The sequence below is a fragment of the Streptomyces sp. NPDC050416 genome, from assembly GCF_044458845.1.
Taxonomy (GTDB): domain Bacteria; phylum Actinomycetota; class Actinomycetes; order Streptomycetales; family Streptomycetaceae; genus Streptomyces.
Genome location: NZ_JBITII010000001.1, coordinates 227,280 through 337,824, shown reverse-complemented (window position 1 = coordinate 337,824; position 110,545 = coordinate 227,280). Strand labels below are relative to the sequence as shown.

104 protein-coding genes and 7 pseudogenes (2 of these 111 only partly in view) are annotated in these 110,545 nt (G+C 71.6%); 57 read left to right on the top strand and 54 right to left on the bottom strand.

Annotated features, from left to right (window positions below; genetic code table 11):
- Together icmF and ACIBL4_RS01585 are read right to left on the bottom strand one after the other, a co-directional pair.
- A protein-coding gene (gene icmF, locus ACIBL4_RS01590) for a fused isobutyryl-CoA mutase/GTPase IcmF (RefSeq protein WP_399405375.1) crosses the window boundary here: on the bottom strand, positions 1–2,216 show its 5' portion. It extends 1,012 nt beyond the left edge of the window; only the first 2,216 of its 3,228 coding nucleotides appear in the window; the start codon lies at positions 2,214–2,216; the stop codon falls past the left edge of the window.
- Between the two features lie 83 nt (positions 2,217–2,299).
- The gene (locus ACIBL4_RS01585) at positions 2,300–3,268 is read right to left on the bottom strand and encodes a PDR/VanB family oxidoreductase (RefSeq protein WP_399405373.1); all 969 of its coding nucleotides are present in this window, start codon (positions 3,266–3,268) and stop codon (positions 2,300–2,302) included.
- Positions 3,269–3,316: 48 nt separating this feature from the next.
- Here ACIBL4_RS01585 and ACIBL4_RS01580 point away from each other — a divergent pair, with 48 nt between their 5' ends.
- From ACIBL4_RS01580 to ACIBL4_RS01565, 4 genes are all read left to right on the top strand, one after another.
- The gene (locus ACIBL4_RS01580; RefSeq protein ID WP_399405371.1) at positions 3,317–4,471 is read left to right on the top strand and encodes an acyl-CoA dehydrogenase family protein; all 1,155 of its coding nucleotides are present in this window, start codon (positions 3,317–3,319) and stop codon (positions 4,469–4,471) included.
- A 94-nt stretch (positions 4,472–4,565) separates the two neighbouring features.
- Positions 4,566–5,024 carry an SRPBCC domain-containing protein gene (locus ACIBL4_RS01575; RefSeq protein ID WP_399405369.1) on the top strand — a complete coding sequence of 153 codons (459 nt, stop codon included), beginning with the start codon at positions 4,566–4,568 and terminating at the stop codon, positions 5,022–5,024.
- Positions 5,021–5,371 (top strand): metalloregulator ArsR/SmtB family transcription factor, encoded by a 351-nt coding sequence (locus ACIBL4_RS01570; protein ID WP_354742206.1) that lies wholly within the window; start codon positions 5,021–5,023, stop codon positions 5,369–5,371. The genes ACIBL4_RS01575 and ACIBL4_RS01570 overlap by 4 nt, the downstream gene beginning before the upstream one ends.
- A 2-nt stretch (positions 5,372–5,373) precedes the next feature.
- Complete coding sequence (locus tag ACIBL4_RS01565) at positions 5,374–5,817, top strand: SRPBCC domain-containing protein (protein WP_399405366.1); 444 nt, start codon at positions 5,374–5,376, stop codon at positions 5,815–5,817.
- Here the strand turns inward: ACIBL4_RS01565 and ACIBL4_RS01560 are convergent.
- Both ACIBL4_RS01560 and ACIBL4_RS01555 read right to left on the bottom strand, forming a co-directional pair.
- Positions 5,801–6,451 carry a hypothetical protein gene (locus tag ACIBL4_RS01560; protein WP_399405364.1) on the bottom strand — a complete coding sequence of 217 codons (651 nt, stop codon included), beginning with the start codon at positions 6,449–6,451 and terminating at the stop codon, positions 5,801–5,803. The two genes, ACIBL4_RS01565 and ACIBL4_RS01560, sit on opposite strands and share 17 nt — an antisense overlap.
- Positions 6,452–6,455: 4 nt before the next feature.
- The gene (locus tag ACIBL4_RS01555) at positions 6,456–7,187 is read right to left on the bottom strand and encodes a YqjF family protein (protein WP_399405362.1); all 732 of its coding nucleotides are present in this window, start codon (positions 7,185–7,187) and stop codon (positions 6,456–6,458) included.
- Between the two features lie 146 nt (positions 7,188–7,333).
- Between ACIBL4_RS01555 and ACIBL4_RS01550 the strand changes: the two genes are divergently transcribed.
- The 4 genes from ACIBL4_RS01550 to ACIBL4_RS01535 all read left to right on the top strand — a co-directional run bounded on the left by ACIBL4_RS01550 (position 7,334) and on the right by ACIBL4_RS01535 (position 10,382).
- Positions 7,334–8,071, top strand: coding sequence for a flavodoxin family protein (locus tag ACIBL4_RS01550; protein WP_399405360.1), 738 nt, complete (start codon positions 7,334–7,336; stop codon positions 8,069–8,071).
- 142 nt (positions 8,072–8,213) lie between these two features.
- Positions 8,214–8,786 carry a DM13 domain-containing protein gene (locus tag ACIBL4_RS01545; RefSeq protein ID WP_399405358.1) on the top strand — a complete coding sequence of 191 codons (573 nt, stop codon included), beginning with the start codon at positions 8,214–8,216 and terminating at the stop codon, positions 8,784–8,786.
- A gap of 122 nt (positions 8,787–8,908) precedes the next feature.
- Positions 8,909–9,340: an NfeD family protein gene (locus tag ACIBL4_RS01540; RefSeq protein ID WP_399405356.1), complete on the top strand. Its 432-nt coding sequence runs from the start codon at positions 8,909–8,911 to the stop codon at positions 9,338–9,340.
- 4 nt (positions 9,341–9,344) lie between these two features.
- Positions 9,345–10,382, top strand: a complete 1,038-nt coding sequence (locus tag ACIBL4_RS01535; RefSeq protein ID WP_399405354.1) for an SPFH domain-containing protein — start codon at positions 9,345–9,347, stop codon at positions 10,380–10,382.
- Between the two features lie 3 nt (positions 10,383–10,385).
- On the opposite strand, the gene ACIBL4_RS01530 is transcribed toward ACIBL4_RS01535, so the two are convergent.
- Both ACIBL4_RS01530 and ACIBL4_RS01525 read right to left on the bottom strand, forming a co-directional pair.
- The gene (locus ACIBL4_RS01530; protein ID WP_399405352.1) at positions 10,386–10,760 is read right to left on the bottom strand and encodes a TraR/DksA family transcriptional regulator; all 375 of its coding nucleotides are present in this window, start codon (positions 10,758–10,760) and stop codon (positions 10,386–10,388) included.
- Between the two features lie 57 nt (positions 10,761–10,817).
- Positions 10,818–11,132 (bottom strand): TraR/DksA C4-type zinc finger protein, encoded by a 315-nt coding sequence (locus ACIBL4_RS01525; protein ID WP_399405350.1) that lies wholly within the window; start codon positions 11,130–11,132, stop codon positions 10,818–10,820.
- 279 nt (positions 11,133–11,411) lie between these two features.
- On the opposite strand from ACIBL4_RS01525, the gene ACIBL4_RS01520 reads away from it, so the two are divergent.
- From ACIBL4_RS01520 to secD, 4 genes are all read left to right on the top strand, one after another.
- Positions 11,412–12,365, top strand: coding sequence for a sensor histidine kinase (locus tag ACIBL4_RS01520; RefSeq protein WP_399405348.1), 954 nt, complete (start codon positions 11,412–11,414; stop codon positions 12,363–12,365).
- 35 nt (positions 12,366–12,400) lie between these two features.
- Positions 12,401–13,087 carry a response regulator gene (locus ACIBL4_RS01515; protein ID WP_399406530.1) on the top strand — a complete coding sequence of 229 codons (687 nt, stop codon included), beginning with the start codon at positions 12,401–12,403 and terminating at the stop codon, positions 13,085–13,087.
- A gap of 64 nt (positions 13,088–13,151) precedes the next feature.
- The gene (locus ACIBL4_RS01510) at positions 13,152–13,565 is read left to right on the top strand and encodes a hypothetical protein (protein WP_399405346.1); all 414 of its coding nucleotides are present in this window, start codon (positions 13,152–13,154) and stop codon (positions 13,563–13,565) included.
- 84 nt (positions 13,566–13,649) lie between these two features.
- Complete coding sequence (secD, locus tag ACIBL4_RS01505) at positions 13,650–15,932, top strand: protein translocase subunit SecD (RefSeq protein WP_399405344.1); 2,283 nt, start codon at positions 13,650–13,652, stop codon at positions 15,930–15,932.
- Between the two features lie 87 nt (positions 15,933–16,019).
- On the opposite strand, the gene ACIBL4_RS01500 is transcribed toward secD, so the two are convergent.
- Positions 16,020–16,457 (bottom strand): DoxX family membrane protein, encoded by a 438-nt coding sequence (locus tag ACIBL4_RS01500; protein ID WP_399405342.1) that lies wholly within the window; start codon positions 16,455–16,457, stop codon positions 16,020–16,022.
- A gap of 86 nt (positions 16,458–16,543) precedes the next feature.
- On the opposite strand from ACIBL4_RS01500, the gene ACIBL4_RS01495 reads away from it, so the two are divergent.
- Both ACIBL4_RS01495 and folE read left to right on the top strand, forming a co-directional pair.
- Entirely contained in the window at positions 16,544–17,245 is a 702-nt protein-coding gene (locus ACIBL4_RS01495) for a helix-turn-helix transcriptional regulator (RefSeq protein WP_399406528.1), read from the top strand.
- Positions 17,246–17,295: 50 nt separating this feature from the next.
- Entirely contained in the window at positions 17,296–17,997 is a 702-nt protein-coding gene (folE, locus tag ACIBL4_RS01490; RefSeq protein ID WP_399405340.1) for a GTP cyclohydrolase I FolE, read from the top strand.
- 10 nt (positions 17,998–18,007) lie between these two features.
- On the opposite strand, the gene ACIBL4_RS01485 is transcribed toward folE, so the two are convergent.
- Complete coding sequence (locus ACIBL4_RS01485; protein WP_399405337.1) at positions 18,008–18,898, bottom strand: LysR family transcriptional regulator; 891 nt, start codon at positions 18,896–18,898, stop codon at positions 18,008–18,010.
- Between the two features lie 209 nt (positions 18,899–19,107).
- On the opposite strand from ACIBL4_RS01485, the gene ACIBL4_RS01480 reads away from it, so the two are divergent.
- Complete coding sequence (locus ACIBL4_RS01480) at positions 19,108–19,644, top strand: hypothetical protein (protein ID WP_399405335.1); 537 nt, start codon at positions 19,108–19,110, stop codon at positions 19,642–19,644.
- A 6-nt stretch (positions 19,645–19,650) separates the two neighbouring features.
- Here the strand turns inward: ACIBL4_RS01480 and ACIBL4_RS01475 are convergent, their stop codons facing one another.
- The 5 genes and pseudogenes from ACIBL4_RS01475 to ACIBL4_RS01455 form a co-directional block, all read right to left on the bottom strand.
- Positions 19,651–20,379 carry a leucine-rich repeat domain-containing protein gene (locus ACIBL4_RS01475; RefSeq protein ID WP_399405333.1) on the bottom strand — a complete coding sequence of 243 codons (729 nt, stop codon included), beginning with the start codon at positions 20,377–20,379 and terminating at the stop codon, positions 19,651–19,653.
- 55 nt (positions 20,380–20,434) lie between these two features.
- Positions 20,435–21,547 carry an ABC transporter substrate-binding protein gene (locus tag ACIBL4_RS01470; protein WP_399405331.1) on the bottom strand — a complete coding sequence of 371 codons (1,113 nt, stop codon included), beginning with the start codon at positions 21,545–21,547 and terminating at the stop codon, positions 20,435–20,437.
- Between the two features lie 135 nt (positions 21,548–21,682).
- Positions 21,683–22,090 (bottom strand): peptidase inhibitor family I36 protein, encoded by a 408-nt coding sequence (locus ACIBL4_RS01465; protein ID WP_399405329.1) that lies wholly within the window; start codon positions 22,088–22,090, stop codon positions 21,683–21,685.
- Between the two features lie 174 nt (positions 22,091–22,264).
- A complete protein-coding gene (locus ACIBL4_RS01460; RefSeq protein ID WP_399406599.1) occupies positions 22,265–22,462 on the bottom strand; it encodes a hypothetical protein in 198 nt (65 codons plus the stop codon).
- 227 nt (positions 22,463–22,689) lie between these two features.
- A pseudogene (locus ACIBL4_RS01455) lies at positions 22,690–22,989 on the bottom strand (AMP-binding protein); the annotation flags it as partial.
- Between the two features lie 107 nt (positions 22,990–23,096).
- On the opposite strand from ACIBL4_RS01455, the gene ACIBL4_RS01450 reads away from it, so the two are divergent.
- Together ACIBL4_RS01450 and ACIBL4_RS01445 are read left to right on the top strand one after the other, a co-directional pair.
- Positions 23,097–23,636: a phenolic acid decarboxylase gene (locus tag ACIBL4_RS01450; RefSeq protein WP_399405327.1), complete on the top strand. Its 540-nt coding sequence runs from the start codon at positions 23,097–23,099 to the stop codon at positions 23,634–23,636.
- A 157-nt stretch (positions 23,637–23,793) separates the two neighbouring features.
- Complete coding sequence (locus ACIBL4_RS01445; RefSeq protein WP_399405324.1) at positions 23,794–25,155, top strand: APC family permease; 1,362 nt, start codon at positions 23,794–23,796, stop codon at positions 25,153–25,155.
- A 139-nt stretch (positions 25,156–25,294) separates the two neighbouring features.
- On the opposite strand, the gene ACIBL4_RS01440 is transcribed toward ACIBL4_RS01445, so the two are convergent.
- On the bottom strand, positions 25,295–25,744 hold the full coding sequence (locus ACIBL4_RS01440) for a spore-associated protein (protein ID WP_399405322.1): 450 nt from the start codon (positions 25,742–25,744) through the stop codon (positions 25,295–25,297).
- 369 nt (positions 25,745–26,113) lie between these two features.
- Between ACIBL4_RS01440 and ACIBL4_RS01435 the strand changes: the two genes are divergently transcribed.
- The 4 genes from ACIBL4_RS01435 (at position 26,114) to ACIBL4_RS01420 (ending at position 30,326) form a co-directional block, all read left to right on the top strand.
- On the top strand, positions 26,114–27,121 hold the full coding sequence (locus ACIBL4_RS01435) for a hypothetical protein (RefSeq protein WP_399405320.1): 1,008 nt from the start codon (positions 26,114–26,116) through the stop codon (positions 27,119–27,121).
- Between the two features lie 14 nt (positions 27,122–27,135).
- Positions 27,136–27,873, top strand: coding sequence for a class I SAM-dependent methyltransferase (locus tag ACIBL4_RS01430; RefSeq protein ID WP_399405318.1), 738 nt, complete (start codon positions 27,136–27,138; stop codon positions 27,871–27,873).
- Between the two features lie 87 nt (positions 27,874–27,960).
- Positions 27,961–28,764 (top strand): serine/threonine protein kinase, encoded by an 804-nt coding sequence (locus ACIBL4_RS01425; RefSeq protein WP_399405316.1) that lies wholly within the window; start codon positions 27,961–27,963, stop codon positions 28,762–28,764.
- On the top strand, positions 28,761–30,326 hold the full coding sequence (locus ACIBL4_RS01420; RefSeq protein ID WP_399405314.1) for a serine/threonine-protein kinase: 1,566 nt from the start codon (positions 28,761–28,763) through the stop codon (positions 30,324–30,326). The genes ACIBL4_RS01425 and ACIBL4_RS01420 overlap by 4 nt, the downstream gene beginning before the upstream one ends.
- Here the strand turns inward: ACIBL4_RS01420 and ACIBL4_RS01415 are convergent.
- A complete protein-coding gene (locus tag ACIBL4_RS01415) occupies positions 30,314–30,457 on the bottom strand; it encodes a hypothetical protein (RefSeq protein WP_399405312.1) in 144 nt (47 codons plus the stop codon). The genes ACIBL4_RS01420 and ACIBL4_RS01415 overlap by 13 nt on opposite strands.
- A 142-nt stretch (positions 30,458–30,599) precedes the next feature.
- Between ACIBL4_RS01415 and ACIBL4_RS01410 the strand changes: the two genes are divergently transcribed.
- On the top strand, positions 30,600–31,049 hold the full coding sequence (locus ACIBL4_RS01410; protein ID WP_399405310.1) for a hypothetical protein: 450 nt from the start codon (positions 30,600–30,602) through the stop codon (positions 31,047–31,049).
- Positions 31,050–31,111: 62 nt separating this feature from the next.
- On the opposite strand, the gene ACIBL4_RS01405 is transcribed toward ACIBL4_RS01410, so the two are convergent.
- Together ACIBL4_RS01405 and ACIBL4_RS01400 are read right to left on the bottom strand one after the other, a co-directional pair.
- Positions 31,112–31,489, bottom strand: coding sequence for a peptidase M23 (locus ACIBL4_RS01405; protein ID WP_399405308.1), 378 nt, complete (start codon positions 31,487–31,489; stop codon positions 31,112–31,114).
- Between the two features lie 52 nt (positions 31,490–31,541).
- Positions 31,542–31,916 carry an SH3 domain-containing protein gene (locus tag ACIBL4_RS01400; protein ID WP_399405306.1) on the bottom strand — a complete coding sequence of 125 codons (375 nt, stop codon included), beginning with the start codon at positions 31,914–31,916 and terminating at the stop codon, positions 31,542–31,544.
- Positions 31,917–32,184: 268 nt separating this feature from the next.
- On the opposite strand from ACIBL4_RS01400, the gene ACIBL4_RS01395 reads away from it, so the two are divergent.
- On the top strand, positions 32,185–32,613 hold the full coding sequence (locus ACIBL4_RS01395; protein WP_399405304.1) for a VOC family protein: 429 nt from the start codon (positions 32,185–32,187) through the stop codon (positions 32,611–32,613).
- 62 nt (positions 32,614–32,675) lie between these two features.
- Here ACIBL4_RS01395 and ACIBL4_RS01390 read toward each other — a convergent pair whose 3' ends face one another.
- Both ACIBL4_RS01390 and ACIBL4_RS01385 read right to left on the bottom strand, forming a co-directional pair.
- Entirely contained in the window at positions 32,676–33,944 is a 1,269-nt protein-coding gene (locus ACIBL4_RS01390) for an MFS transporter (RefSeq protein WP_399405302.1), read from the bottom strand.
- A 155-nt stretch (positions 33,945–34,099) separates the two neighbouring features.
- Entirely contained in the window at positions 34,100–34,552 is a 453-nt protein-coding gene (locus tag ACIBL4_RS01385) for a YbhB/YbcL family Raf kinase inhibitor-like protein (protein WP_399405300.1), read from the bottom strand.
- A gap of 107 nt (positions 34,553–34,659) precedes the next feature.
- Here ACIBL4_RS01385 and ACIBL4_RS01380 point away from each other — a divergent pair, with 107 nt between their 5' ends.
- Entirely contained in the window at positions 34,660–35,679 is a 1,020-nt protein-coding gene (locus ACIBL4_RS01380; RefSeq protein ID WP_399405298.1) for an RNA polymerase sigma factor RpoD/SigA, read from the top strand.
- A 586-nt stretch (positions 35,680–36,265) separates the two neighbouring features.
- Here ACIBL4_RS01380 and ACIBL4_RS01375 read toward each other — a convergent pair.
- The 4 genes from ACIBL4_RS01375 to ACIBL4_RS01360 are packed head-to-tail and all read right to left on the bottom strand — an operon-like array spanning position 36,266 to position 39,547.
- Positions 36,266–37,372, bottom strand: a complete 1,107-nt coding sequence (locus ACIBL4_RS01375) for a CapA family protein (RefSeq protein ID WP_399405296.1) — start codon at positions 37,370–37,372, stop codon at positions 36,266–36,268.
- Positions 37,373–37,405: 33 nt separating this feature from the next.
- Positions 37,406–37,861: an archease gene (locus ACIBL4_RS01370; protein WP_399405294.1), complete on the bottom strand. Its 456-nt coding sequence runs from the start codon at positions 37,859–37,861 to the stop codon at positions 37,406–37,408.
- A gap of 55 nt (positions 37,862–37,916) precedes the next feature.
- Positions 37,917–38,519 carry a DJ-1/PfpI family protein gene (locus tag ACIBL4_RS01365; protein WP_399405292.1) on the bottom strand — a complete coding sequence of 201 codons (603 nt, stop codon included), beginning with the start codon at positions 38,517–38,519 and terminating at the stop codon, positions 37,917–37,919.
- Positions 38,516–39,547 carry a GlxA family transcriptional regulator gene (locus tag ACIBL4_RS01360; protein WP_399405289.1) on the bottom strand — a complete coding sequence of 344 codons (1,032 nt, stop codon included), beginning with the start codon at positions 39,545–39,547 and terminating at the stop codon, positions 38,516–38,518. Before ACIBL4_RS01360 ends, ACIBL4_RS01365 begins: the two co-directional genes overlap by 4 nt.
- A 146-nt stretch (positions 39,548–39,693) precedes the next feature.
- Between ACIBL4_RS01360 and ACIBL4_RS01355 the strand changes: the two genes are divergently transcribed.
- The gene (locus ACIBL4_RS01355) at positions 39,694–40,350 is read left to right on the top strand and encodes a dienelactone hydrolase family protein (protein WP_399405287.1); all 657 of its coding nucleotides are present in this window, start codon (positions 39,694–39,696) and stop codon (positions 40,348–40,350) included.
- Positions 40,351–40,362: 12 nt separating this feature from the next.
- Here ACIBL4_RS01355 and ACIBL4_RS01350 read toward each other — a convergent pair whose 3' ends face one another.
- Together ACIBL4_RS01350 and ACIBL4_RS01345 are read right to left on the bottom strand one after the other, a co-directional pair.
- Complete coding sequence (locus ACIBL4_RS01350; RefSeq protein ID WP_399405285.1) at positions 40,363–41,802, bottom strand: FAD-dependent oxidoreductase; 1,440 nt, start codon at positions 41,800–41,802, stop codon at positions 40,363–40,365.
- A 36-nt stretch (positions 41,803–41,838) separates the two neighbouring features.
- On the bottom strand, positions 41,839–43,083 hold the full coding sequence (locus ACIBL4_RS01345) for a polysaccharide pyruvyl transferase family protein (RefSeq protein ID WP_399405283.1): 1,245 nt from the start codon (positions 43,081–43,083) through the stop codon (positions 41,839–41,841).
- 272 nt (positions 43,084–43,355) lie between these two features.
- On the opposite strand from ACIBL4_RS01345, the gene ACIBL4_RS01340 reads away from it, so the two are divergent.
- Both ACIBL4_RS01340 and ACIBL4_RS01335 read left to right on the top strand, forming a co-directional pair.
- Positions 43,356–44,000, top strand: a complete 645-nt coding sequence (locus tag ACIBL4_RS01340) for a phosphoribosyltransferase (protein ID WP_399405281.1) — start codon at positions 43,356–43,358, stop codon at positions 43,998–44,000.
- Positions 44,001–44,083: 83 nt separating this feature from the next.
- Positions 44,084–45,061, top strand: coding sequence for a TerC family protein (locus ACIBL4_RS01335; RefSeq protein WP_399405279.1), 978 nt, complete (start codon positions 44,084–44,086; stop codon positions 45,059–45,061).
- A 19-nt stretch (positions 45,062–45,080) separates the two neighbouring features.
- On the opposite strand, the gene ACIBL4_RS01330 is transcribed toward ACIBL4_RS01335, so the two are convergent.
- From ACIBL4_RS01330 to ACIBL4_RS01320, 3 genes and pseudogenes are all read right to left on the bottom strand, one after another.
- Positions 45,081–46,271, bottom strand: coding sequence for a CaiB/BaiF CoA transferase family protein (locus ACIBL4_RS01330; RefSeq protein WP_399405277.1), 1,191 nt, complete (start codon positions 46,269–46,271; stop codon positions 45,081–45,083).
- Positions 46,272–46,394: 123 nt separating this feature from the next.
- Positions 46,395–46,788: pseudogene (locus ACIBL4_RS01325) on the bottom strand (alpha/beta hydrolase); the annotation flags it as partial.
- 3 nt (positions 46,789–46,791) lie between these two features.
- Positions 46,792–48,093, bottom strand: coding sequence for an MFS transporter (locus ACIBL4_RS01320; RefSeq protein WP_399405275.1), 1,302 nt, complete (start codon positions 48,091–48,093; stop codon positions 46,792–46,794).
- 56 nt (positions 48,094–48,149) lie between these two features.
- Between ACIBL4_RS01320 and ACIBL4_RS01315 the strand changes: the two genes are divergently transcribed.
- Positions 48,150–49,136, top strand: coding sequence for a MarR family transcriptional regulator (locus ACIBL4_RS01315; protein ID WP_399405273.1), 987 nt, complete (start codon positions 48,150–48,152; stop codon positions 49,134–49,136).
- A gap of 4 nt (positions 49,137–49,140) precedes the next feature.
- Here ACIBL4_RS01315 and ACIBL4_RS01310 read toward each other — a convergent pair whose 3' ends face one another.
- Entirely contained in the window at positions 49,141–49,371 is a 231-nt protein-coding gene (locus ACIBL4_RS01310) for a hypothetical protein (protein WP_399405271.1), read from the bottom strand.
- A 117-nt stretch (positions 49,372–49,488) separates the two neighbouring features.
- On the opposite strand from ACIBL4_RS01310, the gene ACIBL4_RS01305 reads away from it, so the two are divergent.
- A complete protein-coding gene (locus ACIBL4_RS01305; protein WP_399405269.1) occupies positions 49,489–50,394 on the top strand; it encodes a LysR family transcriptional regulator in 906 nt (301 codons plus the stop codon).
- A 6-nt stretch (positions 50,395–50,400) separates the two neighbouring features.
- Here ACIBL4_RS01305 and ACIBL4_RS01300 read toward each other — a convergent pair whose 3' ends face one another.
- Positions 50,401–51,009: a TetR/AcrR family transcriptional regulator gene (locus ACIBL4_RS01300; RefSeq protein WP_399405267.1), complete on the bottom strand. Its 609-nt coding sequence runs from the start codon at positions 51,007–51,009 to the stop codon at positions 50,401–50,403.
- Between the two features lie 241 nt (positions 51,010–51,250).
- Here ACIBL4_RS01300 and ACIBL4_RS01295 point away from each other — a divergent pair, with 241 nt between their 5' ends.
- The 4 genes from ACIBL4_RS01295 to ACIBL4_RS01280 are packed head-to-tail and all read left to right on the top strand — an operon-like array spanning position 51,251 to position 56,022.
- A complete protein-coding gene (locus ACIBL4_RS01295) occupies positions 51,251–51,793 on the top strand; it encodes a (2Fe-2S)-binding protein (protein WP_399405265.1) in 543 nt (180 codons plus the stop codon).
- Positions 51,790–52,782: an FAD binding domain-containing protein gene (locus ACIBL4_RS01290; protein ID WP_399405263.1), complete on the top strand. Its 993-nt coding sequence runs from the start codon at positions 51,790–51,792 to the stop codon at positions 52,780–52,782. Before ACIBL4_RS01295 ends, ACIBL4_RS01290 begins: the two co-directional genes overlap by 4 nt.
- Positions 52,779–54,893 carry a xanthine dehydrogenase family protein molybdopterin-binding subunit gene (locus tag ACIBL4_RS01285; protein WP_399405261.1) on the top strand — a complete coding sequence of 705 codons (2,115 nt, stop codon included), beginning with the start codon at positions 52,779–52,781 and terminating at the stop codon, positions 54,891–54,893. Before ACIBL4_RS01290 ends, ACIBL4_RS01285 begins: the two co-directional genes overlap by 4 nt.
- Positions 54,886–56,022 (top strand): XdhC family protein, encoded by a 1,137-nt coding sequence (locus ACIBL4_RS01280; RefSeq protein WP_399405259.1) that lies wholly within the window; start codon positions 54,886–54,888, stop codon positions 56,020–56,022. The genes ACIBL4_RS01285 and ACIBL4_RS01280 overlap by 8 nt, the downstream gene beginning before the upstream one ends.
- Positions 56,023–56,188: 166 nt before the next feature.
- On the opposite strand, the gene ACIBL4_RS01275 is transcribed toward ACIBL4_RS01280, so the two are convergent.
- A complete protein-coding gene (locus tag ACIBL4_RS01275) occupies positions 56,189–56,752 on the bottom strand; it encodes an NAD(P)H-dependent oxidoreductase (RefSeq protein ID WP_399405257.1) in 564 nt (187 codons plus the stop codon).
- A gap of 130 nt (positions 56,753–56,882) precedes the next feature.
- Between ACIBL4_RS01275 and ACIBL4_RS01270 the strand changes: the two genes are divergently transcribed.
- The 3 genes from ACIBL4_RS01270 (at position 56,883) to ACIBL4_RS01260 (ending at position 61,029) form a co-directional block, all read left to right on the top strand.
- Complete coding sequence (locus ACIBL4_RS01270) at positions 56,883–57,551, top strand: TetR/AcrR family transcriptional regulator (RefSeq protein WP_399405255.1); 669 nt, start codon at positions 56,883–56,885, stop codon at positions 57,549–57,551.
- A gap of 81 nt (positions 57,552–57,632) precedes the next feature.
- Entirely contained in the window at positions 57,633–58,682 is a 1,050-nt protein-coding gene (locus ACIBL4_RS01265) for a LacI family DNA-binding transcriptional regulator (protein ID WP_399405253.1), read from the top strand.
- Positions 58,683–59,592: 910 nt separating this feature from the next.
- Entirely contained in the window at positions 59,593–61,029 is a 1,437-nt protein-coding gene (locus tag ACIBL4_RS01260) for a benzaldehyde dehydrogenase (RefSeq protein ID WP_399405251.1), read from the top strand.
- A gap of 11 nt (positions 61,030–61,040) precedes the next feature.
- Here the strand turns inward: ACIBL4_RS01260 and trxA are convergent, their stop codons facing one another.
- Entirely contained in the window at positions 61,041–61,433 is a 393-nt protein-coding gene (gene trxA, locus ACIBL4_RS01255) for a thioredoxin (RefSeq protein WP_399405249.1), read from the bottom strand.
- Between the two features lie 118 nt (positions 61,434–61,551).
- Here trxA and ACIBL4_RS01250 point away from each other — a divergent pair, with 118 nt between their 5' ends.
- Positions 61,552–62,982 carry a dihydrolipoyl dehydrogenase family protein gene (locus ACIBL4_RS01250; protein WP_399405247.1) on the top strand — a complete coding sequence of 477 codons (1,431 nt, stop codon included), beginning with the start codon at positions 61,552–61,554 and terminating at the stop codon, positions 62,980–62,982.
- 92 nt (positions 62,983–63,074) lie between these two features.
- On the opposite strand, the gene ACIBL4_RS01245 is transcribed toward ACIBL4_RS01250, so the two are convergent.
- Entirely contained in the window at positions 63,075–64,667 is a 1,593-nt protein-coding gene (locus ACIBL4_RS01245) for an ABC-F family ATP-binding cassette domain-containing protein (protein WP_399405245.1), read from the bottom strand.
- A 154-nt stretch (positions 64,668–64,821) separates the two neighbouring features.
- On the bottom strand, positions 64,822–65,466 hold the full coding sequence (locus ACIBL4_RS01240) for a peptide deformylase (protein WP_399405243.1): 645 nt from the start codon (positions 65,464–65,466) through the stop codon (positions 64,822–64,824).
- 132 nt (positions 65,467–65,598) lie between these two features.
- On the opposite strand from ACIBL4_RS01240, the gene ACIBL4_RS01235 reads away from it, so the two are divergent.
- Positions 65,599–67,008, top strand: coding sequence for a PepSY-associated TM helix domain-containing protein (locus ACIBL4_RS01235; protein ID WP_399405241.1), 1,410 nt, complete (start codon positions 65,599–65,601; stop codon positions 67,006–67,008).
- An 84-nt stretch (positions 67,009–67,092) separates the two neighbouring features.
- On the opposite strand, the gene ACIBL4_RS01230 is transcribed toward ACIBL4_RS01235, so the two are convergent.
- Positions 67,093–67,383 carry a tetratricopeptide repeat protein gene (locus tag ACIBL4_RS01230; protein ID WP_399406526.1) on the bottom strand — a complete coding sequence of 97 codons (291 nt, stop codon included), beginning with the start codon at positions 67,381–67,383 and terminating at the stop codon, positions 67,093–67,095.
- Between the two features lie 226 nt (positions 67,384–67,609).
- On the opposite strand from ACIBL4_RS01230, the gene ACIBL4_RS01225 reads away from it, so the two are divergent.
- From ACIBL4_RS01225 to ACIBL4_RS01205, 5 genes and pseudogenes are all read left to right on the top strand, one after another.
- Positions 67,610–68,575 (top strand): pirin family protein, encoded by a 966-nt coding sequence (locus ACIBL4_RS01225; RefSeq protein ID WP_399405239.1) that lies wholly within the window; start codon positions 67,610–67,612, stop codon positions 68,573–68,575.
- A gap of 313 nt (positions 68,576–68,888) precedes the next feature.
- Positions 68,889–69,197, top strand: a complete 309-nt coding sequence (locus ACIBL4_RS01220; RefSeq protein ID WP_399405237.1) for a winged helix-turn-helix transcriptional regulator — start codon at positions 68,889–68,891, stop codon at positions 69,195–69,197.
- A gap of 647 nt (positions 69,198–69,844) precedes the next feature.
- Positions 69,845–70,215, top strand: a pseudogene (locus ACIBL4_RS01215) (electron transfer flavoprotein subunit alpha/FixB family protein); the annotation flags it as partial.
- A 505-nt stretch (positions 70,216–70,720) separates the two neighbouring features.
- A complete protein-coding gene (locus ACIBL4_RS01210; RefSeq protein ID WP_399405235.1) occupies positions 70,721–70,891 on the top strand; it encodes a hypothetical protein in 171 nt (56 codons plus the stop codon).
- Between the two features lie 125 nt (positions 70,892–71,016).
- Positions 71,017–71,412, top strand: coding sequence for a nuclear transport factor 2 family protein (locus ACIBL4_RS01205; RefSeq protein ID WP_351418753.1), 396 nt, complete (start codon positions 71,017–71,019; stop codon positions 71,410–71,412).
- 95 nt (positions 71,413–71,507) lie between these two features.
- Here ACIBL4_RS01205 and ACIBL4_RS01200 read toward each other — a convergent pair whose 3' ends face one another.
- Both ACIBL4_RS01200 and ACIBL4_RS01195 read right to left on the bottom strand, forming a co-directional pair.
- Entirely contained in the window at positions 71,508–71,648 is a 141-nt protein-coding gene (locus tag ACIBL4_RS01200) for a hypothetical protein (RefSeq protein WP_399405233.1), read from the bottom strand.
- Positions 71,649–71,681: 33 nt separating this feature from the next.
- Complete coding sequence (locus tag ACIBL4_RS01195; RefSeq protein WP_399405231.1) at positions 71,682–72,056, bottom strand: winged helix-turn-helix transcriptional regulator; 375 nt, start codon at positions 72,054–72,056, stop codon at positions 71,682–71,684.
- 177 nt (positions 72,057–72,233) lie between these two features.
- Here ACIBL4_RS01195 and ACIBL4_RS01190 point away from each other — a divergent pair.
- Positions 72,234–73,202: pseudogene (locus ACIBL4_RS01190) on the top strand (alkaline phosphatase family protein); the annotation flags it as partial.
- A gap of 150 nt (positions 73,203–73,352) precedes the next feature.
- On the opposite strand, the gene ACIBL4_RS01185 reads toward ACIBL4_RS01190, so the two are convergent.
- Together ACIBL4_RS01185 and ACIBL4_RS01180 are read right to left on the bottom strand one after the other, a co-directional pair.
- Positions 73,353–75,587, bottom strand: a complete 2,235-nt coding sequence (locus ACIBL4_RS01185) for a transglycosylase domain-containing protein (RefSeq protein ID WP_399405229.1) — start codon at positions 75,585–75,587, stop codon at positions 73,353–73,355.
- Between the two features lie 511 nt (positions 75,588–76,098).
- The gene (locus ACIBL4_RS01180) at positions 76,099–77,046 is read right to left on the bottom strand and encodes a sigma factor-like helix-turn-helix DNA-binding protein (protein WP_399405227.1); all 948 of its coding nucleotides are present in this window, start codon (positions 77,044–77,046) and stop codon (positions 76,099–76,101) included.
- Between ACIBL4_RS01180 and ACIBL4_RS01175 the strand changes: the two genes are divergently transcribed.
- From ACIBL4_RS01175 to ACIBL4_RS01165, 3 genes and pseudogenes are all read left to right on the top strand, one after another.
- On the top strand, positions 77,016–77,363 hold the full coding sequence (locus ACIBL4_RS01175) for a VOC family protein (RefSeq protein ID WP_399405225.1): 348 nt from the start codon (positions 77,016–77,018) through the stop codon (positions 77,361–77,363). The two genes, ACIBL4_RS01180 and ACIBL4_RS01175, sit on opposite strands and share 31 nt — an antisense overlap.
- A 96-nt stretch (positions 77,364–77,459) precedes the next feature.
- A pseudogene (locus tag ACIBL4_RS01170) lies at positions 77,460–77,640 on the top strand (transposase); the annotation flags it as partial.
- Between the two features lie 177 nt (positions 77,641–77,817).
- Positions 77,818–78,471, top strand: coding sequence for a class I SAM-dependent methyltransferase (locus ACIBL4_RS01165; protein ID WP_399405223.1), 654 nt, complete (start codon positions 77,818–77,820; stop codon positions 78,469–78,471).
- A 476-nt stretch (positions 78,472–78,947) separates the two neighbouring features.
- Here the strand turns inward: ACIBL4_RS01165 and ACIBL4_RS01160 are convergent, their stop codons facing one another.
- Both ACIBL4_RS01160 and ACIBL4_RS01155 read right to left on the bottom strand, forming a co-directional pair.
- A complete protein-coding gene (locus ACIBL4_RS01160; RefSeq protein ID WP_399405221.1) occupies positions 78,948–80,702 on the bottom strand; it encodes an ankyrin repeat domain-containing protein in 1,755 nt (584 codons plus the stop codon).
- A gap of 556 nt (positions 80,703–81,258) precedes the next feature.
- Complete coding sequence (locus ACIBL4_RS01155; protein WP_399405219.1) at positions 81,259–82,461, bottom strand: hypothetical protein; 1,203 nt, start codon at positions 82,459–82,461, stop codon at positions 81,259–81,261.
- Between the two features lie 312 nt (positions 82,462–82,773).
- On the opposite strand from ACIBL4_RS01155, the gene ACIBL4_RS01150 reads away from it, so the two are divergent.
- Positions 82,774–83,391 (top strand): substrate-binding domain-containing protein, encoded by a 618-nt coding sequence (locus ACIBL4_RS01150; protein WP_399405217.1) that lies wholly within the window; start codon positions 82,774–82,776, stop codon positions 83,389–83,391.
- Between the two features lie 324 nt (positions 83,392–83,715).
- On the opposite strand, the gene ACIBL4_RS01145 is transcribed toward ACIBL4_RS01150, so the two are convergent.
- The 3 genes from ACIBL4_RS01145 to ACIBL4_RS01135 form a co-directional block, all read right to left on the bottom strand.
- Positions 83,716–84,537 (bottom strand): hypothetical protein, encoded by an 822-nt coding sequence (locus ACIBL4_RS01145; RefSeq protein ID WP_399405215.1) that lies wholly within the window; start codon positions 84,535–84,537, stop codon positions 83,716–83,718.
- Positions 84,538–84,655: 118 nt separating this feature from the next.
- A complete protein-coding gene (locus tag ACIBL4_RS01140) occupies positions 84,656–85,276 on the bottom strand; it encodes a TetR/AcrR family transcriptional regulator (protein ID WP_399405213.1) in 621 nt (206 codons plus the stop codon).
- Positions 85,273–86,568, bottom strand: a complete 1,296-nt coding sequence (locus tag ACIBL4_RS01135; protein ID WP_399405211.1) for a PucR family transcriptional regulator — start codon at positions 86,566–86,568, stop codon at positions 85,273–85,275. The genes ACIBL4_RS01140 and ACIBL4_RS01135 overlap by 4 nt, the downstream gene beginning before the upstream one ends.
- Positions 86,569–86,756: 188 nt before the next feature.
- Between ACIBL4_RS01135 and ACIBL4_RS01130 the strand changes: the two genes are divergently transcribed.
- From ACIBL4_RS01130 to ACIBL4_RS01105, 6 genes are all read left to right on the top strand, one after another.
- Positions 86,757–87,515, top strand: coding sequence for an ABC transporter ATP-binding protein (locus ACIBL4_RS01130; RefSeq protein ID WP_399405209.1), 759 nt, complete (start codon positions 86,757–86,759; stop codon positions 87,513–87,515).
- The gene (locus ACIBL4_RS01125; RefSeq protein WP_399405207.1) at positions 87,512–88,330 is read left to right on the top strand and encodes an ABC transporter ATP-binding protein; all 819 of its coding nucleotides are present in this window, start codon (positions 87,512–87,514) and stop codon (positions 88,328–88,330) included. Before ACIBL4_RS01130 ends, ACIBL4_RS01125 begins: the two co-directional genes overlap by 4 nt.
- Complete coding sequence (locus tag ACIBL4_RS01120) at positions 88,327–89,208, top strand: branched-chain amino acid ABC transporter permease (protein WP_399405205.1); 882 nt, start codon at positions 88,327–88,329, stop codon at positions 89,206–89,208. Before ACIBL4_RS01125 ends, ACIBL4_RS01120 begins: the two co-directional genes overlap by 4 nt.
- Positions 89,205–90,317 (top strand): branched-chain amino acid ABC transporter permease, encoded by a 1,113-nt coding sequence (locus tag ACIBL4_RS01115; protein WP_399405203.1) that lies wholly within the window; start codon positions 89,205–89,207, stop codon positions 90,315–90,317. Before ACIBL4_RS01120 ends, ACIBL4_RS01115 begins: the two co-directional genes overlap by 4 nt.
- Before the next feature lie 5 nt (positions 90,318–90,322).
- On the top strand, positions 90,323–91,600 hold the full coding sequence (locus ACIBL4_RS01110) for an ABC transporter substrate-binding protein (RefSeq protein ID WP_399405201.1): 1,278 nt from the start codon (positions 90,323–90,325) through the stop codon (positions 91,598–91,600).
- Positions 91,601–91,680: 80 nt separating this feature from the next.
- Entirely contained in the window at positions 91,681–94,101 is a 2,421-nt protein-coding gene (locus tag ACIBL4_RS01105) for a SpoIIE family protein phosphatase (protein WP_399405199.1), read from the top strand.
- A gap of 26 nt (positions 94,102–94,127) precedes the next feature.
- Here ACIBL4_RS01105 and ACIBL4_RS01100 read toward each other — a convergent pair whose 3' ends face one another.
- From ACIBL4_RS01100 to ACIBL4_RS01080, 5 genes are all read right to left on the bottom strand, one after another.
- Positions 94,128–95,180, bottom strand: a complete 1,053-nt coding sequence (locus ACIBL4_RS01100; RefSeq protein WP_399405197.1) for an alcohol dehydrogenase catalytic domain-containing protein — start codon at positions 95,178–95,180, stop codon at positions 94,128–94,130.
- A gap of 25 nt (positions 95,181–95,205) precedes the next feature.
- Positions 95,206–96,213, bottom strand: coding sequence for an NADP-dependent oxidoreductase (locus ACIBL4_RS01095; RefSeq protein WP_399405195.1), 1,008 nt, complete (start codon positions 96,211–96,213; stop codon positions 95,206–95,208).
- A gap of 131 nt (positions 96,214–96,344) precedes the next feature.
- Positions 96,345–97,070 (bottom strand): SDR family NAD(P)-dependent oxidoreductase, encoded by a 726-nt coding sequence (locus tag ACIBL4_RS01090; RefSeq protein WP_399405193.1) that lies wholly within the window; start codon positions 97,068–97,070, stop codon positions 96,345–96,347.
- A gap of 87 nt (positions 97,071–97,157) precedes the next feature.
- Positions 97,158–97,484, bottom strand: a complete 327-nt coding sequence (locus tag ACIBL4_RS01085; protein WP_399405190.1) for a carboxymuconolactone decarboxylase family protein — start codon at positions 97,482–97,484, stop codon at positions 97,158–97,160.
- 70 nt (positions 97,485–97,554) lie between these two features.
- A complete protein-coding gene (locus tag ACIBL4_RS01080; protein WP_399405187.1) occupies positions 97,555–97,962 on the bottom strand; it encodes a cupin domain-containing protein in 408 nt (135 codons plus the stop codon).
- Positions 97,963–98,120: 158 nt separating this feature from the next.
- On the opposite strand from ACIBL4_RS01080, the gene ACIBL4_RS01075 reads away from it, so the two are divergent.
- On the top strand, positions 98,121–99,017 hold the full coding sequence (locus ACIBL4_RS01075) for a helix-turn-helix transcriptional regulator (RefSeq protein WP_399406524.1): 897 nt from the start codon (positions 98,121–98,123) through the stop codon (positions 99,015–99,017).
- 58 nt (positions 99,018–99,075) lie between these two features.
- Positions 99,076–99,453, top strand: a pseudogene (locus tag ACIBL4_RS01070) (carbohydrate ABC transporter permease); the annotation flags it as partial.
- A 151-nt stretch (positions 99,454–99,604) separates the two neighbouring features.
- On the opposite strand, the pseudogene ACIBL4_RS01065 reads toward ACIBL4_RS01070, so the two are convergent.
- Both ACIBL4_RS01065 and ACIBL4_RS01060 read right to left on the bottom strand, forming a co-directional pair.
- Positions 99,605–100,639 (bottom strand): annotated as a pseudogene (locus tag ACIBL4_RS01065) (endo-1,4-beta-xylanase); the annotation flags it as partial.
- A 52-nt stretch (positions 100,640–100,691) separates the two neighbouring features.
- Positions 100,692–102,284, bottom strand: a complete 1,593-nt coding sequence (locus tag ACIBL4_RS01060; protein ID WP_399405185.1) for a glycoside hydrolase 43 family protein — start codon at positions 102,282–102,284, stop codon at positions 100,692–100,694.
- 334 nt (positions 102,285–102,618) lie between these two features.
- Here ACIBL4_RS01060 and ACIBL4_RS01055 point away from each other — a divergent pair, with 334 nt between their 5' ends.
- Positions 102,619–104,265, top strand: a complete 1,647-nt coding sequence (locus ACIBL4_RS01055) for a glycoside hydrolase family 27 protein (protein WP_399405183.1) — start codon at positions 102,619–102,621, stop codon at positions 104,263–104,265.
- A gap of 55 nt (positions 104,266–104,320) precedes the next feature.
- Here the strand turns inward: ACIBL4_RS01055 and ACIBL4_RS01050 are convergent, their stop codons facing one another.
- From ACIBL4_RS01050 to ACIBL4_RS01040, 3 genes are all read right to left on the bottom strand, one after another.
- On the bottom strand, positions 104,321–105,844 hold the full coding sequence (locus ACIBL4_RS01050) for a glycoside hydrolase family 43 protein (RefSeq protein WP_399405181.1): 1,524 nt from the start codon (positions 105,842–105,844) through the stop codon (positions 104,321–104,323).
- 47 nt (positions 105,845–105,891) lie between these two features.
- The gene (locus ACIBL4_RS01045; protein ID WP_399405179.1) at positions 105,892–108,027 is read right to left on the bottom strand and encodes an alpha-galactosidase; all 2,136 of its coding nucleotides are present in this window, start codon (positions 108,025–108,027) and stop codon (positions 105,892–105,894) included.
- Between the two features lie 196 nt (positions 108,028–108,223).
- A protein-coding gene (locus ACIBL4_RS01040) for a SpoIIE family protein phosphatase (protein ID WP_399405177.1) crosses the window boundary here: on the bottom strand, positions 108,224–110,545 show its 3' portion. Its footprint extends 117 nt past the window's final position; the window shows 2,322 of its 2,439 coding nt (coding positions 118–2,439); its start codon lies beyond the right edge, outside the window; it ends in the stop codon at positions 108,224–108,226.

Sequence of the window (110,545 nt, the reverse complement as noted above, 5' to 3'; positions counted from 1 at the left end):
GCCATCATCCGCAGCGAGAACTCGGTGGAGAACAGGCAGGTGTTCTGGCCCTGGTCCTCCTTGAGGATGTCGGCCTGCACCGTGCCGCGCACGTTCGCGAGCGCGTGGGCCCGCAGCTCGGCCGCCTCCTCGGGAGACGGGTCGCGGCCCTCGGCGGCCCGGAACTTCTCCGTCTGCTGGTCTATCGCGGTGTTGAGGAAGAACGCCAGGATCGTCGGCGCGGGGCCGTTGATGGTCATGGAGACCGAGGTCGTGGGTGAGGTCAGGTCGAAGCCGTCGTAGAGTGCCTTCATGTCCGCGAGCGTGGCCACCGACACGCCGGACGTGCCGACCTTGCCGTAGATGTCGGGGCGTTCGTCCGGGTCGCGGCCGTAGAGAGTGACCGAGTCGAAGGCGGTGGACAGGCGGGTGGCCGGCTGGCCCTCGGAGAGCAGCTTGAAGCGCCGGTTCGTACGGAACGGATCGCCCTCACCGGCGAACATCCGGGCCGGGTCCTCGCCGTCGCGCTTGAAGGGGAACACCCCTGCCGTGAAGGGGAAGTAGCCGGGCAGGTTCTCCCCGCGCCAGAACCGCACCAGCTCCCCATGGTCGGTGAAGCGGGGCAGGGCGACGCGCGGGACCTTGTTCCCGGACAGGGACTCGCGGGTCAGCTTGGTGCGGATCTCCCTGTCCCGGACCTTCACCACCTGCTCGTCCCCGGAGTAGGAGGCGATGACGGCGGGCCAGTTCCCGATCTGCTCCGTGATCTGGTGCGGGAGCTGCTTGCGGGCGTCGTCGAGCAGCGAGTGCACGTTCACAGCGTCGGAGCCGGCCTCGACGAGCTCGTCCCTCACCGCCTCCAGGCGCTGCAGCCGCCTGGCCGCCTCGGCCAGGCGCGCGGTCTCGGCGTGGTACGCGCGGACCGTGTCGGTGATCTCGGCGAGGTAGCGCACCCGGCCTGCGGGGACGACCTGTCGGATGCCGGAGGAGTGGCGTACCGCGACCGGTGCCAGCGCGCCCTCGGACAGCGGCAGGCCCTTCTCCGCCAGGCCCGTCTTCAGGTGCTGGTAAAGCGCGGTGACACCGTCGTCGTTGAACGTCGCCGCCGACGTGCCGTACACCGGCATGTCCTCGGGCCGTTTGCCGAACGCCTCCCGGTTGCGGATCAGTTGGCGGCCCACGTCACGCAGCGCGTCCTGCGCGCCGCGCCGCTCGAACTTGTTGATCGCCACGACGTCGGCGAAGTCGAGCATGTCGATCTTCTCCAGCTGCGAGGCGGCACCGAACTCCGGTGTCATCACATACAGCGAGGTGTCGACGAACGGCACGATCGCCGCGTCACCCTGGCCGATGCCCGGCGTCTCCACGATCACCAGGTCGAACCCGGCGGCCTTGACCACGTCGATGACATCGGTGAGGTGCTCGGGCAGCTCGCGACTGCCACGGGTGGCCAGGCTGCGGAAGAAGACCCGGCTGCCGTCCAGGGAGTTCATGCGGATCCGGTCGCCGAGCAGTGCTCCGCCGCCGCGGCGGCGGGTCGGGTCGACCGCGATCACGGCGATCCGCAGCTTGTCCTGCTGGTCGAGGCGGAAGCGGCGCACCAACTCGTCCGTCAGTGACGACTTGCCCGAGCCGCCCGTGCCGGTGATGCCCAGCACCGGCATGACACGTGCCGCGGCGGCGGCCCGCAGCCGCTCCAGGAGATCCGGGGGCAGCTTGCCCAGTTCCGCGCCGGTGATGGCGCGGGCGATGGCGAACCGGTCGCCCGCCAGCACGGCGGACGCGTCGGTCGGCTTGCCGTCCCAGAGGTCGAAGTCGCAGTCCTTCACGACCGAGTTGACCATCCCGGCCAGGCCCATCCGCTGCCCGTCCTCGGGGGAGAAGATGGTCACCCCGCTGCCGCGCAGCCGGGAGATCTCCTCGGGCACGATGACGCCGCCTCCGCCGCCCACCACACGGATGTGGTCGGCTCCCGCCGCGCGCAGCGACTCGACCAGGTACTCGAAGTACTCCACGTGCCCGCCCTGGTACGACGAGACGGCGACACCGTGGGCGTCCTCCTCCACAGCGGCGTCCACGACCTCCCGCACCGACCGGTTGTGCCCGAGGTGGATCACCTCGGCGCCCTGGGACTGGAAGATGCGCCGCATGATGTTGATCGACGCGTCATGCCCGTCGAACAGAGCCGAAGCCGTGACCAGGCGGACAGGGTGCACGGGTCGGTGCAGATCGCTCATGGGGGCCTTCCCGGACGGGGCGGGGGTACTGCCGACAGAAGAGATACTAGGACGTCCTAGTAAATCGCAGGGGGTGATCGCCGTCACAGATCCAGGACGAGGCGAGTTCCGCACGAGCGGGAGACGCAGATGAGCATGGTGTCACCGGCGGCCCGCTCGTCCTCGGTCAGCAGGGAGTCGCGGTGGTCGGGCTTGCCGTCGAGTACGTCGGTCTCGCAGGTGCCGCACGTGCCTTCCCGGCAGGAGAAGTCCGCCGCGACACCGGCCTGCTCCACGGTTTCGAGCACCGAGCGGTCCGCCGGCACGGTGAGGGTGAGCCCGGACCGGGCGAGCTCCACCTCGAAGGCCTCGGCCTGGCCGGTCGCGTCCGTGCCTACCGGAGCGAACCGCTCGACGCCCAGCGTGCCGGGAGGCCAGTGCCCGCAGTGTTCCTGCACCGCCCGCAACAGCGGCTCGGGACCGCAGGCGTGCACCAGCGTGTCCTCCTCGGGTACGCCGAGGTGGGCGGCGAGGTCCAGCAGACCGTACTCGTCCTGCGGACGGACGAGGACCCGGTCCCCGTGCGGGGCGAGGCGGTCCAGGAACGCCATGGAGGTACGGGTGCGCCCGCCGTACAGCAGACGCCAGTCGGCCCCCGCGGCCTCGGCGGCCTCCACCATCGGGAGGATGGGCGTGATACCGACGCCGCCGGCGATGAACAGATGGCGTGCGGCGGGCCGCAGCGGGAAGTTGTTCCGCGGTCCGCGGGCCCGCAGGACGGTGCCTTCGCGCAGGTGGTCGTGGATGTACGCGGAGCCTCCGCGGCCCTGCGGCTCGCGCAGCACGGCGATCTGCCAGGAGTCGCGCGCGGCCGGATCTCCGCACAGTGAGTACTGACGGATCAGGCCCCCGTCGTCACCGTTCAGGAATACGTCGATGTGGGAGCCCGGTGTCCAGGCGGGGAGCATCCCGCCGTCGGGGCGGCGCAGGGTGAGGGAGACGACGCCGTCGGCGGCGAGGGTACGGGCCGCCACGACAAGGGTCGTGTCGACCGAGGTCAGTTGGACGTTCATGATGATTCTCCGACTGTCACTCAACTCGCCTCGGACACAGCCGAGTTCGTGCGCGAGGTGGTCATCCCGGCCGAGCGCGAGTGCGGCGGGTCCGTGCACGACGCCCCCGAGGCCCTGCGGGAGACCCTGCAGAAGGCCGCCCTTGACGCGGGGGTCTTCGCTCCGCACGTGCCAGCGCGCTGGGGCGGACACGGGCTCGACCTGCGCGGGCAGGCGGTGGTGTTCGAAGCGGCGGGCTACTCCCTGCTCGGCCCGCTGGCGCTGAACTGCGCGGCCCCGGACGAGGGCAATATGCACCTGTTGGAGAAGGTGGCCACCGAAGGGCAGAAGCAGAGGTATCTGCGTCCGCTCGCCGCGGGTGAATCGCGGTCCTGCTTCGCCATGACCGAACCGGCGCCTGGTGCGGGTGCCGATCCCCGCTCCCTGCGGACCACCGCGACCCGGGTCCCCGGCGGCTGGCGCATCGACGGGCGCAAGTGGTTCATCACCGGTGCCGAGGGAGCCGGCTTCACCATCGTCATGGCCCGTACCTCCGGCAGCCCCGGCGACCCGGGCGGCGCCACCATGTTCCTGGTCGACGCCGGCAACCCCGGCATGCACCTCGTCCGGACCATCGAGACCCTCGACGAGTCGCTCTTCGCCGGGCACAGCGAGATCGCCTTCGAGGAGTGCGTCGTGGGGGAGGAGCAGGTGCTCGGCGCGGTGGACCACGGCTTCGAGGGCGCCCAGGTCAGGCTCGGCCCCGCCCGGATGACGCACTGCATGCGCTGGCTGGGAGCCGCCCGCCGCGCCCAGGACGTGGCGCTGGAGCGGGCGGGGAGCCGGATGGCGTTCGGCTCGGCGCTGGGCGACCTCGGCATGGTCCAGCAGATGCTGGCCGACTCCGAGATCGACATCGAGGCCAGCCGCGCCCTGATCCTGCGCACGGCCTGGGAACTGGACACCGGCTCCGCAGCCGCCTCGCAGCTCACCTCGGTGTCCAAGACCTTCGTGGCGGAGGCGGTGAACCGGGTGGTCGACCGCGCGGTGCAGATCTGCGGAGCGCTCGGCATCTCGGCCGAAGACGCCCCGCTGGCCCGCCTGTTCCGGGAGGTGCGGCCGTTCCGCATCTACGACGGCCCGTCGGAGACGCACCGCTTCGCCATAGCGCGCCGCGCGCTGCGGCCCTACCGGCAGCCGCGCACGGGCGTCGCCGACAGCTGATGACGACGTCGAGCCGAGACGCAACCAAACGTTGCGCGTAAACGTTCGCTGTCGTACGCTGATACGCAACTAAAGGTTGCGAAAGGGTTCGGGCATGGAATACGGCAGCATCGAGCGCGAGATCCACGTCGACGCGTCACCGGAGGTGGTCTTCGAGGTCGTCAGCAAGCCGGAGCACATGCGGGAGTGGTGGCCGGACGACGCGCGGTTCAAGTCCGTGCCGGGCGCGCCCGGTGAGCTCTTCTGGCGGGACGAGACGACCGGCGAGACCATGACCGTCGCGCTCACCGTCGTCGAGGTCGATCCGCCGTCCCGGTTCTCGTTCAGGTGGTGCTACACCGGCGCCGAACGGGGCGGGGACTCGTTGCTGGTCACCTTCGACCTGCTGCCGACGGAGCAGGGGACGCGGGTGCGGATGACCGAGACCGGGTTCCGCGAGATGGGCTGGGAGGTCGCCGTTCTCGAGGAGCAGTACCGCGATCACGTGAGCGGCTGGGACCACTACATCCCCCGGCTGGACGCGTACATCGCGCGGCTGGTGTCGGCCTCATGAGCACGCCGGTCGACGACGAGCTGTGGTCGGCGATCGGTGACCCCACCCGGCGCACGCTGATCGACCTGCTTCTGGCGTCCGGAGCCGGAACGGCCACCTCACTGAGCGCGGGCCTGCCCCTCACCCGGCAGGCCGTGTCCAAACACCTCGCCGTCCTCGACCGGGTCGGGCTGGTCCGTGCCGAGCCGGCCGGCCGCGAGCGGCGCTACCGGGTCGACGAGGCACAACTCGCCCGCGCGGCCGCGCAACTGGCCGCGGTCGGCACGTCCTGGGACGCCCGACTGCGCCGGATCAAGCACATCGCGGAGGCGATCGAACGCAGCCGTGACCACACCGAAGGGGAATGAAGATGCCCGACATCCTGCATCGCATCGGCGCCGTCGCGCCGCTGGACGACGTCTACCGTGCCATCGCGACGCCCGAGGGCATCGCCGGCTGGTGGACGACCGACACCACCGGCAAGAGCGAGGTCGGCGGTCAGCTGGCGTTCCGTTTCGGCGACGTCGGCGGCTTCGACATGGAGATCCTGGAGCTCGACCCGGTCGGCCGGGTGCGGTGGCGCGTCACGGACGGCCCCGCGGAGTGGATCGGGACCGAGATCGACTGGAACCTCAGCCGGCGCGACGACTACACGATCGTCCTGTTCAAGCACGAGGGCTGGCGTGAGCCGGTCGAATTCATGCACCACTGCGGCACGAAGTGGGCGACCTTCCTGCTGAGCCTCAAGGACTTCGTGGAGACCGGACGCGGCAGGCCCGCACCCGACGACGTCCGGATCAGCGACTGGCACTAGGCCGGCCCAGCTCCACCGTCGTCGTGACCCGCGTGAGCGTGGGCTTCCGGGGCACCGAACCGAACCCGAAGCGCACGGGGGGTTCGACCGGCGCCAGCACACCGAGGTCGCGGTCCTCGAAGACCGCGGACACCGCTCCGACCGGCCGCATGTCCCGTACGCCGTACCACTCGCGGCGTCGCGCGCCGGTACGGCCGCGGGTGCGTACGTGGGTCGGCAGCAGGTGGGCGGGCCCGTTCGTCAGGGCGGCCCACGCCGGGCGGGCGGCGAGCAGGCCGGGTACCGTCGCCAGGAGGACACCCATTGGCCGTCGCCGGCCCACGGTGAAGACCAGCTCGAGAGGCCCCGCGGTGACCGTCCAGGTGTCGTCCGCGACGCTCACCTCGACCGGCACGACACGCACCGTGTCGAAGCCGTAGGTGGCACTGACGAAGTCCGCCGTCCGGTGTGAGGGGGCGAGCAGCAGCCGTTCCCCGTCGGCCCGCTCGATCATCACGTCACTGAACGCCCCGAACGGCGACCGCTGCCAGTGCCCCAGCACGACGCGCGTCCCGGAGGAGGTGCCCACGCCCGCGATCCAGCCGTCGAAGCGCAGCCGCGAGCGCCCTCCGCGGGTGCCGCGCGTGCGGCTCACGGTGCTACTCCCCGGCCTGGCCCGGAGCCGGGCCACGCGGCCTCGTCACCCCCAGCCGCACGTGGCGCACTCCTTCCGAGAAGTGCACCAGGGGCTGGGCGGTGGGCGCGGGCAGGCCTGCCGCGGCGGTCAGCGTCTCCTCGATCACGTCGACGGCGGCGTCCGCCAGCGGCCAGGGCTCGTGCTCGACCGGCGTCTCCCAGAGCATGCCGAGCCGACGGGTGTACGCCCGCCAGCGCGAGGTCAGCCACACGTCCCGCTCGGTGGGTGTGATCGGGTCGCCGGGCCGGACCACCAGGCGGTAGGAGGCCTCGCCGGCCCACCTGGACCCGGCGTACCAAAAGGTGTCCCCGTCCAGGGAGACGCTCAGCGTGCCCGGGTGGTACGGCGCGCCGACGGCCCGGGCCGCGAGCATCAACGGGCAGGCCACCTCGATGGACAGGAACCACAGCCCGCCGGGCCCGTCCCGGTGCCGGACGAAGGTCCGCAGATTGGTCTCCGCGAACGCCGGGAGCCCCGGCACCGCGGCGGGCACCGCGGGAGGGCGCACATCCGCCATCACGAAGGGAGTGAGCCCCACCCAGGCCGCCCCCTCGTACTCGTCCACCACCAGCTCCTCGGGCAACAGCGCCTGGACCGCGGCCGGCGGAAAGGCCCAGTGGACGAACGTCTGCCGCAGCCAGCCGGCCCGAAGCGCGGGAACGCGCACCCGCTGCTCGGCTCCGTACGCGACCACACACGGCGGGTTTCCCGGGGTGGCGGACGGAAACGCAAGGTCGGCCACCCGGCCGGTGCGTCGTAACCGGGCAGCACGCGGTTGACGCGAGACGCTACCCCTGGCACCCGCCCCTCACCCCTGACCGCTCTCCCCCGGAGTCCGCCATGGCAGCACCGCCGGCCCCGTCCGCCGAGGACGGATACCGCTTCGACGACCTGCACGCCCTCTTCATCAACTGCACGCTCAAGCCATCGCCCCAAATCAGTAACACCCAGGGACTTGTCGACAAGAGCCGGGCGATCATGGACGCGCAAGGGGTGACCACGCAACTCGTCCGCGCGGTCGACGAGGACATCGCGCCGGGCGTCTACCCCGACATGACCGAGCACGGTTTCGCCACCGACAGCTGGCCGGCGCTGTACGAGCAGGTGATGGCCGCGGACATCCTGGTCCTGGCCGGACCCATCTGGCTGGGTGACAACAGCTCCGTCACCAAGCAGATCATCGAGCGCCTGTACAGCTGCTCCAGCCTGCTCAACTCCCAGGGACAGTACGCCTACTACGGACGAGTCGGAGGGTGTCTGATCACCGGCAACGAGGACGGCGTCAAGCACTGCGCCATGAACGTCCTCTACAGCCTCCAGCACCTCGGCTACACCGTCCCGCCGCAGGCCGACGCCGGCTGGGTCGGCGCTGCGGGGCCCGGCCCTTCGTACCTGGACCCCGGCTCGGGCGGCCCGGAGAACGACTTCACCAACCGCAACACCGCATTCATGACCTGGAACCTGATGCACCTTGCGGCCCTGCTCAAACGCGCCGGAGGGATCCCGGCCCACGGCAACCAGCGCACGGAGTGGGACGCGGGCTGCCGACCAGGGGCGGACAACCCCGAGCATCGCTGAGCGGGACCGGGGTCCCGCTGTTCTCCATCCCCGTGGCCGACGGTGCGGCGTAAGGATTTCGTCATCGGCTGCGGGGTACTGCCCGGCCGCCGGCCTCCGTTGAATGGGAGAGCAACAGGAACGTCTCAGGAGACGAGGAGGGATGGGGCGCGTGCGCAAGGTATTCACCGGGCCGTTGGCCATCGCGGTGCTGGTGGCGGTGGTCGCCGGGGTCGGCTTCGGGCTGTACTGGTTCCAGCCGTGGAAGCTGTGGCAGGACGAGACCGTCCAAGAGGCGCTGCCCGGGGTCGTGGAGAACTCCGCTCCTCCCGCCGCGGCGCCCTCGGGCCGACCGTCCGAGCCGCCCTCCCCGGCCACGGGCCCGCAGACGCTGGCCCGTGGCGAGCTGATCAGCCACGAGCACGCGACATCGGGCACGGTGAAGCTCGTACGGCTGACCGACGGCTCCCATGTCCTCCGGCTGGAGAACCTCGACACCAGCAACGGACCGGACCTGCGCGTCTGGCTGACCGACGCGCCGGTGAAGCAGGGGCAGGCCGGGTGGCACGTCTTCGACGACGGGAAGTACGTCAGCCTCGGCAAACTGAAGGGCAACAAGGGAAGTCAGAACTACGCCCTGCCCCCTGACGTGGATCCGTCGGGCTACGGCAGCGTGAGCATCTGGTGCGACCGCTTCGACGTGTCGTTCGGCGCCGCCGAACTCGCCCGAGTCTGACGGATCGGCCCGGACCTCCGCCGTCAGGATTTCCTTCCCCAGGGCTATCGCGGCCGTCCGATTCGGGGGTCCAATGGTAGGAGTCAGGCTCTCCGCGCCGGCGCCGTCAGAAGAGGCACGCAATGGACCCATGGCTGATCTGGTTGATCATCGCAGCCGTGTTGGCCGCGGCGGAGATCTTCACCCTTACCGCCGCGCTCGGAATGCTCAGTGCGGCCGCGCTGGTCACGGCGGGCTCCGCCGCGGTCGGGCTGCCACTGCCGTTGCAATTCCTGGTGTTCACGGTCGTCGCAACAGTCACCGTGCTGTTCGTGCGCCCCATCGCGCTGCGCCACGTCTTCCAGCCCCAGACGCAGCGGTTCGGCGTGGACGCACTGGTCGGCAGGGCCGCCTATGTCGTCTCGGAGGTGACGGGCCTGGGCGGCAGGATCCGCATCGACGGCGAAGAGTGGACGGCCCGCGCCTACGACGAAACGCTGGTGATTCCTGCCGGAAAGACCGTGGACGTCATGGAGATCAGCGGCGCCACCGCGATCGTCTACCCCCGGGACTGAAACCATGGAAACCTCGGCGTTCCTGATTGCCGGCCTGATCGTCGCGCTGATCGCGGTTTTCACCGTGGTGCGGGCGGTCCGCATCGTGCCGCAGGCACGCGCGCGTAATGTCGAGCGACTCGGCCGCTACCACCGGACCCTGAATCCAGGCCTCAGCCTCGTGATCCCTTACATCGACCGTGTTCACCCCGTGATCGACCTACGGGAACAGGTCGTCTCCTTCAAACCGCAGCCGGTCATCACCGAGGACAACCTGGTCGTCGAAATCGACACCGTTCTGTATTTCCAGGTCACCGATCCGCGAGCGGCTTTCTACGAGATCGCGAATTTCCTGCAGGCGGTCGAACAGCTCACCGTCACCACCCTGCGCAACGTCGTCGGATCCATGGACCTGGAAAAGACCCTCACCTCACGGGACACCATCAACAGCCAGCTCCGCGGCGTGCTGGACGAGGCCACCGGCAAGTGGGGACTGAGGGTCAACCGGGTGGAGATCAAGGCCATCGACCCCCCACAGTCCATCAAGGACGCGATGCAGAAGCAGATGCGAGCCGAGCGGGACAAGCGAGCCGCGATCCTCGGGGCCGAAGGGCAACGCCAGTCGCAGATTCTCACCGCCGAAGGCGACAAGCAGGCCGCCGTCCTGCGCGCGGAGGGAAACCGCACGGCCGCGATCCTCCAGGCCGAGGGCCAGTCCCGGGCCATCGACGAGGTGTTCCAGGCCGTGCACCGCAACGACCCCGACCCGAAGCTGCTCGCCTGGCAGTACCTCCAGACACTGCCCCAGCTCGCGCAAGGCCCGGGCAACAACTTCTGGGTGATCCCCAGCGAGATCACCGCCGCGCTCCAGGGCATGTCCCGCGCCTTCACCGAGGTGCTGCCCCGGTCCCCAGCCACCGTCGAGAAACCCTCGGACGACATGGCCGCCCAGGCCGCCGACGACACCGCACAGGCGGCGCAAGCCGCTGCCGCGGCCCTCGCCGACGCCGCCAAGGCCGAGAACGCCGGCCCCGACGCCCTCCCGTCCCACCCGCCTCGCTGACGGTCACGGGAGCGCCTCCTTGACCTGCTGGCAGCGGGCGCAGTAGCGGGCCTGCGGCACGATCATCAGCCGCTGCCGGTCGACGGGGCGCCGGCACAGCTGGCAGGTGCCGTAGGAGCCCTGCCGCATACGGGTGAGGGCCGCTTCGACGTCGGCGAGGACCATACGGGCGGACGCCGCGAGCTTGACGCGGACCTCCGCCTGCGCGGCTGTCTGCCGCCGGTTCCGGTCCTCGGCACGGGAGGTGGCGGGTCCGGCGAGCTGGCGCAGTTGCTCTTGGCGGAACAGACGCTGCTCGTGCAGGTTCTCGCGCAGGGCGGCGAGGTCGTCGGCCGACAGGTGGGTCGTGCTCTCGCCGATGGTCTGGTCGGTCACCACGTCACCCCTTCGAGGCAGGGCGTAGAAGGTCGGTACGGGCGTCGGGCAGTCGGTCGGTCAGGCGGTGCGGCGGCGGCAGGCGACGCAGTAGCGGGTGTAGGGGAGGATCTCCAGGCGTTCCGCGGGGATGGGTTTGGCGCAGCCGAGGCACGTTCCGTAGGTGCCGTCCTCGATGCGGGCGAACGCTTCCTCGATCTCCTGGAGGACTCGCTCCATCGCGGTCTTCTGGACGGCCAGCAGGGGGTCGTCGTCGGCGCTGGGGCCGGTCTCGTCGAGGGCCCGCAACTGCGCCAGCCGTGAGGTGCGGGCGTGTTCCAGTCGTTGACGGGCGTCGTGCAGACGGGGCTCGGCCCGGGTGACATCGAGCGACATGATCGGTCCCTTTCTCGGCGGCACAGGCGGCATACCTGGGCGGTTCGTGTCTCTGCCACCCTGGCCGGGCCGGTGGCCGATACCTATCGGGCGCGGGGCCCATTTGTGCCGGGGCGGGGGATCCACGCGGCCGCGTCGTGGATGGTGCACGACCGGCGAAATGGGGGTCGGGCCCCATCGACGGGGCGTTCGAGACCGGGCAGGCTCTTTCCAGGGGTTCGAGGAGTTCCGGGAGTTCCAGGGGTTCCCGGCGTTTTCCAGGAGAGAGGCTGAGGGCGGTTGTCCTTGTTCTGGCGGATCTTCGCCCTCAACGCCGTGGTGCTGGGCACGGCCACGGCCCTGTTGCTGTGGGCCCCGGTGACCGTCTCCGTGCCCGTCCTGCTCACCGAGGCGATCATCCTCGTCGGGGGTCTGGTCGTCATGCTGGTCGCCAACGCCGCGCTGCTCGGGCTCGGCCTGGCCCCGCTGGGCCGGCTCACGAAGCTGATGACCACCGTGGACCTGCTGCGTCCCGGCCAGCGCCTGCCCGCATCCGGCGGCGGCGAGATCACCGAGGTCATCCGTACTTTCAACGCCATGCTGGAGCGGCTGGAGCACGAAAGGGCCACGAGCAGTGCCCGGGCCCTGCTGGCCCAGGAGGCCGAACGGCGCCGCATCGCGCAGGAACTCCACGACGAGGTCGGCCAGAGCATGACCGCGATCCTGCTGGAGCTCAAGCGCGCCTCGGACGAGGCACCGCCGCCGCTGCGCGAGCAGTTGCACGAGATGCAGGAGATCACCCGGGAGAGCCTCGACGAGGTCCGCCGCCTGGCGCGCAGGCTGCGGCCCGGTGTGCTGGACGACCTGGGCCTGGTCAGCGCGCTGACGTCGCTCACCGAGGACTTCGCCACCCACACCGGGTTGCAGGTCACCCGCCGTTTCGATGCCGACCTGCCGGTCCTGGGGCCGGAGACGGAACTGGTCCTGTACCGCGTCGCCCAGGAGTCGATGACCAACGTCGCCCGGCACGCGGACGCCACCCGGGTCACCGTCGCCCTGCACCACACCGATGACCGGGTGGTGCTGGCCGTCACCGACGACGGCTGCGGCGTCGAGGCCCCCCGAGAAGGCGCCGGCATCCGCGGCATGCGCGAGCGGGCCCTGCTCATCGGCGGCAGCCTCGAGATCACCCCGGCACCCGACACCGGCACCCGGGTCCAGCTCACCGCGCCCGTATCCAGGAAGCAGCCCTGACCATGCCCGAAGCGACCACGACGACCACGACGGCCATGACCGCCACGACCGTCACTTCCGCGACGTCGGGGACGAGCAGGATCCGCATCCTGCTCGCCGACGACCATGCGCTGGTGCGCCGCGGCGTGCGGCTCATCCTCGACCGGGAACCGGACCTCGAAGTGGTCGCCGAGGCCGGGAACGGCGCCGAGGCCATCGAGATGGCCCGCATCCGCGAAGTCGACCTGGCCGTGCTGGACATCGCCATGCCGCGTCTGACCGGCCTCCAGGCCGCCCGGGAACTGGCCGCTCTCAAGCCGGGCCTGCGGATCATGATGCTCACGATGCACGACAACGAGCAGTACTTCTTCCAGGCCCTGAAGGCCGGCGCGAACGGGTACGTGCTGAAGTCCGTCGCCGACCGGGACCTGGTCGCCGCGTGCCGGGCCGCGATGCGGGACGAGCCCTTCCTGTATCCGGGCGCGGTCACCGCACTGATCCGCAACTACCTCGACAGGGCCCGCCACGGCGAGGAGACGCCCGAGCGGATCCTCACACCCCGCGAGGAAGAGGTCCTCAAGCTGGTGGCCGAGGGGCATTCGTCCAAGGAGATCGCCGACCTGCTGTTCATCAGCATCAAGACCGTCCAGCGGCACCGCGCCAACCTGCTCCAGAAACTCGGCCTGCGCGACCGCCTCGAACTCACGCGATACGCCATCCGTGCCGGCTTGATCGAAGCCTGAGCCGCAGGCCCGCGCCGCGCACCACGATGAAAGGCCGCGCACCACGATGAAAGGGGGACGGTGCATGCACCACACCGCGCGCACCACCCCCGCCACGTTCCTGGCGGCCGTCGTCCTGGCGCTGCTGGCCACACTCGGCATCGCCGGTCCGCCACCCGGCACGACGACCGAGCCCGTGGCCACCGCCGTGGCAGCGGTCGACCGACACGCGGGCAACGGGCCCTGTGCCGACGACGGGTGTGAAGCTGTCGGGGCCAACGGGCCGCGTGCCGACGATGGATACGACACCGTCTGCACCAACGCGCCGCGCGAGCACCCCGCCCCGCGCGGGCACCTCACCACCGCCTGCACCCCCAGCACGGATGTCACGCCACCCGCCGCCCTGCGACTCCCAGCACCGGCCGCGCACATCCCCTCCTCGGATCCCCACGCACTCCGTGACCGTGGGCGAGCACCCCCTGTGTCCTCCGGCATCTGACACCCCCACACCCACCCTTTTCCTCTCCCGACAGCACCACGGCCATGCCCGCGTGGCCGTGGTCGCGCATGCCGGAGGCCCCCGTTGAACCGTTCCGTGCGCGCGAGGGCGCTGCTCGCCCTCGCCGTGATCACCCTCTCCCTCTACATCGCCGTCACCGTGCCGGTCCGCCTCGGACTCGACCTGCGCGGCGGTACGCAGCTCGTGCTGGAAACCCGCTCCACGCCCACCACCGACGCCGGCCGTGAGGCCACCGACCGCACCCTGGAGGTGCTGCGCGGCCGTATCGACGGACTGGGCGTCGCCGAACCCACGCTCGTCCGCTCCGGCGAGAACCGGATCATCGTCGAACTGCCCGGCGTGCAGGACCCGAAGCGCGCGGCCGAGGTGCTGGGCCGTACCGCGCAGCTCACCTTCCACCCGGTGCTCGGCACCGCCGACCCCACCGCCGACCGCCCCACCGGCCGCCCCGACGAGGCCTCCCCGCCGCTGCCGAAGCAACCGCCCCGGGAACGGGTCCTGCCCGACGAGTCCGGCACGCCGTTGCGCCTCGGGGCCGCGGCGCTGACCGGCGAGGACGTCAAGGAGGCCGCCGCCCGGTTCGACCAGCAGGGTGGAGCCGGATGGCATGTCACCGTCGGCTTCGAGGGGGACGGCCGCGCCGGCTGGGCCCGGCTGACCGGCGAGGCCGCCTGTCACCCGGCGGGCGACCCGGCGCGGCGGGTCGCCATCGTCCTCGACGACAAGGTCATCTCCTCGCCGCAGGTCGACCCGTCCGTCGCCTGCCGGACCGGCATCCGCGACGGGGCCACGCAGATCACGGGCTCCTTCGCCCCGGAGGAGGCCCGTGAACTCTCCCTGCTCGTCAACGGCGGAGCCCTGCCCGTGCCCGTCGAGACCGTGGAGCAGCGCACCGTCGGCCCGACCCTGGGGGCGCAGGCCATCACCGCGAGCGCCTGGGCGGCGGCCATAGGCACCGCGCTGACCGCGCTGTTCATCATCGGCGTCTACCGGCTGATGGGTGTCCTGGCCGCCGTCGGCCTGGTCTGCTACGGCCTCGTCTCCTACGCCGCCCTGGCCGCGCTCGGCGCCACCCTGACCCTGCCGGGCCTGGCCGGTTTCGTCCTCGCGATCGGCATGGCCGTGGACGCCGACGTGCTGGTCTTCGAACGGGCCCGCGAGGAGTACGCGGCCCGCCGAAGCCCCAGTACCCGCTCGGCGCTGGCCGCCGGGTTCCGCAACGCCTTCAGCGCGATCGCCGACTCCAACATCACCACGCTGATCGCGGCCGCTCTGCTGTTCTTCCTCGCCTCCGGGCCGGTGCGCGGCTTCGGCGTCACCCTGGGCATCGGTGTGCTCGCCTCCCTGTTCAGCGCGCTGGTGATCACCCGCGTGCTCGCCGAGGTCGCCGTGAGCCGTCCCCGGGTACGCCGCCGCCCCAGCCTCACCGGCATCGCCGGCACCGGCGCGGTCCGCGACCGCCTCACCCGCCGCAACCCCCGGCTGATGCGCCGGCCGGGCCGCTGGCTGGCCGTGTCGGCCGCCGCACTGGTGCTGGCCGGCTCGGGCATCGCGGTGCGCGGCATCGACCTCGGCGTGGAGTTCACCGGTGGCCGCCTGATCGAGTACGCCACCACCAACCCCGTCGACCCCGACCGGGTCCGCACCGCGCTGGCCGACGCCGGGTTCCCCCGGGCCGTCGTCCAGTCCTCCGGCGAAGCGGGCCTGACCGTGCGCACCGATCCGCTGACCAACGCCGAGGAGACGGAGGTCACCGGTGCCGTGCGCGATCTCGCGGGCGGAGCCGACAAGGTCCGTGACGAGCTGGTCGGCCCGAGCCTGGGGGAGGAACTGCGCCGGGGCGCGCTGATCGCGCTCGCCGTGGCTCTGGGCGCCCAGTTCGTCTACCTCGCGGCACGCTTCCGGTGGGTGTTCGGCACGGCGGCGGTCGTCGCCCTCGCCCACGACGTGGTGATCCTCGTCGGTGTCTTCGCCTGGCTCGGCAGGCCGGTCGACGGGGTGTTCCTGGCGGCCCTGCTCACCGTCATCGGCTACTCGGTCAACGACTCCGTGGTCCTCTTCGACCGCATCAGGGAACTCGCCCGCAGGACTCCCGAGGTGCCGCTGCCCGACCTCACCGACCGGGCCGTCGTGCAGACCCTGCCCCGGACCGTGAACACGGGTCTGGGCGCCGCGTTCATCCTCACCGCCCTCGCCCTGCTCGGCGGGTCCTCGCTCACCGACTTCGCCCTGGCCCTGCTCATCGGCCTCGTGGTCGGGACGTACTCCTCCGTCCTCACCGCCGCCCCGGTGGCGATCCGGCTCCACCACCGCACCCCGCCCCGGCAGCCGTCCGTCCGCACCTGACCCGGCCGGGGGACCGGACGTGGGTGAGGCGGGTGAGCCGCTCGACGCTCACCCGCCTTCCCCCGTCCGTCCGCGCCGCCGTGTCAGTCAGTGCGGCTGCCGCTCGCCGTGGTAGCGCTGGGCGAGCCGGGCGAGGGCGACCGCGCCGAGCAGGAGGCCGAAGTCGCGCAGCGCGATGTCGTAGTAGTCCGGGATGGTCAGCAGGTTGACGATGATGCCGGCCAGCCAGCCGGCCACCAGCCAGGCCCCGAAGCGCGGGGCGAGAGCGACGGCGAGACCGGCGACGATCTCGACGACACCGACGGCGTACATGGCGGCCTGGGCGCTGCCGGGCACGATGTCGTCGATCCACGGCGCGAGGTAGGCGGGCCAGTCCACGAGCAGGTTGGTGAACTTGTCCAGCCCGAACAGGATCGGCGCCACCGTGAACCCGACGCGCAGGATGACGAACGCCTGGTAGCCGGGGTCGCCGAGCGCGGCCCGCCGGGAGCCGACGGACGGGGAGGGGTGGGTTGTGGACGTCATGACGCACCGTTCCTTCTATCGACAACTCTCGCTATCAATAGAAGCGCGGGCAGCTTCTTTAGTCAATGCCCATGGGTTTTACACTGGTGTTCGTGGACCACCCGAACGAAGCACCCCACCCGGACGTCTCCGCCGTCGCCGCCCTGGACGAGCCGACCCGCAGGCGGCTGTACGACCACGTCGTGCGCCAGCCGGGGCCGGTCAGCCGTGACGAGGCCGCCGCCGCTCTCGGCCTGGCGCGCCAGACCGCTGCCTTCCACCTGGACCGCCTGGCCGACGAGGCACTCCTCGACGTCGTCTACGAACGCCGCAGCGGGCGTACCGGCCCGGGAGCGGGCAGGCCGGCCAAGCTCTACAAGCGCTCCGCCAAGCAGGTCACCGTCAGCCTGCCCGAGCGCCACTACGAGCTGGCCGGACGGCTCCTCGCCCAGGCCCTGGAGGAATCCGAGGCCACGGGCGAACCGGTCCGCGCCGTCCTGCACCGCAAGGCCCACCGTCTCGGCGGCCGGCTCGCCGGGCAGGGCGGCTCAGGGGTGTTCGACCTCCTGGAGCGGCACGGGTTCGAGCCCCGCATCGACGGCGACGCGATCGTGCTGGGCAACTGCCCCTTCCACGCGCTCGCCCGGGAACACACCCAGACGGTGTGCGGCATGAACCTCCACCTGCTCCGGGGCGTCCTCGACGGTCTCGAGGACAGCAGTCTCCACGCCCGCCTGGCACCCAGCCCCGGCCACTGCTGTGTCCGTCTGGAGCCGGCTTCCGCCCCGCCCGCGACCGCGAGTCCCTGACGCCACTCGCCGCCCGCCAGCCCCCTTCCCCGTCACACGAGAGGTACGTCATGGATCTCGCCGGATCGATCAACAGCCACGCATCGGGCAGCCACCCATCGGGCACCGCCGACCTGCCCGCCCCCTCCGCGAGCATTCCCCGCCCGCAGACGGCGGCACCCGCCCCCACCCCACTGCGCGTCGTTCACGACACCGACGGCATAGACCTGGCCGAAGCCGAACGCGCCGCCGCACGCTTCCTCGCCGCACTCGGCATCGACACCAGCACCGAGAGCCTGCACGGCACACCGGGCCGCATGGCCCGCGCCTACGCCGAACTGTTCAGCCCCCGCCCCTTCGACCTGACGACCTTCCCCAACGACGAGGGCTACGACGAGCTCGTGCTGGCCCGCAGCATCCCGGTGCGCTCGGTGTGCGAGCACCATCTGCTGCCCTTCACCGGCACCGCCCACGTCGGCTATCTCCCCGGCCACCGCATCCTCGGCCTGTCCAAACTGGCCCGCGTGGTCGAGCACTTCGCCTGCCGGCCCCAGGTCCAGGAACGCCTGACCAAGCAGGTCGCCGACTGGCTCCAGGCCCATCTCGAACCCAAGGGCGTCGGCGTCGTCATCGAGGCCGAGCACAGCTGCATGACCCTGCGTGGCGTCCAGGCCACCGGCTCCAGCACGCTCACCTCCACCCTCCTCGGCACACTCCGCCACGACGCCCGCTCACGCGCCGAGTTCCTGTCCCTGACGGGGCTGCACACCTGACCGGCTTGGTCTAAGCGGTGCTGTCGGCGGCCGAGGTGGCGGCCGTGACGAACGCGGCGGCCGCGGGCGACAGGCTGCCGCGCCGGCTGACGAGGGCGATGTCCAAGGTGGTCTCCGGCTCGATGTCCAGGACGCGGGCGCCCAGTCGCCGGGCGACGTCCCGCCAGGAATCCGTGACCACCGCGAGCCCGACCCCGGCCAGTACCAGGGGCATGAGCGACACGCGGTGCTCGGTCTCGGCGGCGACGGTGAACTCGATGCCCTGCTCCCGCAGCGCGTCGACATAGGCGCGCATCCCGGTACCCGGCTGCCCGACGATCAGCCGCTGCCCCGCGAGTTCCCGCCACTCCACCGCCGTCCGATCAGCGAAGGGGCCGTCGCCCGGCACCACCAGCACAAAACGCTGCCGCCCCAGCGCATGGGAGACGACCTCCTTGTCGGAGACCGGACCGGCGGACGCCAGCAGCCCCAGCTCCACAGCACCCGTGCGCACCATGTCGATCACATCACGCGAGGTGAACGCCGCCTTGATGGCCACCGAGACGCCGGGGTACCGGTGGCTGAAGGCACTCACCAAGGTCGTCAGCGGCTCCACCGCCTGCGACGGCATCGACGCCACATCCAGGCGCCCCTCACGCAGCTCATGCACCGCCGCGACACTGGCCCGCGCCGTCTCCAGACTCCGCACGGCCTCCCGGGCAGGCTCGATCAGAGCCCGTCCGGCCTCCGTCAGGACTGCCCTGCGCCCGATGCGATGGAACAGCTCGGAGCCGAGATCACGCTCCAGCGCCCGCACGGCCTGTGACAGCGACGGCTGCGACACGTACAGAGCCGAGGCCGCACGGTTGAACCCCCCACGATCAACGATCGCCAGGAAGTACTCGAGCTGCCGAACGTCCATACGCGCCCTCTGTCCCTCAAGAAAACAACCCACGACCCAATCGGTCCCGGCCATGGTCCCGTGACGGATCGCCTCGGCGACGTACGAACCACCGATGCACTGACCGTAATCGTCACCGTGCCGCTCAGCCCGACCAGGCGCTCGACTCCTGAGGGAGGGCTACTGTACGAACACGCCGCGCTGCTCTCGGTCGACCGAGGAGGAAACCTGTGTCATCGCCCTGCGACCCCGAGCACGCTCCCGCCGGAGATGTGGGCGCGGCACTCATGATGATCGACTCCCGGCTCAAGGCCGTCTACGACGGCAGGTCCGGGACCGACGCCGAGCAGCAAGCGCTGACCGAGCAGTTCGCCGTGTCCTTGGGGCCGCGCGGGGTCGACGACATCCTCGACGGCGCGTGCACGCTCATCTACATGTTCATGCAGTGGCTGCGGATGGCCTACCAGGACCACGACAAGGACGTCATCGAGTGCGTGGTGCCCAATCTCGTGGCCACGATGCGCATGATGCCCAGGAGCGTCCGACCCGAGGCCATCCCCACCATGGCCGGACTGCTCGTCGCGGCCGGCACCGGCCTGAGCCCGAGCCTGTGGCGCAAGCAGTACGGAGACTGGACCATGGACGAGATGAATCCCCTGGAAGCCACCGCCTTCCTCCTCGCGGAGCACATCAACCGGCTCACCGACGACCGCGACTTCGCCACCCGCATGATCACCGAAGCCCTGACCGGGGCGGACGAGGCCTGAGTCACTTCACAGCAGGACCACGCAGCCGCGCCTCTCAAGCTCCGCGAGCAGCTGCGGGGAGGGCGTGCAGGGGTTCCAGCGCAGATCCAGCTTCTCCAGCGCGGGCATCCGGGCGACCCAGTCCGGCAGTCGGCCGATGCGGTTGCTGCGCAGGTCGAGCTGCCGGAGCCGGGGCAGACGCATCAGGGGCTCCGGCAGCTCGCCGAGCGCGTTCTCCCGCAGCTCCAGGTGCCGTAGCTCGCCCAGTTCGGTGACCGAGCCCGGCAGACCGGTCAGCTTGTTCCCCCGGAGCCAGAGTTCGCGCAGCTTGCGGAGGGAGCCGATGCCGGCGGGCAAAGCGGTCAACCTGCCGTGTTGAGCGCGCAGTTCGACGAGCTCCGCCATCCCGCCGATGGTTTCGGGCAGGGTGGTGAGAGGGTTCTCCCCGACATTGAGATAGCGCAGCCGGGTCAGGTTCCCCAGCGCATCCGGGAGTCGGGACAGGCGGTTGTCGTGCAGATAGAGGCAGCCGCTGAGTTCGGCCAGGTCACCGAGGGTGTCAGGAAGCGAGGTGAGCTGGTTGTGGCCGAGGTCCAAGGTCGTGAGCCGGCGCAGCAGTCCGATCTCGGAAGGCAGATCCGTGAGACCGTTGTCCGCCAGTATCAGCACTTCCAGCTCGGTTCGCCGCCAGACCGACGCGGGCACTTCCCCAAGCTGGTGACGCCAGAGGCTGAGCGTGGTGGGTGAGAGCTGCACGGCGCCGACGCTACGGTACTGGCGACACCACCGTCAGCCTCTCCCGGGGACTCTCTCAACAGGCGTGGAGGATCCGGAAGCCGTCCGGATGCGTCGGGTCTCGGTCGACGACCTGGATCGGTGGCGCGGCCCATTGCCACACGTTGATGCCCGGCATGCGGGAGAACCGGATCCGGCCGCGCGTGCCTGCCACATCCACGCGTGGCCAGGCGGCGGCCGTGCGTGCCCGGTCCGTGCCGTGCGTGCGCAGCAGGTCGGCGAGGACGGTGATCGTGTCGTAGCCCTCGAAGGCCACGAAGGAAGGCGCTGCGGCCAGGCGTTCGCGGAGGGTCGTCTCGACTCGTGTACCGAGTGGGCGGAGACGCTCGGGCCGGTAGCGCAGGAACGGGATCGCGGTGCCGTCGGCGCCCAGCAGCGCCGCCCACTCCGTGAACTCCGGCTGCCCGGCCGGGGCACCGATCATGACCTCGGCGAGGCGCTGGTCGCGGCGGACGGACCGGACGATCGGCACGGCCGGTTCCGGATGGCCGACCAGAAGGAGGAGGGCTGTCGCGCGGTGGTCGACGAGTGCGTCGCAGACGGCCGCGGGGGTGAGCACGCCCGCGTCGAGCTCGATGACGGTGCCGCCGCGCGGAGTGAGGTGGTCCCGCAGAACGCGGATTCCGGACGCCCAGTAGACACTCGGCTGGGCGGCTACGGCGATGCGGCTGTGGCCCGCGCCGAGGAGGAAGTCCGCGTAGACCTGCCAGCCGCGGGACTGCGGCGGGGAGAGGCGCGCGACCCACTGCGTCGGCTGTTCGGTGAGCGCGTCGAGTACCGCTGACGAGCAGAGGAACGGCAGCCCGAGGGCGTCCGCCCTGGCGGCAGCGGCACGAGCGACGACGCTGTGATACTCCCCGGCCAGGGCGGCCACGCCCAGGCCGGCCAACTCGTCCACGGCCGCCGAAGCCCTCCGCGGATCAGCCGCGGTGTCCCGGACCACCAGCTCCAGGGGCCTTCCGGCGATCCCGCCCGCGCCATTGACCTCGCCCACGGCCAGTTCCAGCCCGGCGAGCAGGTGCCGGCCCGCCTCGACCCACCCGGGCCGGGTCAGCGGAACGAGAGCACCGATCCGGATGGCCGATCCGTCCGTCCGCTCCGCTCCAGGGGGCCGTGGCGGCGTCTTCATGGGTGGGCGCCTCCCGCGCGACGGTTCCGTTGCCGAAACCTACATCACCCCAGGCCACAGGACGGCCACCGCCCCGTCGCCCCAGGGCGGTACACCCCAGGACGACGGCCGCCGGACGGGTGTGTCACCGAGCGATCAGCACTCGCCTCCCCACCGGTAGGAGCCGATGTTCACGGCGCCGGCGAAGTTGCCGCGCCCTTCGGCCCATCCGTAGTGCAGGCACCCGTGCATGGTGCCCGTGTAGTTGGCGTTGTTGTACACACGCACGTGATCCTGGCCGGGAGAGGCGTAGCCGTTGTTGAAGAACGAGCGGCGAGTGCCACAGCTCGAGTCGGAGATCGACGACTCCGACCTGCACCAGGAGCCGGTGCCGTCGGCGCCCGAGTAGAAGCAGACGTACCCCTGCGGACACTCCCAGGCCTGCGCCGACCGCCCGAACTGCAGTCCGGTCGACTCCTGGTCCGCCCCGCTCGACGGCGCGGTCATCAGGCCGAGAGCCGCGACGGTGGCGGCACCCCCGGCGAGCAGCATGCGTAACCTCATGCGTCCTTCCCCCTTCTTGGACGGGCCCGGGCCTCGGTCAGGTCTGGTCCGGGACGCCAGTGTGTCGGGACGGGGCGGAGGGGGACAGGCGTAAAACAGGCCTTCTGGGACGAGGGAGGGCCAGGGGCGCCGTGCGGGCGGCCGTCCGGCCGGACAGAGCGGACCCCGAGTGGTCTACGCCCCGGGGTCGACCCAGGCCAGCCCGTCCTCCGACGCCACCAGACCGCCGGGGCGCAGCGGTGCCTCGGCTTCCAACGGGCCGCCGAACAGGCCCCGTTCCTGCAGGACGGTTCCCTCCTGGAACACCTGCCGGAACGTCTCGGACTCGTAGAGGGGGTTGCGCAGATCGTCGGCGTCGGGGAGGCGGCGCACGGCTCGCTCCGCAACCGGCTGAGCATGGCGCTGAAGCTCCGGCTGTCGGCCGCAGTGGTGTTCGAGCACCGTACGGCCGAGGAACTGGCACGCGACCGGGCGCCGTCCGGGACCGGTCCGCTCCCGGTGACCAGGGCGCCCAGGCCGTCGTACGGCGGTCCCAGGCGCCGCAGTTGTGCGAGGTGCGCGGCGTCGGTGATGACGAACGCCGCGCCGCTGTCCTGGAGGAAGTGGGCCAACTCGGCGTCGGAGGAGCGCGGATTGAGCGGGACGCCGACCATTCCGGCGCGCAGGACGGCGAGGCAGCTCTCCACCGTCTCCACGCGGTTGCCGAGACAGATCGCGACCCGGTGGCCGCGCCGCAGCCCTGTCCGGGTGAGGTGGACGGCCAGTGAGCGCGTGCGCCGCTCCAACTCGGCGTAGGTGACGCTGCGGGCGGAGTCGGAGTAGGCGACCCGCTGCCCGGCCACCTCGGCGTGGCTCCGTAACAGCTCGGGCACCGGCCGTATCAGCTCGTCACGCCTCATGTCTCCGCCTTCCGAACCCTCGGGCCGCAACGATGTTGAGCCTATGCGAACGGGGCTACTCGTACGGTCCGCCGCAGTGACACGCGCGGCAGCAAGGAGGTACCCCCATGGCCAGCAACGGAGCACACGTGACCACCGTCGAGAACCCCGTCCCCGCGCAGGAGCTCGCCGGGATCGTCGGCCACCGCTTCATCTACACCTACGCCAACGGCTGGCAGTACGAGATGTACGTGAAGAACCCGACCACCATCGACTACCGGATCCACTCCGGCATGGTGGGCGGCCGCTGGGTCAAGGACCAGCCGGTCGACCTCGTCCAACTGGACGACGACCACTACAAGATCTCCTGGAACGAGCCCACCGGTACGTCGGTCTCCGTCAACGTCATGCCCGGCAAGCGCCGCCTGCACGGCGTGATCTTCTTCCCGCGCTGGGTCGAGGAACACGGCGAACGCACCGTCCTCTACCAGAACGACCACCTCGACGAGATGCGCAAGTACCGCGACGAGGGCCCGACCTATCCGATCTACGTCGTCCCGGAATTCGCCAAGATCACCCTCTTCGAGTACGTCGGCCCCGACGACGACACGGTCATCTCCACGGCCCCCGGAGACCTCCCGCCGGGCTGGTCCGACCGCACCAACTGAGCTCAACGCGTCCTCCTGCACGAAGGACTTCTGGCGCGCCAAGGCGCTTCAGGCAGCGCGCGGGGGCGAGTGATGGACACCGAGGCATCACTCCCGGCCTACCGGGCAGGGAGACGGTGTTCCGGTCCGTGTCCATCGAACGCCTCAGGGAGCTTTCGTGTCCACAACCGACAGGGATACCGCCGCGCCGGGCAGAGGGGACGACACCCCGCTGCGGCGCGCCATAGGCCCCAGACTCCTGATCCTTTTCGTCATCGGCGACATCCTCGGCACCGGCATCTACGCCACCACCGGTCAGGTCGCCGGAAAGGTCGGCGGGGCGCTGTGGCTGCCGTTCGTCATCGGGTTCGTCGTCGCCATCCTGACAGCCGCCTCGTACGTCGAACTCGTCGGCAAGTACCCGAAGGCGGCCGGAGCCGCGCTCTACACCCAAAAGGCGTTCCAGGTCCCCTTCCTGACGTTCATCGTCGCGTTCATGGTCATGTGCTCGGGCCTGTCCTCGGCGAGCGCGGCGGCCCGCGCGTTCAGCGGCGACTACCTGTCCGAGTTCACGGACGTCCTCCCGCCCACCCTCGTCGCGATCCTGTTCATCCTCGCCCTGGCGGCCCTGAACCTGCGGGGCGTGTCGGAGTCCGTGAAGACCAACGTGGTCCTCACCGTGGTCGAACTGACCGGCCTGCTCGTCATCCTCACGATCGGCGCCTGGGCCGTCCTGACCGGTGACGGCGAACCCTCCCGGCTCGGTGAGTTCCAGGCCGAGGGCAGCGGTTACGCGCTGCTCACCAGCGTGCTGGGGGCGACGGCCCTCGGCTTCTTCGCCTTCGTGGGCTTCGAGGACTCCGTCAACATGGCGGAGGAGACCAAGGATCCGGTGCGGACCTTCCCGCGCGCCATCTTCACCGGCGTCGCCGTCACCGGCACCATCTACGTCCTGGTCGCCCTGGTCTCCTCGCTGCTCGTCGACTACCGCGTACTGGAGGACTCCAGCGGCCCGTTGCTGGAGGTCGTCAAGGCCGGCGGGATCGACTTCCCGCCCAAACTCTTCGCCCTGATCGCCCTGTTCGCGGTCACCAACTCGGCACTGATCAACATCATGATGGCGTCCCGCCTCTGCTACGGCATGGCGAACGAGCGCATCCTGCCGCGTGCCCTGGGCCGCGTACTGCCCCGGCGCCGCACCCCGGTCGTCGGCATCGTCTTCGTCTCGCTCCTCGCCATCGGCCTGGTCTCCACCGGGGAGATCGAGGGCCTCGGCGACACCACGGCCTTCCTCCTGCTGTGCGTCTTCGCCGTCGTCAACATCGCCGTCCTCGTCCTGCGCCGCGACCGCGTCGCGCACCAGCACTTCCGTACGCCGACCGCCCTGCCGGTGCTCGGCGCGATCACCGCCCTGATCCTGGCCAGCCCGCTGTCCGACCGGCCCGCGGAGGTCTACATCCGGGCGGGCGTGCTGGTGGCCATCGGCATCGGGCTGTGGGTGCTCAACAAGGTCGTGCTGAAGGTACGCGGCGAGGCGTGAAGGGTCACGACCGCTCGGCCGTGTCCCGTGGAACGGCACCGGGCCACCACGGCTCCCGCGCGACGGCGGCGGGAGCGTGATGGCCCGGCTGGGGGTGTTTCACGGTGGTTCGAGGCAGTCCGGGGTGGTCAGGCCCCGGTCAGCGGGTGAACGTGACCCGGTGTTCCTTCTTGGCGCCGCAGTTGGAGCCGTAGACCGCCACGTACACGTTGTTGATGCTGCCGCCCCAGTCGACGCAGTGGCCCTTGCCGTAGACGTAGGTCGGTCCGGCGTAGGACGTGTACCGCCCCTCGTCCGAGTCTCCCGTCTCGGTGTCGGGGACGTAGACCCATGCGGACATGTCCACGGCGGTGCCCGGGTTGTTGCGGATGGTCGTGACGCAGTTCTTCCCGTTGGCGGCGTTGTACGTCAGGTAGACCGTGCCCAGCGAGCCGACGGCCGCCGAGTTCACGGTCTTGTAGGCGCTTCCGCAGACCTTCTGCGGAGTGGTGTTGGGCGCGGCGGAGGCGGGTGACGCCAGGGCGGTCGTGGTCCCCACGGTCAGCGCCGCCAGAGCCGAAGCGGCCAGGACGGAACGGGTGAATCGCATATTTCCCCCTTGCAACTCTTCGAGTGGTTGCTCCTGCATGATGTGACCCGCCGGACGCTCAAAGGGTTGTGCGTCAGTTCCCGGGAAAATCAGGCGAGTTGGGGAGCGCGAGCGCGCGAGAATCCCGCTCGGCGGGCCGGGGCCGGGTGGCGTCGAGCGGCAGGGGCCCGAGGATGCCCACGCTCCGCCGCGTTTAGTCACGAGTCGCTTACAGCGCACGCGAGATCCCGAGGATCTGCTCAGGGGTGTCACACATGCTGCACATCCCCCTTCCAAAGTCTCGTTAGCGTTACGGCTCGATCCCACGTGCGAACGTGACCAGGTCGCGGCCGGCGAGCCGCCGACACAGCCAGATCGGGAAGACCACACATGGACTACTGCTCCTCGTGCCGTCGGCACCTCAACGGCGCCTTGGTCTGCCCGGGGTGCGGCGCCTACGCCCCGGACATCGACCCCGCCGCCGACGGCCGTACCGGCCCGGCCGCATGGGAGTACCCGGCCGCCTCCGGTGCGTGGCGCGACGAGAACCTGTGGGACGACGGCAGCGCGTGGGACACGAACCGCGCCGGCACGCGGGAGCTGCCCCTCGCACACACCGGATCCTCCGGCAGCCGCCACGAGAGCCCCGGCGCCCACCCGTCCGACGGCCAGGGGCCCCTGGGCTTCAGCTCGTCCGGCGGCCAAGAGACCCCGGCCACGGACCCGTCCGACGGACACGACGCCCCGCAGGCCGCGACCGACGGCTACCAGGCCCCGCAGCAGGGGCGCGCGGCACGGCGTCGTCAGATGGCCCGCTGGAAGAAGAGCCAGCGCCGGGCTGTCGTGGCGACCGCCGTCGCGCTCGTCGGAGGCGGCCTCACCGTCGCCGCCATGAAGGGCGACTCGACGAACGGCGTGCCGTCGGCCGCGGCGCCCGGGGACACGGCCATGGGCGGCGCCGACGGTCGGGCGCCGGAGTACACCGAACCGGCGTCCACCCGGAGCGACACCGCGCGGTCCGTGGCCACGCCCACCACTCCGCCGCACGCCGACCGCACCTCGCAGCGCGAAAAGCCCCGGGCCACCACGCCTCGCAGCACACCGGCGGACCCGCGGACGGACGCGGCCGCAGCACCCCGCGAGCTGCCGAAGACGACGCAGCCGAGGACCAGCGTCCCGGACTCCGTCGCCGGCGGCGCCGGCGAGTCCACGTCGACGGTGACCGAGCAGCAGACGACCCCGCCCGCGGCCGGGACCGGCAAGGACTCGCAGCAGGCCACGTCCCCCGACACGACCCCGACCACGGCGAGCCCCACCCCGGCCGCGACACCGCCCTCGGACTCCGGTTCCGGCTCCAACTCCAAAGAACTCTGCCTGCTCGTCATCTGCCTGGGCTGAGTAGTTTCGGACGCATGGCAGACGAGTGCTTCCGGCATCCGCGGCTCGCCGCGGTCTACGACCCGCTCGACCCCGACCGCGCCGATCTCGAACCGTACCTGCGCATGGCGGAGGAGTTCGGGGCGCGCCGGGTGCTCGATGTCGGCTGCGGCACGGGCGTGTTCGCGCTGCTGCTGGCGGAACGCGGCGTCGACGTCGTCGGTGTCGATCCCGCCGGCGCGTCACTGGACGTGGCCCGCGGCAAGCCGGGCGGCGAGCGGGTGCGGTGGATCCACGGTGATGCGACGACCCTCCCGCCCCTGACCGCCGACCTCGCCACGATGACGGGCAACGCCGCCCAGGCGGTCGTCGATCCCGAGGACTGGCGAAGGACCCTGCGAGGGGCCCGTACGGCCCTGCGGCCCGGCGGCCGTTTCGTGTTCGAGACGCGGGTGCCGGACCGCCGTGCCTGGGAGGAGTGGAACCGTGAGGCGACGTACGCCGTGACGGACGTCCTCGGTGTGGGCGACGTCGAGTCCTGGGTCGATCTGCTCGATGTGCGCGGGCCGCTGGTGACGTTCCGCTGGACCTATGTGTTCGCCGCGGACGGGCAGGTGCTGACGTCGGAGTCGACACTGCGCTTCCGTGAGCGGGACGAGGTCGAGGCGGAACTCGTCGCGCAGGGCTATGCCGTGGAGGGCGTGCGCGACGCGCCCGACCGGCCGGGGCGGGAGTTCCTGTTCGTCGCACGGCGTCCGCGAACAGCCCGCTGACGCGGGCCCTGCCGCCTCCGCGTAGGGGGAGTCCGCCCGTACAATCCTGGCGACCAAATCGGGGGCGTCGGCAGCGGGGGAGTCCGCGTGGAAACCATCATCGTGCAGTTGCCCGGGCCCGCCCGGTGCGGCGGGGACGAGCCGGGCAGGCCCGACCTGATCCATCTCGGGCCCGGGGACATCGCCGACTTCGGCCGCGGTACGCCCGGCGGGGCGGGGGTGCGCATCATGCTGGCCGATCCCGGGATCTCGCGCCGCGCCGGGCAGTTGGAGGCGGCCGGGGACTACTGGCGGCTGTCCAACTTCAGCCGCAGCGTGTCGTACGTCGTGGAGAACCTGGAGGGAGCCGGCGAGTACCTGACCGTCGCCCCGGGTCGGCTCGGCGCGCCCGTGCCGTTCGAGTTCTCGCGCGTGGTGCTCCCCGCCCTGTCCGGCACCGCGGCCTTCAAGGTGTTCGCACCGCAGCACGCCTACCTCGGCGAGCGGTCCGCGCCGGGCGGCGGGGAACTGACCGTCCACCCCTTCGCCCTGGACCCGACGTCGAAGTACTTCCTCGTGCTCGTGGCCCTGTGTGAACCCCGGCTGCGCGACCCCTCCGACTCGGCGCTGCCCGGGGTCGGGCAGATCGTGGAGCGGCTGCGGCCGCTGGAGTCCTGCCGGGACCTGACCCGCTCCGCCGTCAACTACCACATCGACTACCTGGCCTTCGCCAAACTGCGCCTGGACCTGGGCGAGGAGACCGCGACCGGAGCCGACGGCGGTCGCACCGGAGCCAAGCGCTCCCGGCTCGCCTCCGTCGCCCTGCGCTTCGGCCTGGTGCGCGAGGAACACCTCGGCCTGCTGCCGTCCCGCGCAGCCGGCCGCCCCACGCCGCAGGAGGCCGGCGCATGACGAGACCCGGCGTCCCGGACGACATGGCGGACGACCTGGAGATACCCGGGCCGCCCCGCCTCCCGGTGGGTTTCCGGATCGACGGCTGGGAGGTGGGCGCGGTCATCGGCTCCGGCGGCTGGGGGACCGTGTACGAGGCCCGCACCGTCGCCGACGGCACGCCCGTGGCCGTGAAGGTGCTCCCGACCGGCGCCCTCGGGCCCGGGCAGCGCGCCGCGCTCGGTGAACTCGTCGAGCGGGAGGTCCGGTTCAGCGCCGAGGCCGACCACCCCCACCTGGTGCGGACCCACGCCGTGTGCACCGTCGAGGCACCGGAACTGCCCACTCTGGACGGTGCGTTCGCACTGGTCATGGACCGTGCCGAGGCCAGCCTGAAGGACGTCCTGGACGCCGCCGCCACCGGCGGTCCGATCGACGGCGCCGACCGCGTCCTGCGAGGAGTCGCCGCCGGGCTCGCCCACATGCACGACGCCGGCTGGGTGCACGGCGACCTCAAGCCCGCCAACGTCCTGCTGGGCCCGGCCGGGCAGGTGTGGCTGGCGGACTTCGGGCTGGCCGCCGAACTCGACGGCACCCACGCCCATCTGCCGCCGCTCGGCACCCTCGACCACCTGCCGCCCGAGTGGTGGTCCCAGCGCACCGGCACCCAGGGCGCCGTCGTCCGGCCCACCGCCGACATCTGGGCCTTCGGTGTCCTCGCCCACCAGGTGCTCACCGGCGGGCTCCACCCCTTCCCCGGCGCGACGGCCCGGGCCCGCTCCCTCGCCGCCCAGGCCTACGCGCGCGGCACCGCACCCCTGCGGCTCGACGCCGGCCTCGATGACGGCCTGCGGCGGCTGATCGCCGACTGCCTGGCGCCCGACCACACCACCCGGCTCCCGCACACGGCCCTTGACGTCGCCGCCCGCGTCGAGGACCTCACCCGCGGTCCGCGCCCCAGCCGGCGGCGCCTGGTGCCGGCCGTGGCGGCCGGGCTCGCCGTGCTGACCGCCGCCGCACTCGCCGGGGCGGCACTCCTCGGCGGGTTCGGCGACACCCAGGACGACGACCGCGACCGGGGCGCCCCCACCCCCGTCACCGGCACGCACAGCCCCGCCCCCGGTGAGATCCCGGAGGACTCCGACGTCCCCCAGGCGCTGCGCCCCGTCATCGCCCGCGCCGCCCACCGCTGCACCGACGAGGAGATCACCCCCGCCCTCCTCGCCGCCCTGCTCAAGGCCGAGAGCGGCTTCGACGTGAACGCCGCCCGCCCGGAGAGCGAGGAGTACGGCATCGCCATGTGGACGCCGTCGGTGTTCCGGGCCTGGGCGGTGGACGGCGACGGGGACGGCGACAAGGACCACATGTCGCCGCCGGACGCGATCGCCACCATGAGCCTGTACGTGTGCTGGCTCGACCAGCGCTTCAAACAGGAAGGACTGCCGAAGAAGGACCTGCCCGCGCTGGTCGCGGCCGGCTACCGCACCAGCGACCGCACGGTCATCGAGGAGGGCGGCGTCCCCGCACGGGTACGCCCGCACGTGGACAAGGTGCTGGGCTACCTCGCCGCCTACGAGCGCTGACCTCCCGAGCCGCACTCCGGGACGTCCGGCAGCCGGTTGCCGGGCGAGCTGATGTAGATGTTGGACATGTAGCCGCCGTACTGGGGCAGATAGGCCCACCACTCGTTGGTGTAGGGCGGCACGCTGACCACTTGGGTCGACCCTGATAAATGTCAGGTGTCGCCGGCCTGGTGCCGTCCGTACGGTCACCCAAGTGAGCGATGCGCCGGCCGGACCGCCGGCCCGCCCGCGCACGACCACGACATCCGCCGACACACACGAAAGAGGGGGCTCATGAGCCACCGATCGCTCAGGACACTGCTGGCCGCCGGGGGCGCCGCCGCGGTGATGGCGCTTCTCCCGACCACCGCCCACGCCGCGCCGCACTCGGGCGGTAACTACGGGGCCTACGGGAATGAGGGGCAGTACCCCACCACGAACTACTGCTCGGGCACGTTCCGGCAGATCGGGGCCACCAAGTACGCCGAAGGCATGGCCCTGAAGTACTTCTACTCCGACAAGTGCGGCTCCTTCGCCCGGATCGAGAACTCCCGGCCCGGCTGCGCCGCCGTACTCCAGCGTTCCGACAGCGGCGTGGGACGGGTCGACGGCTGGGTCTCCGAGACCGTCGACTCCGGCATCACCTACGCCTACACGCAGATGGGCAACAACCTCAACGGCCGCGTCTCGCGCGCCCTGCTCGCGTGCGACGGCCACGACCTGACCCAGACCGGCTGGTACTGAGCCGCGCACACGCCACAGGGGGCGGCCGGTGCTCCGGTCCGCCCCCTGTGGCGCATGGCGCGTCAGCAGTCCGGGACTCCCGCGATCTTCTGGCCGCCCCGGATGTACAGGTTGTTCACCCAGGCGATGTCACTGCCGGCGAACTCCTGGACCGCCGTCCACCAGTTGTTGGTGCCGACGGCCGGGTCGCGCACGGTCTGGCCCTGCGTCTGGCACACGGCGTCCGCCCACCACTGCGAACGGACCGCGAGACGAGGGGAGTCGGAGGTCGGCTGCTGCCGCAGGTTGACGTCGGTGGCCCAGACGTAGACGTCGGTCAGGGTCGGGTCGCCGCCGTTGGCAGCGGCAGTCGGGACCGCCTGGGCGGTGGTGGCGAGACCGCCGACGGCGAGCGCGGCCACGGCGAGGCCCATGGCGGTACGGCTGATCATTCGCTTCATGTGTCTGTCCCCCGTAGGACGATGGTGTGGTCGGGCGTGGTCATGGTCCGGGTCAGCAGCGCGCCGAGGCCGGCAGGCCGCCGTACTCGTCGCCCTTGAGGTAGACGGCGCTGACGTAGCCCTCGAGGAGCTTCACCCAGACGTCGTTGGAGTAGCCGTTGTCGGTGATGCGCTCGCCGCGGGTCCAGCAGTAGGCGCCGAGCGGCTGGCCCGCCGGAACGGTCGCGAGGATTCCGTAGGAAGTGCCCGGGCGATAGCGGACGTTGACGGTCTCGTACGGCACGACCGCGTACGGCGCGGCCATGACGCGGGCGCCGCCCTGCTCGCCGGCGGCGGACGCGGTCGCGGTCCCCGCGGTGAGCGGGCCGAGCAGTGCGAGCGCCCCGGCGCCGAGGAGCGCGGCCCTGGCGAAGATGCGAGTGCACATGTCGAGTTCCCCCTGAGGTGTGGCCGACGCTCAGAACTGTAGGGAGAGCAGGGGCGACGCGGTCCCTGACATTGTCAGGGTCGCGTGGGACAACAGGGGGACGGGCGCGGGCACTTGGGCTGCCGGACGGGAGCCGCGCGATACGGCCGAAAACCGCTCGACGACCACACCCGCCGCTGTCTACGATCCACCGCGCGGCATCGCGTGTCGGTCACCGGCCGGGTGAGGCATGGAGGCGCCGCGAAGATGCCCATGGAGGCATTCAACCGTGTCTGTCGAGTTCAACCACACCATCGTCCTGTCCCGTGACCGGGAGAAGTCCGCCCGCTTTCTCGCGGAGATCCTGGGTCTGGAGGTCGGGGCACCGGCCGGGGTGTTCCTGCCGGTGACGACCACCAACGGCGTCACGCTGGACTTCCTCACCATCGACGCCGACATCCCCATGCAGCACTACGCGTTCCTCGTCTCCGAGGACGAGTTCGACGAGGCCCTCGCCCGGCTCGTCGCGGCCCGGATCCCGATCCAGGCCGACCCGCACGGCAACCACCCGCGCAAGATCAACCGCCATGACGGCGGCCGGGGCGTGTACTTCCTCGACCCGGCCGGCCACGGCCTGGAGATCATCACCCGCCCGTACGGCGCGGACCCGTCCTCACCGCTGAACGGCGTCACGGAGGACGTGCCCGGGGCGATCTGAGCCGGCCCGGGCCGGGGGCGTTCGCCGACCGGCGAGCTGCCCCCGGCCCCGGGGCCGGCCGTTCAGGCATCGTCCTTCAGGGCGAGGGGAGCCGGCTCGGGACCGCCGGTGCCCGTCGGTCCCTGGTCGCGGCGGGGGAGCAGGACGGGCGTGAAGAGCAGGAAGGCACCGGCGAGGGCGATGGCCGTACGGGGGCCGGTCAGGTGGGCCACCAGGCCCCACAGGGCGGTCACGGCCGCGGTCGTGGCCTTGCCGGTGGCCGACCAGGCGGCCAGGGTGCGGGTGACCCGGTCGGCGGGGGTCCGGTCGAGGCGGTAGGTGGCGAACACCGGATTGAATACCGCACAGCAGGTGATCAGCCCGAACTCGACCACCATGACCAGCGCCAGCCCGGCCGCACCGGGGCCGACGAAGGCCAGCCCGAGCGACCAGCAGGCCCGCAGTACCCCCGCCGTGATCAGGACGCGGTGCCGGCCCCACCGCGCGACCAGCCGTGGTGCCAGACGTGAGCCGAGCAGGCCGCCCGTGCAGGGCACCGCGAAGGCGAGCGCGTACTGCCAGGGGGCGAACCGCAGCTCACCGACCATCAGGACCATGAGCGGCGGGGAAGCCGCCAGGATCAGGGAGTTGGCGAGGACCGTGTTGAAGAACAGTGGGCGCAGCGCCGGGTCGGCCAGGATGTACCGCCAGCCCTCCAGCAGGTCGCCCGCCCGGGGCCGGGTCCCGCCGGCCGCGGGGCGCACCGGGGGTTTCTCCTCGCCGCCCATCGCCCGGAGCCCGAACGCCGAGAGCAGATAGCTCACCGCGTCGGCCACCACGGTCGTCACCGGGCCCAACAGCCCGATCGCGGCCCCGCCCAGCGGCGGCCCGACCATGCTGGCCGTCCAGGTCGTCGCCTCGAACCGGCCGTTCGCGACGAGCAGGTCCCGCCGCGGCACCAGATCCTTCAGGAACGCCCCGGCCGCCGCGTTGAAGGTGATGTCGGCCGCCGCGACCGCCACCGACACCAGCAGCAGTTGTACGAAGCTCAGCCGGCCCAGGGCGTACGCCACGGGGATGCTCAGCAGCACCGCGCACCGGACCAGGTCCGTCGCGATCATCACCGGGCGTTTGCGGCGGACCTCCACCCACGGCCCGAGCGGCACCGACACGGCCGCGCCGACCGCCGGTCCCACCGCTGCCAGCAGCGACACCTGCGTCGGGCCGGCGTCCAGCACCAGGACCGCGAGCAGCGCGAACGCGTCGAACGCGAGCCATGTGCCGGCCGTGCTGACCGCGTACGCGCCCCACAGCCACCCGAACCGCCGCCCCAGCGACCGCCTGCCCGCCATACCCGGCGCACACCCCCAGCTCCCGCGGACAACCCGGTGTTGACCGGCAGCCATCCAAGCGGGCGGCGGGGCGCCCGGGCAAACAACCGTCCCTCACCCGTGCCACAACGATCGGTTGTGTCACGGGTGGCGGACGGTCCCGTACGCGGGCCTTCTCAGCGCTGGTAGAGACCCACCAGCGTGCCGTCCGCGATACGGCGCTTCTCGACCTCCTCGTGCACCTGGTCCGCGCGGGGCGCGTCGGGCAGGACGCACGGCTCGGCCAGGGCGTAGAGCCGGAAGAAGTAGCGGTGTGCGTCGTCCCCGGGCGGAGGGTGCGGGCCGCCCCAGCCCCGCTGCCCGTAGCCGTTCACGAGTTCCGTGCCGCCCGGCGGGCAGTGCCCGGCCTCGACGCCGTCGCTGTGCGGGTCGATGCCGACGACGACCCAGTGCGCGAAGGTGCCCGACGGGGCGTCGGGATCCTCGCAGAGCAGGACCAGTTCGGCCGCGTCGTCCGGTACGCCGCTCCAGGTCAGCGGCGGAGAGACGTTCGGTCCCTCGTACGCGTACCGGCGCGCGATGAAGGAGTGGTCGTTGAACGCGTCGCTGCGCAGTTCGATGCCGGTCATGTGGCCCGGGGTACCCCCGGCGAACCACCCGGACACACGGTTCACGGCCGTTTCCCCCGGGTACCCGAGACTCTTCCCGAACGAAGTAGGGGACGGAGGCCACGAGCATGTCTCCCCTGGCAGATGACCGCGCGGCGGATGCCCGGGAGGACCGCCGCGCCCCCGCCCGCACCGCACGGCTGCGCACCCGCATCCCCGAGCCCGACGAGGAGCCCGACCTCCTCGGCCAGTACCTCACGCAGATCGCGGCGACACCGCTGCTCACGGCGGAGGACGAGGTCCGGCTGGCCCGGCGGATGCAGGCCGGCGTGCGGGCGCTGGAGGAACTGGAACGGGCCGACTCCGGTGAGATCGACCTCGCGCCGGAGCGGCGCGGAGAGCTGGAGGAGGCCGCACGGGACGGGCAGGCCGCCAAGGACCACATGGTCCGGGCCAACCTCCGGCTCGTGGTGTCGATGGCCAAACGGCACGCCCACCGGGGGCTGCCCCTGCTGGACGTCATCCAGGAGGGCAACCTGGGGCTGATCCGGGCCGTGGAGAAGTTCGACCACACCAAGGGCTTCAAGTTCTCCACGTACGCGACCTGGTGGATCCGCCAGGCGATCGAGCGGGGCCTGGCCGCGCACGCGCGCACCGTACGGCTGCCGATGCACGTCGTCGAGCAGCTCCAGAAGGTCGCCAAGATCGAACGGCGGCTGCAGCTCGACCTGGGCCGCGAACCGAGCGTCGACGAAGTGGCCCGCGAGAGCGGCCTCGCCGCCGACAGGATCGGCTGGCTGCGCCGCGCCGGCCGGCAGGCCGTCAGCCTGGACACGCCCGTGGACGAGACCGGCGAGACCGTCGTCGGCGACCTCATCCCCGACACCGAGGTGCTCCAGGCCCCGGAGGTCGCCGAGTACCAGGCCTTCGCCGAGGAACTGCGCGAGGCCGTCGGTACGCTCGCGCCCCGCGAGGCCATGATCCTCAGCCTCCGCTACGGCCTGCACGACGGCCACACCCGCAGCCGCGACGAGGTCGCCCGCCGCGTCGGCCTGACCCGCGAACGGGTACGCCAGCTGGAGAAGGAGTCCCTCGCCCGCCTACGGGCGCCGGAGAACCGTGACCGCCTGATGGCCTGGGCAGGCTGACCTCCGACTCACGCGGGGGCTGCTGGGCCGGCCGGTCGAGCCGACTGCGGTCTCGCCGCCTGACGGCGCTGTGCGGTGGCCGGGCGAGCCGCCACCGGTTCTCCGCCGGCGGCTGCCGGGTCGAGCAGCGGAGCCGCCCCCCGGGTCCATTGGCTGACGGCGCTGTGGTCCGGTGGCCGGGTCGGCGGTCGGTCAGCCGTCGGCGGTTCATCCGCCCGCGGGCGCTGTCCGACCGGCCGCCCGAGCCGCCGCCGGTTCATCCGCGCGGGGCGGTGTCCCACCGGTCGCCTGAGCTGCCCCCGGCCATCCGCCCGGGGCGGCGCCCCCACTGGCCGCCTGAGCTGCCGCCATCCGGGCGGGGCGGTGTCCCGCCGGTCGCCTGAGCTGCCCCCGGCCTCCGGGCGGGGCGGTGCCCCACCCCGCCCGAGCTGCCCCCGGCCATCCGGGCCGGGCGGCGCCCCCACCGGCCGCCCGAGCTGCCCCCCGGCCATCCGCGCGGGGCGGTGTCCCGCCGGTCGCCTGAGCTGCCGCCGGTTCGTCCGCGCGCGGCCCTGCCTGCGCGGCCAGCCGAGCCGCCACCTCCGGTTCACCCGCCCGTCAGCGTCAGCGAGCCGTCCGGTGCCGGCGTCACCCCCACCCCGCCGCTGATCCGGTCGAGCGTCGTCCGCAGCCACGTGCGGTCCGCGCCGGACGCTCGCTCCAGGCGCATCCGGCGTGCGCGGAACGGGACCATGCGCAGGCCCGCCAGTCGCCCGCTGTCCGCCTCGACCGAGGCGAGGAACGCGAGGCGCAGGTCGTCGCGGTACTCCTCGTAGCCGGTGATGCCCTCGTAGTCGTCGATGAAGTCACCGCAGCCGTACAGGATGAGCCGGTCCCGGTACACCTCCAGCGGGCGGGGGTGGTGCGAGGAGTGGCCGTGGACGACGTCGACCCCGCCGTCCACCAGGCCGTGCGCGAAACGGACCTGCTCGCGGGACACGCGGAACCCCCAGTTCGTGCCCCAGTGCACGGACACGACCGTCAGGTCACCGGCCCGGCGGGTCCGCCGGACGTGCCGCAGTACGGTGTCGGCCGCGGCGGGCGAGAGCTCGGGCACGTACGCCACACCGGGCCGGCCCGCCGTCGCCGCCCAGCCGGACGGGATGCCGCTGGAGCGCGCGCCGAGGGCGAAGACCAGCAGCCGGCGGCCACCGGGGAGGGAAATCACGGCGGGCGCGTACGCCTCCTCGGCGTCACGACCCGCACCCGCAGTCCGCAGACCCGCCCGGGCCAGCGCGTCCAGCGTCTCCAGCAGGCCGGGGCGGCCGAAGTCCAGAACGTGGTTGTTGGCGAGGACGGTCACGTCGGGCCGGGCCACGGCCAGGGCGGGCAGGTTGGCCGGGTGCATCCGGTAGTGGATCTCCTTGTCCGGGGCGAACGTGTCCGCGGACGTCACCGACGTCTCCAGGTTCACGATCCGGGCGTCCGGGGCGGCCTCCTCCAGCACGCGCAGCGCCTCGCCCCACGGCCAGGACGGAGCGACGGGCGCGGGCACCGGGCCGTGCGCCGACTCCGCCAGCCGGACGTAGGACCGCGCGTCCTCGACGTACGCCTCCCGCAGTGCCGGATCACCGGGGTGCGCCAGAATCTGGTCGACGCCGCGCCCGAGCATCACGTCACCGCACAGGAACAGCGTCACGACGCCGCCGCCCACCCCTCCACGGTAGGCGCACCCCGGACGGCGGGGTCAGGCGTCGACCGTCACCGCGCAGGACCACCCGTACGGGCCCGGCCCGATCCGCAGCTCGTCCCACGCCACCGCCCTCGGGACCGCCCCGGTGATCTCCACGTCCGCGAGGCCGGCGACCGCCAGCCGTACGTCCAGCCCGCCGTCGGCCTCGTCCGCCTCCACGTCCACCGGCACCTGGCCGTACACCTCCAGCCGGAAGATGACCTCGTCCAACAGCGAGGCGAGCAGGTCGTCGTCGCTGGCCTCGGCCAGCCGCACCCGGTCCACGGCGGTCGGACGCACACCGGAGACGTCCGCGAAGCACTCCACCATCGCCAGGACGGCCTCCGCCAGACAGTGCTCCCGGCACGACGCCCACGCCTCGATCCGGATGTTCTCCGGATGCGGCACCGCCCGGTGCCCGCACTCGCCCGCCTGCCGTCCCTGCCCGTCGTCGCCCCTGTCACCGCCCATGAACATCGACTGCCCGAGGCTGCCCCACCCATGCAGCGACCGGCCAGGCGGTAGATCAGACGGGCTCGTCCGCGAGGTACGGCGGCGCCGGGTCGTACTGGATGTAGCGCCGCACGGCCCGCGCGTGGTCCCGGCCGTGCAGCCGCCCCACCAGCCACAGCGCGCTGTCGATACCGGCCGAGACGCCCTGGCTGGTGACCAGGTTGCCGTCCACGACGTAGCGGACGTCCCGGACGACCGTCACGTCGCCGCGTGCCTCGAGGGTGTCCTCCTGGCTCCAGTGCGTGGCCACCCGCCGCCCGTGCGCGGTACCCGCGGCGTGCAACAGGAATGTGCCGGTGCACACGCCGTGCACCCACGCGGCCCGCTCCGCCGTCTTCCCGATCCAGTCGGTGACCACCGGGTTGTTCAGCTGCGCCTCGCGCGCGCCCCGGCCGCCCGGGACGTGCAGCACGTCCAGCGGCGGATGGTCGCCGAGGGTGTGGTCGGGCAGGACGCGCAGGCCCTTGTTGCAGCGCACGGGGCCGGGGTGCTCGGCGACGAGCACGGCCGAGTCGGCGCCGCCGAGGAGCATGGCGGAGACCGTGAAGACCTCCCAGGGCCCCACGAAGTCGAGCTCCTCGGCGTCCTCGAAGACCAGCAGGCCGTATGTCGTCATACGGGTTCCCCTTTCTGTGAGACGTGGTGAGCGTTCCTGTCCACCGCGGACGCGACGTGGTGCGCGTCGGCGGGTTCCGCGGTGGAGCGGAAGCGGGCGCGGTAGTCCGACGGCGCGGTGCCGAGCCGGCGGTGGAACGTGCGGCGGAGGGTCTCCGCGGTGGTGAAGCCGTAGCGGCGGGCGATGGCCTCGACCGGTTCGTCCCCCTCGGTGAGGGCGCGCTGGGCCGCCTCGACGCGCACCCGCTCGACGTACGCGGCCGGCGGCACGCCCAGTTCGGCGGTGAAACGGCGCTGGAGGTGCCGTGGGCTCAGTCCGGCGTGCGCGGCGAGGCCGGTGATGTCGTGCCGGGCGCCCGGATCGGCGTGGATCGCGGTGACGGCGGCCCGCACCGGGTCCGTCGTCGGCTGCCGTGACCACAGTGCCACGCTGAACTGCGACTGGCCGCCCGGCCTGCGCAGGAACAGCACCAGCCGGCGGGCCACCGCGTGCGCCACGTCCCGGCCCAGGTCATCCTCCACCAGGGCGAGCGCCAGATCCATCCCGGCCGTCACACCGGCCGACGTCCACACCGGCCCGTCCCGCACGAAGATCGGCTCGCAGTCCACCCGCACCTCGGGGTGCTCCCGGGCCAACTGCTCCTCGCGGGCCCAGTGCGTGGTGACCCGGCGCCCGTCCAGCAGCCCCGCGGCCGCCAGCAGGAACACCCCGCTGCACACCGAGGCCACGCGCCGGGCACCGGCCGCCGCGGCGGCGATCCAGGAGACCAGCGCCTCGTCCTGCCGGGCCCGGTCGACACCCCGGCCGCCGACCACCACCAGCGTGTCGATCCCGGCCGGGCCGAGGTCCGCCACGCCGTGCCCGGCGTGCACCAGCAGCCCGCTGAGCGACCTGACCGGGCCCGCCCGGGGCGCCACGACCTCGCAGACGTAGTCGTCGCCCGCGCTGTGGAACACCTCGTGCGGGCCGGTGAGGTCGAGCGGCTGGAAGCCGTCGAAGACGACGAAGACGATACGGCGGGACGTCATGCTCTCCACGCTCCTCCGGCCCCGGGTATGGCGTCAACGACACGCACCCCACGGATCGCGCCATGCGGGGCCTGTGAGCGGGACGGCCGCCGCAGGGTGGGTAGGCGGGCGGCAGGACGAGCGAACCGGGGGAGAGGAGGCCCGCGATGATCTCCCAGACGGTCACCGTGCCCGTCGGCGGCGCCGCGCTCACCGGCGATCTGACCGTGCCGCCGGCCGCCCGCGCGGTCGTGCTGTTCGCCCACGGCAGCGGCAGCTCCCGGCACAGCCCCCGCAACCGCGAGGTCGCCGCCGGCCTGCGCACCGCCGGGCTAGGCACCCTGCTGATCGACCTGCTCACCGAGGAGGAGGAGCGGCTGGACCTCCGCACCGCCGAGCTCCGCTTCGACATCCCCCTGCTGGGCCGCCGGCTGGTGGCCGCCATCGACTGGCTGGCACAGTCGCCCGGCACCCGGGGTCTGCCCGTCGTCCTGTTCGGCGCCAGCACCGGCGCGGGCGCGGCCCTGGTCGCCGCCGCCGAACGGCCCGACCGGGTGCCCGGGGTCGTCTCGCGCGGCGGGCGGCCCGACCTCGCCGGTGACGCCCTGGAGGCCGTCCGGGCGCCGGTGCTGCTGATCGTGGGCGGCCGGGACCAGCATGTGCTGCGGCTCAACGAGGAAGCGGCCCGGCGGCTGCACGTCCCGCACACCCTCCACGTGGTGCCCGGCGCCACGCACCTGTTCGAGGAGCCGGGCACGCTCGACCAGGTCACCGAGGTGGCCCGGCTGTGGTGCCACGACCAGCTGAGGACCGCGGCGGGCTGACGGCGGCCCGCGTCAGCCGCTCACCGGCACATCGATGCGCAACCGGGCGCCCTGCCGCAGCAGTTCACGCTGCACGAGCCGGTACGGCACACCCCGCGGCCCGTGCCCATGCCGTACGGTCAGCGCGGCGCACACGCCGGCCGCCTGCCCGGTCGCCATCGCGATCGGCATGACCCGGTACGACGAGTGCGCCACGTGCGTCCCCGAGATGCAGCGGCCCGCCACCAGCAGCCGCTCCGTGCCCTTCGGCACGAGACAGCGCAGCGGGATGTCGTAGAAGCTGCCCGCGGGCACCCGCTTCAGGACCGTCCCCGAGCCGCGCGGGTTGTGGATGTCGACCGGGTAGGCGCCGTGCGCGACGACGTCCGGGAAGCGGCGGGCGGCCAGGATGTCGTGGCCGGTGAGGTGGTAGTCGCCGACGACGCGCCGGGTCTCCCGGACGCCGATGTGCGTGCCGCTCTGCACCACGTACGACTCCTCGAAGCCGGGCACCCTGGTGCGCAGGAAGCGGTCGATCTCCGCGAGCTGGCGCCGGGCGGTGTACTCGGCCCGCGTCAGGTCCCACACGCTGGTGCCGAGCACCCTGTTCACGCGGGTGCTGTTGACGCTGACCTCGCGCGGATGCGGCGTCGCGAAGAACAGGATGTCCTCGCGCGGCAGCCGCAGATCACCGTCCGCCCGGGCCTCCTCGACCAGGTCCCACAGGCCGTGCACCCCGCGCCACTGGTCAGGGTGTTCCCGCACGTACGCCGCGAAGTCCGGCCGCGCGAAGTCCGCGACCCGGAACATCAGCGTCATCGGCTGCACCAGCCCGTCCTCCGGCCGCCCGATCTCGTACGGCGCCCCGCAGGCCGCCGCGACGTCGCCGTCGCCCGTGCCGTCCACGACCACGTCGGCGTCGATCACCACCGGCCCCGACTTGGTCTCGAACACCACACGCCAGCCGTCGTCCAGGCGCAGCGCCGTGGAGGCGAAGGCGTGGAACAGCATCCGCACGCCCGCCTCGTCCATCATCTCGAGCAGGACTAGTTTGAAGAGCTCCGGGTCGAAGGGGACCGTGTACCCGGTCCTGGGGGAGGGCTTCAGACAGCCGCCGCGGCCCATGAGCCGGTCCAGCAGCTGCCACAGCACGCCCTGGACGACCGGCTCGCCCTCGCCGTGGTCGGTGGGCAGCAGCCGGGCCTCGTCCCCATCCTCGGTGAACATGGCCTGCTTGTGCTCGTTGTGGAACGACATCAGCGGCATGACCAGGGCCGCGGTCGCGTTGCCGCCGAGGAACCCGTAGCGCTCCACCAGGACGACCTCGGCCCCGGCGTCGGCCGCCGCGACCGCGGCGGCGAACCCGGCCGGGCCGCCGCCGACCACCAGGACCTGTGTCCGGCCGCCGTGCTGGGCGGGCCGTTCGGGCAACGTGACGGTGCGGGGCTCGCGCGGTTCTTGAAGGATCGGCATCGGTGTCCTCCCGCGGGCGGGGCCTCGGCGTCGGCGTCACACGCCCAGCGGACGGGGTTCGGCACTGGGCGGATGCGGTGGTTCTGCCTGCGTGTTCAGGAGGGGAGCGGTGCCGATGGCCGCCTCCGTGCCGCCGTCGACCTCGTCCAGCAGGACTCCGCAGCGTGCGCAGGTCTCCAGGGCCTGCGTGGACAGCTCCCGGACGCGGGAGTGCAGCTCCTCCCGGCGCTGCGGGTACTCGTCCCACAGCCGGTCCACCTCGGCCAGCAGCAGCCCGGCCTGCTCCCGCGCCACGCCCACCAGGGCCGGAGCGCCCATCCGGCGTGCGAAGTCGAAGACCTTGCCGGAGTAGGGCAGCGGCAGCACCGGCAGCCCGGAGAGCGCCGCGAAGATCACGAAGTGCAGGCGCATGCCGACCGCCAGGTCCAGATGGCGCATGAAGCCGAGCACCTGCCCCGGGCTGTACGCGCCGTGCAGGATCCGTCCCTTGTCGGGGGCGGTCATGTGGGACAGCACGGCGTGCGCGTGACGCACGTCGTGCCGCTCCATCGGCAGGAACACCACGTGCGCGTCCAGCCTGCGGACGAGGAAGTCGGCGACGTCGGCGAGCAGCGCGTGGTAGTCGCCCTCGTCCAGCTTCTCGGCCGCCCGGCCCGGCTCCCGCACCGACATCCCCACCAGGCGCGAGTCGGTGGGCACGCCCTCGTGGCGCATCATCTCGTCGGTGAACGGCTCCGGCTCCAGCAGCAGCGCCGGGTCGGCGGTGACCACGACGTCGCGTTCGACACCGACCTCCTCCAGCACCAGCTTGGACTCCTCGTCGCGCACCACGACGTCGTCCATGTCCGCCAGCACCGTGCGCACGGCCTCCCGGTCGTCGGCCTCGCGCAGCGGGCCCGCGCCGATGGCGTAGGCGAACGTGCGGATGCCGCGCTCCTGGGCGGCCCGGACCAGGCGCAGATAACGGCGCGCCTCGCCGTCGAAGAGCAGCCCGCCGCCGCCCAGGACCAGCACGTCCAGCGAGGCCAGCGCGTCCAGGACGTGGTTGCGGCTGACGCCCTCCCAGTCCACGACCTCGTCGGCGGAGGGGTGATGGGCCCGGGTGTGCTCGGCGTTCCGGCTGAAGACGACCAGCCGGGCTCCGGGCCGCTGGGTGCGCAGACAGCGCAGGACGCAGGTCAGGATCGACTCGTCACCGATGTTGAAGCCGCCGTACGAACCCAGCACGCCGATGCGCGGGCCCGTCCGGGCGGGCTGCGGATGAGAAGGGGCAGTGGTCATCCGGGTGCTCCCGTCGCGTCGGAGTCTGCTCGGTGGACTGGTGCGCTGCGCCGGTGGTGCGGGAGGGCCGTGCCCGTGCGTGCGGTCCGTGCCGCACGGGCACGGGTTGCCTGCGCCGCACCGCCGGAAACACCCCGCGTTCCGAGTGTGACGGAGGTCCGGAAGGTGCGCATTGTCCGGTAGGCGAGGTGTGCATCGTCCGGTGGGCGGGGGGTACGCGGGAGCCGGACCGGCGAAGGGCCCTCTCCGCGCGGGAAGCAGAGGTGACCGTCATGCGGTTCCGTGATCGTCGGCAGGCCGGCCGGGAACTGGCCGAAACACTGCGCACGCGGCAGAGCGAGGGGGCGCTGCCCGATCCACTCGTCCTCGCCCTGCCCCGCGGCGGGGTCGCCGTGGCGCGCGAGGTCGCCGCGGCACTGGACGCCCCGCTCGACGTCCTGGTCGTACGGAAGATCGGGGCGCCTTCCCATGAGGAGTTCGGCGTCGGCGCGATGGCCGGGGACGAGGTGCCGCTCCTCGACGAGGACGCCATGCGCCACCTGGGCCTGCGGGAGGCCGCCCTCGCGCCCGTCATCGAGCGGGAGCGCGAGGAGCTGCGCCGCCGAGAGCGGCTGTACCGGCAGGGCCGTCCCGCACCCGACCTGCGCGGACGCACCGTGATCGTGGTCGACGACGGGCTGGCGACCGGTTCCACGGCCCGGGCCGCGCTGCGGTTCGTCCGCCGTCAGGCGCCCGAACGGGTGGTGCTGGCCGCGCCGGTGTGCTCCCCGGAGGCGGCCGAGCTGATGCGCGCCGAGGCCGACGAGGTGGTCTGCCTGTACCAGCCGGCCGCGTTCATGGCCGTGGGCCTCTGGTACGAGAACTTCGACCAGCTGACGGACCAGGACGTCCTGGACGCGCTGCACGCGCAACTGTGATCGATTGTTCACCTGACAGGTGTGGCGGAAATCAGCCACGACGGACAACGATGTTCATCCCCACATCTGCAACAGGAGCACCAGTGAACGTCTCCCTCTCCGTGTGGCTGCTGACCGTGGCAGCTCTGTGCGTGCTCGTCGCCGTCGACTTCTTCGTCGGCCGCAAGCCCCATGACGTGTCCGTGAAGGAAGCCGGGACGTGGACGGTGGTGTGGATCGTCCTGGCCGTGCTGTTCGGGCTGGGGCTGTGGTACTTCGGTGGGAGCGGGCCCACCGGTGAGTTCTTCGCCGGTTACATCACCGAGAAGTCGCTGAGCGTCGACAACCTCTTCGTGTTCGTCCTGATCATGGGGAAGTTCGCGGTGCCCTCGCAGTACCAGCAGCGGGTGCTGATGGTCGGGGTCGTGATGGCCCTGGTGCTGCGGGCCGTCTTCATCGCGGCCGGCGCGGCGATCATCTCCGCCTTCTCCTGGGTGTTCTACCTCTTCGGCGCCTTCCTCGTGTGGACCGCCTGGAAGCTGATGCAGGACGCCCGCAAGCAGGACCACGAGGAGGAGTACCAGGAGAACAAGCTGCTGAAGATGGCGGAGCAGCGCTTCGGCGTCGCCGACCGCTACCACGGCACCAAGCTGTTCATCACCGAGAACGGCAAGCGGATCATGACGCCGATGCTGGTCGTGATGCTCGCCATCGGCTCCACCGACGTGCTGTTCGCCCTCGACTCCATCCCCGCGATCTACGGCCTCACTCAGGACCCGTACATCGTGTTCACCGCGAACGCCTTCGCCCTGATGGGCCTGCGCCAGCTGTACTTCCTCATCGGCGGCCTGCTGAAGAAGCTGGTCCACCTCTCCTACGGCCTGTCGATCATCCTCGGCTTCATCGGCGTGAAGCTGGTGCTGCACGCCCTGCACGAGTCGGGCGTCCACGTGCCCGAGATCAGCATCCCCTTCTCGCTCACCTTCATCGTGCTGGTCCTGGCCGTCACCACGATCACCAGCCTGCGGTCCTCGAAGAAGCAGGAGGCCGAGGAGGCGGAGCGCATCACCGGGTCCCGGTAGGTTCTCCCGGCCGAGGGCGTCAGACGACGCCGTCCGCGCGCAGGGCCGCCACCTCCTCGTCGGTGCGGCCCAGCTCGGCGAGGATCGCCCCGGTGTGCTCGCCGACCGCCGGTACGGGGCCCATCCGGGCGGGCAGGCCCGCGAGGTCGGCCGGCGGGAGCAGGGCCTCCACCGTCGCCCCCGGCACCCCGACCTCGGTCCAGCGGCCGCGGGCGGCCAGCACCGGGTGGTCCAGGAACGCGGCGACGTCGTTGACCCCGGCGCAGGCGATGCCGATGGCCTCCAGGTCCTTGAGGATCTCCTCGGAACCTGAGCGGGCGAAGCGTGCGGCGACGATCGCGTTGAGCTCCTCGCGGTGGGCGACCCGGTCGGACGCGGTGGCGAAGCGCGGGTCGCCGACCAGCTCCGGCCGGCCGAGGAACTCGGCGCACAGGGCCGCCCACTCCCGCTCGTTCTGGATGGAGAACAGCACCTCCTTGCCGTCGGCGGCCTCGTACGTCCCGTACGGCGCGATGGTGGCGTGCTGGGTGCCCAGGCGCGGGGGCTGGGTGCCGCCGTGCCGGGTGTAGTAGGCGGGCTGGCCCATCCACTCCGCCAGCGCCTCGAACAGGGATACGTCCACCGGGTGGGCCTCGCCGGTGACGGCGCGGGTGTACAGGGCCGTGAGAATGCCGCTGTAGGCGTACATCCCGGCGGCGATGTCGGCGACGGAGATCCCGGTCCGGGCGGTCCCCTCCGGGGTTCCCGTCAGGGACACCAGCCCGGTCTGGCACTGCACGAGCAGGTCGTAGGCCTTGCGGTCGGCCCAGGGGCCGGTCGTGCCCCAGCCCGATATCGTGCACGGGATCAGACCGGGGCGGCGGCTGGTGACGGTGGCGGCGTCCAGACCGAGCCGGCCGGCGGCGCCCGGGGCGAGGTTCTGCACGAACACGTCGGCGACGTCCAGGAGTTCGTGCAGGATCTCGCGGCCCCGCGGATCCTTGAGGTCCAGTGTGAGGGACTCCTTGGACCGGTTGAGCCACACGAAATAGCTGGAGTGGCCGTGCACGGTCGTGTCGTACCGGCGGGCGAAGTCGCCGCCGCCCGGCCGCTCCACCTTGATGACACGGGCGCCGAGGTCGGCGAGCTGCCGGGTGGCGTAGGGCGCGGCCACGGCCTGCTCCAGGCTGACCACCGTGACCCCGGCCAGGGGATACCGCTGCACGCTCATGCCTCATGCTCCTGAACCTCGTACCGGACGGCACCCGGACAGTCTCTCCCAGCCGGACGGCGGCTAGGCGTGCTGTCCGGAGAGGTTGGTGACGCGGCTTGCTGGCGTGTGGCCGCTGACGCCGGGATACTCCGGCGCCAGCCGGTACTCCACCGACACCACCACCGCGTTCCAGGGCCTGCGCCCACGCCAGCGGGACGTCGACGCCGACCCGGTTGTTCCCGATGACCATGCCGCCGCCGTGCACGTGGTAGATGACGGGCCGCGCCCAGGCGCTCGCCGGAGCGGCCGGCCGGCAGATCAGCAGCGAGATGTCGGGCTCGCCCTGCGGCCCGGGGACCCGCCGGTCCTCCACCTCGAGCGTCCCGCCCATCGTCAGGTCCATGTCGGCCAGCAGCTGTATACCCGGGCCTTGGCGCACCTCGGCGATCTCGTCCAGGGTGAGACCCGGGCTGATCATGTCCTTGATCAGCTCCAGGGCTCCGGCGAGTTCCGGGTCGGACGGGGGCGGGAACATGCGTCATGACGTCTCCTCGGGTGAGGTCGCGGCGGCTCGTGCTGCCAGGATCGGTCTCGCCGCGCCGGACCCGGGCGCCGCCGTCCGGCGGAACCTCCCCGCCGTGCGGCGGGTGCCGCCCCGGTGGCGGACGAGGGCCACGGCCGTGAGCGCCGCGACCAGCGCGCACACCCCGAGCCACCCGAAGCGGCCGTACGCCCGCAGGCCCAGCCAGGAGCCGACGGCGCCACCAAGATACGCGCAGGTCATATAGGCGGTGGTGAGCCGGCTGCGCACCTCGGCGCGCAGTGCCTGGATCCGCACCGTGTTGGCGACCATCCCTGACTGCATGCCGACGTCGAGCAGCAGCGTGCCCACGACCAGGGCCGCCACCCCCGCCGCACCGCCGAGACCGCCCAGCGCCAGCACCGCGGACGAGGCGCCCACCACCAGGAAGCACACCCGGTTGACCGCGTCCGGCCCACGCCGGTCGACCTGGCGGCCCGCGACCGGCGTGCACACCATGGTCACCGCGTTGACCAGGGCGAGCAGCCCCACGGCCCCCGCTCCCATGCCGTACACCGGACCGGTGAGCAGCAGCGCGACACCCGTCCACACGGCGGAGAAACCGCCGAACACCAGGGCCTGGTACAGGCAGGAGCGGCGCAGTCCGGGTTCCGCGCGCAGCAGCCGCAGCGGTTCGGCCAGGAGCGCGCCGTAGCCCTGGGAGGAGGGCGGGGACGTCAGCGGGAGCAGGCGCGCCGACAGCGCGGCCACCGCCAGGGACAGCACGGCGGCCAGGACGTACGGGGCCCGCCAGCCCAGCCAGTCGCCGAGCGCGCCGCCGGCGGTGCGCGACAGCAGCATGCCCGCGAGGGAGCCGCTCAGCAGCGTGCCGCCGGTGACACCACGCCGCTCCCGCGGCACCAGCCCGGCCGCCAGCGGCCCGGCGAGCGGTGCCGCCACCGTCGTCACCCCCACCAGCGCACTGGCGGCGACCAGCGGCACCAGCCCCGGCGCGGCACTCGCCGCCAGCAGCCCGAGGCCGGTGAGCGTGAGGAGGGTGACCAGCAGCGGGCGGTACGGGAGGCGGTCGCCGAGGGGTACGAGCAGGCAGATCCCGGCTGCGTAGCCGAACTGCGTCGCGGTGACCACGCCGGCGGCCGCGTCGGGCGAGACGTGCAGCCCGGACGCGATCAGCGGGCTGAGGGCCTGGGGGAAGTAGACGTTGCCCACGGCCGCGCCGCAGACGAGCGCCAGGGCCGGAATCACCCGGGGACTCGCGCCCGGGTGCGCTGTAGGCTGCCGGTGATCGCGATCCGTCATGGACCGAAGTCCACGCCATGGCCGGGCGGTTGCCAAAGGATGTAGCGGGAGCCTTAATGATCAGCTTCCGGCTCGACGTCGCGGACCTAGCCGACACCCGCTTCGCGATCTCGCCCCTGCGCGAGGTGATGGGCAGCCTGCGTGCCCTGCGGGCCCCCGCGCTCTACCCCCTGCACGTCCGGTGGCGCGCCGCCGTGCTCCAGCAGCTCGACCCGGCCGACGCCCGGCTGCTCGCGGCCCTGGTGGGGGACACCCTGGCGCTGCCCGACTTCCTGACCCCGAGGCCGGCGTCCTTCGCGCCCACGCTCGACGAGCAGCTGACCGTCGTACGCGCCACACCGGCCGAGGCCGTACGCCGTGACCTGCTCGCCGCCCACGCACCCAGACCCCTGCCGCCGGCCCTGCGGGCGGTCACCGCGCCCGGTGACGCTGCCGTCGCGGAGCTGCTGGAGGAGCTGTGCGCACTCCTGCGGCGGTACTGGGAGTCGGCGCTGCTGCCGTACTGGCCCCGGATGCGGCTCGTGCTGGAGGCCGACATCACCCACCGGGCACGGCAGCTGGCGACGGGCGGCGCCCGGCTGCTCTTCGCCGACCTGCACCGCAACCTGCGCTGGGACGACGGCGTCCTGCACGTCGACCGGATGCGCGGACACCACCACGTGGACGGCTCCGGACGCGGCCTGCGCCTGGTGCCGTCGCTGTTCGCGCACCAGCCGGCGCCGCCGGTCAGTGCCGCGGAACCGCCGATGCTCGCCTACCCCGGCCGGGGCGCCGCCACCCTGTGGGAACCGGAGCCCGAGCCGGACGCCCCCGCCCTGACGGCTCTGCTCGGCGCGCCCCGCAGCACGCTGCTGCGGCTGCTGGCCGAGCCCCTGCCGACGGTGGAGCTGGCCCGGCGCCTTGGGGTGACCCCGAGCGCCGTGTCCCAGCATCTGCGCGTCCTGCACGCGACGGGCCTGGTCACCCGCGCCCGCGACGGCCGCCACGTCCTCTACCGGCGCAGCCCGCTGGGGGAGCGGCTGGCCCGGCACGGCTCGGCCTGAGCGCTCAGTGGCTTGCCGTGCCCGACCGAGCCGGAGCCGGTCCGGACGGTGGCCTGCTGCGTGAGACGACGCGCGTGCCGCAGCGGTCGGCGACCCGGACCTGGAGCGAGCCGCATCCGCAGCGCGTCCACTCCGTGCGGCCCGTCGCGGTGGTGTGCCGGGACAGCACCTGGAACGGCTCGCCTCCGTCCGGCCAGCCGCAGTGCGGGCAGACGGTGCCGGTGGTGCTCGTCATGTCTCGACTCCTCGTGTGATCGTGGCTGGTTGACCGTCGCGACACAGCCAGGGTGCGCCGAAAGATCCGTACACGTCCAGGTTGACTTTGTGGACGGCATTGTGAAGCTTGGGCTTCATGATTGACCTGCGTCGGCTGCACGTCCTGAGGGCGGTCGCCCACTACGGCACGGTCACCGCGGCCGCCCGAGCCCTGCACTTCACCCCGTCCGCCGCCTCGCAGCAGATCCGGCAGCTCGCCCGTGACCTGGGCGTCGACCTGCTGGAGCCGCAGGGGCGCGGGGTCCGCCTCACACCGGCCGCCGAGAGCCTGCTCGCGCACGCCGACGCCATCCAGGCTCGCTGGGACCAGGCGGAACTCGATCTGCGGGCGGACCACGGGGCGCCGTCCGGGGTGCTGCGGGTGACGGGCTTCCCGGTGGCCATCTCGGTGTTGCTGGCGCCGATGGCGGCCCAGCTGGGGGAGCGGCATCCGCGGCTGTCCGTACGGATCACCGAGGCGGGCGTCCCGGAGAGCTTCGACCTCCTCTTCGAGGGTGACATCGACCTGGCGATCGTCGAGTCGACCCCGCACAATCCGCCGCTGAGCGACACGCGGTTCGACCAGCAGCCGTTGCTCGACGACCCGTTCGACCTGGTCGTCCCCGACGGGCACCGGCTGGCCGGACGGGCCCGGATCGATCTCGCGGAGGCGGCCCACGAGGCGTGGATCGCGCCGGTGGAGGAGAGCGCCTGCCGCCCGCACGTCCTGTCCGCCTGCGGCGCGGCCGGTTTCACCCCGGACGTCGTCCATCACGCCCTCGACTGGAACGTCGCCGCCCATCTCGTCGCCCACGGCCTCGGCGTCGCCCTCATCCCGCGCCTCGCCCAGCTGACGCCGCATCTCCCGATCACCCGGGTGCGCTGCGAAGGCAACCCCCACCGCAAGCTCCTGACCTGCACCCGCGGCGGCGGCCACGCCCGCCCGGCAGTGGCGACGGCCCTCCGGGAACTCCGCGAACTGGCCCTCACGGCAGTCGCCTGAAGCAACTCAGGGGCGTGGGGAACTGCGCGAACCTCCGTCACCGCCCGGCGCCCCCACCCGCAGCGCGTCCATCACGAGGTCCAGCAGGCGGTCGGCGCGTGACTGCCAGTCGGTGTGCGGGTCGATCGTCCACAGGCCGCCGACGGCCAGGAAGAGATCGTCCGCGGTGATTCCCGGGCGGATGGTGCCGGCCTTCTCGTTGGCGCGCAGGAGGAGTTCGGCCGCCTCCATCAGCGGGGTGGGGGCCGGCTTCGCCGGTTTTCCCGGCCCGCCGGTGGCCTGGCGGATCGCGTCGGCCAGACCGGCCTTCGTCATGGCGAACTGCGCGCAGCGGTCCAGCCACTCGCGCAGCGCCCGGTCCGGTTCCCGGCACTCCAGCAGCGGTGCCGCGGTGTCGGCGACCTGATGCATCTCGTACCGGTAGATCTCCATGACGAGCGCCTCACGGCTCGGGAAGTGGCGGTAGAAGGTCCCCTGCCCGACGCCCGCCTTCCTGGCGATCGCGCTCAGCGGAGCGTCCGCCGCACGCGTCAGTTCGACCAGCGCAACCTCCAGGATGCGCTCGCGGTTGCGTTGCGCGTCCGAGCGCAGAGGAGCGTCCTTCTTCTGCCGCACTCACCCTCCTCGCGGTCCTTGGCCGAAACCCGGCCCTTGTTAAGCGGACAGTTGTCCGTTACGTTTCCGGGTAACGGACAAGTGTCCGCTTGCTCCATCGTATCGGCGGGACGTCCGTGCCGACAGCCCCGGACGGCCGTGCCGCGACCGGACTGCCCCGCATCCTGCACCGTTGCGAACCGGCCCCGCCACCCACGAACCACCTGCCGCCTGACCTTGCGACGTGAGAAAGAAGGCTTCCATGCCCCCATCGACGTCCAGCGACCTCACCCTGTCCGTCAACGGCGAGAAGTACACGCTGACCGTCGACCACCGCACCACCCTCCTCGACGCCCTGCGCGAGCGCCTGGATCTGACCGGCACCAAGAAGGGCTGCGACCAGGGCCAGTGCGGTGCCTGCACGGTCCTGGTCGACGGCCGCCGGGCCGTGTCCTGCCTCCAGCTCGCCGTGGCCGCCGAGGGGCGTGAGATCACCACCATCGAGGGCGTGGCCGAAGGCGATCGACTGCACCCGGTGCAGCAGGCCTTCCTCGACCTCGACGGTTTCCAGTGCGGTTACTGCACGCCGGGGCAGATCTGCTCGGCCATCGCCCTGATCGAGGAGCACGCGGCGGGCTGGCCCAGCGCCGCCACCGACGACATACGCCCCGACGTGGGACCGCCACCGCTGACCCCTGAGGAGATCCGGGAGCGGATGAGCGGCAACCTGTGCCGCTGCGGCGCGTACGTGTCGATCGTCCAGGCCGTGGCCCGGGCCGCCGAGACCAAGGGAGCGGCCGCATGAGGGAGTTCGGCTACCAGCGCGCCTACGACGTCTCCGGCGCCGTGGCGCTGCTCGACGGCGACGGGGAAGCCCGTTTCCTGGGCGGCGGCACCAACCTCGTCGATCTGATGAAGACCGGCGTCGAGCGGCCCGCCCTGCTCGTCGACGTCCGCGAACTGCCCCTGAACCAGATCGAGCCGACCGGCGACGGAGGACTGCGCATCGGTGCCACCGTCACCAACAGCGACCTCGCCGCCCATCCCGAAGTCCGGCTCCGCTACCCGGCGCTGGCGCAGGCGGTGCTGGCCGGGGCCTCCGGGCAGCTGCGCAACATGGCCACCGTCGGCGGCAATCTGCTCCAGCGCACCCGCTGCGGCTACTTCGCCGACGTCACCTCCGCCTGCAACAAGCGCAACCCCGGCAGCGGCTGCCCCGCCGTCACCGGTGAGCACCACAATCACGCCATCCTGGGCGCCTCCGACCACTGCGTCGCGACGCACCCGTCCGACATGGGTGTGGCGCTCGCCGCCTTCGACGCCGTCGTGACCTACGAAACGGCCGACGGGCCGGGGGAGTTGCCCCTCGCCGACTTCTACCTGCCCGTGGGGGAGACCCCGCACCTGGAGACGGCCCTGCCGCCGGGCGCGCTGATCACCGGCGTCACCCTGCCGCCCGCCCCGGTGGCCGCCAACTCCCGCTACCGCAAGGTGCGCGAGCGCGCCTCGTACGCCTTCGCCATCGGCTCCATCGCCGCCGCCCTCGACGTCCGGGACGGCCGCGTACAGGACGTACGCCTGGCCTTCGGGGCGGTCGCCTCCCGCCCCTGGCGGGCCCGCGCGGCCGAACGCGCCCTGCTCGGGGCCCCGGCCGACGCCGAGAACTTCGCGGCCGCCGCGGACGCTGAACTGGCCGAGGCGAAACCGCTGCCCCACAACGGATACAAGGTGACCCTGATGCGCAACCTCGTCGTGGCCGGCTTGAGTGAACTCGCCGAGGAGGCCGCCCGATGACCACCGCCACCAAGGGCTCTGTCGGCACCGCCCACACCCGCGTCGAAGGCCGCGACAAGGTCACCGGAGCCGCCCGCTACGCCGCCGAGATCCCCTTCGCCGAACTCGCCCACGGCTGGCTGGTCCTGTCCACCGTCGCCCGCGGCCGCATCCGCTCCGTGGACACCGAACCCGTCCTCGCCATGCCCGGCGTCCTCACCGTGCTCCACCACCACAACGCCCCGCGCGTCGACAGCGACTACGTCGGTTTGCTGGGTGTCCGGCCGGACCCGACGGTCGCCCTCTTCCAGAACGACCGGGTGGCCCACATGGGCTGGCCGGTGGCGCTGGTCGTGGCCGAGACGTCCGAGCAGGCCAGGGAGGCCGCCGAGGCCCTCGTCGTGACGTACGACGAGGAACCGCACGACGTCGCGTTCTCCGCCGAGCGGCAGACCGAGGCGTATCCGGTCGACGGGCATGCGCCGGGCGTGGTGGAGAAGGGCGACCTGGAGGCCCAACTCGCCTCCTCCGCCGTCGTGGTGGACGCGGAGTACACCACTCCTGAGGAGCACCACAACCCGATGGAGCCGCATGCCGCGACGGCCCTGTGGGAGGGCGGCCGGCTGGAGGTCGTCGACTCCAACCAGGGCACCATCTGGGTCGCAGGCGAGCTCGCGAACCTGTTCTCCCTCGACCCCGCCTCCGTGCGGGTGCGCTCCGAGCACGTCGGCGGCGGCTTCGGCAGCAAGGGCGTGCGCGCGCACCAGGTGGCGGCCGTGATGGCCGCGACCGTCCTGCAACGCCCGGTCCGGGTCGTCATGACCCGCCGGCAGATGTTCTCGCTCGCCGGCTACCGCAGCCCCACGGCCCAGCGGGTCAGGCTCGGCGCCGACGCGGACGGCCGGCTGCGCGCCCTGGAACACCAGTCCCTGAACATGACCTCGTCCGTGCACGAGTTCGTGGAGCCGAGCGCCGCCGCGAGCCGGGCGATGTACGACGCCGACGCGCATCACACGACCAGCCGGATCGTGCGGCTCGACGTCCCCACCCCGACCTGGATGCGGGCACCCGGGGAGGCGCCCGGCTCGTTCGCGCTGGAGTCGGCGCTCGACGAGCTCGCCGAGCGGTGCGGCATCGACCCGATCGAGCTGCGTGTGCGCAACGAGCCCGTGGTGGGCCCGGTGTCCGGGCTGCCGTTCAGCAGCCGCAACCTGATCGCCTGCTTCCGGGAAGGCGCCCGCAGGTTCGGCTGGGCCGACCGGGACCCTCGGCCCGGCGTGCGCCGAGACGGCCGCTGGCTGGTCGGCACGGGCACCGCGGCGGCCTCCTTCCCCTCCGGAGCCATGCCCTCCACGGCGGCCGTCACCGCGGAGGCGGACGGCACCTTCACGGTGGGCATCAACGCCGCGGACATCGGCACCGGCGCCCGGACCGCGCTCACCCTGGTCGCCGCCGACGCGCTGGGCGTGCCGACGGACCGGGTCCGGGTGCGCCTCGGGGACAGCGACCTCGGCCCGGCCATGATCGCCGGTGGTTCGATGGGCACCCGCTCCTGGGCGTGGGCCGTCACGGCGGCCGCCGGGGAGCTGCGGCAGAGCCTCGCGCCGGGCGCCGACATTCCGCCGGAGGGCATCACCGTACGCTCGAACACGGCCGAGGCCATCGGCGCCCTCGCCCAGAAGGAACGGCACTCCTTCGGGGCGCAGTTCGCCGAGGTCGCCGTCGACCCGGCCACCGGTGAGGTCCGGGTACGGCGCATGCTGGGCATCTTCGCGGCCGGCCGGATCGTCAACCCGCTCACCGCCCGCAACCAGCTGGTCGGCGGCATGATCTGGGGCATCTCGATGGCCCTGCACGAGGAAGCCGTCCGGGACCGGGCCACGGGCGGTCTCTACGGCGCCGACCTCGCGGGCTACCACGTCGCCGCGCACGCCGACATCCCGCACATCGAGGCCGACTGGGTCGACGACCCCGACCCGGACGACCCGGTCGGCATCAAGGGCATCGGCGAGATCGGCATCGTGGGTGCCGCCGCGGCGGTCGCCAACGCCGTGTGGCACGCGACCGGCGTCCGCCACCGGAACCTGCCCATCCGCCCCGACCGCGTCCTCATGGCGGACGGCGATGCTTGACCTTGCCGGGCAACTGCACGCTTGGGCCGAGGAGGGCCGGGACTTCGCCGTCGCCACCGTCGTGGCGGTCGGCGGCAGCGCCCCGCGCCCTCCCGGCGCCGCCCTGGCCGTCTCGGCCGACGGCACGGCCATCGGCTCGGTCTCCGGCGGCTGTGTGGAGGGCGCGGTGTACGACCTGTGCCTCCAGGCCCTCCAGGACAGGCAGACCCGGGTCGAGCGGTTCGGCTACAGCGACGAGGACGCCTTCGCGGTCGGCCTGACCTGCGGCGGGGTCATCGACATCATGGTCACCCCGTACGACGCCGACGATGCGGCCCGGACCGCCGCACTGTCGGCCGCCGCCCACGACGAGCCGGTCGCGCTCGCCCGAGTGGTCCAGGGCCCGGCCGGCCTCCTCGGCCGGTCGGTGCTCGTACGCCCCGACGGCACCCACGAGGGCGGTCTCGGCGGTCACCCCGAGCTGGACCGCACGGCGATCGCTCAGGCCCGCGCCCTGCTGGACGCCGGCCGCACCGCCACGGTCGAGGTGTCCGAGGACGGCTCGCACTGCCCGGGCGGGCTCACCCTGCTGGTCGAGTCGGCCGTCCCACCGCCCCGCATGATCGTCTTCGGTGCGATCGACTTCGCCGCCGCCCTCGTACGGGCGGGCAAGTTCCTCGGCTACCACGTCACCGTGTGCGACGCCCGCCCCGTCTTCGCCACCGGGGTCCGTTTCCCCGACGCCGACGAGATCGTCGTCGACTGGCCCCACCGCTACCTGGCGAGCACGGACACGGACGCGCGGACGGTGCTGTGCGTGCTCACCCACGACGCCAAGTTCGACATCCCCCTGCTGACCGAAGCCCTGCGGCTGCCCGTGGCGTACGTCGGTGCCATGGGCTCCCGCCGTACCCACGAGGACCGCAGCCGGCGGCTAAGGGAAGCGGGCGTGAGCGAGCGCGAACTGGCCCGGCTCAGGTCACCGATCGGCCTCGACCTGGGCGCCCGTACGCCCGAGGAGACCGCCCTGTCCATCGCGGCCGAGATCGTCGCCGCGCGGCACGGCGGCACGGGCCGGCCGCTCACCGGCGCGGACACTCCGATCCACCGGGACGAGCGGGCGGCCGGACCGCTGCCGCAGCCGGTCTGAGCGCCGACCACCCCGGCGACACGTCGGAGCCGGCGAGATGCCGAAGCCGCAGACGGGCGGGTGCCGCCGACAGGCCGGTGCCGCCGACGGGCGGGTGCCGACGACATGCCGGAGGGCCGCGGCCGTCACCGGCCGCGGCCCCTCCGTGGCACCGTGCGCGAGCGGATCAGGCAGCGGCCGGCTCCGTGGCGTGGCCGTGCAGGCGGGCGATGACCTCCGTCAGCTGCGCGGCGACCTCGGCGTCGTCGGCCGGGTGCGTCTCGGCGAAGCGGGTCATCGAGCCGGGGATGGACAGCTTCACGTCCTCCAGCACCTTGCCGCCGGCCACGCCCACGGACTTGCGGGTCTCGTCGTGCGCCCAGACACCGCCGTACTGGCCGAACGCGGTGCCGACCACGGCCACCGGCTTGCCGCTGAGGGCACCGGCACCGTACGGGCGGGACAGCCAGTCGATGGCGTTCTTCAGGACGGCCGGGATGGTGCCGTTGTACTCGGGCGTGAACAGGAGCAGGCCGTCGGCGGCGTTGGCGGCCTCGCGCAGCCTCTCGGCGGCGGCCGGGACGCTGCCCTCGACGTCGATGTCCTCGTTGTAGAAGGGGATCTCCGCCAGCCCCTCGAACAGCTCGACCTCCGCACCCTCGGGGGCGAGCTTGACGGCGGCCTCGGCGAGCTGGCGGTTGTGCGAACCCGCGCGAAGGCTGCCGACGAGGGCGAGGATACGAACAGACATGCTGACTCCCAGGTGGTGAAAGACGGCTCCGAAACACTGCCGTTACGATCCGGACCGAGGTCCGTTTATTGTTGTAGCACCCTAACCGGACCGCGGTCCAGTTTTGTTCCCGATGCTTTACGCTGGCTTCATGGCCACCGTCCCGCCCCCTTTCCCGACGCCTCAGGAGTCCGTCGGTCACCCGGAGCTGCTCCAGCTGGGCACCGCTCTGGAGCCCGACGAGCCCTGCCTGCGGGCCGACGCCGCGCGCAACCGGGCCAGGCTGCTGGAGGCCGCCGCGCGACTGGTCGCGGAGCGCGGCGCGGACGCCGTCACGATGGAGGCGGTGGCCGCCGAGGCCTGTGTGGGCAAGGGCACGGTCTTCCGCCGTTTCGGCGACCGCACCGGCCTGCTGACGGCGCTGCTGGACCACTCGGAGAAGAAGTTCCAGGCCGCGTTCCTCGCCGGGCCGCCGCCGCTCGGACCCGGAGCGCCGCCCGTGGAGCGGCTGCGCGCGTTCGGCCGCGCGATGCTGCGCCGCTCGACCGACGAACTGGAGTTGCAACTGGCGGCCGAGCCGGGCCCCGGCCGGCGCTTCACCGCCCCGCCCCGCCGGGTGCTGCGCCACCACGTGAGCATGCTGCTGCGGCAGGCCGTCCCGGAAGCGGACTGCGAACTGCTCTCCCACACCCTGATGGGCCAGCTCGACCCGGCCCTGATCCACCACCTGACCCGGCAGTGCGGGATACCCATGGCCCGTTTGGAGGACGCCTGGGTCGACCTCGTCGACCGGGTCACGGGCACGGCCACGGGCGGCTGAGCGCCCGTCCGGGCCCCCGTGACCGCTCACGGCTTCCTCACAACTCCCCCGCCCGACCCGCGCATTGGGGCTTCTGCCAAGATGCCGTACGTCATGGTGCAGATACCCAAAACGCCCGCGCCCCCGTCGCCCGCACCGTTGCGCTCCGTGCCCACGAGCGCCGATGTGGCCCGCCTGGCCGGCGTCTCGCGCGCGACCGTCTCCTACGTCCTCAACAACACCAGCGCCGTACGGATCAGCGAGCCCACCCGACGCCGGGTCCACGAGGCCGCGAAGGAACTCGGGTACGTCCCGCACGCGGCCGCCCGCAGCCTGCGCGCCGGGCACAGCCGTATGGTCCTGATCCCCGCGCCGACCTTCCCCGTCGGCCCGCTCTACAACCGGTTCCTCACCGACCTCCAGGGCGCGCTCGGCAGCCTGGACTACACGGTGGTGCAGTACGGCACCGGCGGCCCGCACGGCGACGAAGCCGCCCGCGCCTGGGCCGAGTTGCGGCCCGTGGCCGTCCTCGTGCCCGGTTCCGGGCTCGGCCCGCGCGGGGTGGCGGTGCTCAAGCGCTCGGGGGCGCGGGCCGTGGTCACCCTCGGCCCCGAGACCATCGAGGGCGCGCACGCCCTGCTCATGGACCACGACGTGGTCGGCCACAGTGCGGGCTCTCACCTCTACGACCGGGGCAGGCGCCGCATCGGCGTCGTCGTCCCGCAGGAGCCCGGCCTGGAGGCGTTCTCCGCGCCCCGGCTCGACGGGGTGCGCCAGTCGGTGCGGGGCACCGACGCCACGGTGACCGAGCTGCCGCTCGCCTACGACGAGGAGGCCGCAGCACGCCTCGCCGCCCGCTGCCGAGACCTCGGCCTCGACGCCGTGTTCACGTACAACGACGAGTACGCGATGCTGCTCGTGCGGGCCCTGCAGGACGAGGGCATCCGCATCCCCGAGGAGACGGCCGTGATCGGCGCCGACGACCTCATGCTCGGCCGGCTGCTCCGGCCGAGGCTCAGCACGGTCCGCCTGGAACTGCCCTCCGGCCGCGAACTCGCCGAACTGGTCGACCGAGCCGTGCGCAAGCCCGGAACCGAGCCGGAGACGCACAAGGTGCTGGGCGCGACGGTGCTCCACCGCGAGTCGAGCTAGCCGGGCCCTGCCGGGTGCGGCCGGCGTCTGGCCGAGTTCGCGTTGGCCAGCGCTCGGCTTCGCGTGGTGGCCGGTCGAGTTCGGGTGGCGGGTCGGTTCGCGGGGGAGCCGGTCGGGTTGTGGTGGCGGCGGGTAGGTTCGCGTGGCGACCGCTCGGGATCGTGTGGTGGCCGGTGGGGTTTGGGTGGCGGGTTGCTTCGCGTGGCCACCGCTCAGCCTCGCGCGGCGACCACCTCGGCTTCGCGTGGCAGCCGGTCGGGTTCGCGCGGCAGCTGCTCGGAATCCCGCGGTCACGGTCGGGATCCTGCGGTCACGCTGGGGATTTGACGCGGAGCCTGTCCGGGTCGCACCGACCTGTTGGGCTCGCGCGGCCACCGCTCGGCAGCTACTCGGGATCGCCGGTCAGTTCGCGTGGCCCCGATCCGGACCGGGGTCACCGGCCCGGACTGTGCGGCCCCGGCCAGGGCCCCCGGCGGGCCGCGCGGCCACCGATCGGGACCGGGGTCACCGATCCGGGCTGCGCGGCCTCGATCCGCCCGGGGCCCTCGGGCCGGACCGCGCGGTCTCCGATCCGGACCGGGGTCATCGGCCCGGACTGTGCGGCCCCGACCGCGTCCCCGGCGGACCGCGGGCCCCCCGATCCGGACCGGGATCCCCGGGCCGGACGGCACGGCCCCGGCCCCCGCCCCGACCGCACGGCCCCCCGCGGAGCCCGTTCGGCCGCTCTGCGGCCCGTGGCATGGCTAGGATGTTGCATGCTCAACAAAACGGGGGCGCGTACGCACGCCGCCGTGGCCCGCGCGGCTGCGGCTCGGTCGGCGCGTCCTGCCCTGTGACCGCCGAACCGGCCGCACACTCACGGGAGTCCCGCTCACCCGTCAGCCGGTGACCGATCGATCGGAGAGCCGTCATGCCCCTGCTCGACACCAGGACCTGGCAGCCCCAGACCCTGACAGGCCCCGGGTACACCGTCACCGAGCCCGCCACCGGCCAAGCCCTCGGCACCCTCGCCCTCGCCGGCCCGAAGGACGTCGAGGCCGCCGCCGAGAGGGCCTCCGCCGCCCAGCGCGAGTGGGCCCGCGCCCCGCACTTCGCCCGGGCCGCCGTGCTCCGCAAGGCCGGCGACCTGTTCACGGCACACGCCGACGAACTGCGCGAATGGCTCGTCCGCGAGTCCGGTTCCGTCCCCGGCAAGGCCGACTTCGAACTGCACGTCGCCGCCCAGGAGTGCTACGAGGCCGCCGCGCTCGCCTCCCGCCCGGCCGGCCAGGTCCTGCCCAGCGAGGCGCCGCGCCTGTCGTACACGCGCCGTGTCCCGGCCGGTGTCGTGGGCGTGATCTCCCCGTTCAACGCCCCGCTGATCCTGTCCATCCGCTCCGTCGCACCGGCCCTGGCCCTCGGCAACGCCGTCGTCCTCAAGCCGGATCCGCGCACCGCCGTCTGCGGAGGGCTGTCCCTCGCCGCGGTCTTCGCCACCGCGGGCCTGCCGCAGGACCTGCTGCACGTGCTCCCCGGCGGCCCGGACGTCGGACAGGCCCTGGTCGCCGACCCGCGCGTACCCGTGGTCTCCTTCACCGGCTCCACCCCGGCCGGTCGGGCCGTGGGCGAGGCCGCCGGCCGCCACCTCAAGCGGGCCCACCTGGAACTCGGCGGCAACTCGGCCATGATCGTGCTGCCGGACGCCGACCTCGACGCGGTGATCTCCACCGCCGCCTGGGGCTCGTTCTTCCACCAGGGCCAGATCTGCATGACGACCGGACGCCACCTGGTGCACGCGTCCCTGTACGACGAGTACGTCGAGCGGCTCGCCGCCAAGGCCGACTCGCTCGCCGTCGGCGACCCGTACCGCGAGCATGTCCACCTGGGCCCGATCATCGACTCCGGCCAGCTCGACAAGGTCAGCGGCCTGGTCGAGTCCAGCAAGGCCGCCGGCGCCAAACTCGCCGCGGGCGGCACCCACGACCGGCTCTTCTACCGGCCCACGGTCCTCGCCCACGTCGGCGACCACACCCCGGCGTACACGGAGGAGGTCTTCGGACCCGTGGCGCCCGTACGCTCCTTCACCACCACCGACGAGGCGGCGGCCCTGGCCGCGCAGAGCCCCTACGGACTCTCCCTGGGCATCGTCACCCGCGACCCGGCCCGCGGCCTGGACCTCGCCGAGCGCATCCCGACCGGCATCGTCCACATCAACGACCAGACCGTCAACGACGAGGCCGTGGCACCCTTCGGCGGAGTCGCCGCCTCCGGCACCGGCGCCCGCTTCGGCGGCGAGGCCAACCTGGAGGCCTTCACCGAACTGCGCTGGACGACGGTACGCGGAGACGTGGCTCCGTATCCGTTCTAGCCCTGCGGCGTCTAGCCCTGCGGTGCCTGCTGGCCCTCCTGGGCCTGCTGCTCGGCGATCGCCTTGCGGACCTCGTCCATGTCGAGGTTGCGGGCCTGCCCGATGACGTCTGTCAGGGCGGCCTCGGGCAGGGCGCCCGGCTGGGCGAACACGGCGACCTGGTCACGGACGATCATCAGCGTCGGAATCGACTGGATACCGAAGGCCGCGGCCAGCTCCGGCTGCGCCTCGGTGTCCACCTTGCCGAACACGAGGTCAGGGTTCTCCTCCGCCGCCTTCTCGTAGACCGGGGCGAACTGCTTGCACGGCCCGCACCAGGACGCCCAGAAGTCGATCAGGACGAACTCGTTGTCCGTGACCGTCTGGTCGAAGTTCTCCTTGGTGAGCTCCACGGTGCTGGTCATGGCGTAAATCCCTCTTCCTGGTGTGGGTCAAGCCGTCGGCACAACACGGCCGACCTGGTACGTATTCCGCGCCCCTACCCGTGTGGCCAGGGCGCACACCACCCACCAGACTGACCCCATGACGGAAACGGAAACCAACGCGTACGACGTCGTGGTGCTCGGGGCCGGGCCCGTGGGGGAGAACGTCGCCGACCGCACCCGCGCGGCCGGTCTGACCACCACGGTCGTGGAGAGCGAACTCGTCGGCGGCGAGTGCTCGTACTGGGCGTGCATGCCCAGCAAGGCCCTGCTGCGGCCGGTCATCGCCCGCGCGGACGCCCGCCGGGTGCCGGGCCTGAGCCAGTCGGTGCAGGGCCCCCTCGACGCCTCCGCGGTCCTCGCCCACCGGGACTACTACACCTCCGACTGGAAGGACGACGGACAGGTCGGATGGCTCGACAGCATCGGCGCCGACCTGTACCGCGGCCACGGCCGCCTCACCGGCCCGCGCACGGTGACGGTCACCGGCCCGGACGGCGGTGACCGCGTCCTGACCGCCCGGCACGCCGTCGCCGTCTGCACCGGCAGCCGCGCCGCCCTGCCCGGGATGCCCGGACTCGACGAGGTCCGGCCGTGGACCAGCCGGGAGGCCACCAGCGCCAAGCACGTGCCCGGCCGCCTGATCGTGGTCGGCGGCGGTGTCGTCGCCACCGAGATGGCCACCGTCTGGCAGGCCCTCGGCTCGCAGGTCACCATGCTGGTGCGCGGCAAGGGCCTGCTGCCCAGGATGGAACCCTTCGCCGGAGAACTCGTCGCCGAGGCGCTCACCGAGGCCGGCGCCGACGTCCGCACCGGCACATCACTGGAATCGGTGACCCGCGAGAGCGGCAGCGTCGTCGCCGTCACGGACAACGGCGACCGCGTCGAGGCCGACGAGATCCTCTTCGCGACCGGCCGCGCACCCCGCACCGACGACCTCGGCCTGGAGACGATCGGCCTGGAACCCGGCTCCTGGCTCGACGTCGACGACAGCCTCCGCGTCACCGGCCACGACTGGCTCTACGCGGTCGGCGACGTCAACCAGCGCGCCCTCCTCACCCACCAGGGCAAGTACCAGGCCCGCATCGCGGGCGCCGCCATCGCCGCACGGGCCACCGGCGAGAACCTCCTCGCCGAGCCGTGGGGCGCCCATGCCGCGACCGCCGACCACGCGGCCGTCCCCCAGGTCGTCTTCACCGACCCGGAAGCGGCGGCCGTCGGTCTGTCACTCGCCGAGGCCGAACAGGCGGGGCACCGGGTGAAGGCCGTCGACGTCGACCTGTCCACCGTCGCGGGCGCGGGCCTGTACGCCGACGGCTACAAGGGCCGCGCCCGCATGGTCGTCGACCTGGAGGACGAGATCCTGCGCGGAGTGACCCTCGTCGGCCCCGGTGTCGGCGAGCTCATCCACTCCGCCACGATCGCCGTCGCCGGCCAGGTCCCGATCAGCCGCCTGTGGCACGCCGTCCCGTCCTACCCGACGATCAGCGAGGTGTGGCTGCGGCTGCTGGAGGCCTACCGCGACGCGTGACCTCCGGGACGTCCGGCCGTCCTGCCCTGGGGCGGTCCCGCCAGGCGCGGGACCGCCCCGGGTTTCCGGCGGCCGGTCGGAATCCGGCACGGTCACGCGTGCTCCGGCACCACCAGCTCCCGGTAGTCGTCGCTCCACAGGTCCTCCTCCGCCTCCGGCAGCAGCAGCACCCGGTCCGGCCGCAGCGCGTCGACGGCGCCCTCGTCGTGCGTGACCATGACGATCGCGCCCGGGTACGTGCCCACCGCGGCCAGGACCTCGGCACGGGAGGCCGGGTCGAGGTTGTTGGTGGGCTCGTCGAGGAGCAGCACGTTCGCGCCCGAGTGCACCAGGCCCGCCAGGGCGAGCCGGGTCTTCTCGCCGCCGGAGAGGACGCCGACGCGCTTGCCGGCGTCGTCGCCGGAGAACAGGAACGCGCCCAGGACCTGGCGGACTTCGCCGTCCGCGAGGTGCGGGGCGGCACCCGCCAGATGCTCACGCACCGTCAGTTCTGGGTCCAGGGTGTCGTGTTCCTGGGCGAAGTAGCCGAGGCGCAGCCCGTGCCCGTGGACCACCCGGCCGCCGTCCGGCCTGTCCTGCCCGGCGAGGATCCGCAACAGGGTCGTCTTTCCGGCGCCGTTGGGCCCGAGCACCACCAGGCGGCTGCCCCGGTCGACGGCGAGATCGACACCCCGCAGGACGTGCTGACCGCCGTACGACCTGGTCAGGCTGACCGCGCCGAGCGGGATCCGGCCACAGGGCGCCGGCTCGGGCAGCCGGATCCTGGCCGTCTTCTCCGCGCGCCGGGCCGGTTCGAGGCCCGCGAGCATGCGGTCGGCACGGCGGGCCATGTTCCGCGCGGCCACCGCGGTCGCCACCCGGGCGCGCATCTTGTCGGCCTGGGCGTGCAGCGCCGCCGCCTTGCGCTCCGCGTTCGCCCGCTCACGGGTCCGTCGCCGTTCGTCGGCGTCCCGCTGGGCCAGGTACTCGTCCCAGCCGGTGTTGTGGACGTCGAGCGCGGCACGCCCCGGATCCAGGTGGAAGACGCGGTTCACGGTGCCGGCCAGCAGGGACGTGTCGTGGCTGATCATCACGAGCCCGCCCTGGTAGGTGGTGAGGAACCCGCGCAGCCAGGCGGCCGAGGCCGCGTCCAGATGGTTCGTCGGCTCGTCCAGCAGCAGCGTGCCGTGCCCGGCGAAGAGGATGCGGGCCAGTTCCACACGCCGGCGCTGACCGCCCGACAGGGCGCGCAGCGGCCGGTCCATCAGATCCGCGGGCAGTCCGACTCCGGCGGCGACCCGGGCGGCCTCCGCCTCGGCCGCGTAACCGCCGCGCGCCTGGAACTCGGCCTCGGCCCGCACATAGGCGTTCATCGACCGCTCCGTCCCGTCGGCCATCGCGGCCTCGGCGCGGCGCAACTCCCGTACGGCGTGGTCCAGGCCGCGCGCGGACAGGATCCGGTCGGTGACGGTGACCGACTGGTCGGCGGCGCGCGAGTCCTGCGGGAGATGGCCGACGTCACCGGTGCGGGCGACGGTCCCGGCGGCGGGCCGCAGGGTGCCCGCCAGAGTGTGCAACAGGGTGGTCTTCCCCGCGCCGTTGCGGCCGACCAGGCCGATGCGGTCGCCGGGGGAGACGTGGAAGGAGACGCCGGACAGCAGCAGACGCGCGCCCACGCGCACGTCGACGTCACGAACGGTGATCATGAGAAAACGCTCCGAACAAGCAAGAGGACACACGGGTGGTGTGGAAGTGGGTCCTCGGCTAGGAAATTCGGGGCGTGGACATGGACGTCACGGTAACGGAGGCGCCCCGCCGAGCGCCTCCGAATTTCCGCACATGCCTCCGGCTCTCCGTGCGCTACGGCAACTCGAAGCCGAGCGCCCGCGCGGCCTCCTCCGGCGTCGGCTGGGCCCAGCGCTCCGCCACCGCCTGGTTGGACGACAGCGAACGCGACTCGGCCCGGTCGAGATACAGGATCCCGTCGAGATGGTCCGTCTCGTGCTGCACGATCCGGGCGGGCCAGCCCGCGAACACCTCGTCCAGCGCGTGCCCGTGCTCGTCCTGCCCGGTCAGCCGCACCTCGGCGGGCCGCGCCACCACCGCCTGCCAGCCCGGCACGCTCAGACAGCCCTCGAAGAACGCGGTCCGCGCGCCGCCGACGGGCTCGTAGACGGGATTGACCAGCACCCGGAACGGCTGCGGCACCCGTCCGCGCGCCAGCCGCACCTCGTCCGGCACCGGCGCCGGGTCCTCGATCACAGCGATCCTCAGCGGCACACCGACCTGAGGTGCCGCCAGGCCCACCCCCGGAGCCGCGCGCATGGTGATCCGCAGGGCCTCGACGAACCGGGCCAGCAGCGCGGGCCCCAGCTGACCGTCGTACGGCTCGGTGCCGCGCCGCAGCACCGGATCACCGGCCGCCACGATGGTCAACGGGCCGCCACCGGCGAGGAGTTCCTCGACCCGCTCGGCCAGGGGTGCGCGATCGCTCGGAGTTCCCATCGCGTCAGGATGACACGGCACCCTCCACCCTCGTGTGCGGCACGTCACACGCACTCCCCGGGAACTGGACGCCCCTTCAGCCCGACTACTGCACCGCAACGGCCACGAAGACGTCCCCGGGAGAACCCGCCGATGACCACCGCTCCCTCGACCACCACGGACGAGGCCCCGCAATCCGCCACCCCACCCCCGGCGAAGAGCAGTTGGGCCCTCTTGCGCCCGCTCATCCTCCGCCTGCACTTCTATGCCGGGGTCCTGGTGGCCCCGTTCCTCCTCGTCGCCGCCACCACCGGCCTGCTGTACGCCGCCTCCTTCCAGGCCGAGAAGATCGTGTACGACCATGAACTGACCGTCCCCCCGGGCGAGCGGAAGCTGCCGATCAGCGAGCAGGTGGCCGCCGCCCGCAAGGCCCACCCCGAGGGCACGATCTCCGCCGTACGCCCCTCACCCGAGGCGGACGCGACGACCAGGGTGATGCTGTCCGGCGTCCCGGGCGTCGACGAGGGACACACGCTCGCCGTGTTCGTGGACCCGTACACGGCGCAGGTGCGTGGTTCCCTCGAGCAGTACGGCTCGACCGGCGCGCTGCCGCTGCGCACCTGGATCGACGAGTTCCACCGGGACCTGCACCTCGGCGAGTCGGGCCGGCTGTACAGCGAACTGGCGGCCAGCTGGCTGTGGGTGATCTCGGCCGGCGGACTGGTGCTGTGGTTCTCCCGCCGCCGTGCCCTGCGCAAGGTGCGGGGCACGAACGGACGGCGCCGCACTCTCGGGCTGCACGGCAGCGTCGGCGCGTGGGCGGCCGCCGGCTTCTTCTTCCTCTCGGCGACCGGCCTGACCTGGTCGGCCTACGCCGGAGCCAACATCGACGAGCTGCGGACCTCACTGGGTCAGGCCACCCCGGCGGTGTCGTCGTCGGCGGGTGGCGAACACGCCGGCCACGGCTCCGCCGCCGGGCAGGCCGGCGACGCCGCGCACGGGGTGGGCCTCGACAAGGTCCTCGCGGCGGCCCGGGCGGAGGGACTGGGCGACCCGGTGGAGATCGTGCCGCCGGCGGACGCGGAGTCGGCCTACGTCGTCAAGCAGGTGCAGCGCAGCTGGCCCGAGAAGCAGGACTCCGTCGCGATCGACCCGGCCAGCGGCGAGGTCATGGACGTGGTGCGGTTCGCCGACTACCCGGTGCTCGCGAAGCTCACCCGGTGGGGCATCGACCTGCACACCGGCGTCCTGTTCGGCCTGGCCAACCAGATCGCCCTGATGCTGCTCGCGCTCTGTCTGATCCTGCTGATCGTGTGGGGCTACCGCATGTGGTGGCAACGCGGCCGCGGCACCGCCTTCGGCCGCCCGATCCCACGCGGCGCCTGGCAGCAGGTACCGCCACAGATCCTGGTACCGCTACTGGCGGGGGTCGCCGTACTCGGCTCCTTCCTTCCCCTGTTCGGCATCCCGCTGGCGGCCTTCCTGGCGGTCGACATCCTGCTGGGAGAGATCGCCTACCGGCGGGGACGGCGGACGTACGGGCCGGGTACGCCGGCGCGGTAGCGGACCCGCCGATACGGTAGGGGACCCGCCGACGCACAGGTGCCCGGCTCCACACGGAGCCGGGCACCTTCGGGTACGTACCGGTCAGCTCTGCTCGAAGTCGCCCGCGAGCGCCGAGGCGATCCGCAGGTGCGACTCCGCCTCCTCGTGCCGGTTCTGCCGCTGGAGCGTCCGGCCGAGCATCAGCCGGGCGTAGTGCTCGACCGGGTCCCGCTCGACGATCGTCCGCAACTCGGCCTCCGCACGGCGGAGTTGGGCCGAGTGGTAGTAGGAGCGCGCCAGCAGCAGCCGCGGCCCGGTCTGCTCGGGCACCTCCTCGACCAGCCCGCCCAGGACCCGCGCGGCGGCGGCGTAGTCCTTGGCGTCGAAGAACATCTGCGCGCGCTCCCAGCGCTCCGCCGGTGTCCCGTGGGCGTAGTACGTCGCGTCGTAGGTCGTGTTCACTCGTGCCTCCTTCGAGGCCGACAACCGAACGGATTGGTTCAATATTCCACTACAGAGCCAGACCGCCCCTCGGTGAGGGCGGCCGACCGACGCGGGCGCCGGGCGCGGCCCGAATGACGCGCGACGCGGGCCCTGCCGCCCGACTAGGTTGTGCGCCATGAGCAATCTTGAGCGCGAGGCGGCTCCCTCCCCGTGCGGTGGCCGCGGCTTCGTCGTAGCCGAGCCGGTTCGCGAACTCCTCAGTCCTCGCCATGTCAAGCTGGGCGAATCCAGCGAGGTCCGCAGGCTGCTGCCCAACCTCGGCCGCCGTATGGTCGGGGCCTGGTGCTTCGTCGACCACTACGGCCCCGACGACATCGCCGACGAACCCGGCATGCAGGTGCCGCCGCATCCCCACATGGGCCTCCAGACGGTGAGCTGGCTGCACGAGGGGGAGGTGCTGCACCGCGACTCCACCGGCAGCCTGCAGACGATCCGGCCGCGCGAACTGGGCCTGATGACCTCCGGCCGTGCGATCAGTCACTCGGAGGAGAGCCCGCGCTCGCACGCCCGTTTCCTGCACGGCGCGCAACTGTGGGTCGCCCTCCCGGACGGCCACCGCCACACCGACCCGCGCTTCGAGCACCACGCCGACCTGCCGGTCGTCACGGCACCCGGCATCAAGGCGACGCTGATCCTCGGCGACCTCGACGGCGCGACCTCGCCCGGCACGGCGTACACCCCGATCACCGGCGCCGACCTGGCCCTCACCCGGGGCGCGGACGTACGCCTCCCCCTGGAACCGGACTTCGAGTACGCCGTCCTGTCCATGTCCGGCGAGGCCCACGTGGACGGCGTCCCGGTCCTGCCCGGCTCGATGCTCTACCTCGGCTGCGGCCGCAGCGAACTGCCGCTGCGGGCCGAGTCGGACGCCGGCCTGATGCTCCTGGGCGGCGAGCCGTTCGAGGAGGAACTGATCATGTTCTGGAACTGGATCGGACGGTCCCAGGAGGAGATCGAGCAGGCGCGTCGGGACTGGATGGAAGGGACACGGTTCGGGGAGGTGAAGGGGTACGACGGTGATCCGCTGCCCGCACCGGAACTGCCGCCGGGGCCGTTGAAACCGCGGGGAAGGGTGCGCTGACCTGCGGGGACGCGTCAGTGTTGGTGGCCCCTGGGTCGAAGGGCGATCGGGTAAATCTCACTGCCTTCAGCCTGCCTGCCAGAAGGCGTCCGAACAGCCGGCTGGCTCAGGTCGGCGCGGTTGGCGATTCCACAGTGTGGCTGTCTGTGGGCGGCTGCGGTAGGACTCTCGCTGACCTGACGCTGACTTTGCTGACGCCTCGTCAGGGTGGGGGAGGGGCTCTTATCCCAGCTTCGGCGCTTGCGTGGGAGTTTGCAGGTTCGGTGGTGTCCGGACCAATGCTGACCTGGCTGGCAGTCGAGTCAGGCGTTGGGTGGCGGACGAGTTCGGCATCACGGTCGGCGGGACAAGCAAGGTGGTCGACCGCATCGAGGAACTGCGCCAGGCCCTGCCCGGCATCAGCCCTCACACTCTGACCAGTCGGCTGCGTCAGTTCGAGACCCACGCCATCGTCATTCGCACGACATACGCGGAGATCCCGCCGCGCGTCGAGTACCGCCTCACCCCCCTCGGCGAGGGGCTGCGCGACGTTCTCGAAGCCATGGCGACCTGGGCCGATTCGGTGCCCACCCCGGAGGCTGCCCCCTCGGTCATGGCCGAGGGGGCAGGTGAGCAACGGTGAGAGGGTCGGCCTCTCTTATGGCCGGATAGCGGATTCGCCGGCAAGGACATCAACAGTGGCCGGCGCCCGGAGTGCTCGGTGATCAGGAAGTCGGCCACCCAGCCGGCCCACCGACGATGGGTGGCGCGGAGATGGCTGACGGTGGCGAAGCGGTAGCCGCGGGCAGTGAGGGTGCGCAGGATCTCGGGGACGGGTGGCTCGAGACCGAACTGTGGCAACACTCAACCCGACTGCGGGAGGAGCACGGCTGCCGGTCACCTGGTTCTTGGCCATGCGGTTTCTCGTCCAGCATCCTGGCCCCCCGTCTGGTCGAACGAGGCTCCGCGATCGTCGAACTGACCCTTGACGGAGAGGACTTGGTCAGGAGAGCGGGTCAGGTCTTCGACGCGGAGTTGCAGACACAGGTCGCTACGGCCGCCTCCTAGCAGTCCTTGGCCCAGTTTGCCGCGACACTGAGCACGTTGCGGGCTGCCCATTCCCGAAGCAGGCAGCAGGCGTCCTGACCTGGACGCTTGACCTGTTGCGCACCGTCCGAAGCAGGCGACGGGGGAAGACCGCGACGACTCCGCTGTCAGGTGACCGGCGTCAAGGGGGGCTGCCTGAGACTGCTGAAGAACCGCAGGAAGGGAGGCAAGCGGGACGTCGTCACGCAGGAGGCCGCCGAGTACGCCGACTACCTGGTCGTACCGAAGGTGGACGCCCTCCAGGCCGCGGTCGCCGAAGTGTCCCCGGCCGCCGTGCTGGTCCCCTCCTTGCCGAGGGCGAGGAGATCGCCGCCCGTCTGGCGCTGCGTCTGGGCTCCGGCATCATCACCGACGCCGTTGACCTGGAGGCCGACGACGAGGGCCCGATGGCCACGCAGTCGGTGTTCGCCGCGTCCTTCACCACCAAGTCCCGTGTCTCCAAGGGCACCCCGGTCATCACGGTCAAGCCCAACAGCGCGGCCGTAGAGGCCGCCCCGGCCGCCGGTGCGGTCGAGGCGCTGTCCGTGACCTTCTCCGACCAGGCCACAGGCAGCGTGAGCCAGTGATTGACCGACGTCGGTCAGGCCAAGTGCGGAAGCTGATGACGCAGTTGGGCCTGGCCATCGCCGCCCCCGTCGGTGGGCGCCTGTGGTCGAAGAACCGTCGCAGCACGGGGACTTACTCATCGAGCAGGGCGCAGGTGGTCAGGTCGGTCACCGGCTCCCACGCGGTGACCTGCCGGTCCGGCGAGCCGGTGTCCGGCGCGGTGCTCTGCGGCGAGGGGCGGCGGCAGGGGCCGCAAGATGACGGTCGTGGTGGCTCCGTGCAGAAGGCCGAGTTGACGGCGCACTTGGGGCGTTTCCCGCACTTGACGGCAGGCCGAAGCGGGCGCTCGCAAGGGGCGACCCGGTGCCATCCAGGCCCGCTACTCCTAGGCAACAAGCTGAAGGGAGTGTGGCGTGCGTCACGTCATCCCATTGGTTACGTTGAGGTGACTGGTTACCGATGGTGAGTATGGAGGTGCAGCAGGACGAACTCACCTAAGGAGAGGGGCCGGCCATGGACGGCTCGCTGGTCGCGGCACCTGTCCACTTCTCGGCCAAGCGTGACGGCGTGGAGATGGAGATGAACGGCGTCGACCTGCTGCGGATCGAGGGCGAGCGCGTCGCGGAGGTCTGGCTCTTCTCGGCGGGCCAACAGGGCGAGGACGACTCTCGGGGCAATACCTGAGGGCGGGTCCGCCGAAATCTGACCGCCGTCTTTGACCCACCCCGAGTCGCGCGCGTCGCGCCTCGCATCCGCTGTAACAGTCTGTCGTACTGCCTCTATGTTGGGGGCGTAAGGAGCAAGTGGCTATGACCAGCAAGAACATCGACATCGCGCGTGAGTACTTCCAGGCCGTACAGAAGGGTGACCTGGCCAAGGTGGGCGAGCTTCTGGACGAGGAAGTCGTCTGGCATCAGCCGGGTGCCAACCGGTTCTCCGGTGAGCACAAGGGGCGCGGTGCCGTCTTCGCGATGCTCGGCGGGATGATGGAGGCCAGTCAAGGCTCCTTCGCCATCGACACGATCCACGCTCTCATGGGCAACGGCGACACAGTGGCCGCCTCCATCCACTTCGCTGGTCGGCGCGAGGACGCGTCCATGAGCATGGACGGCGTGGATGTTCTGCGCATCAAGGACGGCAAGATCGTCGAGATGTGGCTCTTCTCCGGCGACCAGGCGGCCGAGGACGCCTTCTGGGGGGAGTAGGCCGCCCGCATCCTGGCCAGGCGAAAGTCGTCCGGCAAGCCCGGGCGCGCGGGCCGTGGCGGCCGTCTCGGCGCCGACGCATTCGCTGCCGACGATCAGGATCCGCCCTGTTTGAACAGGTCGACGAGCTGCGAGATCAACACGCGGGTGTCCTCCTGGGCGATGCCGCGCAGGCCGCGCCCGAACACACGTACCGCAACGGGTTCAGGACGCCGCACCGTCGGGTCCACCTTCACGACGTTTCGCCCACCATTACCTCTTGCAGCCAGTCACGGTCGCTGGCGGGCGTCGTAGCTCTCGCGTGCCGCGAGTACCTCGGTGAAGTGTTCCTCGGCCCAGCGGCCCAGTGCCTGAAGGGGGACATACAAAGTGCGCCCCAGTGCGGTCAACTCGTACTCGACCCGGGGCGGGACCTCGGCGTACACGTGCCGGGTGACGATTCCGTCGCGTTCCAGGTCCCGGAGCGTCTCGGTGAGGACCTTGGCGCTGATGCCGTCGACGCCGGTGCGCAGGTCGCGGAAGCGCAGGGGGCCTGCGCTGAGCGCGATGACCACCATGGCCGTCCACTTGTTGGCGATGCGGGCGAGCGAGGTGCGGGACGGGCAAGTCGCCGTCATGACATCGAAGGCCGGAAACTCTGGCACGTCACACGTCCTGACTGGTTGTGTTGAGGCGACTGTTACCGGTGGTAATTATAGGACCCGGCAGGCAGCATTTTTAAGCGAGGACGTCGTCTGGCACCAGCCCGATGCCCACCCCTTCTCCGGTAGCCATAGCGACGGGGTGATCTGGAGCGACTCGTGAGGTGGAGGCCCTCAACGATCCGGAGTCCGGGGGCGCTGGCGGGCGCCGCCGCGCTCACGCTCCTCGGTGGCGCGGCCCCCACCTGGGCCGCCGTGCCCGCCGGACACCACCAGGGCCACTCCTCGACGGCCACGCCCATCAAGCACGTCGTCGTCCTCCACGACGAGAACGTCTCCTTCGACCACTACTTCGCGACCTACCCGAAGGCCGCCAACACCGACGGCACGAAGTTCACGGCGTCGAAGAAGACCCCGAGGAACATCGACACCCTCGCGCACGCCGGGCTGCTGACGAAGAACCCGAACCAGTACGCGCCCAAGCGCCTCACCCCGTCCCAGGCCAGGGTGATGGACTACTACGACGGCAACACCGTCACCGGCCTGTGGAACTACGCCCAGCAGTACTCCCTCAACGGCCGCTCCTTCAGCTCGGTCTACGGCCCCTCCACACCCGGCGCCCTGAACCTGATCTCCGGCCAGACGCACGGCGTCATCTCCGTCGACCCGTCCACCGGCACCGAGAACCCCGAGCAGACCTCCACCCCTGACGCCTACACGGTCAAGTCCCCGGACGCCAAGGGCGTCGGCACCGTCATCAACGACCCCGACCCCGCCTACGACGACTGCGCCGGCAAAGACCACACCAGCACCAACGCGCTCGCGGCGATGCAGGGCAAGAACATCGGTGACCTGCTCAACGCCGAGAAGGTGAGCTGGGGCTGGTTCCAGGGCGGCTTCCGTCCCTCCACCGCGTGGAACGGCGACAGCGGCTCGTACGCCAAGTGCGACACCACGCACACCAACATCGGCGGCGCCTCCGTGGTCGACTACAGCCCGCACCACAACCCCTTCGCGTACTACAAGTCGACGGCCAACCCGCACCACCTGCCGCCGAAGAGCGTGAACGAGATCGGCCACAACGGCCAGGCCAACCACAACTACGACCTGACCGACTTCGACGCAGCGCTGAAGGCGGGCAAGCTGCCGCGCGCTGGCGCGCAACACGGCGGACTAGTCTGCCGGTCACACGGCCGGTGTGCGCGCCGAACCGCACGGCCATCTCCTGGTCACCAGGGGGATGGTGACCAGGACCATGAAGAACAGCGTGCCGTGGTGAACCGGGATCCTGCTGAGCGTTCAGTTCTGCGGCTGCATCGATGCCGATGGGGCGGCTCCCTTGCCCGGGCCCCCTCCTTTGCCCCGGCCGAAGAGACCGCCCCAGGAGCCCGCACCGGTCGCCGTGGGGGAGGGTGCGGGGGACGGTGAGGTGCATCCGCCGGGGATGTCACTGCACGGTGTGATGGACGGTGTGGCGCCGGGTGCCGACGGGGTGGAGGCGGGGGAGGGGGCGGTGCTCGGGGACGCCGACGTGCCGGGAGAGGGTGCGCCGTTCTCGTTCGTGCCCTTGCCGAGGTACGGTGCGGCGGGGAAGGAGAGGACCGGCCGGCCCTGGAGGGCTGCGGTCATGTAGCCCAGCCAGACCTGGGTGGGCATGTCGGCGCCGAAGACCTTGCTGTAGCCGCCGACCCCGGCCATCGACTGCAGGCCCGAGTTCTTCGGGTTCTCCTTGAACAGGGCCACCGCTGTGGACAGTTGCGGGGTGTAGCCGATGAACCAGGCGGACTTGTAGTCGTCGGTGGTTCCGGTCTTGCCGGCGGCGGGCCGTCCGAGGGCGAGGGCGTTGGTGCCCGTGCCGTGTTGGACGACGTCCTGGAGGACGTCGGTGACGGTGTCGGCGGTCGAGGCGGGCATGGCCCGGGTGCCTGCCGGTGGCCGGAAGCCGGGCAGGGGCTGACCTGCCTGCACGACCTTCGTGACGGAATACGGCTCGTGATGGACGCCTTGGTCGGCGAACGTCCCGTAGGCATCCGCCATGCGGATGGCCGAAGGGGTGGAGGTGCCGATGTAGAAGCCGGCGGTGTCGTACTGCAGGGTGTTGCGCAGCAGACCGGCCTGCAGCGCCTCGTTCTCCACGTTGCCGTACCCGACGTACTCTCCGAGCTGGACGTAGGGGGTGTTGACCGACTGCTCCATGGCCTTGCGAAGGGTGATGTATCCCCACTTGGTGGGGGTGTCGTTCTGCTGGTGCAGTAGTCCCGTGGGGTCGCTGCCGTCCGGGAGGTCGTTGCCCTCCTGGTTCTTGATCGTGATGCCGTCGTCGCCGTCGAACTTGCTCTCCGGCGTGATCGGGGAGGGTGACTGGCCCGGGGAGAGTACCGCGCCGTGGTCCAAGGCGGCTGCGAGGTCGAAGGGCTTGAACGTGGAGCCGACCGGTACGCCGGACGTGTTGGCGTTGTCGGTGTAGTGGCCCTTGTTCCAGCCGTCCCCGCCGTACAGAGCGACGATCGCGCCCGTGGTCGGGTCGACGGATGCGGCACCGACCTGGACGTTCCGGTCGGCCGCCCGGTGGGCCGGGTCCAGGTGCTGCTTGCCCATCTTGGCCACCGAGGCACTCAACTCCGCCACCTTGTCCTTGTCGAAGGTGGTGTAGATCTGGTAGCCGCCCTGGTTCAGCCCCTGGTCGGTGACCGACGAATGCTGCTCGACGTACTGCTCGGCGGTCTGGACCAGGTAGCCGACCTGCCCGCCCATGGAGCCTCGTCCGTGCATCGGCTGGGGCGTCGGGAAACCGGCGCGCAGGTAACGGTCCTTCTGCGCCGCGCTGATCTTGCCGATGGCCGCCATCCGCCCCAGCACGTACTTCCAGCGGGCCACGGCCGGTGCCCGCTGCTCCGGGTCGTCGGCGTTCATCATCACGCTCGGGGCGTTCACGGTGGCCGCCAGGAACGCGCCCTGGCTGACGGTCAGTTTCCGCACGGGAATGCCGTAGTAAGCCTCGGACGCCGCCTCGATGCCGTACGCGCCCCGGCCGTAGTAGCAGGTATTGAGGTAGCCCTGCAGGATCTGCTGCTTGCTGAGCTTCCTGCCGATCTTCAAGGAGATCATGATCTCGTCGAGCTTGCGCGAGAGTGTCTGGCTCTGGGTGAGGTACGTGTTCTTCACGAACTGCTGGGTGATGGTCGACCCGGACTGCACCTCACCGCCCTCCGCCATGTGGTAAACCGCCCGCAGGATCCCCTGCGGGTCGACACCCGGGTCGGTGTAGAACGAGGCGTTCTCGGCCGCGAGGAAATCCCACTGGACGGACGCGGGTACCTCGGAGAGCGTCACGTTCTGCCGGTCGACCTGGCCGACTTCCGCCATCTGTGAGCCGTCCGACCAGTAGAAGGTGTTCGCCTGCGTCTGCGTGTCCGGATTGACGCTGGGAATCGACACGGTCGCGTACGCGTAGGCCGCCGCGCCGACCAGGCCGGCGCACAGCGTCACGAACAGGCCGAGCAGCTGCTTCCAGGACGGCAACCAGCGCCGCACGCCGCGTCTGCCCGCGCGTGGATAGTTGATGAGCCTCTTCTTCTGGGCGGGCCGCCGCTGTGAGGCGGGAGTGGCCCGGCCTGGGGTACCTCCGGCCCCTCTGCGAGCCGACCGCCGGTTCGCCGCCTGGGCAGCCCTGCGGATCTCCGCACGTGTCATACGGGGCTGCGGTCCGCTGCGGTCATCGCTCATTCTTGGTGGCCTTCAGGTGGGACGTCAGGTGAGATGCGGAAGCCAGTCCTCGTCCGCACCGGCCACGCACGGGCGGACAGGACTGTGCGGCCGTGCCGTCCACAGCGGAGGGCTGAGTGGCGCACCGGCGGTCGAAGGTGACGCGTCCGTCCGTGGAGCTTGAGCGTAGGCGGCCGAATGCACGGATCAGGCGATTTTGGCCTGTCGTTGACCGGCCCATCGGGTGGATATTCCGATGTGCTGACTCGTCGAATACTCCGGTGTGCGAGGCTTCGGTCCGCCGGGCCACCGTCAGAGAATTCAGGTGTGGCTGAAGGCGCTAATCGTTCAAGGGCAGGATTCGCCGTCCATGACCGACAACCCATCCACAGGAATTACCAAGGCTCTTGACGAGGCTCCGCTCATCAGTCATCTCATGTGGGCAGGACCGGAGCTTGTCGGGGCTGAGTACGGCCCAGATGTGATGGATTCGGTTGCCTGTGACGTCGAATGCCATCACCGAGACCGTGACGCCGTCCAGTTGAGCCACCAGACCCGGCTGACCGTTCACGTCCTTGGCCTCCCATGAGTGCTTGAAGGCTCTGACGATGTCGGCGCGCTGGGTTCCCGAGGCCGCGTCGGGCTGTGACGCGCGGATGCGCCGACGGGCCGAAGAGGCCAGCTGGCGGCAGGCCGCCGGGGTCCGGCCGACGATCTCGGCCACTTCGGCGAAGGGGTAACGGAAGACGTCGTGCAGGATGAACGCCACGCGCTCGGCCGGGGTCATCGCCTCGAGCACGACGAGGAAGGCCATGTTGACCGACTCGTCGGGGGTGACTCGGTCGGCCGGGTCGACGGTGCCGGCGCCCGGCCGCCCGCTGATCCGCTCCGTACGGTCGGGCAGCGGCACCGGGATCCATTCGCCCACGTAGCGCCCGCGCCTGGCCCGCGCCGAGCCGAGCAGGTCGAGGCAGATACGGCTGGCGACGGTCGTCAGCCACGCGCCGGGGGAGTTAAGGGTTTCCTGCTGCTGTGGGGACAGGGCATGCCCCCCAGCTACACTGACCCCGTCCAGTTCCAGTCGGGCAACCCCTACGGCACCTCCTGCACAGCCGCCGACGGTCCACCCGGTGAGGTGGCCCTGCAGGCAGCCCGCTACCAGGACCGGCGCGTCGTCGACACCGCAGCCTTCCTCAAGGTCGGCCGCGCCGCCTGATCCAGCACGGACAGACCCTGACCCCGACGAGGTGCTCCAGCATGCCGATGAAGATCGACTCGGTGATCGCACGCCAGCGCGTTGACGACCTGGAAGCGGCCATCCCTTTCTATGAACGGCTGACCGGCCAGCCGGCCGGCCGCTTCGACTTCGCCGGTGTGCAACTGGCGAGTGTCGGGCCCTTCCTTCTGTTCTGTGGCCCGGACGAGGCAGTGCAGAGGGTCGCCGGAGTGAATGCCACGCTGGCGGTCGCGGACATGGCCGCTGCCGTCGAGGAAGCGGTTGCAGCCGGTGCCGCCGTGGTGATGCCGGTGCAACCCACCCCCAACGGCCACCGAGCGGTGCTGCGGCACCCTCACGGGGGCGTATACGAATACGTCGGGCCCTGAGCGGTCGCAGTCGGACTCTCTCCAGACGAGCCACACCCACCTCATTTGGCCTGGTCGCCAACCTGTCGCTCGTGCCCCTTCGCGGCCTCAGGGAGTGGCCGCAGTCGGCACGGTGATCGGGAGGTGCTGGCTGGGATTGTCTTCGTGGCCACCGCGGGCTGCACTTGGCAGCAGGTGCCGTCCGCGTTGTTCAGGCCGTCGGGTGCGACGGCTCATCGGCGCATTTCCGAGTGGACAAAGGCGAGGGTGGGCCAAGCTCCACCGCTTGGTCCTCGATGGCTCACCCTGCCCCGCGGCAGCCGTCTGGCACTACGGCTGAACGGCAAGCCGTAGTGCCGTGACCGGAAACGATCACGGAGGGGTATGACGGCCGGGCCGCCGCAGCGGTGGTCTCACGCAGGCCAACTCAAGGTCGCGCCCTTGCCTGTCAGTTTCCCGCGCTAGGGTCGCCCGCATGGCCGAGCCCGCCTTTCTGACCGCTGTGCGTGAGTCGTACGACACGGTCGCCGCCGACTATGTTGAACGCGTCCCGCCTCCAGCCGAGATGGACCCGCTGTCACGCGCGATGCTGGCAGGGTTCGCCGAACTCGTGCGGATGGCCGCTCTGGGGCCGGTAGCGGACCTGGGATGCGGCCCCGGCCGCGTGACGGCGCACCTGGCCGGGCTGGGGGTGTCCGCCTTCGGCGTCGATCTGTCACCGAAGATGATCGGGCTGGCCCGGCACGCCTATCCGGACCTGAGGTTCACCGAGGGCTCGATGACCTCACTGGAGATGGGGGACGACGAGCTCGGAGGCATCCTGGCCTGGTACTCCACCCACCACACGCCCCCGCAGTGGCTGCCGGCGGTGTTCGCCGAGTTCCGCCGCACGCTCGCGCCCGGCGGCTACCTGCTCTGGGGAGACTATGTCGGCGATGAACGGCTGCAGCCCACCCAGGGCTATGGCCGTCCTGTGTCCTACGAGTCGTACCTTCTGCCGCTGGACCGCATGATCGGCCTGCTGGGGCAGGCAGGACTCGCCATCGCCGCGAGACTCGAGCAGGAGCCCGGGGGACGGGTGAACAGACCGCACGCCTGCCTGCTGGCCCGCAAGCCCGAAAGGCCGTGACGGAGCTTGTTCGCGGCGCTGGGCGACCAGGACGTCGGGGTGGCTGGCGCCCGGTTGCACGACCCGGCTCACAGGAGTGCACGCCGTCGTGCTGACGGCGGTCGGGTCGGCCACCGGCCGCTACACGCTGACGGGAAACGACACCGACTACGAGACGGCGCTCGCGCGGCTGAGGCTTCCCGTCCTCGCGGTCGGCGTGGAGAACGACAGTCTGGCGCCGCCGGGCGCGACGGACCATCTGCTGCAGAAGATCCCGGCGGCCCCTGTGAGCCGGTGGCGCTACACCGAGGACCTTGCCCACGGGGGCCCGGTTGGGCCACTTCCGTTGGGTCCGGCACAGCGACGCCATGAGCGCGTACATCGCGGACTGGATCTCCGGCACACTCACCACTCGGCGGTACGGTGCCGCACAGCCCGGGCCCGACTGTGTAACCGGCACGGCCTGAGGCAGCACTCCCCGGACCATGGCCGAGGCCTCAGCGCTGGAGTTGCGAAGGCAACCGCACCCAGCGGCGTGGGGCGCGGCGATCCGCGACATCCTGGCCGTCGTGGATCCTCAGCCCGGCCGCGGCACAGGCGTAGGCGAGTGTGTCGGCGTCGTGCGGGAAGGCGGACCGGCGCTGCCAGAAGCGGAAGTGCCAGTGCGTGGCCGGGTCGGGCCCGTCCGGCCCGAGGCCTATCTCCTCGTGCTCGACGACTTCGCCGTCGCGGGCCAGGGTGCCGAAGGTCCCTCCCTTGGGGTTGAAGTAGATTCCGTAGGCGGCGGTGCCCGCCGATATCGCCCGCAGTAGGGCGTCGTCGCTCGGCATATAGCCCTCCTGTGTGATCGCGCAGCCGCCGGGAGCCCCGGGCACGCTCGTTACGCCCACATAGCGGAGGGACTCGTCGTAGTCCATCGGATCGAAGGGCGCGTGCTCGGAGTCTGCTTTCGGGCACTGCGCGGGGTCCGCGCCGAGCCGCTGGATCACCTCGTCCTCGCTCAGGCCCGGCACGAAGCAGATGCCGAGTCCTTCGGTCCACAGCTCCTGCTCGCCGAAGGCCGCGATGAGCGCGTCCGCCTCTGCAAACGCCGCGGCTTCCTCGGCGGGCAGCTCCACCGCCCCCGGCAGATCCGCGACGAGTGGCGCGAGCGACGTGGTCAGCAGCAGCCGGCCCGGGGACCAGGGCCCGCTCTGCGGCGTCCACACATCGGCCCCGGCGTCGATCAGCGCTTGGACGCTGCCCTCGTCTACGCTGCAGGCGGCGTACCACAGCGGTGTGTGTCCGTCGTCGTCGCGTGCGTCGACCTCCGCGTGATGCGACAACAGCGCGGCGACCGCCTCCGCTGCCCCTTGTTCCGCCGTCAAATGCAGCGGAGTCGTGCCACGCCATCCGACGCGGGCGTCGGGCGGTGTCGCTGCGTCCAGCCGAGCACGGATCAGGGCCGCATCCCCCCAGTCCTGGTAACCCAGTTGCTGCCAGTCGGCCCGCGGCACATAGCGCTTGCGGGCTTCCTCCTGGCGGCGCAGCATCTCGCGCTGGTGCCGAGTCAGGGGCGGCGCCAGGAAGGCAGGCGGTCCGCTCACCTCCACGTACCCGAAGGTGCCCGGCTGCTCCGACGGATCCGGCGGGTCGAGCGCCGGCCAGACCTCGAGCGCCCGTGCCGACGCGGCATGGAGGGCCGCCACGTCGACCGAGGTGCGGGTCTCGGCAATCCCCTCGTCCGGCCACTCCACCACCAGCTGAGCCTCTCCGGCGGGTGGGAGCTCTGCCAGATACAGGTCGACGTCGGTCTTGAAGAGGGACCGGCGGGAATGGTGCAAGCCGGGATCCAGCGGGATCAGCCCGACTGCTTGCGGTGTCGACGCCACGGTCACCTGTCCCTGCGGACCGGTGAACTCCACCCTCCGGTCTGTCGTGCCGTCCAGCGAGGTCACCCGGCGGCCGTCGGAGAACAGCAGCCCCACCCGCAACCCGGACTGCCGTCCCGCAGCCGCGCTGTGCTGGCGGGTCCTACGGAAGACCGCCAGATGCAGGGTGGCTGCCTGCGGCCATACGGACCACCCCGTAAGCAGCACCTTCGTGTGCGGACCGGCGCCGAGCACCTCAAGCTGCGACAGCAGCGCAGGAGCGAACCAGTCAACCGGCGGCGCGTACCGCCCGGCGTCCTCTTCCGGCGGGCCCAGCCGGACCAACGCCGTCCGCTCGGGGGCCGGTTCCTCCGGTAACACCAGATCGTCGAAGAATCCCATGCACCGATCGTGGCAGAGGGGTCTGACAACGGCAGAGCGACGATGCCCCTTGCTCGCCCGGACGATCGACGAACCCACCGCCGCCTGAGCCGATCACCCACGTGGGTCGGGCGGAGGCCCGGGGCCTGTGGTAGATCAACACGCGCTTCTGACGAGCCCGGCCAGAAACGCTCCTCAGGAATTCGGGGTGGTGACCGCAGGAGGAGGGGCACTGGTGGGGTGCTGGCAGGCCGCGCAGAGTTCGTGACGGCCGTCGGGGGTGACGACAGTGCCCCAGCCATTGCATCTCTCGCAGCCCCGGGCCGAGGCGACGTCCGGACGGGGGGCCGGGATCTCAGAGTGAGGACGGGGGATGTCAGCCATGAGGTGGAACCTCCCACCATGGGCGGCGAGCGATGGGCGCACTCCCACACTGCCAGCCCTTATGTCCCATATGGGTGCTATTGCGGGTCAGGGTTGAGTCAAGGATGACCCAACGGGCAGCGCCGCCCAGCGGTCCGTGCGGATGCCCCGGAAGCCCGGACCCGAGCCGGTCAGGTCCGAGTCGTCCCCGAGGTCAGCGGCTGTCCCCTCCAGCGGGCGGGGTCGGGGCGGTTTCGTGTACGACGACGTAGACCGCGTGCACGGTGAGGATGCGCTCGATCTCGTCGATGATCGGGGCGAAGAACTGCTGGCGGTGGTCCGCGTCCGTCATCGAGGTAACCGCGAAATACATGCTGCCGAAGCCGGCGAGGAGTGTGGCGTTGCGCAACATCGCGACCGGGAGCACGGGCAATAGGGCCGACGTCTCGGGTTTCTCGCCGATCCACTGTTCCGCCGTCTCGGGCGTGACCACGAGCAGGCCGAGGGTGATGAAGAAGGTGAACAGGGCCAGGCCGACCACCGCCGCCTGTACGAGCTGCCGGCTGGCCAGCATCAGCAGCAGGTTGCGCTCCTGCCGTGCGGTCAGCGGCAACGCGGGCAGCTGACCGTCGGGCGTCAGGCGTTGCACCGGCATACCGTCCAAGGGCGTGCCCTGGCATGCCGCCGACAGTGTGGGCAAGCTCAGATCCCGTTCGACGCGGCCGATCTCGTCGCGCAGCCGGGCGGCGGCCGCGAGCACGGTGATCACGCCGAACAGGACGACGACCAGCAGGACCCGCCACCACTCCAGATGGTTCATGGCCTGCCACAACTCGCCCGTGAAGAAGAGGAAAAGCGTGACGAAGAGCAGCGCGGGCAGCGCGCGGCCCAGCAGGTGCACGCTGTTGCGCAGGTCGAAGACCGAGTGCCGGACCGCCCGGCGCAGCAGGGTGCCGAAGCCGTACGTCGTGCCCAGAAGCGTGGCCATGAAGACGGTGGCGAAGAAGATCACGAACCCCAGCAGCCCGACCACGCGGCCTCCCGGCGGAGTGACCGTTCCGTCGACGGCGAGCTGGAGGAGAGGCACCGCGACCGGCATCGCGGCGTAGGCGACGAGGACCGCGACAGCGCTGGTGCGCGAGAAGCGGGGGAGTCGGCGGACGAAGGCGGTCACGACGCCCCATACGGCCAGTGTTGTCACGGCCACGCCGCCGAGGAGGATCCACGCCTGTGAACCCGCGGATCTGAGCGGGACGAGCCAGGCCAGGCCGGCCAGCGCCGCGAAGACGAGGGACGGCAGCATTCGCGGTAGTACGTGATCGACGAAGCCGTACCCCTCGATCATGGTGGGCGTCCCCTGCCGGACGAACCAGTGCTCGCTCCGGCGGACGACCGCTTGAGACGCTGTGAACGGCATGGCCGGTCGTCCCCCTGATCGCTGCGTGACGGACCCTCTGAGCAGCAGAGCGACCGCACTCTACGTCAAGACGCGTGGCCGGGGAGAGGGGCATCGGCTCCGGTGAAGCCGAGTGACGCCGGAGCGTGACCTGCTCCGGGTGGTGGGCGGAGTCCGCCTTGCCAAGGGAGAGGCCATGCCCCGGGAGCAAGAAGGCCACGGAGACCGCCCCCAGTCCCAGGATCGCCGCGCCCACCAGGCTGGTGTGAGCCACTGCTCATCGCCGCCCCGCACCGGTGGACGGCGCTCGCGCTCAAGCGTGTGCCGCCGCGGATGCCGACCGTCGCCATCGACGTCGAGCGCCCCCAGCGGCTCGCACCGGTCCTCGGGCTGGCGCAGGCTCCGGGCGCCAGGACAGTGACCGAGCACCTGCTCGCTCTCGGTCATGAAAGGGTCTGGCACCTTGCCGGGCCGGCCGACTGGGATTCCTCACACCTGCGCGAGCGAGGCTGGCGGGAAGCCCACACCGGCGCCGGGCGCACGCCGCCACGGGTGATGAGGGGCGACTGGACCGCTCGCTCCGGCTATGAACTCGGCCGACGGCTCGCCGTGCGACCGGAGGTGACCGCCGTCTTCGCCGCCAACGACCAGATGGCCATCGGTGCCCTGCGCGCCCTGCGCGAGGCTGGCCGCGACGTGCCCCGTGACGTCAGCCTCGTCGGGTACGACGACGTACCCGAGTCCGCCTACCTCTGGCCGCCGCTGACCACGGTCCGCCAGGACTTCGGGGCGGCGGGCAGCCGATCCCTCGACCTGCTGGTGTCCCAGATGCGAGGAGCACCGCGCAATCCGGAAGTCACCCTCATCGGCACTGAACTCGTCGTCCGGGAAAGCTCCGCGCCACCGCCACCGCCACCGCCACCGCCACCGCCACGGCCAGGCACCGGTTGAGTGGCGGAATTCCTTGGTCGGGCCCGCCACAGGGTGCCGTGCAGGACGTCGGCCTCGTCCAACAGCAGCAGCCCGGGGCCGCCGCAGCAGGGCGCGGGCGATGGTGATGCGCTGCCGCTACGAGGCCCCGGCGTCGACCAGCTTCGACACCGGCTCGATTCAGATGGAAGAAGAGGTACGGCAGGAAGGGCGATGAGGTGGACACGGGGATCTCCCCTGACGCCACCCTCGCCCCGGCGAAACACATCCGATGACGCCCGGCCGGTGTGGCTCGATCTGCCCGACCCACCCCGGTGAGGTAACCGTCAGTCAGGTGAGGGCCCGTCAGCCCCGATTCAGCAGTCCGGCTTCCATGACGGCGCGGCCGAAGGGGCCCGCGAGTTCGGCGAGGCGCTCGCAGCCTGCGTCACCAAGGGCGGCGTAGGCGGGAAAGGCCAGGTGGTCGGTGCGGTCCTCGATGTGCCGGCGCAGGAGTACGCCTTCCGGGCTGAGGGAGTCGCCGTCCAGGAGGCCTCGCTCGCGCAGGTGTTCCTGGGTGCCGGCCCATTGCTCCTCGGGCCATGCACGGCTCGCCTTGAGGAAGTCGACGGGGACCTCACCGGTCGCGGCGTGCAGTATCAGCGCCTCCAGGCCTCCGACACCCTCGTTCAGCAGGCATGCGACATGGCCGTCTCCACGGAACTCCCGGAGCAGCGTCTGAGCATGCCACAGTCGCAGCACCGGCTCTTGTGGCCACGGCAGTGCGGCGTGTGCCGCGAACAGCGGGCGGCCCTGCGGGTGTTCGCAGGCCGCCTCGGCAGCCCGGCGCGTCAGCGCCAGCACCTCTTCCAGGCCGGGCAACTCGTGGATTCCCGCCCGTCGCAGGGCTTCGCCCGCCGCGGCGTACCGCGCGTCCAGCACCTGCTGCGGCGTCGTCACGTCCCAGGCCCCGTCGACCGCCCGCCGTACGAGATCGGGGTTGAAGTTGTAGAAGGTCGAGATGACCAACTCGGCGGATGCCGGGCCGAACGCGGCGCTCCTGGAGGTGAAGTACCCGGCGCGACCGCTCAGGCCGAGGTCCGCGTACCGTCGCCTTGCCTCGGGAACGAAGTAGATCATGCCGTGGACGGGCTCGAGACGGCGCCAGGCTACGCGGGCAGACTGCATCGGGTCACCTCTTCGGAGAGTCGACGGGCGGGACAATCGCTCCAGCTCTTCGTACCGACCAGTCGGTACCCTCCCGGCAAGGTCGAGAAGTGTCAAGAGCGCGCATGCGCCACGCGTTTCAGCCGGGTGGTGCCGACAGGTGGATGAGGATGCCGCACACCTCGTCCACGACCTCCAGGGCTTCCGTCTCGTCCCCGCAGTCGCCCAGCTCGCGTGCCGCCCCGCCGATCACGGTGGTGAGCACTCTCACCCGGACCCGGCCGGCCCGTCGCTTCTCGTCCACCTTCAGGAGCCGGGCGTTGCGCCGTACCCACGCGCGGTCCCACTGGCGGCGCAGCGCGTCGAAGCCCGTGGGGCCGTCGTCCTCCACGAGGAGCCTGCCGAACCGCCGGTTGTCCCAGGCGCCCTCCAGGTAAGCCCTGGCTCCCGCCACGAAAAGGGCGATGGGGTCGTCCACGCCACGGCCTCGCTCGGCGGCCAGCGTGGCCGCGGTCCGGCGCTCCTGTGCCTCCCGGAACTCCTCCCACAGAGTGAGGTAGAGCCCCCGCTTTCCGCCGTAGTGCTGGAAGAGGCTGCCCACCGGGATCCCCGAGCGCGCCGCGATCTCGGCGAGCCCGGCGTCGGCGTAACCGCGCTCGGTGAACACCTCCAGGGCGGCGTCCAGGAGCGCACTGCGGACCGTTCGGTCCTGCCTGGTGGGTGTCTCTTCGGTCCCCGCGGACTCCACGATGCCGCTCACTGGTGATCCCCGCCTTCCCCGGCCCCGTCGCGGATGGCGAGGGCGACCAGCAGTTCCAGGAGGTCGGCGATCCGGCGCGGATTGCGCCCCGTGCGTTCCTCGATCCGGCGCAACCGGTAGTGCGCCGTGTTGTGGTGTATCCGCAGCCGGTCGGCGGCCAGCCGCAGGTTGAGGTCGGCCTCCGCGAAGGCCCGTACGGTGGCCGCCAGCGTGTCGCCACGTCTGCGGTCCTCCTCCAGCAGCGCACGCACGCGGGGATCGACCAGCTGGCGGGCGAGGTCGTCGGCGCGCAGCGCCAGGTAGTCGAAGGGGGACAGGCGCGGCAGTGCCGCCACCCCGCCCCCGCTCGGCACCAGGTCCAGGGCGGCCCGCGCCTCGTCGTAGGCGCGCGGCAGTTCGCCGGCTCCCTCGGCGACCGTGCTGATGCCCATGGAGAGCATGGTCCCCTCTCGTGCGAGCCGCCGCTGCACCGCCTCGAAGTGGGTGCAGATGTCCTCCGCGTCCATGCCGGTGCGGACCACCGGCACGGCCACCACCTCGCCGTGGCGCACGACGACCAGGGTCCGGCCGGCCCAGGGCCCGGCGATGCCGATGGATGCGCTGGTCGCGTAGCCGTGCTCGGCCGAGGTCACGTCACCGGTGCGGGTGTCGCCGACGCACACCGCCACGACCGCCATCATCGGCGAGTGCGGCCCGATGCCGTACGCCTGCGCCGCGGCGAGCAGCGGACCGCGCGCCGGTGCCGCGCCGGCCAGGAGCTGGTCCAGGAGGTCCCGGCGCTCGCGGTCCGCGTCGGCGACCACGTGCTGCTGGTACTCGACATAGGCCTGCGCGGCATGGGTGCTGGCGAAGTCGACGTACCGCATCAGCGGTGTGACGAGGGACAGCGCGGCCTGCTGCGCCTCGGCGGACGTGCCCGCGCAGTCCAGCAGCACGTCCCACAGCACCTGCCGGCCGACCCGGAAGGCACTGATCCAGTCCTCGAGGGCGAACCCCGCGCGTGCTCTGCGCATGGCCGCCGCGCGGCTGAAGACCAGGTCCTCGGGGGAGATGTCCCGGTCGCCGGCCAGCGCCGCCAGTTGCATCCGGTAGTGGGTGAGGACCTGGTCCCGTACATCGTCGAAGAACCGCTCGTCCTGCAGCGCGTACGACGGGATCTCCGTGCGCATCACCGCGACGGCGGAACTCGCCACGTCCTCGAGCCGGTCCTGGACGGCGTGCAGGATCCGGTGCCGCTCCCGGCTGAGCGGGTCGGAGGGTGCGGGGGCGCCCAGGGCGGGGCCGCGTGACATGGCGCCGATCGTCGCCGCCCTCCTCGTGTCCCGTCAACAGGCTCGGCGGGCGACATGCCGCGGGAGCTGGGCGCGGCGCACAAGTCGGTGGCCACGAAGTTGGGTGCTCGTACCCAATGTGCGCTCGGAAGGCCCCCACCTACTGTGACGCTCGCCCACCCCCCAGCACCTCGGAAGGGGCGTCACTCATGCTCGCGGTCGACGGTATCAGCGTGCGCTTCGGCGGGATCACGGCACTGGACGGTGTCGCGTTCACCGTCGAGCCGGGCACCGCCGTGGGGCTCATCGGACCGAACGGAGCCGGCAAGACCACCTTGTTCAACTGCCTCACCAGGCGCTGCACCCCCGATGCGGGGACGGTGCGGTTCGAGGACGAGGACCTGCTCGCCCTCCCGCCGCACTCCGTGGCCGGGCGCGGCATCGCCCGCACCTTCCAGAACCTGGGACTGTTCCCGCTGCTCACGGTCCGGGAGAACGTCATGGTCGGCGCCCACAGCCGGGGGCGCACCGGACACCTCGCCGCGGCGCTCCGGCTGCCCCGCGTTCGGCGGGAAGAGAGGGAACTACGTGAGCAGGCGGACGACCTGCTACGGCGCCTCGGCCTGGCGGATGTCGCCGACCACCCCGCCTCCGGGCTGCCGTTCGGCACGCTCAAGCGCGTCGAACTCGCCCGGGCGCTCGCGGTACGGCCCCGGCTGCTGTTGCTCGACGAACCCGTCAACGGGCTCAGCCACGGCGAGGTCGACCAATTCGCGGATCTGGTCCGGTCGGTGCGTGAGGACTTCGACCTGACGCTCGTGGTGGTCGAACACCACATGGGGTTCGTGATGGGCCTGTGCGACAAGGTCGTGTGTCTCGACTTCGGGCGCAAGATCGCCGAGGGCTCGCCGGAGGAGATCCAGCGCGACCCGGCGGTCATCGAGGCGTACCTGGGGGTGGCGGCATGACGGAACCCACCACCGACAGCCCCGAGGCCGGACAGGCGCATACGGAGCCGGACTTCCTGAAGGTGGCCGGCCTGCATGCCGGATACGGCCAGGCCCGCGTGCTCCAGGGGCTCGACTTCTCCGTCGCCCGCGGCGAGGTGTGCGCGATCCTCGGACCCAACGGCGCGGGCAAGACGACAACCCTGCGGGCCCTGTGCGGCATGGTCCGCGGACGCGGCTCGGTGACGCTGGACGGCACGGAGCTGCTGGGCCGCTCGCCCGAGCAGGCCGCCCGGCTCGGCGTGGCGCACGTACCCGAGGGCCGGGGCACCTTCAACGACCTGACCGTCGAGGAGAACCTGCGCATCGGCGCCCACGTGCGCACCGGTCGATGGAAGCGGGACCGCGCCGAGCGCGCGGCCGTCGCGGCCGACGTGGAGCGCATCTACGGCTACTTCCCCAAGCTGCGTCAGCGGTCCCGCCAGGCCGCCGGCAGTCTCAGCGGCGGCGAGCAGCAGATGCTCGCGATCGGCAGGGCGCTGATGCTGCGGCCCTCGCTGCTGCTCCTGGACGAGCCGTCGCTGGGGCTCGCGCCGCTGGTCACGCGGGAACTGTTCGAGATCGTCCGTGCCGTCAACGAGGAGGAACACACCACCGTGGTCGTCGTCGAACAGAACGCCCAGCTCGCGCTGGATGTCGCGCACCGGGCGCACGTACTGGAGGCCGGCCGCCTGGTGCTGTCCGGGCCGTCCCGGGAGATCCGCGAGGACGGGCAGGTCGCCGAGGTGTACCTCGGTGTCTCCGTCCGCTCCGGAAAGGACGGGGGAGCGCCGTGACCGAACTGCTCCAGCAAGTGGTGGAAGGGGTCGGCTCCGGCGCGGTCTATGCCAGCCTGGCACTGGCCCTGGTGCTGATCCACCGGTTCACCGGGATCGTGAACTTCGCGCAGGGCGAGCTCGCCATGATCTCCACGTACGTGGCGTGGCAGCTCGTGGCGTCCGGGATGTCGTTCTGGCTCGCGCTGCCGGTCACCCTGGCGGTGTCCTTCGCCGGCGGCATGCTGGTCGAGCGGATCGTCATCCGTCCCGTGCGGAACGCGCCCGAGCTGACGATGGTCATCGTCACGGTGGGCCTGTTCATCTTCGTCAACGCGATGGCCGGTCTTATCTGGTCGTTCACCGTAAAGGACTTCCCGCAGCCGTTCCCGGACGGCGGGATCGACCTGGCCGGGGTGCGCGTGGACTGGTCGACGCTCGGGATCATCGCGGTCGTCGCCGCCGTGATGGGGCTGCTGTACCTGCTGTTCCAGCACACCTCCAGCGGCCTGGTGATGCGGGCGGTCGCCTGCAACCCCGCCTCCGCCCGGCTGTCGGGCATCAGGGTGGGCCGCGTGCTGATGCTCGGCTGGGGGCTGGCCGCGACGGTCGGCTCCGTGTCCGGCGTGCTGGTCGCGCCGCTGCTGTTCCTCGAGCCCAACATGATGGGCGGGGTGCTGATCTACGCGTTCGCCGCGGCCACGCTCGGAGGCTTCGACAGCCCGGTCGGCGCGGTCGTCGGCGGTCTGTGCGTGGGCGTCGCCGAGACGCTGGCCGGAGCGTACGTGGACGTGGTCGGTGCCGATCTGAAGGTGGGCGTCCCTCTGGTGATCATCCTGGCGGTGCTGCTGGTGCGGCCCCAGGGCCTGTTCGGACGGGCGGCGGTGGAACGCGCATGAGCACGATCGCCGCGCCACTCTTCACCGACCGCGCCAGGCGTCTGCGGGCCGCGCTCACCGCGCTGCTCGTGGCGGCCGTCGCCGTGTGCGCACCGTTCTACTTCGCCCCCTTCCAGGTCTTCCAGCTGACCATGGTGCTGCTGTACGCCGTGGCGCTGGCCGGACTGAACCTGCTCGTCGGATTCGGCGGGCAGATCTCGCTCGGGCACGGCGCGTTCTTCGCCGCGGGGGCCTACACGGCGGCGGTCATGCTCGACCGGTACGACACCGGCCACCTGGCCACGCTGCCGGTCGCGGCCGCCGGATGCTTCCTGCTGGGCCTCGGTTTCGGGGTGCCCGCCCTGCGGCTGCGCGGGCTGTACCTGGCCCTGGTCACCCTTGCCTTCGCGGTGTTCCTGCCGCCGTTGCTCAAGCGGCTCGAACCTGTCACGGGCGGCTCGATGGGCCTGACCGTCGACAAGATGCAGCCGCCCGTGTGGAGCGGGCTGGCCGAGGACCAGTGGACGTACTTCGTCGTCCTCGCCGTCACCGCGGTGGCCCTGCTGCTCGCCCGCAACCTGCTGCGGTCCCGCGTCGGCCGGGCACTGCTCGCCGTACGGGACAACGAGAGCGCCGCGGAGGTCATGGGCGTACGGCTGTCGCTGCACAAGACGCTCGCCTTCGCGTGGAGCGCGCTGTTCGCGGGTGTCTCCGGGTGCGTCTACACCTGGGTGATCGGCTTCGTCTCACCCGACTCGTTCAGCTTCGTCCTGTCCATCACGTTGCTGGCCGGCCTGGTGGTCGGAGGGCTCGCCTCGCTGTACGGACCGCTGCTGGGGGCGGCCTTCGTGATGTACGTGCCGAGCGTCGCCCAGGACATCAGCGAGGCGGCGCCCGGTGTGGTGTTCGGCCTGCTGATCATCGCGGTGATGTTCGTGGCGCCGACGGGACTGGCCGGTCTGGCGGGCCGTGTCCGGGGCACGGTCGCCCGTCGGCTCACCCGCACCACCCCCGCCGCCGACGACGACCGGACGTCCGACTCCGAACCCTCTCCGCCTCCTACCCCGGCGGATCCCTCCCCTGCCGATGCCGAACCCGTGGGCGCACCGCCCCGCACGGAAAAGGAATGAATCACATGCGCAAGACGACCACTGTGCGGGCGGCCGCGGCCGCGTCCGCCGCCCTGTTCCTCGCCACCGCCTGCACCAGCCAGCGCGGGCAGGACGACAAGGACGCCGCCGCCGACGGCGCGTGCCGGGGCCAGCAGACCACCGGCATCACCGACAAGAGCATCAAGCTGGGCGGCATCTACCCGCTGTCGGGGCCGGCCTCCGCGTACGGCACGATCAGCAAGGGCATCAGCGCCTACTTCAAGCACGTCAACGACAAGGGCGGCATCGACGGCCGCACGGTCGAGTTCATCGTCCGCGACGACGGCTACCAGCCGCCCAAGGCGGTCGAGGAGGCCCGCAGACTCGTCGAGCAGGAGAAGGTCTTCGCCGTCTTCCAGACCCTGGGCACCCCGTCCACGGCCGCCGTGTGGGACTACCTCGGCAAGCGGAAGGTGCCGCAGCCTTTCGTCGCCACCGGCGCCTCCGTCTGGGGGACGGACGACAAGCACCCTTGGACCACCGGCTGGCAGCCCAACTACATCGCCGAGGCACGCGTGTACGCCAAATACCTCAAGGAGGAGAAGCCGAAGGCCGAGGTCGCCGTCCTCTACCAGAACGACGACTTCGGCAAGGACCTGCTCGGCGGATTCAAGAAGGCCGTCGCCGGCAGCGGCATCAAGGTGGTCGCCGAGGAGAGCTACGAGGTCACCGACCCCTCCGTCTCGGCGCAGATGACGAGCCTCGCCCGGTCCAGGGCGGATGTCCTGCTCGACGTCACCACGCCCAAGTTCGGCAGCCAGGCCCTCGCCGCCGATGCCAAGAACACCAAGTGGAACCCACTGCACATCGTCAACAACGTGTCCTCGTCCGCCAGCGTGCTGAAGCCGGTCGGGTTCAAGAACGTCCAGGGCGTGGTCTCGGCGACCTACTTCAAGGACCCCGCCGACCCGCAGTGGGCGGACGACGCGGAGATGAAGACGTACCGGGAAGCGCTGCGCGAGCACGCGCCCGGCTCCGACCCGGCCAACCAGTTCAACGCTTACGGCTGGGCCGCCGCCTCCAGCCTGCACAAGGCCCTGGACGCGATGAAGTGCCCGACCAGGGAGGGGCTGCGGGACGCGGTGCGCAACCTGAAGGGCGTCGAGGTGGACATGCTGCTCCCCGGTGTCACACTCTCCACCGGGCCCGATGACGCCTTCCCGATCGAGACGATGCAGCTGATGCGGTTCAAGGGGGAGCGGTGGCAGCTGTTCGGCAAGCCGGTGGACACCCGCAAGGAGTTCGGCCCGCTGGCGAAGTGAGCGGGTTTCCATAGGCTGACAAGGTCAGCAGGAGACATCGGCGACCGAGCACACGGTGGTGTCCAGCGGTGGAGAAGCCGATGACGGAGTTCAGCGAAGGCCACGACGACCCGTTCGCCCCGCACCTCGCCGCCCTGGTGGTGCTCGACGACCGGGGCGTAGTGGTCGCATGGAGCCGGCGGGCTCAGGAGCTGCTCGGCCATCCGGACACAGCCGTGATCGGCCGTCCGGCGTTCGAAATCCTCGTCGATCCTGTTGATCTGCCGGCGGTCACCGAGGCCGCGGCGAAGTGCAGGAGAGCCGGGGGCTGGTTCGGTGTGCTCACACTGCGCCACCGCGACGGGCGGCTCGTGGAGCTGGGCATCAGGGTCCATGAGCTGTCACGCGATGGCGGGGGCCGTGAGTGGTTTCTCGCGGGGGCACCCGCGGGTGACGTCCTCGAATGGCAGAGGGACCGGGCGGTTCTCGACGGGCTGTACCGCCAGTGCCCGATCGGCCTGGTCATCCACGGCCCCGACCAGAGGATCCTCCGGGTCAACCGGGCCATCGAACGGTTCAGCGGCGTCCCGGCGGCGGACTTCCGGGGGCTGTCCACCGGCCGGCTGCTCCTCGCCGACGACGCGCGCAAGGCCGTGGACCGTGTGCGCCAGGTGATGCAGACCGGAAGACCCCTGGTCTATTCCGAGCAGTTCGTCCGCCTGGAGCAGGATCCGGCACGAGAGCGGGTCGCGCTGGTCTCGTCCTTCCGGATGGAGGACCCCTCCGGCCGCGTCCTGGGTGTGGCCGAGATGATCGAGGACATCACCGAACGCCACCGGGCCCAGCGGCGGCTCGCGCTCCTCGACCAGGTGGGCAGCCGCATCGGAACCACGCTCGACGTGGCCGAGACCGCCCGGGAACTGGCCGAAGTGATGGTGCCTCACCTCGCCGACCACGCGTCGGTGGACCTGCTTCAGGCGGTGACGCGCGGGGAGGAGCCGACGCGCGCCGCGGCAGGGCCTGTGGTCCGGCTGGGGACCTGCAGCGTCGGGGCCCAGCAACCCGGCCCGCCCCACCCCGAGGGCGAGCCCGTGGAGTTCGGGCCCGGCACACCCCAGGCCGGATGCCTGGCCCAGGGACGGCCCGTCCTGGAGCCGGTTCTTCCGCCCGACTGGGTCTCGGCGGCAGGCCGTCAGGGGGCGCAGGCTCCGGATCTGGGCGCCCACTCCCTGATCGTGGTACCTCTCGCCGCCCGTGGCCTGGTGCTCGGCGTGATGACCCTGTGGCGCTCGCGCCGCCCCGATGCCTTCGAGACGGACGACCTCACCCTCGCTCAGGAACTCGCCTCGCGGGCCGCCGTCGCCATCGACAACGCCCGGCGCTTCACCCAGCAGCAGCAGACCGCGTTCGCACTGCAGAGCAGCCTTCTGCCCCGGGCGGTGCCGGACCAGTCGGCCGTCGAGGTGGCCCTGCGGTACCTGCCGGCCGGCGCGGGCCCGGGGCTGGGCGGCGACTGGTTCGACGTCATTCCCCTGTCCGGGGCCCGGGTCGCCCTCGTCGTCGGCGACGTGGTGGGACGCGGCATCCATGCCGCCGCCACCATGGGCCGGCTGCGCACCGCCGTCCATACGCTCGCCAGCCTCGACCTGGAACCGGACGAGGTCCTCTCCCGCCTGGACGACCTGGTCAACCTGCTGGCGGCCGAACAGGAGGCAGTCGGCGAGCGGCCCCTGGGGGAGCAGGTCGTCGGTGCCACGTGCCTGTACGCCGTGTACGACCCGGTGTCCGGACGCTGCTCCATGGCCCGCGCCGGTCATCCACCGCCGGCGGTGACCGCACCGGACGGGCAGGTGGCTCTGCTCGAGATGCCCGCCGGCCCACCGCTCGGCCTGGGCGGCCTGCCGTTCGAGGCCCGGGACATCGAACTGGCCGAGGGAAGCCTGCTCAGCCTGTACACCAACGGAATCATCGGCCAGCGCCACATGGATGCCGACGTGGGCCTGACGAAGCTGTGTGCGGCGCTCGCCCGCCCGGCGGGCGCGCTGGAGCGCACCTGCCAATCGGTGGTCGACGCGCTCGTGCCCTCGCGCCCCAGCGACGACGTCGTCCTGCTGATCGCTCGCACCCGCGTGCTGCCACCGGACAGTGTCGCCTCCTGGCGTCTGCCGCCGGAGCCCGCCAGCGCCGGCCGGGCCCGGGCGCTGGCCTCGGCCAAGCTGACCGAGTGGGGTCTGGAGCACTTGGCGTTCACCACCGAGTTGATCGCCAGCGAACTGGTCACCAACGTCTACCGCTACGCCGGCGGCCCCGCGACCCTACGGCTGATCCGTGAGCAGTGTCTGGTGTGCGAGGTCAGCGACACCAGCCACACCTCACCCCACCTGCGCCGTGCCCGTACGACCGACGAGGGCGGGCGCGGCCTGTTCCTGGTGGCCCAGATGACCGAACGCTGGGGCACCCGCTACACCCGGGACGGCAAGACCGTGTGGACCGAACAACCACTCACCGGCACGCCCGTCTGACCGTCTGTCCTCCCTCCTGAACAGGGTCAGCGGGTGGGATCAAGGAGGATCTTGCGCACGCCGTCGGAGCGGTCCGCGAACAGTTCGTACGCCGCCGGACCTTCGGAGAGGGCATAGCGGTGGGAGACCACCACCTCGGGCTTGATGCGGCCGGCACGGGTGAGGGCGATCAGGGGAGGGAGTTCGTAGTGCACGGAGCACAGCCCGATGGCGAACTCCAGTTCCTTGACCTGCGCCAGCCCCATGTGGAAGGGGAACGCCTTGCTCTGGCTCACTCCGATGACACTGACCCGGCCGGCTTGCCGGACGGCCTTCAGGGCGAGCTCGATGGTGGCGTCCGAGCCCACGGCCTCCACCACGGCGTCCGGCCCGCGCCCGCCCGTCATCTCCCGAATGGCCGACCGTGTGTCCTCGCCCTCGACCGGCTCGACACCCAAGGTGGCGGCGAAGGCGCGGCGTTCCGCGACCAGGTCCGCGCCCAGCACCCGCGCGGCACCCATCGCGAAAGCACCCTGGGCGGCCATGAGGCCGACCGGGCCGAGGCCGACGACCAGGACCGTCTCCCCGGGCCGGATGCGGGCACGGCGGCAGCCGTACCAGGCCGTGGGGGCGTTGTCCGTCAGGACGACCGCGGCTTCGTCGGAGATGTCCTCGGGCAGGTGCACCAGATTGACATCGGCGTACGGCACCGCGAGGGCCTGGGCCTGACTGCCCTGAAGCTGCGGGCTCACCCCGTAGCAGAGTTCCGTGCTGGACTTGGCGCGCTCGCACCGGGCGGTGAATCCGGCCGCGCACGACCGGCATGCGGCACAGCCGACCGAGGCGGGCACCAGAACCCGGTCGCCGGGCTTGAACCGGGTGACCTGGTCGCCGGTGTCGGCCACCACACCGACGCACTCGTGTCCCGGTGTGTAGCCCAGCTCCGGGCTGAACGGGTTGCCGTGGTAGATGTGCAGGTCGCTGCCGCAGATACCGGCCGTGGTGACCTGGACGACCGCATCGGCCGGGCTCGTGACGGCGGGCTCGGGGACGTCCCCGTAGCGGATGTCGTGACGTCCGTGGTAGCTCAGTGCTTTCACCGGATTCCTCCCTCCCTCCGCCCGGTCAGTCCGCGATCTTCAGCACGAGCTTGCCGTGGTTCTCACCACGGAAGAGCCGCATCAGGGTGTCGGGGAACGCCGCCACGCCGCCGGACACCACGTCCTCCAGGGACTTCAGCCGGCCCTCTGCCCGCCAAGCGGCCAGTTGCGCGACGCCCTCGGCGTACCGGTCGGCGTAGTCGAACACCACCATGCCCGTCATGGAGGCGCGATTCACCAGCAGCGACAGGTAGTTGGCGGGGCCCTGCGGTGTCGTGCTGTTGTACTGGGAGATCGCGCCGCACACGACAATCCGGGCACCGCGCGCCAGCCGCAGCAGCACGGCGTCCAGCACGTCACCGCCGACGTTGTCGAAGTACACGTCGACGCCGCCGGGGGCGTGTTCGCGCAGCGCCTTGCGGACGTCCTCCTTCTGGTAGTCGATCGCGGCGTCGAAGCCGAACTCGTCGACCACCAGCCGGCACTTGGCCTCGCCACCGGCGATGCCGATGACCCGGCAGCCCAGGATCTTGGCGACCTGCCCGACGACACTGCCGACCGCCCCCGCCGCTCCGGAGACGACGACGGTCTGACCGGGCTCGGGACGCCCGATGTCGATCAGACCGAAGTAGGCCGTCAGACCCGACATCCCGAGAGCCCCGAGATACGTCGGCAGAGGGGCCGCCTCCGGGTCGACCTTGGTCACGTCGCGGCCGTCCGACACGCAGTACTCCTGCACGCCGAACGACCCCGACACATGGTCGCCGACCGCGAACCCGGAATGCCGGGAGGCGATCACCCTTCCCACCGCGCCGGCGCGCATCACCTCGCCGATCTCCACCGGACGGATGTAGGACCGCCCCGCGTTCATCCAGCCGCGCATCGCCGGGTCGATCGACAGGCAGAGCACCTGCACCAGGAATTCCCCGTCGCCCGGCTCCCCGGCCGGCTCCTCGACGTGCTCCCAGTCGGTGGGCCGCGGCTCGCCCACGGGGCGTGCGGCCAGACGCACCTGGTGGTTGATTCTGCTCATCTCCGGCGGCTCCTTCGACGGTCGCATGGGCCTGACATACCGGCTGGTCGGTACGAGCGGTGAGCGTACGGTGCCGTCCCGTCGGAGGCAAGAGGGGCCCGGTCCGGTGTACGGGGCCGGTCGGCAAAGACTTAGAGCGCGGTGCCCGTTTCCTCGGCCAGCGTCCGCAGCAGGAGGTCCTGGAACGCCTCGTCGTGGACGGCGCGGTGCGGTCGCAGCCGCTCGCCGTGGTGCCAGTAGCCGCCGCTGGTCAGGGCCCGAGGTTCGTCGCTGGAGGCGAGCCACTCCTGTGTCCGATGGCCGAGCTCCAGATCGTCCGGTGCGCCCGGTCCGCCCATCTTCGTCGGTACCCAGCCCGGATCGACCGCGTTGCTCAACACCTCTGGGCGCAGGCGGGCCACCGCGGCGGCGAGCGCCGTGACGAACAGCTTGCTGTCGGCGTACGAGCCCGCGCTCCTGCCCCGCCAGTCGACCCCGTCGAGCGAGGGGCGCCCCCCGAAATGCGAGCTGCTGCTGAGGTACACCAGCCGGCGCGGGCCGCGCAGCAGGGCCGTGAGCAGGTAGGGCGCGATGACGTTGACCGGCATGACCGCCGGTCCGCTCCATACGCCGGCGTTGTGGATGACGGCGTCGAGCGGCTTGGCGTCGTTCAGCTCTGTGGCGATGCGCCGTACGGCGTCCCGCTCCGTGAAGTCGCCCACCAAGAGGTGGGCCCCACGGTTGACCAGCGCGTCGAGTCCCGCCGCGCGCTGCTGGTTCCGGGCGTGCACCACGACCTCGTGTCCCGCGGACAACAGCGCATCGGCCGCGGCACGTCCCAGACCGTCCGCGGAACCGGTCACCAGGATCCGGCTCACGATCGCATCATCCCTTCGACAAGACGCATGACTGGTTCCGGCATCATGACTGGTTCCCGCCTGGGGAGAGTGTCCCTTCCGTGGTGCTCAGACCGAGAAGACCTGCTTGGCGACCGTGACCGCCGTCATGGCCTTGGACCAGCCGGCGTAGAAGGCGAGGTGGGTGATGGCCTCGATGAGCTCGGTCTCGGTGACGCCGTTCTCCTTGGCTCGCCCGAGGTGGAAGTGCAGCTGGTCGGCGTCGCCGCCCGCGATGAGGACGGCCACGGTGATCAGACTGCGATCGCGGGCGGCCAGTTCGGTGCGATTCCACACGTCCTCGAACAGGACGTCGTCGGTCAGCTCGGCGAGCTTCGGAGCGAAGTCGCCGATTGTGCGGCGTCCGCCGCCGATCTGCCGGGGCTGGATGGTCATCGAAAGTCCTTTCGCCGGTCCGCGGAGCACAGCCGGGGGAACGGGTGCCGCATGGCGGACCGTTGGGTGGTCAGCGGCTGCGAGGGCGGTGGTACTGCTCGTCGGTGACCGGCTCGTTCCAGGTGGTTTCCTCGCTGCCGTCACCCTTGCCCTCCCACAGGGCGATGTGCTCCATGAAGCGACCGGGGGTGGCGCCGTGCCAGTGCTCCTCGTTCGGAGGACAGGTGACCGTCTCGCCGGGATGCGCTTCGAGGACGGTGCCGTCGCGGGTGCCGATCAGGGCGGTGCCGGAGACGACGTGCAGGGTCTGGCCCAGCACGTGCGCGTGCCAGTGGGTACGGGCGCCCGGGGAGAAGCGGACCAGGTTGGCACGCATCCGGGACGGCTCCTTGCCCGCGTAGAGCACGTCGAACCAGACGTCGCCGGTGAACCAGTCCGCGGGGGCCTTGACAGTGTCCTGCTGCTTGACGAATTCCACGGGGTCTCCCAGATGCAGGGGGTGGTGGGACGGATCAGGCGGCGCCGACATCCCCGGCAGCCGCCGCAATCGAGGAAACCGCAGCTCAATGACGTGGAGAAGGGCCTGTCGTTACCGGTACTGACAGAACCCCCCACACCTGCGAGGTCCGGCTTAGCCTGGACGGCGTGAGTACCCGGAGCGACATCCGCGAGTTCCTGGCCTCCCGCCGCGCCAGGATCACCCCCCAGCAGGCCGGCCTGCCCGCATACGGCGGCAACCGGCGCGTGCCGGGCCTGCGCCGCGAGGAGGTCGCCATGCTCGCCGGCGTCAGCGTCGACTACTACGTCCGTCTGGAGCGAGGGAACCTCGCGGGCGCCTCGGAGGAAGTCCTCGACGCCGTCGCGCATGCTCTCCAACTCGACGACGCCGAACGCGCCCACCTCTACGACCTGGCCCGCGCCGCCGCAAAACGCCCCACTCGGCGGGGGCGCGCCGGTGGCCCGCTGCCCGACAGCGTCCTGCGCGTCCTGCACTCCATGACCGACTCCCCGGCCTTCATCCGCAACGGCCGCCTGGACATCCTCGCCGCCAACCGCCTCGGCCGCGCCCTGTACTCCCCGCTCTTCCCCGACCCCACCACCGCGACGGCCAACATCGCCCGCTTCCAGTTCCTCGATCCGAACGGCCGCGACTTCTTTCCCGACTGGGACCAGTCGGTGAACACCACCGTCGACCTGCTGCGCACCGAGGCCGGCCGCGCTCCGCACGACAGCGGGCTCACCGGACTCATCGGCGAACTCGTCACCCGCAGCGAGGCGTTCCGCGTCGCCTGGGCCAAGCACAACGTGCGCCTGCACCACACCGGTCGCAAGTCGTTCCGGCACCCGGCCGTCGGCGTCCTCACCCTCGACTTCGACGCCATGAACCTGCCGGCCCAGCCAGGCCTGACCCTCACCGCGTACAGTGCCGCGCCCGGCACGCCCGAGCAGGACGCCCTGCAGCTGCTTGCCGCCTGGGCCGCCACCGAGACCACGGAGTCCACCCGTCACCCCTCCGGACACCAGGGCCGGTGACCCCTCCGTCCGGTCACCAATAGCCGACCGGCAGCAGAACCACGGCTTCGGTGCTCCCGAACTCACCGAGTCCGCCCGCATCGACGGGTCCGGCGAGCTGCGGATCCTGCTGACCATCATCATGCCGCTGTCGCGGGCGGTGATCGCGGTCATCTCCCTGTTCTACGCGGTCGGTTACTGGAGCGCCTGGTTCAACGCCTCCATCTACCTCTCCGACCAGGAGATGCTGCCGCTGCAGAACGTGCTCATCCAGCTGGTCCAGAAGGGGACCGAAGCACCGACCGGCCTCCAGCAGGCGGTCCACGCCGGTGAACTCTCCAGCCTGGGACTGCAGATGGCCGTCATGGTCCTCGCCCTGATCCCCGTCGCGGTGGCCTCCCCCTTCGTCCAGCGGCACTTCAAGAAGGGCATGCTCACGGGAGCCATCAAGGGCTGATGCCAGCGGGGCGACGGCGAGCCCGGCCACCACCGGCGTGGGCCCCGCACGAGCGGCGGGGCCCACGTCGTCAGCGGATCAGCAGGTGGAGTCGGTCCGGGTGAGCAGACCCAGCCGCCATGGCAGGCTGTTGCAGCCGTACCGCGGCCTATCCGCCCAGGGCGTTGAGCGTTGCCTGGTAGGCCGGTTTCTTGTAGCCGTTGCGGTCGAACAGCAACGGGTTCTCCCCGCTGCGCCAGGAGTCGCTGTCACGGATGCCCCAGACGGTGATGCCGGTGCAGCGCCGCACGTTCATGCAGGCCCGCACCGTGTTGGCGTACGCGTTCGGCGACGCCTGCGCGATGTCCAGCTCGGTGATCTGGACGTCCACGCCGAGCGCGGCGAAGTTCGACAGCGTCGTCTGGAAGCTGCCGGGGGGACCGCCGGCGCCGAAGTGGGCCTGGAGACCGACGCAGTCGATGGGCACGCCGCGGGCCTTGAAGTCGCGGACCATGCGGTAGACGCCCTGGGTCTTGGCGTCGTTCCAGTTCTCCATGCTGTAGTCGTTGTAGCAGAGCTTGGCCGCCGGGTCGGCCGACCGCGCGGTGCGGAAGGCCTGCTCGAGGAAGCCGGTGCCCAGGACGTCCCGGAAGACCGAGCCGCGCAGCTGGCCGCTGCCGCCGTCGGCGAAGGCCTCGTTGACCACGTCCCAGGAGTGGATCCGGCCCTTGTAGCGGTTCATCACCGTGGTGATGTGGTTGTTCATCACGCCGCGCAGCGTGTTCGCGTCCCGGATGCCCTTGACCCAGTCGGGCAGCTGGGAGTGCCACACCAGCGTGTGGCCCCGCACGCGCTGACCGCGGGCCGACGCGCCGTTCACGATCTGGTCGGCGGCGCCGAAGGTGAACTGTCCGCGGGACCGCTCGGTCGCGTCCCACTTCATCTCGTTCTCGGGCGTGACCGAGTTGAACTCGCGGCCCAGGATGCCGGTGTAGGTGCCGTCCCCGAGGCGTCCGGCGGCCACGGCGGTCCCGAAGTACCGTCCGGACTGGGCGGCTTGGGCCCCGAGCGTGGCGGCCCGGACGGCGTCGGATGCGCTGGGTGCGCTGGATGCGTCGGGCGCGGCGCCGGGCGTCACCAGGGCGCCCAGGGCCAGCAGGGATAACACCGACGCCCGGCGCCGGCCGAGCCGTTTCAGCGGGTTCATGCTTCTCCTCGTGATCGGTGGGGGGTTGGGTGGTGCGGTCGGTGGGGTCGGATCAGGGCGTCGACAGTTCGAACCGCGAGACGCGGACCGCGCCGCCGAGCGCCCGGGTGGCGTGGTTGAAGAGGGCGAATCGGTAGCCCATGAAGAACCGCCAGTCGTTGCCCAGGGAGAAGGCGGGCCCGAGGCGGGTGAAGTTGGTGCCGTCGGTGCTGTAGGAGAAGGTGCCCGGGCGGGCCGCGCCGGGACGGATGTCCGCGCTCGCACGCAGCCAGATCCGGCCGCCGGAGACGGGCGCGCTCGCGACCTCGGTGCCGGTGCCGGTGGTGTTCCAGTTGCCGTCCATGGTCAGCCCGTTGACCATCGCCACCCGCGCCGTACCGCCGTCGCGTTTGAGACCGATCCAGGCGGACGAGTCACGCAGCAGCGCGAGTCCGGCCCGGTCGCCGTCCCGCATCGCCGAGAAGTCGAGCAGGGCCGTCGCGGTGGAGGTGGGGCCCTGGATGCGGTGCGTGAGGGTGTTGCGGGCCCAGTACAGGTCGTTGGTGACGGTCGCGGTCCGCAGGGTCAGCCCGTTGCCGACGGACCACCTGGTGTTGTCCGGGTTGTGGTTCCACTCCCACCTCGGCTTGAGGCGCGTGCCGTCGAAGGTGTCGACGCCGGTCATGGGGGTGACCTGGCGGGGCGGCGTGGGTACGGCCGGACTGGGATACGAGGTGCCCCAGGCGCCGTTCACCAGTTGCACGACGGGCCAGCCGTCCGGAGTCCAGGTGACCGGCGCCAGGGCGGGCATCCGGCCGCCGGGGTAGGCGTCCACGAAGGCCAAGTAGTACCAGGCACCGTTCTGCGTCTGCACCAGCCCGCCCTGGTGCGGGACGCCACCGCCGGGGATCGGCCCGCGCAGGTCGAGCAGGACCTGCCGCATCGTGTAGGGGCCGAAGGGACCGCTCGACGACTTGAGAATGTACTGACCGTTGGCGGGGCGGGTCAGGAAGATGTAGTACTGGCCGTTGATCTTGTAGAAGCGGGAGCCCTCCAGGGTGCCGACACTCGACGGCGTGGTGAACACCTGCTGCGTGCGGACCTGGGTGCGCCCGTCGCGCGAGAGCTGGGCCACGCTGATGGTGGTGTTCCCGTAGGCCACGTAGAGGGTGTCGTCGGTGTCGACGAGCAGGCCCGCGTCGTAGTAGGGCGTGCTGATCGTCGTGAGCCGGCTCCACGGGCCCTCGACGTCGGTGGCGGTGTAGACGTACGTCCTGGCGAAGTCGATCTGGCCGAGCCAGTAGAAGGTCCTGTTGCTCGGCCGGTAGGCCAGTGAGGACGCCCAGATCCCTCTGACGTAGCCACGGGCACCGGTCAGGTCGTACTTGGCGCCGAAGTCGAGGACGGGCACCGAGTGACCTGCGATCTCCCAGTTCACCAGGTCGTACGAGCGCAGGACGGGAGCGCCCGGCGAGTAGTGCATCGTCGAGGCGGAGGCGTAGTAGGTGGCACCGACGCGAATGACGTCGATGTCCGCGAAGTCCTGCCAGATGACCGGGTTCGTGTACGCGGGGGCGGCCGCGGCGGTCCGGGAGGCTCCGGCCAGCGGCAGGAAGGCACCGGCGACCAGGCCGCTGCCGGCGGCCAACGCCCGACGGCGCCCCATGAAATGACGAGGGCATGACATATCCATGTGTCGCTCCCTCTGCGATGTTCGGGATGACGAACAGCTATCGACTGGTGAGCACCCTGGATGCTAGGGGGTTCAGAGCTCCCGTCAATACGTCTCGCATCATTCGTGGTATCGCCCGAAACCTTTCGGTGACTTGGGGTGGGGGAGGTGGACAAGCCCGGCAACCTCCCTAGTATCCGTGGCGTCACGAACCGAAAGCAGGCCGAAATTTCGAATGACTGAAAATGTCATGTTCCTGCCAAATCTCGGCGACAATGCAGCAGCCATCCCCTGTCTCGTGTCGGTCCGCCGACCAAAGGAGCCCACTGTGCCCAGACGATCAGGCAGACGACTGCTCCGTCTCCTCGCGGCCGTCGCGCTGACGATCACCGCGTCCGTGACGGCCTCCGCTCACTCCACCGCATCGGCCGCGCCCGGCAGTCCGGCCCTCACCCCACCGCTGGGCTGGAACAGCTGGAACAGCTTCGGTTGCGGGATCACCGAGGCTCAGGTCCGCCAGGCCGCCGACGCGATGGTGTCCTCGGGCATGCGGGAGGCCGGTTACCGGTACGTGGTGGTCGACGACTGCTGGTTCGACCCGCAGCGAGACGCGGCGGGCAACCTGCGGGCCAACCCGACCAAGTTCCCCAGCGGGATGAAGGCGCTCGGGGACTACATCCACAGCAAGGGCCTGAAGTTCGGCATCTACCAGGTGCCGGGCGAACGCACCTGCGCGCAGACCACCGGCGCCTATCCCGGCTCGACGGGCAGCAGAGGGCACGAGGTCCAGGACGCCAACACGTTCGCCTCGTGGGGCGTCGACTACCTCAAGTACGACTGGTGCTCCTCCGAGGGCACCCGTGACGAGCAGGTCGCGCGGTTCAAGCTGATGCGCGACGCCCTGCGCGCCACCGGGCGGCCGATCGTCTACAGCATCAACCCCAACAGCTTCCACGCCATCACCGGCGCCACGTACAACTGGGGCGAGGTCGCCGACCTGTGGCGGACGACCGAGGACCTGCTCGACATCTGGCAGAACGGCAACACCAACAGCTATCCGATGGGTGTCGGCAACGTCCTGGACGTCACCGCGCCGCTGGCGGCGCAGTCGGGCCCGGGGCACTGGAACGACCCCGACATGCTGGTCGTCGGCCGCCCCGGACTCTCCTTGACCGAGTCCCGCTCGCACTTCGCCCTGTGGGCGCTGCTGAGCGCACCGCTCATGGCCGGCAACGACATCCGCACCATGTCCGCCGACGTGAGCGCGATCCTGCGCAACCCGCGTCTGCTGGCGGTGAACCAGGACCCGCTGGGCGCGGGCGGGCGCAGGGTGCGCGACGACGGCAACACCGAGGTGTTCGCCAAACCCCTGTCCGACGGCTCGGTCGCGGTGGGCCTGTTCAACCGGGGAGGCGGCACGGCGACGGTCACGACCACGGCCGCGCAAGTCGGCCTGTCCGGCGGGTCGTTCACCCTCACCGACCTGTGGACCGGCGGCACGTCGAGCACGTCCGGGCAGATCTCGGCGAACGTCCCCGCGCACGGCGTGGCCGTGTTCCGGGTGAGCGGGGGCAGCCCGCTGGCCGCCACCACCTCGCGGCTGCGCGGCACCGCGTCCGGCCGCTGCGTGGACGTGGACAACGCCTCCACCGCGGCCGGGGCCACGGTCCTGCTCTGGGATTGCCACACGGCCGCCAACCAGTTGTGGACCACATGGGCCGGCGGCGAGATCCGCGTCTTCGGCGACAAGTGCCTGGACGCCCGCAACCAGGGCACCGTCAACGGCACCCGGGTCGTCACCTGGCCCTGCAACGGTCAGAACAACCAGAAGTGGACCGTCGGTTCGGACGGGTCGATCCGCAACGTCCACGCCGGGCTGTGCCTCGACGTCGACCGGGCCGGCACCGCCAACGGAACCCCGCTGGTGCTGTGGGCCTGCAACGGCCAGGCCAGCCAGAAGTGGACCCGTGTGTGAGGAACCGCTGGGGTGCCGTGTGCCCCCTCACGCGCTGAGCGGGAGGGGGCCTGGTTCAGCCGTCGAGGGGCTCGTAGTCGAACCAGTCGAAGTGGACGGTGCCTGCCGCGGCGTACATGCCGATGACCCGGCCGGTGAAGCCGCCGGCGACCTCGGTCGACAGGTAGCGGCCGTCGAGCGTCGCGAGTTCGCTGAACGTGCCGTCGGGCTGCTCGACGCCGAGGGACACGACATCTGGCCCCGTACACGGCCCGTGCGGTGACGGTGGTTCCGTGACCGTGACGGCGAGGACCACCGGCCCGGTCGGCACGGACTGTGCGGCCACGACCGTGCGCAGGGAGCCGACCCGCGCGACCACCCGCACCCGCGTACCGGACACCTCGATCTCGTAGTGGTGCCGCTCGTCGAGCCGGACGGCGAGGCCACCACTGCCCTCCGCGGCATCGACCAGCGTGCGCGCCCGGCACGACAGATGCCGCTGGCGCCGGCCGGTGAACACCACGTCGGGCTCGTCGAGGGAGCGGCCCCGCGCGCGGAGCGTCAGCCATCCGGGGCGCTCCTTGGTGGTGCAGAGTTCGGCGGGCCGGTCGCGCAGGGAGATCCAGTACGGCCGTAGTTCGGCGAGCTCGAAGTCGTCCCGGTGCTCCTCGGCGGGGACGGGGGAGAGCGGCCACGGGAGCCCGGGCAGGTCCAGGGCGACCTCGCCGACGACCGGCCAGTCGTCCACCCAGGTCACGGGGGCCAGGAAGGTCTCCCGGCCCAGCACGTGCCAGCCCGGCGTTCCGCCGCCCGGCCGTACTCCGAGGAGCACCATCCACCAGGAGCCGTCGGGGCCTTGGACCAGGTCGGCGTGCCCGGTGTTCTGGACGGGGTGGTCGGTGCCGCGGTGGGTGAGGACCGGGTTGGCCGGGCACGGCTCGAACGGTCCGGCGGGCGTACGGCCGCGGGCGATCGAGACACCGTGGCCGCGTTCGGTGCCGCCCTCTGCGATGAGCAGGTACCAGTAGTCGCCGATCCGGTACAGGTGCGGCGCCTCCGGGGCCTTGGCGCCCGGACCGCCGGACCAGAGCTTGTGCGGTGTTCCGTACGTCTGCCCGGTGGACGGGTCGAGGCGGACCTGCGAGACGCCGGCGACCGTGCACCAGCAGGTGCCGTCCTCGTCCCAGGCCAGGTCGGGATCGATGCCGGGGACGCCCGGTGCCCGGATGGGGTCCGACCACGGTCCGGTGGGGTCGGTGGCCGTGACGATCAGATTGCCGCCGCCCTCGCTGCAGTTGGTGACGATCAGCCAGAAACGGCCGTCGTGGTGGCGCAGGGTGGGGGCGTAGATCCCGCCGGAGGACGGCATGGAGGCCGGCAGACGCAGTTGCTCCGGCCGGTCCAGCACGTTGCCGATCTGCGTCCAGTGCACCAGGTCCCGGCTGTGGAAGAGGGGCACCCCGGGGAAGTACTCGAAGCTGGAGCAGGCCAGGTAGTAGTCGTCGCCGACGTGGCAGATGCTGGGGTCGGGGTGGAAGCCGGGGATCACGGGGTTCACGGGGCCGGCGACGCGTCCGTCCGGCTGGTGCAGAGGGGGCACCCGATGGTCCTCTCGTCGATGCGTGGTGCGGGCGTGGGTGGTGCGGTTCAGGGAGCGGCCGGGTCCGTGGGGGTGATGCGGAGCAGCACGGCGGACGGCGCGGTGGGCAGGGTCAGACTCAGCTCGGCCGTGCCGGGCATCCAGGCGGAGACGGCCCGGCTGACCGAGGGGTAGAGCAGGTCGACACGGGCGGCGGCGTCCCGCAGGTGGGGCAGCTGAAGCGTCGCATCGGCGCAGGTTCCGGGGCGGCGCCAGGCGGTGAGGTAGGTGGTGGCGGGAGTGCGCAGGGCCAGGGCGGTCCAGGGGTCGTCCCAGGCGGGAAGGCCCAGGGGCCAGCACGGCACGGCGTGCGGCAGGTCGGCGCGGAGGGCCTTGTACGCCGCCACCGCCTCGTGGACCAAAGCACGGGCTTCCGGGGCGAGTTCGGGAATGCGGCCGGAGAGATGGATCCGCCCCAGGAGCGCGCTCGCCATGGTGAAGGCCACCTCGTCGAGGGAGTCCTCCGGCTGCGGATACGCCCAGACGGCACCTTGTTCGGGTGTGACGGCGGTGGGCGCGGACGCGGCGATGGGCGCGTAGAGGTGGAGGTTCTGCTGGTCGCTCGTGGACTGCAGCTGCATACGGGACAGCAGGGCGTCGTCCCAGCGCATGCCGCCGGAGGAGCAGTTCTCAAGCACCAGGTGCGGGTAGCGGTCGAGGATGCCGTCGAGCCAGTCGAGGTGGGCGCGGTTGTGGCCGAGCAGGCCGGCGCCCGGGGTCTCGCCGGGGTGGGCGCTGGTGCCGGAGCCGGGGTCGATGTTGTGGTCGAGCTTGAGGTAGCCGACGCCCCACTCGCCGACCAGGCGGTCCACGACCTGGTCCAGGTGGGCACGGGCGGCCGGGTGGCGCAGGTCCAGGTGGTGCCGGCCGGTCTCCGTGACGCGGACGCCGTCGCGGCGGAAGAACGCCTCGTCGGGCAGGGACTCGGCCATGGGGCTGCGAACGCCGATCACCTCCGGCTCCAGCCACAGACCGGGAACCATGCCGCGCTCCCGGATGCGGTCCAGCACCTCGTGGATCCCTTTCTCCCCGGGGAAACGTGAGGCGGCCGGTTCCCAGGCGCCGACGGTGGTCCACCAGCCGCCGTTGTCGCCGTCGTACCAGCCGGCGTCGATGACGAAGTACTCCGCGCCCGCGTCGGCCGCCGCGTCGATGTGGGGGAGCAGCTTCTCGGTCGTGGGGTCGCCCATCAGGCAGTTCATGTAGTCGTTGAAGATGACGGGCAGACGCTGGTGATCGCTGTGCGGGCGGCGCTGGGCGCGGCGGTAGCGGGTCAGCGCGGCGAACGCGGCGTCGGGGCCGCCGTCGGCGTTGAAGGACACGGCGGCGGGTACGGTGCGGAAGACGGCGCCGGGTTCCAGGGGGTGCCGCCAGCCGTGGTGGGTGTCGGTGGGTCCGAACAGCGCCGCGTAGGCCGCCCTGTCCCACTCGGCGCACTCCCAGCGCCAGCCCCCGCCGTTGTGCTCGATCTGCCACACCCAGGTGCGGCCGGTACGCCGGTCCGTCAGGCCGCCCATGGGGAGGCGCCCGCAACTGGACCAGGTGCCCTGTCCGTTGAGGGCGAAGCCGGATTTGCCGTGCCCGTTGCTCACGCGTCCGCTGTGGACCGGTGTGGTCCGGCGCATCGGCTGTCGCTGCCAGCGGCATTCGGCGAGCCAGTCGTTCTCCGCCCACAGCAGGTCCGCGGCGTCGATGGCCGCCGGGTCCCGCGGAGTGAGGCCGCCCACCGCGAGCGAGCTGACCGACTCCAGGTGCAGCGTGGTCCGCCCTTCGTTGCGCAGGGTCACCTCGCCGCGCAGCACGGGGATGCCGTCCGGGGACCGATAGGTCACCTCGGCGGCCAGCCCTGTTTCCGGGTCGTGGAGTTCGACGGTCAGTGTGTGCCAGTCGCCGTCGCGGGTCGCGCGGTGGCCCCGGTGGCGCAGCCGCCCGCCGAGATCGGTACCCACGAGGCGGTTCCCCGACCAGCCACGGCCGTCACCCGCGGCCGTCACCTCCACCAGGGGCAGGGACGCACCGGCGGCGCCCTGCGCTTCGCCGGGCAGTCCGAGGTGCGTGAGGCGCGGACGGCCGTCGTCATCGAGGCCGATTTCGAGGTGAAGGGCCTCGTGCCCCCAGTGGAAGGTGCCTTGTTCCTTGGACATGTCGGCCCTTTCGGCGGCTGTCGAAGCGCTTCACTCCCAGACGCAAGGTAACGGACAATTTTCATCCGAAACAAGAGTCTCTACCGCACAACACTTAATCCTGCTGGTCCGTTGACGTCCGCCAGAGCCAAGAGCCAGAGTCGAAGCGCTTCGACAACCGGCTTACAGCCTGTTGTCCGGGCGGGAACGGCTGGGGCTAGGAGAGGCTCTGCGCGCACCAGATCGTCTTGCCGTAGGTGGTGTGCCGGGTGCCCCACCCCTGGGTGAGCTGGGCGACGAGCAGCAGGCCCCGGCCGCCCTCGTCGAAGGCGCGCGCCCGGCGCAGGTGCGGGGCGGTGTTGCTGGCGTCGGAGACCTCGCAGATCAGGGAGGAGTCGCGGATCAGCCGCAGCATGATCGGGGGCTCGCCGTACCTGATGGCGTTGGTGACCAGTTCGCTGACCACCAGTTCGGTGACGAACGACGCCTCCTCCAGGCCCCAGGCCTCCAGCTGCTCCAGGGCGAACTTCCTGGCTCGGGGCACCTGCTCGGGGTCGGGTTCGACGTCCCAGTCGGCGACATGCTGGGGATCCAGCGCGTGCGTGCGAGCGAGCAGCAGGGCGGCGTCGTCGGTGCGGCGTTCGGGAAGCAGAGCGTCCATCACCGTGTCGCAGAGGCCCTCCAGCGAGGTGACCCCATGGTTCAGGACCCGCAGCAGCTCGGCGACCCCCTCGTCGACGTCGCGCTCACGGCTCTCCACCAGTCCGTCGGTGTAGAGAGCGAGCAGGCTGCCCTCGGGCAGCTCGAGTTCGGCGGACTCGAACGGCAGCCCACCGATGCCGAGCGGTGGTCCCGGCTGCGCGGACGCCGGGGTCCTGGTGCCGTCCGGGGAGATGATCAGCGGCAGCGGATGCCCGGCGCTCGCCACCGTGAAGCGCCGGGAGACCGGGTCGTAGACGGTGTACAGGCAGGTCGCCCCGAACTCGCCGGTCGGCTGGAAGTGGCCGGCGGGCTGGAGGTCGCTGGCGAGGTGGATGACCAGGTCGTCCAGGTGGGTCAGCAGTTCGTCCGGCGGCAGGTCCACGTCGGCGAGCGTACGGACCGCCGTGCGCAGCCGGCCCATGCTGGCCGAGGCGTGCAGACCGTGACCGACCACATCGCCGACGACCAGGGCGACCCGCGCGCCGGAAAGCGGAATGACGTCGAACCAGTCACCGCCCACCTCCGCGCCGGTCCCGGCGGGCAGGTAGCGGGAGGCCACCTCGAGCGCCTCCTGGCTGGGCAGCTGCTGCAGCAGCAGACTGCGCTGCAGCGTCAGCGCGGTCGTGCGCTCGCGCGAGTACCGGCGGGCGTTGTCGATGGCGACGGCTGCCTTGGCGGTCAGCTCTTCGGCGAGGATCAGGTCGTCGGCCGTGAAGGCCTCGGGCCGGTCGCTGCGGGAGAACGCGACCACGCCGAGCAGCGCGCCGCGGGCCCGGAGCGGCACGGTGATCCGGCCGGTCAGCCCCTCCGCGGCGATCGAATCGTCGATCAACGGATTGCCGGGCGGCCAGTGGGCCGGGTCGGCGGCGAGCCCGGGCCCGAACGCCCATTCGCCTCCCTCGCCCGGTTCGACGGCGAGCTGAACCGTGGACCTGCCGGTGGCCATGCAGCGGACGGCGACGGAACCGGGAGCGTGACTGACCGGCATCGGGGGCCCGGGAGCCCGGTCGGTGTCACCCTTCGCGCTGTGGTGGGCGGCGCGGCTGAGCACGACGGCTTCGCCGGAGGCGGAGGCGGGGGAAAGAGGCGGTTCCTCTCCGCGCAGCACCTCGTCGAAGAGATCCACGGTGACGGAGTCGACGAATCCCGGCACGGAGGTCCCGGCCAGTTCCTGGGCGGTGCCGATCACGTCGAGTGTCCGGCCGATGCCGCGGCTGGCCTCGTTGAGCATGAGCAGGCGCTGCCTGGCCCAGTACTCCGCGCTCATGTCGAATCCCCAGTTGGCGACCGCGCGGACCCTGCCCTCGGCATCCCGGACGGGCCAGATGCTGGTGGCCCAGGCGTTGGCGTAGTTGCTGCCGAGCGGCCGGAAGACGGTGATGAGCCGTGCGGGCTTGCCCGTCCTCGCCACTTCGGCCAGCTGGTCGGTGTAGGGCTTGTCGTCCCTCTCGGGGAACAGTTCGCGGTCGAATTCGGGAAGCACCTCGCGGTACTTCTTACCGAGCACCTGCTCCTCGGAATGCGCGATCACCCGGCCCGAGGAGGCGTTGATCCACAGAAACCGCAACTCAGGGTCGTAGACGCCGAGAGCGAAGGGGCTCTGCTCGAAGGCCAGGTCGGCGATCACCGGGCGGCGTTCCCAGCGCTGGACGGTCACCGCATGGCCCAGCGCCCGGCCGTCGGCGCCGAACAGCGGGTGAGCCGATACCAGGGCATCCACCGTGGAGCCGTCCCGGTGGCGCAGCGGGACGAGCGCCGTGTGGTCGGGGCCGCTGCCGGAGCTCTCGGGGAAACCGGGTGGCGGGGGAGCGGCCAGCAGGTCGGTCACGGGGCGCCC

What these genes read in the sequence shown, in the direction of transcription:
- ACIBL4_RS01585 (WP_399405373.1), bottom strand. Translation starts at nt 3,268, where the DNA reads ATGAACGTCCAACTGACCTCGGTCGACACGACCCTTGTCGTGGCGGCC.
- ACIBL4_RS01575 (WP_399405369.1), top strand. Translation starts at nt 4,566, where the DNA reads ATGGAATACGGCAGCATCGAGCGCGAGATCCACGTCGACGCGTCACCG.
- ACIBL4_RS01570 (WP_354742206.1), top strand. Translation starts at nt 5,021, where the DNA reads ATGAGCACGCCGGTCGACGACGAGCTGTGGTCGGCGATCGGTGACCCC.
- ACIBL4_RS01565 (WP_399405366.1), top strand. Translation starts at nt 5,374, where the DNA reads ATGCCCGACATCCTGCATCGCATCGGCGCCGTCGCGCCGCTGGACGAC.
- ACIBL4_RS01550 (WP_399405360.1), top strand. Translation starts at nt 7,334, where the DNA reads ATGGCAGCACCGCCGGCCCCGTCCGCCGAGGACGGATACCGCTTCGAC.
- ACIBL4_RS01545 (WP_399405358.1), top strand. Translation starts at nt 8,214, where the DNA reads ATGGGGCGCGTGCGCAAGGTATTCACCGGGCCGTTGGCCATCGCGGTG.
- ACIBL4_RS01540 (WP_399405356.1), top strand. Translation starts at nt 8,909, where the DNA reads ATGGACCCATGGCTGATCTGGTTGATCATCGCAGCCGTGTTGGCCGCG.
- ACIBL4_RS01535 (WP_399405354.1), top strand. Translation starts at nt 9,345, where the DNA reads ATGGAAACCTCGGCGTTCCTGATTGCCGGCCTGATCGTCGCGCTGATC.
- ACIBL4_RS01525 (WP_399405350.1), bottom strand. Translation starts at nt 11,132, where the DNA reads ATGTCGCTCGATGTCACCCGGGCCGAGCCCCGTCTGCACGACGCCCGT.
- ACIBL4_RS01515 (WP_399406530.1), top strand. Translation starts at nt 12,401, where the DNA reads ATGACCGCCACGACCGTCACTTCCGCGACGTCGGGGACGAGCAGGATC.
- ACIBL4_RS01510 (WP_399405346.1), top strand. Translation starts at nt 13,152, where the DNA reads ATGCACCACACCGCGCGCACCACCCCCGCCACGTTCCTGGCGGCCGTC.
- ACIBL4_RS01500 (WP_399405342.1), bottom strand. Translation starts at nt 16,457, where the DNA reads ATGACGTCCACAACCCACCCCTCCCCGTCCGTCGGCTCCCGGCGGGCC.
- folE (WP_399405340.1), top strand. Translation starts at nt 17,296, where the DNA reads ATGGATCTCGCCGGATCGATCAACAGCCACGCATCGGGCAGCCACCCA.
- ACIBL4_RS01485 (WP_399405337.1), bottom strand. Translation starts at nt 18,898, where the DNA reads ATGGACGTTCGGCAGCTCGAGTACTTCCTGGCGATCGTTGATCGTGGG.
- ACIBL4_RS01470 (WP_399405331.1), bottom strand. Translation starts at nt 21,547, where the DNA reads ATGAAGACGCCGCCACGGCCCCCTGGAGCGGAGCGGACGGACGGATCG.
- ACIBL4_RS01465 (WP_399405329.1), bottom strand. Translation starts at nt 22,090, where the DNA reads ATGAGGTTACGCATGCTGCTCGCCGGGGGTGCCGCCACCGTCGCGGCT.
- ACIBL4_RS01450 (WP_399405327.1), top strand. Translation starts at nt 23,097, where the DNA reads ATGGCCAGCAACGGAGCACACGTGACCACCGTCGAGAACCCCGTCCCC.
- ACIBL4_RS01440 (WP_399405322.1), bottom strand. Translation starts at nt 25,744, where the DNA reads ATGCGATTCACCCGTTCCGTCCTGGCCGCTTCGGCTCTGGCGGCGCTG.
- ACIBL4_RS01435 (WP_399405320.1), top strand. Translation starts at nt 26,114, where the DNA reads ATGGACTACTGCTCCTCGTGCCGTCGGCACCTCAACGGCGCCTTGGTC.
- ACIBL4_RS01430 (WP_399405318.1), top strand. Translation starts at nt 27,136, where the DNA reads ATGGCAGACGAGTGCTTCCGGCATCCGCGGCTCGCCGCGGTCTACGAC.
- ACIBL4_RS01420 (WP_399405314.1), top strand. Translation starts at nt 28,761, where the DNA reads ATGACGAGACCCGGCGTCCCGGACGACATGGCGGACGACCTGGAGATA.
- ACIBL4_RS01410 (WP_399405310.1), top strand. Translation starts at nt 30,600, where the DNA reads ATGAGCCACCGATCGCTCAGGACACTGCTGGCCGCCGGGGGCGCCGCC.
- ACIBL4_RS01405 (WP_399405308.1), bottom strand. Translation starts at nt 31,489, where the DNA reads ATGAAGCGAATGATCAGCCGTACCGCCATGGGCCTCGCCGTGGCCGCG.
- ACIBL4_RS01400 (WP_399405306.1), bottom strand. Translation starts at nt 31,916, where the DNA reads ATGTGCACTCGCATCTTCGCCAGGGCCGCGCTCCTCGGCGCCGGGGCG.
- ACIBL4_RS01390 (WP_399405302.1), bottom strand. Translation starts at nt 33,944, where the DNA reads ATGGCGGGCAGGCGGTCGCTGGGGCGGCGGTTCGGGTGGCTGTGGGGC.
- ACIBL4_RS01385 (WP_399405300.1), bottom strand. Translation starts at nt 34,552, where the DNA reads ATGACCGGCATCGAACTGCGCAGCGACGCGTTCAACGACCACTCCTTC.
- ACIBL4_RS01380 (WP_399405298.1), top strand. Translation starts at nt 34,660, where the DNA reads ATGTCTCCCCTGGCAGATGACCGCGCGGCGGATGCCCGGGAGGACCGC.
- ACIBL4_RS01370 (WP_399405294.1), bottom strand. Translation starts at nt 37,861, where the DNA reads ATGGGCGGTGACAGGGGCGACGACGGGCAGGGACGGCAGGCGGGCGAG.
- ACIBL4_RS01365 (WP_399405292.1), bottom strand. Translation starts at nt 38,519, where the DNA reads ATGACGACATACGGCCTGCTGGTCTTCGAGGACGCCGAGGAGCTCGAC.
- ACIBL4_RS01360 (WP_399405289.1), bottom strand. Translation starts at nt 39,547, where the DNA reads ATGACGTCCCGCCGTATCGTCTTCGTCGTCTTCGACGGCTTCCAGCCG.
- ACIBL4_RS01355 (WP_399405287.1), top strand. Translation starts at nt 39,694, where the DNA reads ATGATCTCCCAGACGGTCACCGTGCCCGTCGGCGGCGCCGCGCTCACC.
- ACIBL4_RS01350 (WP_399405285.1), bottom strand. Translation starts at nt 41,802, where the DNA reads ATGCCGATCCTTCAAGAACCGCGCGAGCCCCGCACCGTCACGTTGCCC.
- ACIBL4_RS01345 (WP_399405283.1), bottom strand. Translation starts at nt 43,083, where the DNA reads ATGACCACTGCCCCTTCTCATCCGCAGCCCGCCCGGACGGGCCCGCGC.
- ACIBL4_RS01340 (WP_399405281.1), top strand. Translation starts at nt 43,356, where the DNA reads ATGCGGTTCCGTGATCGTCGGCAGGCCGGCCGGGAACTGGCCGAAACA.
- ACIBL4_RS01330 (WP_399405277.1), bottom strand. Translation starts at nt 46,271, where the DNA reads ATGAGCGTGCAGCGGTATCCCCTGGCCGGGGTCACGGTGGTCAGCCTG.
- ACIBL4_RS01320 (WP_399405275.1), bottom strand. Translation starts at nt 48,093, where the DNA reads ATGACGGATCGCGATCACCGGCAGCCTACAGCGCACCCGGGCGCGAGT.
- ACIBL4_RS01315 (WP_399405273.1), top strand. Translation starts at nt 48,150, where the DNA reads ATGATCAGCTTCCGGCTCGACGTCGCGGACCTAGCCGACACCCGCTTC.
- ACIBL4_RS01310 (WP_399405271.1), bottom strand. Translation starts at nt 49,371, where the DNA reads ATGACGAGCACCACCGGCACCGTCTGCCCGCACTGCGGCTGGCCGGAC.
- ACIBL4_RS01305 (WP_399405269.1), top strand. Translation starts at nt 49,489, where the DNA reads ATGATTGACCTGCGTCGGCTGCACGTCCTGAGGGCGGTCGCCCACTAC.
- ACIBL4_RS01295 (WP_399405265.1), top strand. Translation starts at nt 51,251, where the DNA reads ATGCCCCCATCGACGTCCAGCGACCTCACCCTGTCCGTCAACGGCGAG.
- ACIBL4_RS01290 (WP_399405263.1), top strand. Translation starts at nt 51,790, where the DNA reads ATGAGGGAGTTCGGCTACCAGCGCGCCTACGACGTCTCCGGCGCCGTG.
- ACIBL4_RS01285 (WP_399405261.1), top strand. Translation starts at nt 52,779, where the DNA reads ATGACCACCGCCACCAAGGGCTCTGTCGGCACCGCCCACACCCGCGTC.
- ACIBL4_RS01280 (WP_399405259.1), top strand. Translation starts at nt 54,886, where the DNA reads ATGCTTGACCTTGCCGGGCAACTGCACGCTTGGGCCGAGGAGGGCCGG.
- ACIBL4_RS01275 (WP_399405257.1), bottom strand. Translation starts at nt 56,752, where the DNA reads ATGTCTGTTCGTATCCTCGCCCTCGTCGGCAGCCTTCGCGCGGGTTCG.
- ACIBL4_RS01270 (WP_399405255.1), top strand. Translation starts at nt 56,883, where the DNA reads ATGGCCACCGTCCCGCCCCCTTTCCCGACGCCTCAGGAGTCCGTCGGT.
- ACIBL4_RS01265 (WP_399405253.1), top strand. Translation starts at nt 57,633, where the DNA reads ATGCCGTACGTCATGGTGCAGATACCCAAAACGCCCGCGCCCCCGTCG.
- ACIBL4_RS01260 (WP_399405251.1), top strand. Translation starts at nt 59,593, where the DNA reads ATGCCCCTGCTCGACACCAGGACCTGGCAGCCCCAGACCCTGACAGGC.
- trxA (WP_399405249.1), bottom strand. Translation starts at nt 61,433, where the DNA reads ATGACCAGCACCGTGGAGCTCACCAAGGAGAACTTCGACCAGACGGTC.
- ACIBL4_RS01250 (WP_399405247.1), top strand. Translation starts at nt 61,552, where the DNA reads ATGACGGAAACGGAAACCAACGCGTACGACGTCGTGGTGCTCGGGGCC.
- ACIBL4_RS01245 (WP_399405245.1), bottom strand. Translation starts at nt 64,667, where the DNA reads ATGATCACCGTTCGTGACGTCGACGTGCGCGTGGGCGCGCGTCTGCTG.
- ACIBL4_RS01240 (WP_399405243.1), bottom strand. Translation starts at nt 65,466, where the DNA reads ATGGGAACTCCGAGCGATCGCGCACCCCTGGCCGAGCGGGTCGAGGAA.
- ACIBL4_RS01235 (WP_399405241.1), top strand. Translation starts at nt 65,599, where the DNA reads ATGACCACCGCTCCCTCGACCACCACGGACGAGGCCCCGCAATCCGCC.
- ACIBL4_RS01230 (WP_399406526.1), bottom strand. Translation starts at nt 67,383, where the DNA reads ATGTTCTTCGACGCCAAGGACTACGCCGCCGCCGCGCGGGTCCTGGGC.
- ACIBL4_RS01225 (WP_399405239.1), top strand. Translation starts at nt 67,610, where the DNA reads ATGAGCAATCTTGAGCGCGAGGCGGCTCCCTCCCCGTGCGGTGGCCGC.
- ACIBL4_RS01210 (WP_399405235.1), top strand. Translation starts at nt 70,721, where the DNA reads ATGGACGGCTCGCTGGTCGCGGCACCTGTCCACTTCTCGGCCAAGCGT.
- ACIBL4_RS01205 (WP_351418753.1), top strand. Translation starts at nt 71,017, where the DNA reads ATGACCAGCAAGAACATCGACATCGCGCGTGAGTACTTCCAGGCCGTA.
- ACIBL4_RS01175 (WP_399405225.1), top strand. Translation starts at nt 77,016, where the DNA reads ATGCCGATGAAGATCGACTCGGTGATCGCACGCCAGCGCGTTGACGAC.
- ACIBL4_RS01165 (WP_399405223.1), top strand. Translation starts at nt 77,818, where the DNA reads ATGGCCGAGCCCGCCTTTCTGACCGCTGTGCGTGAGTCGTACGACACG.
- ACIBL4_RS01160 (WP_399405221.1), bottom strand. Translation starts at nt 80,702, where the DNA reads ATGGGATTCTTCGACGATCTGGTGTTACCGGAGGAACCGGCCCCCGAG.
- ACIBL4_RS01155 (WP_399405219.1), bottom strand. Translation starts at nt 82,461, where the DNA reads ATGCCGTTCACAGCGTCTCAAGCGGTCGTCCGCCGGAGCGAGCACTGG.
- ACIBL4_RS01150 (WP_399405217.1), top strand. Translation starts at nt 82,774, where the DNA reads ATGCCGACCGTCGCCATCGACGTCGAGCGCCCCCAGCGGCTCGCACCG.
- ACIBL4_RS01145 (WP_399405215.1), bottom strand. Translation starts at nt 84,537, where the DNA reads ATGCAGTCTGCCCGCGTAGCCTGGCGCCGTCTCGAGCCCGTCCACGGC.
- ACIBL4_RS01135 (WP_399405211.1), bottom strand. Translation starts at nt 86,568, where the DNA reads ATGTCACGCGGCCCCGCCCTGGGCGCCCCCGCACCCTCCGACCCGCTC.
- ACIBL4_RS01130 (WP_399405209.1), top strand. Translation starts at nt 86,757, where the DNA reads ATGCTCGCGGTCGACGGTATCAGCGTGCGCTTCGGCGGGATCACGGCA.
- ACIBL4_RS01125 (WP_399405207.1), top strand. Translation starts at nt 87,512, where the DNA reads ATGACGGAACCCACCACCGACAGCCCCGAGGCCGGACAGGCGCATACG.
- ACIBL4_RS01115 (WP_399405203.1), top strand. Translation starts at nt 89,205, where the DNA reads ATGAGCACGATCGCCGCGCCACTCTTCACCGACCGCGCCAGGCGTCTG.
- ACIBL4_RS01110 (WP_399405201.1), top strand. Translation starts at nt 90,323, where the DNA reads ATGCGCAAGACGACCACTGTGCGGGCGGCCGCGGCCGCGTCCGCCGCC.
- ACIBL4_RS01105 (WP_399405199.1), top strand. Translation starts at nt 91,681, where the DNA reads ATGACGGAGTTCAGCGAAGGCCACGACGACCCGTTCGCCCCGCACCTC.
- ACIBL4_RS01095 (WP_399405195.1), bottom strand. Translation starts at nt 96,213, where the DNA reads ATGAGCAGAATCAACCACCAGGTGCGTCTGGCCGCACGCCCCGTGGGC.
- ACIBL4_RS01085 (WP_399405190.1), bottom strand. Translation starts at nt 97,484, where the DNA reads ATGACCATCCAGCCCCGGCAGATCGGCGGCGGACGCCGCACAATCGGC.
- ACIBL4_RS01060 (WP_399405185.1), bottom strand. Translation starts at nt 102,284, where the DNA reads ATGGGGCGCCGTCGGGCGTTGGCCGCCGGCAGCGGCCTGGTCGCCGGT.
- ACIBL4_RS01045 (WP_399405179.1), bottom strand. Translation starts at nt 108,027, where the DNA reads ATGTCCAAGGAACAAGGCACCTTCCACTGGGGGCACGAGGCCCTTCAC.